93 protein-coding genes (2 of these 93 running past the window's edge) are annotated in these 115,343 nt (G+C 55.4%); 45 read left to right on the top strand and 48 right to left on the bottom strand.

The window, feature by feature from the left end:
* From ACZ5EH_RS05040 to ACZ5EH_RS05005, 8 genes are all read left to right on the top strand, one after another.
* A protein-coding gene (locus ACZ5EH_RS05040; RefSeq protein ID WP_464277042.1) for a sensor domain-containing diguanylate cyclase crosses the window boundary here: on the top strand, positions 1 to 1,302 show its 3' portion. 399 nt of this gene lie to the left of the window's left edge; the window shows 1,302 of its 1,701 coding nt (coding positions 400-1,701); its start codon lies off the left edge, out of view; it ends in the stop codon at positions 1,300 to 1,302.
* Between the two features lie 39 nt (positions 1,303 to 1,341).
* On the top strand, positions 1,342 to 1,704 hold the full coding sequence (locus tag ACZ5EH_RS05035) for a molybdenum cofactor biosynthesis protein MoaE (RefSeq protein WP_464277041.1): 363 nt from the start codon (positions 1,342 to 1,344) through the stop codon (positions 1,702 to 1,704).
* Between the two features lie 7 nt (positions 1,705 to 1,711).
* Complete coding sequence (locus ACZ5EH_RS05030; protein WP_464277040.1) at positions 1,712 to 2,953, top strand: molybdopterin molybdotransferase MoeA; 1,242 nt, start codon at positions 1,712 to 1,714, stop codon at positions 2,951 to 2,953.
* Complete coding sequence (locus tag ACZ5EH_RS05025; protein WP_464277039.1) at positions 2,953 to 4,896, top strand: protein-disulfide reductase DsbD family protein; 1,944 nt, start codon at positions 2,953 to 2,955, stop codon at positions 4,894 to 4,896. The genes ACZ5EH_RS05030 and ACZ5EH_RS05025 overlap by 1 nt, the downstream gene beginning before the upstream one ends.
* Entirely contained in the window at positions 4,896 to 6,596 is a 1,701-nt protein-coding gene (locus ACZ5EH_RS05020) for a glycosyltransferase (RefSeq protein WP_464277038.1), read from the top strand. The genes ACZ5EH_RS05025 and ACZ5EH_RS05020 overlap by 1 nt, the downstream gene beginning before the upstream one ends.
* Before the next feature lie 32 nt (positions 6,597 to 6,628).
* Positions 6,629 to 7,975 (top strand): protoporphyrinogen/coproporphyrinogen oxidase, encoded by a 1,347-nt coding sequence (locus tag ACZ5EH_RS05015; RefSeq protein ID WP_464277037.1) that lies wholly within the window; start codon positions 6,629 to 6,631, stop codon positions 7,973 to 7,975.
* Between the two features lie 78 nt (positions 7,976 to 8,053).
* Entirely contained in the window at positions 8,054 to 9,133 is a 1,080-nt protein-coding gene (locus ACZ5EH_RS05010; protein ID WP_464277036.1) for a M24 family metallopeptidase, read from the top strand.
* 68 nt (positions 9,134 to 9,201) lie between these two features.
* Positions 9,202 to 9,459 carry a DUF4911 domain-containing protein gene (locus ACZ5EH_RS05005; RefSeq protein WP_464277035.1) on the top strand — a complete coding sequence of 86 codons (258 nt, stop codon included), beginning with the start codon at positions 9,202 to 9,204 and terminating at the stop codon, positions 9,457 to 9,459.
* Here the strand turns inward: ACZ5EH_RS05005 and ACZ5EH_RS05000 are convergent.
* Positions 9,431 to 10,156 carry a M48 family metallopeptidase gene (locus tag ACZ5EH_RS05000; protein WP_464277034.1) on the bottom strand — a complete coding sequence of 242 codons (726 nt, stop codon included), beginning with the start codon at positions 10,154 to 10,156 and terminating at the stop codon, positions 9,431 to 9,433. The genes ACZ5EH_RS05005 and ACZ5EH_RS05000 overlap by 29 nt on opposite strands.
* 144 nt (positions 10,157 to 10,300) lie before the next feature.
* Between ACZ5EH_RS05000 and ACZ5EH_RS04995 the strand changes: the two genes are divergently transcribed.
* The 3 genes from ACZ5EH_RS04995 to ACZ5EH_RS04985 all read left to right on the top strand — a co-directional run bounded on the left by ACZ5EH_RS04995 (position 10,301) and on the right by ACZ5EH_RS04985 (position 15,188).
* Positions 10,301 to 14,170 (top strand): response regulator, encoded by a 3,870-nt coding sequence (locus ACZ5EH_RS04995; RefSeq protein ID WP_464277033.1) that lies wholly within the window; start codon positions 10,301 to 10,303, stop codon positions 14,168 to 14,170.
* Positions 14,171 to 14,323: 153 nt separating this feature from the next.
* Positions 14,324 to 14,839 carry a MarR family winged helix-turn-helix transcriptional regulator gene (locus ACZ5EH_RS04990; RefSeq protein ID WP_464277032.1) on the top strand — a complete coding sequence of 172 codons (516 nt, stop codon included), beginning with the start codon at positions 14,324 to 14,326 and terminating at the stop codon, positions 14,837 to 14,839.
* A complete protein-coding gene (locus ACZ5EH_RS04985) occupies positions 14,826 to 15,188 on the top strand; it encodes an antibiotic biosynthesis monooxygenase family protein (RefSeq protein WP_464277031.1) in 363 nt (120 codons plus the stop codon). Before ACZ5EH_RS04990 ends, ACZ5EH_RS04985 begins: the two co-directional genes overlap by 14 nt.
* A gap of 107 nt (positions 15,189 to 15,295) precedes the next feature.
* On the opposite strand, the gene ACZ5EH_RS04980 is transcribed toward ACZ5EH_RS04985, so the two are convergent.
* The 20 genes from ACZ5EH_RS04980 to ACZ5EH_RS04885 form a co-directional block, all read right to left on the bottom strand.
* The gene (locus ACZ5EH_RS04980; protein WP_464277030.1) at positions 15,296 to 16,519 is read right to left on the bottom strand and encodes a hybrid sensor histidine kinase/response regulator; all 1,224 of its coding nucleotides are present in this window, start codon (positions 16,517 to 16,519) and stop codon (positions 15,296 to 15,298) included.
* Between the two features lie 179 nt (positions 16,520 to 16,698).
* The gene (locus tag ACZ5EH_RS04975; RefSeq protein ID WP_464277029.1) at positions 16,699 to 17,877 is read right to left on the bottom strand and encodes a phosphoglycerate kinase; all 1,179 of its coding nucleotides are present in this window, start codon (positions 17,875 to 17,877) and stop codon (positions 16,699 to 16,701) included.
* Positions 17,878 to 17,953: 76 nt separating this feature from the next.
* Positions 17,954 to 19,948: a transketolase gene (gene tkt / locus ACZ5EH_RS04970; protein WP_464277028.1), complete on the bottom strand. Its 1,995-nt coding sequence runs from the start codon at positions 19,946 to 19,948 to the stop codon at positions 17,954 to 17,956.
* Positions 19,949 to 20,076: 128 nt separating this feature from the next.
* Entirely contained in the window at positions 20,077 to 21,357 is a 1,281-nt protein-coding gene (locus ACZ5EH_RS04965; protein ID WP_464277027.1) for an EAL domain-containing protein, read from the bottom strand.
* A gap of 189 nt (positions 21,358 to 21,546) precedes the next feature.
* The gene (locus tag ACZ5EH_RS04960; RefSeq protein ID WP_464277026.1) at positions 21,547 to 21,873 is read right to left on the bottom strand and encodes a P-II family nitrogen regulator; all 327 of its coding nucleotides are present in this window, start codon (positions 21,871 to 21,873) and stop codon (positions 21,547 to 21,549) included.
* A 31-nt stretch (positions 21,874 to 21,904) separates the two neighbouring features.
* Positions 21,905 to 23,275: an ammonium transporter gene (locus ACZ5EH_RS04955; RefSeq protein WP_464277025.1), complete on the bottom strand. Its 1,371-nt coding sequence runs from the start codon at positions 23,273 to 23,275 to the stop codon at positions 21,905 to 21,907.
* 396 nt (positions 23,276 to 23,671) lie between these two features.
* On the bottom strand, positions 23,672 to 24,100 hold the full coding sequence (locus ACZ5EH_RS04950) for a DUF1634 domain-containing protein (RefSeq protein WP_464277024.1): 429 nt from the start codon (positions 24,098 to 24,100) through the stop codon (positions 23,672 to 23,674).
* A 36-nt stretch (positions 24,101 to 24,136) separates the two neighbouring features.
* The gene (locus ACZ5EH_RS04945) at positions 24,137 to 25,063 is read right to left on the bottom strand and encodes a sulfite exporter TauE/SafE family protein (RefSeq protein WP_464278260.1); all 927 of its coding nucleotides are present in this window, start codon (positions 25,061 to 25,063) and stop codon (positions 24,137 to 24,139) included.
* Between the two features lie 277 nt (positions 25,064 to 25,340).
* Entirely contained in the window at positions 25,341 to 25,982 is a 642-nt protein-coding gene (locus ACZ5EH_RS04940) for a phosphoribosylanthranilate isomerase (protein ID WP_464277023.1), read from the bottom strand.
* Between the two features lie 2 nt (positions 25,983 to 25,984).
* Entirely contained in the window at positions 25,985 to 26,761 is a 777-nt protein-coding gene (locus tag ACZ5EH_RS04935) for an indole-3-glycerol phosphate synthase TrpC (RefSeq protein WP_464278259.1), read from the bottom strand.
* A 16-nt stretch (positions 26,762 to 26,777) separates the two neighbouring features.
* A complete protein-coding gene (gene trpD, locus ACZ5EH_RS04930) occupies positions 26,778 to 27,788 on the bottom strand; it encodes an anthranilate phosphoribosyltransferase (RefSeq protein WP_464277022.1) in 1,011 nt (336 codons plus the stop codon).
* 16 nt (positions 27,789 to 27,804) lie between these two features.
* Positions 27,805 to 28,377, bottom strand: a complete 573-nt coding sequence (locus ACZ5EH_RS04925; RefSeq protein WP_464277021.1) for an anthranilate synthase component II — start codon at positions 28,375 to 28,377, stop codon at positions 27,805 to 27,807.
* On the bottom strand, positions 28,361 to 29,782 hold the full coding sequence (locus ACZ5EH_RS04920; protein WP_464277020.1) for an anthranilate synthase component I family protein: 1,422 nt from the start codon (positions 29,780 to 29,782) through the stop codon (positions 28,361 to 28,363). Before ACZ5EH_RS04920 ends, ACZ5EH_RS04925 begins: the two co-directional genes overlap by 17 nt.
* Positions 29,783 to 29,842: 60 nt before the next feature.
* Complete coding sequence (locus ACZ5EH_RS04915; RefSeq protein ID WP_464277019.1) at positions 29,843 to 30,691, bottom strand: prephenate dehydrogenase/arogenate dehydrogenase family protein; 849 nt, start codon at positions 30,689 to 30,691, stop codon at positions 29,843 to 29,845.
* A gap of 7 nt (positions 30,692 to 30,698) precedes the next feature.
* Entirely contained in the window at positions 30,699 to 30,950 is a 252-nt protein-coding gene (locus tag ACZ5EH_RS04910; RefSeq protein ID WP_464277018.1) for a hypothetical protein, read from the bottom strand.
* A 28-nt stretch (positions 30,951 to 30,978) separates the two neighbouring features.
* Positions 30,979 to 32,319 carry a 3-phosphoshikimate 1-carboxyvinyltransferase gene (gene aroA / locus ACZ5EH_RS04905; RefSeq protein ID WP_464277017.1) on the bottom strand — a complete coding sequence of 447 codons (1,341 nt, stop codon included), beginning with the start codon at positions 32,317 to 32,319 and terminating at the stop codon, positions 30,979 to 30,981.
* 45 nt (positions 32,320 to 32,364) lie between these two features.
* Entirely contained in the window at positions 32,365 to 33,531 is a 1,167-nt protein-coding gene (pheA, locus tag ACZ5EH_RS04900) for a prephenate dehydratase (RefSeq protein ID WP_464277016.1), read from the bottom strand.
* A 2-nt stretch (positions 33,532 to 33,533) separates the two neighbouring features.
* The gene (locus tag ACZ5EH_RS04895) at positions 33,534 to 34,523 is read right to left on the bottom strand and encodes a 3-dehydroquinate synthase II family protein (protein WP_464277015.1); all 990 of its coding nucleotides are present in this window, start codon (positions 34,521 to 34,523) and stop codon (positions 33,534 to 33,536) included.
* Positions 34,524 to 34,537: 14 nt separating this feature from the next.
* On the bottom strand, positions 34,538 to 35,335 hold the full coding sequence (locus tag ACZ5EH_RS04890) for a 2-amino-3,7-dideoxy-D-threo-hept-6-ulosonate synthase (RefSeq protein WP_464277014.1): 798 nt from the start codon (positions 35,333 to 35,335) through the stop codon (positions 34,538 to 34,540).
* A gap of 27 nt (positions 35,336 to 35,362) precedes the next feature.
* Positions 35,363 to 36,166: a 2-amino-3,7-dideoxy-D-threo-hept-6-ulosonate synthase gene (locus tag ACZ5EH_RS04885; protein ID WP_464277013.1), complete on the bottom strand. Its 804-nt coding sequence runs from the start codon at positions 36,164 to 36,166 to the stop codon at positions 35,363 to 35,365.
* A 530-nt stretch (positions 36,167 to 36,696) separates the two neighbouring features.
* Between ACZ5EH_RS04885 and ACZ5EH_RS04880 the strand changes: the two genes are divergently transcribed.
* The 4 genes from ACZ5EH_RS04880 (at position 36,697) to ACZ5EH_RS04865 (ending at position 45,700) form a co-directional block, all read left to right on the top strand.
* Positions 36,697 to 37,923: an efflux RND transporter periplasmic adaptor subunit gene (locus tag ACZ5EH_RS04880; RefSeq protein WP_464277012.1), complete on the top strand. Its 1,227-nt coding sequence runs from the start codon at positions 36,697 to 36,699 to the stop codon at positions 37,921 to 37,923.
* The gene (locus tag ACZ5EH_RS04875) at positions 37,913 to 41,182 is read left to right on the top strand and encodes an efflux RND transporter permease subunit (RefSeq protein WP_464277011.1); all 3,270 of its coding nucleotides are present in this window, start codon (positions 37,913 to 37,915) and stop codon (positions 41,180 to 41,182) included. Before ACZ5EH_RS04880 ends, ACZ5EH_RS04875 begins: the two co-directional genes overlap by 11 nt.
* A 260-nt stretch (positions 41,183 to 41,442) precedes the next feature.
* The gene (locus ACZ5EH_RS04870; RefSeq protein WP_464277010.1) at positions 41,443 to 42,774 is read left to right on the top strand and encodes a rhodanese-like domain-containing protein; all 1,332 of its coding nucleotides are present in this window, start codon (positions 41,443 to 41,445) and stop codon (positions 42,772 to 42,774) included.
* 871 nt (positions 42,775 to 43,645) lie between these two features.
* Entirely contained in the window at positions 43,646 to 45,700 is a 2,055-nt protein-coding gene (locus tag ACZ5EH_RS04865) for a putative bifunctional diguanylate cyclase/phosphodiesterase (protein ID WP_464277009.1), read from the top strand.
* Between the two features lie 110 nt (positions 45,701 to 45,810).
* On the opposite strand, the gene ACZ5EH_RS04860 is transcribed toward ACZ5EH_RS04865, so the two are convergent.
* From ACZ5EH_RS04860 to ACZ5EH_RS04845, 4 genes are all read right to left on the bottom strand, one after another.
* Positions 45,811 to 46,704, bottom strand: a complete 894-nt coding sequence (locus ACZ5EH_RS04860) for a DUF459 domain-containing protein (protein WP_464277008.1) — start codon at positions 46,702 to 46,704, stop codon at positions 45,811 to 45,813.
* A gap of 86 nt (positions 46,705 to 46,790) precedes the next feature.
* Complete coding sequence (locus tag ACZ5EH_RS04855) at positions 46,791 to 47,909, bottom strand: SGNH/GDSL hydrolase family protein (RefSeq protein ID WP_464277007.1); 1,119 nt, start codon at positions 47,907 to 47,909, stop codon at positions 46,791 to 46,793.
* Between the two features lie 139 nt (positions 47,910 to 48,048).
* Positions 48,049 to 49,284 (bottom strand): SGNH/GDSL hydrolase family protein, encoded by a 1,236-nt coding sequence (locus ACZ5EH_RS04850; protein WP_464277006.1) that lies wholly within the window; start codon positions 49,282 to 49,284, stop codon positions 48,049 to 48,051.
* A gap of 31 nt (positions 49,285 to 49,315) precedes the next feature.
* Positions 49,316 to 50,740 carry an MBOAT family O-acyltransferase gene (locus ACZ5EH_RS04845; protein ID WP_464277005.1) on the bottom strand — a complete coding sequence of 475 codons (1,425 nt, stop codon included), beginning with the start codon at positions 50,738 to 50,740 and terminating at the stop codon, positions 49,316 to 49,318.
* Between the two features lie 354 nt (positions 50,741 to 51,094).
* Here ACZ5EH_RS04845 and ACZ5EH_RS04840 point away from each other — a divergent pair, with 354 nt between their 5' ends.
* Positions 51,095 to 51,988 (top strand): M23 family metallopeptidase, encoded by an 894-nt coding sequence (locus tag ACZ5EH_RS04840; RefSeq protein ID WP_464277004.1) that lies wholly within the window; start codon positions 51,095 to 51,097, stop codon positions 51,986 to 51,988.
* Here the strand turns inward: ACZ5EH_RS04840 and ACZ5EH_RS04835 are convergent.
* Positions 51,975 to 52,307: a flavodoxin family protein gene (locus ACZ5EH_RS04835; RefSeq protein WP_464277003.1), complete on the bottom strand. Its 333-nt coding sequence runs from the start codon at positions 52,305 to 52,307 to the stop codon at positions 51,975 to 51,977. The two genes, ACZ5EH_RS04840 and ACZ5EH_RS04835, sit on opposite strands and share 14 nt — an antisense overlap.
* On the bottom strand, positions 52,267 to 52,575 hold the full coding sequence (locus ACZ5EH_RS04830; RefSeq protein WP_464277002.1) for a flavodoxin family protein: 309 nt from the start codon (positions 52,573 to 52,575) through the stop codon (positions 52,267 to 52,269). Before ACZ5EH_RS04830 ends, ACZ5EH_RS04835 begins: the two co-directional genes overlap by 41 nt.
* Positions 52,576 to 52,788: 213 nt before the next feature.
* On the opposite strand from ACZ5EH_RS04830, the gene ACZ5EH_RS04825 reads away from it, so the two are divergent.
* The 5 genes from ACZ5EH_RS04825 (at position 52,789) to ACZ5EH_RS04805 (ending at position 57,133) form a co-directional block, all read left to right on the top strand.
* Entirely contained in the window at positions 52,789 to 53,700 is a 912-nt protein-coding gene (locus ACZ5EH_RS04825) for a hypothetical protein (RefSeq protein ID WP_464277001.1), read from the top strand.
* Entirely contained in the window at positions 53,687 to 54,154 is a 468-nt protein-coding gene (locus ACZ5EH_RS04820; RefSeq protein ID WP_464277000.1) for a PqqD family protein, read from the top strand. The genes ACZ5EH_RS04825 and ACZ5EH_RS04820 overlap by 14 nt, the downstream gene beginning before the upstream one ends.
* On the top strand, positions 54,144 to 54,731 hold the full coding sequence (locus tag ACZ5EH_RS04815) for a class I SAM-dependent methyltransferase (protein ID WP_464276999.1): 588 nt from the start codon (positions 54,144 to 54,146) through the stop codon (positions 54,729 to 54,731). Before ACZ5EH_RS04820 ends, ACZ5EH_RS04815 begins: the two co-directional genes overlap by 11 nt.
* 105 nt (positions 54,732 to 54,836) lie before the next feature.
* A complete protein-coding gene (locus ACZ5EH_RS04810) occupies positions 54,837 to 55,490 on the top strand; it encodes an O-methyltransferase (RefSeq protein ID WP_464276998.1) in 654 nt (217 codons plus the stop codon).
* Between the two features lie 137 nt (positions 55,491 to 55,627).
* A complete protein-coding gene (locus ACZ5EH_RS04805; RefSeq protein ID WP_464276997.1) occupies positions 55,628 to 57,133 on the top strand; it encodes a PP2C family protein-serine/threonine phosphatase in 1,506 nt (501 codons plus the stop codon).
* Between the two features lie 147 nt (positions 57,134 to 57,280).
* Here the strand turns inward: ACZ5EH_RS04805 and ACZ5EH_RS04800 are convergent, their stop codons facing one another.
* Both ACZ5EH_RS04800 and ACZ5EH_RS04795 read right to left on the bottom strand, forming a co-directional pair.
* Positions 57,281 to 57,619 carry an STAS domain-containing protein gene (locus tag ACZ5EH_RS04800; RefSeq protein ID WP_464276996.1) on the bottom strand — a complete coding sequence of 113 codons (339 nt, stop codon included), beginning with the start codon at positions 57,617 to 57,619 and terminating at the stop codon, positions 57,281 to 57,283.
* Positions 57,620 to 57,724: 105 nt separating this feature from the next.
* Positions 57,725 to 58,168 (bottom strand): ATP-binding protein, encoded by a 444-nt coding sequence (locus ACZ5EH_RS04795; protein WP_464276995.1) that lies wholly within the window; start codon positions 58,166 to 58,168, stop codon positions 57,725 to 57,727.
* 291 nt (positions 58,169 to 58,459) lie between these two features.
* Between ACZ5EH_RS04795 and ACZ5EH_RS04790 the strand changes: the two genes are divergently transcribed.
* Both ACZ5EH_RS04790 and ACZ5EH_RS04785 read left to right on the top strand, forming a co-directional pair.
* Entirely contained in the window at positions 58,460 to 60,994 is a 2,535-nt protein-coding gene (locus ACZ5EH_RS04790) for an ABC transporter transmembrane domain-containing protein (protein WP_464276994.1), read from the top strand.
* Positions 60,966 to 61,502 carry a cyclic nucleotide-binding domain-containing protein gene (locus ACZ5EH_RS04785; protein ID WP_464276993.1) on the top strand — a complete coding sequence of 179 codons (537 nt, stop codon included), beginning with the start codon at positions 60,966 to 60,968 and terminating at the stop codon, positions 61,500 to 61,502. Before ACZ5EH_RS04790 ends, ACZ5EH_RS04785 begins: the two co-directional genes overlap by 29 nt.
* A gap of 100 nt (positions 61,503 to 61,602) precedes the next feature.
* Here the strand turns inward: ACZ5EH_RS04785 and ACZ5EH_RS04780 are convergent, their stop codons facing one another.
* From ACZ5EH_RS04780 to ACZ5EH_RS04740, 9 genes are all read right to left on the bottom strand, one after another.
* A complete protein-coding gene (locus ACZ5EH_RS04780; protein WP_464276992.1) occupies positions 61,603 to 63,567 on the bottom strand; it encodes a peptide transporter in 1,965 nt (654 codons plus the stop codon).
* A gap of 81 nt (positions 63,568 to 63,648) precedes the next feature.
* Positions 63,649 to 65,652, bottom strand: coding sequence for a DUF6785 family protein (locus ACZ5EH_RS04775; RefSeq protein ID WP_464276991.1), 2,004 nt, complete (start codon positions 65,650 to 65,652; stop codon positions 63,649 to 63,651).
* The gene (locus ACZ5EH_RS04770) at positions 65,649 to 70,757 is read right to left on the bottom strand and encodes an FtsX-like permease family protein (protein ID WP_464276990.1); all 5,109 of its coding nucleotides are present in this window, start codon (positions 70,755 to 70,757) and stop codon (positions 65,649 to 65,651) included. Before ACZ5EH_RS04770 ends, ACZ5EH_RS04775 begins: the two co-directional genes overlap by 4 nt.
* 2 nt (positions 70,758 to 70,759) lie before the next feature.
* The gene (locus ACZ5EH_RS04765; RefSeq protein WP_464276989.1) at positions 70,760 to 71,569 is read right to left on the bottom strand and encodes an ABC transporter ATP-binding protein; all 810 of its coding nucleotides are present in this window, start codon (positions 71,567 to 71,569) and stop codon (positions 70,760 to 70,762) included.
* Between the two features lie 45 nt (positions 71,570 to 71,614).
* Entirely contained in the window at positions 71,615 to 72,292 is a 678-nt protein-coding gene (locus tag ACZ5EH_RS04760; protein ID WP_464276988.1) for an ABC transporter permease, read from the bottom strand.
* Positions 72,293 to 72,497: 205 nt separating this feature from the next.
* Entirely contained in the window at positions 72,498 to 73,103 is a 606-nt protein-coding gene (locus ACZ5EH_RS04755) for a YceI family protein (RefSeq protein WP_464276987.1), read from the bottom strand.
* Positions 73,104 to 73,232: 129 nt separating this feature from the next.
* On the bottom strand, positions 73,233 to 73,985 hold the full coding sequence (locus ACZ5EH_RS04750) for a hypothetical protein (protein ID WP_464276986.1): 753 nt from the start codon (positions 73,983 to 73,985) through the stop codon (positions 73,233 to 73,235).
* 5 nt (positions 73,986 to 73,990) lie between these two features.
* Positions 73,991 to 74,539, bottom strand: coding sequence for a tetratricopeptide repeat protein (locus tag ACZ5EH_RS04745; protein WP_464276985.1), 549 nt, complete (start codon positions 74,537 to 74,539; stop codon positions 73,991 to 73,993).
* 63 nt (positions 74,540 to 74,602) lie between these two features.
* Positions 74,603 to 75,133 (bottom strand): hypothetical protein, encoded by a 531-nt coding sequence (locus ACZ5EH_RS04740; protein WP_464276984.1) that lies wholly within the window; start codon positions 75,131 to 75,133, stop codon positions 74,603 to 74,605.
* A 235-nt stretch (positions 75,134 to 75,368) separates the two neighbouring features.
* Here ACZ5EH_RS04740 and ACZ5EH_RS04735 point away from each other — a divergent pair, with 235 nt between their 5' ends.
* Positions 75,369 to 75,962 carry a MarC family protein gene (locus ACZ5EH_RS04735; protein ID WP_464276983.1) on the top strand — a complete coding sequence of 198 codons (594 nt, stop codon included), beginning with the start codon at positions 75,369 to 75,371 and terminating at the stop codon, positions 75,960 to 75,962.
* A 99-nt stretch (positions 75,963 to 76,061) separates the two neighbouring features.
* Here the strand turns inward: ACZ5EH_RS04735 and ACZ5EH_RS04730 are convergent, their stop codons facing one another.
* The 9 genes from ACZ5EH_RS04730 to ACZ5EH_RS04690 all read right to left on the bottom strand — a co-directional run bounded on the left by ACZ5EH_RS04730 (position 76,062) and on the right by ACZ5EH_RS04690 (position 85,470).
* Entirely contained in the window at positions 76,062 to 76,919 is an 858-nt protein-coding gene (locus ACZ5EH_RS04730; RefSeq protein ID WP_464276982.1) for a glycine betaine ABC transporter substrate-binding protein, read from the bottom strand.
* A gap of 51 nt (positions 76,920 to 76,970) precedes the next feature.
* Entirely contained in the window at positions 76,971 to 77,807 is an 837-nt protein-coding gene (locus ACZ5EH_RS04725) for an ABC transporter permease (RefSeq protein WP_464276981.1), read from the bottom strand.
* Positions 77,794 to 78,999, bottom strand: coding sequence for a quaternary amine ABC transporter ATP-binding protein (locus tag ACZ5EH_RS04720; protein WP_464276980.1), 1,206 nt, complete (start codon positions 78,997 to 78,999; stop codon positions 77,794 to 77,796). Before ACZ5EH_RS04720 ends, ACZ5EH_RS04725 begins: the two co-directional genes overlap by 14 nt.
* Positions 79,000 to 80,000: 1,001 nt before the next feature.
* Positions 80,001 to 80,507, bottom strand: coding sequence for a chemotaxis protein CheW (locus ACZ5EH_RS04715; protein ID WP_464276979.1), 507 nt, complete (start codon positions 80,505 to 80,507; stop codon positions 80,001 to 80,003).
* Between the two features lie 87 nt (positions 80,508 to 80,594).
* Positions 80,595 to 82,616 carry a methyl-accepting chemotaxis protein gene (locus ACZ5EH_RS04710; RefSeq protein ID WP_464276978.1) on the bottom strand — a complete coding sequence of 674 codons (2,022 nt, stop codon included), beginning with the start codon at positions 82,614 to 82,616 and terminating at the stop codon, positions 80,595 to 80,597.
* A 38-nt stretch (positions 82,617 to 82,654) separates the two neighbouring features.
* Complete coding sequence (locus ACZ5EH_RS04705; protein WP_464276977.1) at positions 82,655 to 83,272, bottom strand: TetR/AcrR family transcriptional regulator; 618 nt, start codon at positions 83,270 to 83,272, stop codon at positions 82,655 to 82,657.
* 89 nt (positions 83,273 to 83,361) lie between these two features.
* On the bottom strand, positions 83,362 to 84,231 hold the full coding sequence (locus ACZ5EH_RS04700) for an N-acetylmuramoyl-L-alanine amidase family protein (protein ID WP_464276976.1): 870 nt from the start codon (positions 84,229 to 84,231) through the stop codon (positions 83,362 to 83,364).
* Positions 84,206 to 85,057 (bottom strand): HDOD domain-containing protein, encoded by an 852-nt coding sequence (locus ACZ5EH_RS04695; protein WP_464276975.1) that lies wholly within the window; start codon positions 85,055 to 85,057, stop codon positions 84,206 to 84,208. The genes ACZ5EH_RS04700 and ACZ5EH_RS04695 overlap by 26 nt, the downstream gene beginning before the upstream one ends.
* Entirely contained in the window at positions 85,054 to 85,470 is a 417-nt protein-coding gene (locus ACZ5EH_RS04690) for a chemotaxis protein CheD (RefSeq protein ID WP_464276974.1), read from the bottom strand. Before ACZ5EH_RS04690 ends, ACZ5EH_RS04695 begins: the two co-directional genes overlap by 4 nt.
* A gap of 421 nt (positions 85,471 to 85,891) precedes the next feature.
* On the opposite strand from ACZ5EH_RS04690, the gene ACZ5EH_RS04685 reads away from it, so the two are divergent.
* The 7 genes from ACZ5EH_RS04685 (at position 85,892) to ACZ5EH_RS04655 (ending at position 92,856) form a co-directional block, all read left to right on the top strand.
* On the top strand, positions 85,892 to 86,866 hold the full coding sequence (locus tag ACZ5EH_RS04685; RefSeq protein ID WP_464276973.1) for a radical SAM/SPASM domain-containing protein: 975 nt from the start codon (positions 85,892 to 85,894) through the stop codon (positions 86,864 to 86,866).
* 116 nt (positions 86,867 to 86,982) lie between these two features.
* Positions 86,983 to 87,984, top strand: a complete 1,002-nt coding sequence (locus tag ACZ5EH_RS04680; protein ID WP_464276972.1) for an NAD-dependent 4,6-dehydratase LegB — start codon at positions 86,983 to 86,985, stop codon at positions 87,982 to 87,984.
* A gap of 47 nt (positions 87,985 to 88,031) precedes the next feature.
* Positions 88,032 to 88,763, top strand: a complete 732-nt coding sequence (locus ACZ5EH_RS04675; protein ID WP_464276971.1) for a PIG-L deacetylase family protein — start codon at positions 88,032 to 88,034, stop codon at positions 88,761 to 88,763.
* A gap of 160 nt (positions 88,764 to 88,923) precedes the next feature.
* Positions 88,924 to 89,724: a class I SAM-dependent methyltransferase gene (locus tag ACZ5EH_RS04670; RefSeq protein ID WP_464276970.1), complete on the top strand. Its 801-nt coding sequence runs from the start codon at positions 88,924 to 88,926 to the stop codon at positions 89,722 to 89,724.
* A gap of 66 nt (positions 89,725 to 89,790) precedes the next feature.
* On the top strand, positions 89,791 to 90,885 hold the full coding sequence (locus ACZ5EH_RS04665) for a hypothetical protein (RefSeq protein ID WP_464276969.1): 1,095 nt from the start codon (positions 89,791 to 89,793) through the stop codon (positions 90,883 to 90,885).
* A 5-nt stretch (positions 90,886 to 90,890) separates the two neighbouring features.
* Complete coding sequence (locus ACZ5EH_RS04660) at positions 90,891 to 91,958, top strand: N-acetylneuraminate synthase family protein (protein WP_464276968.1); 1,068 nt, start codon at positions 90,891 to 90,893, stop codon at positions 91,956 to 91,958.
* Between the two features lie 31 nt (positions 91,959 to 91,989).
* Complete coding sequence (locus ACZ5EH_RS04655; RefSeq protein ID WP_464276967.1) at positions 91,990 to 92,856, top strand: phosphotransferase enzyme family protein; 867 nt, start codon at positions 91,990 to 91,992, stop codon at positions 92,854 to 92,856.
* A gap of 53 nt (positions 92,857 to 92,909) precedes the next feature.
* On the opposite strand, the gene ACZ5EH_RS04650 is transcribed toward ACZ5EH_RS04655, so the two are convergent.
* Positions 92,910 to 94,013 carry a glycosyltransferase family 4 protein gene (locus ACZ5EH_RS04650; RefSeq protein ID WP_464276966.1) on the bottom strand — a complete coding sequence of 368 codons (1,104 nt, stop codon included), beginning with the start codon at positions 94,011 to 94,013 and terminating at the stop codon, positions 92,910 to 92,912.
* Between the two features lie 288 nt (positions 94,014 to 94,301).
* Here ACZ5EH_RS04650 and ACZ5EH_RS04645 point away from each other — a divergent pair, with 288 nt between their 5' ends.
* The 14 genes from ACZ5EH_RS04645 to ACZ5EH_RS04580 form a co-directional block, all read left to right on the top strand.
* Entirely contained in the window at positions 94,302 to 96,014 is a 1,713-nt protein-coding gene (locus ACZ5EH_RS04645; RefSeq protein WP_464276965.1) for a hypothetical protein, read from the top strand.
* A 39-nt stretch (positions 96,015 to 96,053) separates the two neighbouring features.
* Positions 96,054 to 97,307, top strand: a complete 1,254-nt coding sequence (locus ACZ5EH_RS04640) for a radical SAM protein (RefSeq protein ID WP_464276964.1) — start codon at positions 96,054 to 96,056, stop codon at positions 97,305 to 97,307.
* Positions 97,308 to 97,347: 40 nt separating this feature from the next.
* Entirely contained in the window at positions 97,348 to 101,022 is a 3,675-nt protein-coding gene (locus ACZ5EH_RS04635) for a glycosyltransferase (protein ID WP_464276963.1), read from the top strand.
* A gap of 200 nt (positions 101,023 to 101,222) precedes the next feature.
* Positions 101,223 to 105,014, top strand: a complete 3,792-nt coding sequence (locus tag ACZ5EH_RS04630; protein ID WP_464276962.1) for an FkbM family methyltransferase — start codon at positions 101,223 to 101,225, stop codon at positions 105,012 to 105,014.
* Between the two features lie 39 nt (positions 105,015 to 105,053).
* Positions 105,054 to 105,833: a WbqC family protein gene (locus tag ACZ5EH_RS04625; RefSeq protein ID WP_464276961.1), complete on the top strand. Its 780-nt coding sequence runs from the start codon at positions 105,054 to 105,056 to the stop codon at positions 105,831 to 105,833.
* On the top strand, positions 105,821 to 107,083 hold the full coding sequence (locus ACZ5EH_RS04620) for a radical SAM/SPASM domain-containing protein (protein WP_464276960.1): 1,263 nt from the start codon (positions 105,821 to 105,823) through the stop codon (positions 107,081 to 107,083). Before ACZ5EH_RS04625 ends, ACZ5EH_RS04620 begins: the two co-directional genes overlap by 13 nt.
* Before the next feature lie 9 nt (positions 107,084 to 107,092).
* Positions 107,093 to 107,692 carry a formyltransferase family protein gene (locus tag ACZ5EH_RS04615; RefSeq protein ID WP_464276959.1) on the top strand — a complete coding sequence of 200 codons (600 nt, stop codon included), beginning with the start codon at positions 107,093 to 107,095 and terminating at the stop codon, positions 107,690 to 107,692.
* Between the two features lie 15 nt (positions 107,693 to 107,707).
* Entirely contained in the window at positions 107,708 to 108,778 is a 1,071-nt protein-coding gene (locus tag ACZ5EH_RS04610; RefSeq protein WP_464276958.1) for a radical SAM/SPASM domain-containing protein, read from the top strand.
* Between the two features lie 55 nt (positions 108,779 to 108,833).
* Positions 108,834 to 109,742 (top strand): apurinic/apyrimidinic endonuclease family protein, encoded by a 909-nt coding sequence (locus ACZ5EH_RS04605; protein WP_464276957.1) that lies wholly within the window; start codon positions 108,834 to 108,836, stop codon positions 109,740 to 109,742.
* Between the two features lie 5 nt (positions 109,743 to 109,747).
* Positions 109,748 to 110,476, top strand: a complete 729-nt coding sequence (locus tag ACZ5EH_RS04600; protein ID WP_464276956.1) for an acylneuraminate cytidylyltransferase family protein — start codon at positions 109,748 to 109,750, stop codon at positions 110,474 to 110,476.
* Positions 110,473 to 111,723 carry a radical SAM protein gene (locus tag ACZ5EH_RS04595; protein WP_464276955.1) on the top strand — a complete coding sequence of 417 codons (1,251 nt, stop codon included), beginning with the start codon at positions 110,473 to 110,475 and terminating at the stop codon, positions 111,721 to 111,723. The genes ACZ5EH_RS04600 and ACZ5EH_RS04595 overlap by 4 nt, the downstream gene beginning before the upstream one ends.
* A 12-nt stretch (positions 111,724 to 111,735) precedes the next feature.
* A complete protein-coding gene (locus ACZ5EH_RS04590; RefSeq protein WP_464276954.1) occupies positions 111,736 to 112,632 on the top strand; it encodes a hypothetical protein in 897 nt (298 codons plus the stop codon).
* Between the two features lie 170 nt (positions 112,633 to 112,802).
* On the top strand, positions 112,803 to 114,494 hold the full coding sequence (locus ACZ5EH_RS04585) for a carbamoyltransferase C-terminal domain-containing protein (protein WP_464276953.1): 1,692 nt from the start codon (positions 112,803 to 112,805) through the stop codon (positions 114,492 to 114,494).
* 70 nt (positions 114,495 to 114,564) lie between these two features.
* On the top strand, positions 114,565 to 115,343 hold the 5' portion of the coding sequence (locus tag ACZ5EH_RS04580) for an N-acetylneuraminate synthase family protein (RefSeq protein ID WP_464276952.1). Its footprint extends 187 nt past the window's final position; only the first 779 of its 966 coding nucleotides appear in the window; it begins with the start codon at positions 114,565 to 114,567; its stop codon lies off the right edge, out of view.

Here is a 115,343-nt window from a genome sequence, read left to right as displayed (position 1 = left end):
CTTACTGAAGGGACATTGCTCATGACGAATGACGCCGGCGACTGGATTATTGGCCCTACCAGAGATGTGGAGTGGGGCATGTCCCTTCCTGACCGCAAAAACAAGGGGTTGCCGGCCTTGTACCCCAATGCCTGGAAAAAGATTCAGGAAGACCGCTCCGGGCAATTCACAACCTCCGAAGGACTGTTCACATTCCACCGTGTGAACCCGCTGGATGTCACCATCATCGAACGGGGCGACAAAGGGGTTGCTGCGGAGGAATGGATACTTTTGAGCAGGGTTGCGCCATCGGAACTCATACCGGGATGGTTGTCCCGGGCGTATATGGCGCTCACGGCTGCTTTGCTCATAATGGGCGTGGTGACCTGGTTCTGGAGCAAGGCAAGAAGCGCCGCGTTGGAAGCGGAAGCCGCTTCTTATGATAACATGAAAAAAAACATGACCATGAGCGAGGTGTCCCTGGACGCCTTGATAATGATTGATGATACGGGAAAAGTGCAGTTTTGGAATAAGGCGGCGGAGAAAATGTTCGGATATCCTGAACAGGAGAGCCTGGGAAGAAACATCCACGAACTGATAGTCGATGACAGCCTCCTGGAGAAAGCCAACCGTGGCCTGGAAATGTTTGCCAGGACAGGACAAGGTAAACTTATCGGCAGGATACCAGAGTTTCGGGCGCAGCGACGTGATGGGAGCTCTCTTGATGTGGAATTGTCTGTAGCCTCCTTTGAAGTGAACGGAAAATGGTACGCCGTGGGTAGTATCCGTGACATCAGCGAGCGTAAGGAAACAGAACAAAAACTCAAGATGTTGGCCTCCACCGATGCGCTGACCGGGCTTCCCAACAGGCGGCAGTTCATGGATATGGCTGCAAAGGAACATTCACGAAGCACCAGAACAGGCAACTGGGTCAGCATTGTGATGATTGATATCGATCATTTCAAACGGATTAATGACACCTGGGGGCACTCGGTTGGAGATGAGGCCTTGAAACTGTTCGCAGCAACAGGAATGAAACAGATAAGAGCACAGGATTTGTTTGCCCGACTGGGTGGTGAAGAGTTTGCACTGCTGTTGCCGGAAACCGACAGCGAGCAGGCTCTATTTGCAGCGGAACGCCTGCGTGTCGCCGTTGAAGGCGATGTTCTTGACATACAGGGCCAAAAGGCGAACTTCACCATCAGTTTAGGGGTTGCCTCTTCTAAGGGAGGGGCAATGAATGTGGAGGCGTTGCTGCAAAAAGCCGACGCCGCCCTTTATAAGGCAAAGGAAGCAGGACGTAACAGAGTCGAATCCGGCTGAAAATACACCCCTGACGCATGGGGATAGAAGGAGAACATCATGGATGTAAGTGCAATTATTAATAAACTCAAGCAGGAACCTGGCTTCGTAGAAAACGTGGGCATGGTTCTGGCGCACAATGGCGTGGTCAGGGGCTGGTCCAGAGACGGGCACAAAAGCGTGTCAAGCGTTGAAGTCTTTCCGGACAAGGCTCTCATCGAAGAACTGCGTAAGGAATACGAGCAAAAGCCGGGTATTTTCCGTGTTGTTGTGGAAGCGGCGGAAGGCGAGCTGCGCCCTGGTGATGATCTGCTTGTCATCGTTGTCGCTGGCGACCTGCGGGAAAACGTAAAACCCGTGCTTGCTGAACTGCTGGACAGAATCAAGGCCGAGGCTGTTAAAAAACGTGAAGCCATCAGTTGAGGCGCCCATGCTCAAGGGTTTTTTCGAGATAGTCAGTGTTGCGAAGTGCATTGAGGTGTTGCGCGGTTTTGCTCCGTTGGCGGGTGAAGCCGCGCCCATCGATGCCTGCCTTGACCGCGTTCTCGCCACCGAAGTCGTGTCTTCGGAGAACCTGCCTCTTGTTAATCGCTCCTGCATGGACGGGTATGCTGTCAGGGCAGAGGACCTGTTTGGCGCTTCTGAATCGAACGCGCCCTACTTGCAACTGGCGGGGTCCGTGCACATCGACTCGTTGCCTGAATTCTCGATCGAACCTGGGCAATGCGCCGCCATCACAACGGGGGGCACGCTGCCTGAAGGCGCCAACGCTGTTTTGATGGTGGAGCACAGCGACGATTTGGGCGCAGGATTCATCGAAGCGCAGCGCTCACTGGCGCCTGGTGACAACGTGATGTTCGCCGGTGAGGATGCGGCCCGAGGCAAAGCCGTGCTGCCGGCAGGCAGAAGGCTTGGCGTGCCGGAGCTGGGATTGCTGGCTGCCCTGGGCATTGCGGAGGTAGAAGTGGCGCGCCGCCCTGTTGTGGGGGTGCTGTCCACCGGAGATGAACTGGTGCCGCTGGAGTCCACGCCAAAGCCAGGGCAGGTGCGCGATGTCAACTCGCTGGCTCTGTCCTGCCTGCTGCGCCAGGCAGGGGCCACCCCAAAATCTTATGGCCTGGTGCCGGACACCCTGGAGCAGCTCACCGACGCCATGCACAAGGCGCTTAATGAGTGCGACGCAGTCCTTGTTTCAGGGGGCAGTTCCATCGGCGTGCGCGATCTCACCACCACGGCGATTACCTCGTTGCCAGATGCAGAGATACTGCTCCATGGCGTTGCCCTCAGCCCGGGAAAGCCGACAATTGTCGCCAGGGCTGCCGGCAAACCTATCCTGGGGCTGCCGGGACAGGTGGCTTCCGCCCAGGTGGTCATGTTGGTGCTGGGGCAACCCCTGATGCGTCATCTGGCGGGGGATGCCACTGCTTTTGACGAAAATAAACGCTGTGTGCGCCCTGCCGTGTTGGCGCAGAATCTGGCATCAAAGCAGGGACGCGAAGATTATGTACGCGTCAGGCTGGAGCACAGGGGCGAACAACTCCCCACGGCCTGGCCAAGACTGGGCAAGTCCGGTTTGTTGCGAACGCTGGTGGAGGCTGATGGCTTGGTGCGCGTGCCGGCCGAAAGCGAAGGCATTGCCAAAGGCGCTCAGGTGGAGGTGTGGTTGCTGTGATGCGCAGGGTTCTTTTCTTCCCCTTGGTATTGCTGGTGTGTTTGCTGTCGCTAGTTGCAGGGCAGCAGTACGTTTCCGGGGCTACGCTGGCTGGCGGCAACGCCACACAGCAACCCGTTATGGTGGAAGAACAGCTTTTTCGTGTAGATGCACCACCAGAAGGGGAAGCCCCCCTGGTGTTGGTCGTCTGGCTGACTCCGGCAGAAGGCTATTACGCCTATGGTCATGAACCGGGGGAGACGGGCCAGCCTACGGTGCTTTCCATCACACCACCGCCTGGTGTGGAAGCGGAAATTTTGTACCCTGAGGGCGTATTCAAGCCGGATGCCTTCGACCCTGGCATCATGGTGGAGGTCTTTCACGAGCGGACCCCGATTTTTGTCGCTTTGCATGGGGACCCGGGAGCTTCCTTGTTTTTGGTTGGCGAATTGGAAATGCTGCTGTGTTCCGACACCAGTTGCTGGCCCGTACGCCACGAGCTTTTGGTGGACCAGCCCGATTTTGACCCGAACGCGCTGCAGAGCGCAGAAGGGCAATCCTGGTGGCCGCGTTATCTTGCCCTTTCCGCAGGGGAGCCCGACCCCCGCAACCTTTCCGGAGCGGATGCCCTGGGAGCAGCGCCCCTTGACTCCATAGAAGGGGCCGACGGGGCTGATTCCATAACCCAAGGCGCCGCCGGCATTGAAGCGCTGGATATAGTGCCAGAGTATTTTCAACCAGAGTTGGAAGTGCAGGGCGTTGGCAAGGCTGCCTTGTTGGCCATCCTCGCGGGCTTTATTTTGAATTTCATGCCCTGTGTTCTGCCCGTGGTTTCCCTGAAGCTTTCCACTCTTGTGGCTGCAGCCGGTGTTGATGCATCTGCTCACAAAACGCGAGGGTTTCGCGAGCACAACGTCTTTTTTGCTGTAGGAATCCTTATATATTTTGTGGTCTTGGGTGTTGTCCTGGGTGCCGCAGGACTCGCCTGGGGGCAGCTGTTCCAAAAACCTGGCCTGATTATGGGCGTCACCGCCGTTGTCTTTGGTCTGGGGTTGAGTCTGTTCGGCCTGTTTGATCTACCCATCATCGACCTGAAGACAGGGGGGCCGAGCAAGAATCCCCGGTTGCAGGCCATGTTCACTGGGCTGCTGGCAACCTTACTGGCTACGCCTTGCAGTGGCCCATTTCTCGGTGGTGTGCTTGGCTGGACATTGACGCAGGCGCCCTCCACCATTGTAACCGTATTTCTGTGCATTGGCCTGGGAATGGCGCTGCCCTATATTTTGATGGCGTTCAAGCCCGGGCTGGTGCGGCTGTTCCCCAAGCCAGGTGGTTGGACCATCTTTCTGGAACGATTGGTGGGTTTCTTTTTGATGGGCACCTGTGTCTATCTGCTGGCGATTTTGCCCACATCGTACTTCATGTCGGCGCTGGTGCTGCTTTTGGCCGTGGCTTTTGCTGCCTGGATGTGGGGCGCCTGGACCAATTTGGCCGACCCAAAAGGCAAACGACTGGCTGTCCGCGCTGCTGCCCTTGCCGTTGTGCTGGTGGTTGGTTTGTGGGCCTTTCAGCCGCCCGACCGGGAATCCGTCTGGCTTCCTTTTGACGCCGAAAGCTTTACGGAACTCAAGGGGCAACGAAACCTGATGGTGGATTTTACCGCGGATTGGTGCCCAAACTGCAAGGTGCTGGAAAAGACAACCCTGGCAAAAGACAATCTTGAAGGATGGGGGGAGAGGTTTGACCTTGTATTTGTACAGGCTGACCTGACCGAAGATAATCCGGAAGCGCAGGCCCTCTTGCGCAAACTCGGCAGCCAGAGCATTCCCGTGGTGGCGTTGTTTCCGACTGGAGACGCCTCCGGAACACCGCTGGTGCTGCGGGATATTGTGACGGAGAGCCAACTGGAACGCGCCCTGCAGCAGACATTTGCTGCGTCTGATACGGTGGACGAGGAAGACTGATGGCGCTTTCCGAATACTGGCAGCGGCTGCCGCAGCGGACCAGGCGCGCTCTGCTTGTGGGCAGTGTGGGGCCGGATCATCTCGATGAAGCGGCCGCCTTTGCAGCAGGAGAGGGAGCGCACCAACTGGCCCTTGAATTGCAGCTCGCAGCCTGGGAGCATTATCCTTTGGATGGCGTGTTTGCGGCAAAAGTGCTGGAACGGGCCAAAGCCGTAGAAGAGGGCGTCCTTGAAATCCCTGAAACGTTGCTGCGGGCGGTGATTACCTCCTGGCGGCTGCCTACGGATGGTGAAGAGGCGGAAAAGGGGTTGCCGCTTGAGCACCTGGCCAAAAACAGGGAGTACGAACAAGCCTTTGCCTGCGCCTGCGACGCCTTAAAAACAGATGGTCACAACCTGTTTTGGTGCGAGCAGACAGTCATACTGGGCATGATGACCGGACAGGGGCGGGAGGCCAGCGAACGGGTTTTGCGCGCTCAGGTTCTGCAGCAGGATGCCTTTGCGCCCATGGCGGATTTTTTGCGTGGCGAGTTTCTCTTTGTTGCGGGTGAGTACACCGCGGCAAAAGACGCCTATCTCCAGGCTATGAACCACCCCCTGGCGCGTGGATGGCAAGCGCCGCTGGAGCGCTGCGCAGAGGCGTGCTGGCGTCTGGAATGGCGTGATGAAGCCATGGAATATTGGAAACAGGCCATTGAAAAACGCCCCTGGCATACTAACCTGTTGTTACGGGCCCATGCGGCTGTTTTGCCTGTTGAGGAGTTGATGCAATTCGCCTCCACAGCTGTTCTTGTCTACAGCTACAATAAGGCGGATTATCTGGATGCCACTTTGGCGGCCCTTGCTGAAAGCAGGGGCGCTTCTCTGATAATCGCCCTTGATAATGGCTCGACCGACGCAACACCTGATGTGCTCGCCTCCTGGCGAGACAGGCTGGGGTGCGAATGTTTGAAAACGTTGCGTTTACCGGTGAATGTCGGAGCCCCTGCTGCGCGTAACTGGCTGGCCGCCATGTCCGAACTGGACGAGATGGAATACGTTGCCTATCTGGATGACGATGCGCTGCCCCCGCCGGATTGGCTGGAGTTGCTGCATGCAGCCCGCCAAACCTGTCCTGAAGCTGCCGTCTGGGGGTGCAGGGTCATGGATCATAAAGCGCCTGAAATCATACAGAGCGCGGATATGCACTTGCAATTGCCCACGGACGAAGATGGCGCGCCCCGCGTTTTATTTGATCCACACTGCGCCAGCATGGAGCCTTTTCACATCTCTGAGCTTCATGCGCAGGTCTCAGACAGGGGGCAATTTGACTACATACGCCCCTGCGCTTCTGTAACGGGATGCTGTCATCTTATGCAAACGGACAGCCTACGGGGCATGGGCTTTGACCTGCGATACACGCCCTCCCAATACGATGATCTAGATCGGGATTTGCGCAATGCAATGGAAGGGCGATTTTGCTGCTACCAAGGGGGGCTGGCCGTGCACCACCGCAAGCGGAGCGGACGCGCCGCCTCCATGAATAACCAGGCAAAGGGTAATTGGCTGGGCAATCGCTATAAGCTCGTCAACCGCTTTTCCGCAGAAGAACTGGTCGCCCTCTGGCATGCGGAAGGGCGTTTGCTCGCCGATGATTTGATGCGCAAGATTGCCGTCCTCGAACAGGTTATGGGCATCCATGACCTGGCGGAAAGACTGTGACTGTCTAAACGCTATAGCGTAAGGAGCTTACAGTGCAGGTTAAATACCTGATAATTGGCGCAGGCCCCACTGGTCTGGGCGCCGGCGTAAGGCTGCACGAGCTTGGTGAGAGCAATTTTCTCGTGCTTGAACGCAACCCCTACGTAGGGGGGCTGTCCGCCAGCTTTACGGATAAGGCTGGTTTTACCTGGGATATTGGGGGGCACGTTGTTTTTTCTCATTACGATTATTACGACAAGGTTCTGGATGAAGCCCTTGAAGGACGCTATCTCGAGCACCAGCGCATAGCGCGTGTGCGGCTTGCTGACACCTGGGTGCCGTACCCTTTTCAGAACAACATCCGCCACCTGCCGACGGAATTGCAGTGGGAGTGTGTGCAAGGCCTGTTGCCCGGGCGCAGACCCGAGGACCCGCCCAATAATTTTGCCCAATGGTTTGAACGCGTTTTTGGCCAGGGAATCACCCGTTTATTCATGCGCCCTTATAATTTCAAGGTGTGGGCCACCCCGGCAGAGCAGATGGGGTACACCTGGATTGGCGAGCGAGTCAGCGTCATCGATCTGGAAAAAGTGTTGCATAATCTGGTGCTGCAACAGGATGATGTAGCCTGGGGGCCGAACAATGTCTTTCGGTTTCCGCTGCATGGCGGCACCGGAGAGATTTACCGCAAGGTGGCCCGTCGCATCCAGGAGCGCATTGTCACGGATTGCGCTGTTACGAAGATCGACACGGCAAATAAGACCGCTACCACCTGCAAAGGTGAAATACACTACGAGCACCTGCTCTCCACTGGCCCTCTGGACATACTTGTGCGTGAGCAGCTTCGTCATGCCCCAGACGCCATGCATGACGCGGCCGGCCTGCTGGAGCACAACGGCGTTTTCGTCGGGGGCGTGGGCGTGGCCGATACGCGGGACGATCCCACGTGCTGGATGTATTTTCCGGAGGACAATTGCCCCTATTACCGGCTGACGAACTTCCATAACTATTCGCCGAATAATGTAACGCCTGCCGGGCAAGCCAGGGGACTCATGGCCGAAACATCTTATTCGCGCCACAAGCCTGAGGACATTGCCTCACTCATGGACAAAACCGTGGATGGGTTGGTGAACACGTCCATGCTCGATGCCGCCCATCGTGAAAAGATCGTCAGCCGCTGGGAAATGGCGGTGGACTATGGATACCCTGTACCAACGCTGCACAGAGACAAAGCCCTCGCGCAACTCATTCCCTGGTTGGAAGAACAGAGTATTTGGTCACGGGGGCGCTTTGGCGGCTGGAAATACGAAGTGTCCAATATGGACCACTCCCTGATGCAAGGGGTGGAATGGGCCGAGCATATGCTCCTGGACAAAGCCGAAACAACGTATAAAGTGTAACGCCGCACCATGTTGCGTTTGATTGCTGCAGTTGGAAATAATAACGATGTTCGATACAGATAAGGGCAGATATATATCATGAATCCCGCCATTTACGCGATGCGCAGGGAGAAACTGCGCTATAGCCTCCAGGAAAAAGGGCTTGATGCCCTGATAGTAAGCCATGCTGCCAATCGGTTTTATTTGAGCGGCTTTGAACTGCACGACCCCCAGTGCAACGAGACAGCAGGCTGGCTCTTTATTACCGCCAAGGGCAAGGACTGGCTGCTTACCGATCCCAGATACTATGACGCGGCCAAGCGTCTTTGGGATGAGGAGTACATCCATATTTCTTCTGGTGTAGAACGCGAGAAGCAGCGTACTTTTTTGAAAAACGCATCAGGCGCCGCTCAGGCGCGTGTTGGATTCGAATCAAAGTCCATGAACGTGGATACCTATGATTTCCTGCGTCAGGAACTCTTTCTGCACCCTACACGGGGTATGATCGAGCGGCATCGGGTGATTAAGGACAGCGATGAAATGGCCTGCATGGAGCGCTCCATCAAGGTCAACCACATGGTTTGCGAACGCGTGCCGGAAGTTTTAGTGCCAGGGCGCACCGAGGCCGAGGTGGCCTGGGAAATAGAAAAGCTGTTCCGCGAGCTTGGCGCAAGCGAGCTTTCTTTTGCCTCCATAGTTGCCGTGGGGCCCAATGCCGCCCTGCCGCATGCCATCCCTGGGGAGACCCAGATACGCGAAGGCGACATGGTTCTGGTGGACATCGGCGGCCGTGTGGACAACTACTGTTCTGACCAGACCAGGACCTTTTGGGTAGGCGACAAGCCGTCCGATCGTTTTTTGAAGACCCGCGACATGGTGCAGGAAGCCCAGAACAAGGCCATTGAAGCAGCGCGCCCCGGCATGCGCATCATGGATCTGTACGGCGTGGCCAGAGACAGTTTTGTCTCCCATGGCGTGGAATCGCGTTTCACCCATGCGCTTGGGCACGGCATTGGCCTGGAGACGCACGAGCCACCCAGCCTGGGCCCCCGTACGGAAAGCGAATTGAAGCCCGGTATGGTCGTTACCGTGGAGCCTGGGCTCTATGACCCCGAATGGGGGGGCATCCGTTGGGAGTATATGATCGAGATTACCGAAGACGGCGCGAGGGTTTTGTGAGTAAAGGCAGAAAGCGGCGCCGTCTGCCCAGGATGGTGCCGCCACCGTGTCGTTCTGAGCGGGTTTATGTGAAGTTGCCCCGCGCAAATGTTGCGCGGCTTCGGTTTTTTCTCGAAGGTTATGACAACCTTGGCTACGCCACGGTGCTTGATCCGTGGGAGGCGGTGGCCGTTGTGGTCTTTTCCCCTTCCCAGCGTAGAGAGATGCTTGCCGTGCTTGAGGGGCTGGCTCCTGTTCTGGGGCTGGAAATGGTCCCTTTGCCCGCTGCGTTGCACAGCCAGGCGGATGCAGCCGCAATCAGCGCACCGCCACCCATGCCGGAATAAAACGCCACGCCGTATTCAGGGCCTTGTCCAACTCCAAGGAGCGGGGCTCCACCTGCACGAGGAGTGACCAGAAGTCGCGGGAGTGGTTCATGAACGCCGTATGGCAGAGCTCGTGCAATAGCACGTAGCGCGTCATTTCAGGGGGCAGCAGGAGCAGGGCCGCATTCAGGCTGAGGGTGCCGCGGCTGGAGCAGCTCCCCCAGCGTGTCTTTTGCAGCCGAACCTGAACGCCTTTACTGTACAGGGCTGTTGTTTTTTCCAGCTCTCGCACCAGGGGCGTAAGCTCTTGCCGCGCCTTTTCCTTGAGCCAATTTTGCAGTTGAAGCGCGTGGGCTTTTTCATCCGTAGGCGCCCCCAGAAAGACAAGCTCTCTGGCGTTTTCCAGCAGCCGCAGTTTACTCCTGGATTCCGCCCCATATCGTACAGGCCAGATTTCAGAGAGCGTACGCAGGTTCAATTCCTGTGGCTTAAGGCACGGGGGCGCCGCGTTTACCGAAAGTCTGCGCAGGGTGGCGCGAATCCAGTCGGCGCGTTCACGCACCATTGCCGCGGCATATTCTTCGGCTTTGCTGCCATGGTAGATCGCTGGCAACACAACCTCTACAGAGCCTCCCGGGGCGTGCCCCGGCAGTACGCGGATGCTGGCTCGCTTGGCCCTTGTGCTGCGGCGTATGGTGTAAGCAGGTAGTTCAGACATGACCTGCATTATTTACTGCAGTGGCAGGACAGCCGCAAGGGCGAGGGATGCCAGGCACTTGACCGCGTCGTGTCTGCCAAATAGAAGGGTAGGCGGCTGTTGGTACGGGGGGAAGGCGGCCGAATACACTACACAGGTGGTGCAATGGGGCTTCGTTCGAAAATTGCCGCGCTCCCGATCCGCTATAAACTGCTGAGTACATTTGCTTTTGTGGTCCTGCTGGCCATGTTGCTGGTGTTCAGCCTGGTTTATAACCAGGTCAGGGGGCTCATGCTCGGCAATATGGAGGAGCAGCTCGAGAATGGCACCAGTTCCATTCTCAACATGGTGCTGGCCGGCGCCAGACTCTCTGTTCGCAATTATTTGCGCGGCGTGGCGGAGACGGATCTGCAGATCCTTGAACGTTACCAATTGCGCGTGCAGCAGGGAGAATTGAGCGAAGGCGAGGCCAGAAATCGCGCCAGATCCACGCTGCTGCGGCAATCCATTGGTCCCTCCGGCTATGTTTTCGTGCTTAATTCCCAGGGCAGGGTGCTTGTCCACCCCAGTTCCGCAGTGCAAGGCCAGGATGTTTCCGCCTTGCCCTTTGTGCAGGAAATCCTGGAGACGGGGAGCGGGGGGTATGTCGAATATCTCTGGCGCAACCCAGGTGAATTGCATGAAGTTTCCAAGGCGGTCTTCGTTGAGTATCACGCGGCTTGGGACTGGTACATCTGCTCTTCTTCCTATCAAAAAGAATTTCGCGCCCTGATCAACCCCCATGATTTTCGAAAGGGCATGGAATCCGTCTCTTCCAGTATGCATGGCGAAGTCTATGTTTTTGACGGGAATGGCGATGCCATCATCGGACCTCCTGATTCAGGCTTGCTTGATCCGCAGAATGAGGACTCCCGACGTGTGCTGCAAACCTTCATGTCGCAAAGGAACGGCCGCATTTTCTATAGTTGGAAGGAGGGCGATGATGCAGTTGCCCGCACCAGACTGGCTGTCTACAGAGATATTCCCGATCTGGGCTGGGTGGTTGTCTCCACGGTTCCGGTGGATGAATATTACCGCCCATTGCATCTCTTGCAGCTTTCGGTGCTGGCGTCGTTTATCCTGACAATGCTGTTGGTCGTTCCTTTCAGTTTCTGGATAGGAAGCTACATAACACGTCCCTTGCAAAATCTTATCGGCAAGTTTGAGCGGGGTGCAAAAGGCGATCTCTCCGTACGCACGGATCCCGGCCCCCCGGATGAATTGGGCAGGTTATCGGCCTTTTTCAACGAATTCATGATCAGGCTCGAAGCCTACAGCAATGCGTTGCGAGAGAGCGAAGAGCGCTACCGTACGGCCATGGACTCCACCCCTGATCCTTTGCTGGTTTATGACATGAGTCACAGGGTCAGTTACTGCAACCCCGCGTTTTCACGGGTTTTCGGGTGGTCGCAGGAGGATGTTCTCGGGCAGCAGCCTGATTTCGTGCCTCAGGAATACGCCCAGGAGGCAGACCACTTCATGCACGCCGTGGAGCAGGGCACCACGGTACATGGGCTGGAGACAGCGCGCCTGACCCGGAACGGGGAACTCCGGTACGTAATCATGAGCGGCGCTTTATATGGCGGGCGCGACGCCGCCCCCATGGGTATGGTTGTGAGCATGCAGGACGTGACGGCGCATCGCTTGGCCGAAGAAGCCCTGAAACGGAGCGACGACGAGATTCGCGAACAGTTGGAGCAGCAGGTTAGCGAGCGCACCAAGGCCCTGGAAGCTGTGAATGAAGAATTGCGCCTGGCCAAGGAAGCCGCAGAGGCGGCCACTGAGACCAAAAGCGAATTTCTGGCCAACGTGAGCCATGAAATTCGCACGCCGCTCAACGGCATCATTGGGGCTACAGACCTGGCCAGATGGGAAAACCTCACGCCAAAGCTGCAGCGGTATATTGATATTGTCCACACTTCGGCTGAATCGCTGCTGGCCATCATCGAAGGGATACTCGATTTTTCCAAAATCGAAGCAGGCCGGCTGGAGCTGGAGGAGGGGGAGTTTTCTCTGACGCTCTTGCTGAATGAGATTCGGGGCTTGTTCTCCCCACGCGCAACGCAGAAAGGAATCGAATTACTTTTTCACATCCGGCCTCAAGTGCCGATACGCCTGATAGGCGATTCCCTCAGGCTCAAACAGGTGCTCATCAACCTTGTTGGCAATGCTCTGAAGTTTACAGAATCAGGGGGCAGTATCGTTGTTGGGTGCAGTATTAAGGACGCTGCGGCAAATGATCGGCTTCTCTTTGATTTCAGCGTTACGGATACGGGAATAGGTATCAGTGATGCGCAGCAGGAGCGGTTGTTCAATCCGTTTACCCAGGCGGACGCCTCGACAACCCGCAAATACGGGGGCACAGGGCTTGGGTTGTCCATCAGCAAAAGGCTGGTGGCGCTCATGGGCGGTGAAATAGGTGTGGTCAGCACGCCAGGTGAAGGAAGCACGTTTACCTTTTCGGTTGCCCTTAAAAAGCATCCGGACGCAGGCAAGATGCAAGAATTTCCCAATCTTCAAGGGAAGCGCGTGCTGGTGGTGGATGACAGCGTATACGGGCGTTCAGTGGCCTCATCGCAGTTGCAGGCTTTGGGGGTGGCATATACGGCCCTGGCAGATGGCGAAACGGCGCTGGAAACCCTGCAGGCCGCGATGCAGGGCGAAATACCCATGTTCGACGCTTTGATGATCGATTGGCGAATGCCTGAAATGGACGGTTTTGAACTGGCCAGGCGCATTTGCGATGAACTGAAGCTGAAGTTGCCCACCGTACTCATAACCGCGTTTGCTGAAGACAAGGGTTTGCAGGAAGCAAACATGTTGCACATCGATGGTCTGCTGGGAAAACCCTACCTGCAGGAGACCCTGGGGCAGGCGCTGGAGCAGTTGTTTGGGGATAGAAAAGACGCCCCGACAGGCGAAGAGAGTATAGAACAGGACGCACAGGGGCTTGCGCTGGCAGGCATGCGTGTTTTGATTGCGGAAGACAACCCCACCAACCAGGAGATTGCAGCCGCCATCCTGGAAAGCGCCGGGATGCAAACGGTTGTGGCTGATAATGGCCTGGAGGCCTGGGAACGCCTGGAGGAAATGGGGCGGGAAGGGTGCGACGCCGTTCTTGTTGACCTGCGGATGCCTGAAATGAATGGGTTTGAATTTGCCCAGAAACTGCGCAGAACGCCGCAATTTGCAGGGTTGCCGCTTATAGCCGTTACGGCGCGGACCGGGTCGGAGACAGAGACCCAATGCCGTGTGTCTGGTATGGATGGCATTGTGTCCAAACCCTATGACCGGAAAACGCTTATCCAGGCGTTGGTCAAATATTGCAGTGGGTTGACGGTTGCGACATCTGAAAAGAAGGTGAACAAGCCCAGGCGCCTGGATACGTCGACTGTGTTTGGTGTGGCTCCCGATCTGGCGACGGTTTCGGGGCTCGATGCTGCGGCTTCGATGCAGCGGTTGGGGTTGGATAATGACGGGTTCAGGCGCATTTTGGGCAAGTTTCGCCACGCCAACCAGAATACGGCAGTGCGTCTTCGTGAAGTATGGGGGCGCGGTGATTATTCTACCCTGAGCAGTGAAGCGCACAGTCTTAAAGGAAGCGCTGGGAGTATTGGGGCGGTGGCTCTGCAAGCAGCGGCCCAGGAACTGGACGACGCGAGCAAGAAAAAGATCACGAGCGCAGAGCATGTAGCGGCGGTGGAGCGTGAGCTTGGTAGTCTTTTACGCAGTCTGGAGGGGGTACGCGAACCTGAGCGCCCCCGACAGAGAAAAGTCGAGAAAACCGATGAAGCCGCCATGCGCGCTGCAATCTCCTCCATGCGCACCGCATTGGCGACGGCCCAGCCAGTAGCCGTTTCCAGCGCCTTGGAAAAGATGCACTCCTATTTTGATCAGGCAGAGCTCAATGATTTGCAATCGCTAGCTGAAGAGTATGAATACGAATTGGCGCTGGACGCGCTTGGTGTTTTGGAATCCAGCCTTGAGCCGGCGTAACTTCTGTTGCCCTCCTGAATAGTTTTTTTCAAATACATTCTGCGGTGTTGCTGTGCGATAGCAAAACAGCTGACGCACCATTATTATTTCATCCGGCCTATATTGACAGAATACTGTCAATTTGTCAGAATGCTGTCAAATTGGGAGTTGCAGATGAAACCAGAACATACGCCGGAAGGCGCTGCATTGACCGCATGCATGCTGGAGATTTTTCGATGTAACGGAGCTCTTTTGGCGGCAGGAGACGAGCTGGTGCGCGACATTGGGCTGACCAGCGCCAGGTGGCAGGTGCTGGGTGCTTTGGCGCTGCACCAGGGGGGCAGCGAGCTTACTGTGGCGGCTATCGCCAGAAATATGGGGCTTGCCAGGCAATCGGTGCAGAGGACGGTGAACGAGTTGCACAAGGAAGGACTGGTTGTTTTCAGTGACAACCCCCATCATAAGCGCGCCAGACTGGTCATGCTCAGCGAAAAAGGGAGTGCGGTCTATCAAAAAGCCCATGCACGACAGGTGCATTGGTCAAACGCTCTGGCCAAGTCGTACGACGCCCAAGATATTTGCAAGGCACTCGCCCTTCTTCAGGAATTGCGTGAACGGTGTGGCAGTATGCATGACGCAATAGCAACGGCCCAACGAGAAGATAAAGGAGGCCAATATGCTCAAGATTGAAGAACTCGAGGCTCAGGTGACGCTTTTTGAACAAATGCAGGGCAGCACAGCCCCGGTTGTGCTTATGAATGTCTTCAGCGTGGCGCCGGAAGAAACTGACTTGCTGCTTAACGCCTGGCAGGCTGACGCCGCCATCATGGCCAGACAGCAAGGGTTCATCTCCACACAATTACATAAAGGCATCGGGGGGAGCTCCGTCTTTATCAACTATGCAGAGTGGCGCAGTGTCGCTGATTTTCGCGCAGCATTTGAAAATCCGGAATTCCAGGACAGCCTCGAGAAGTATCCCCCCAGCGCCATGGCCAGGCCGCATCTGTTCGAAAAGATCAATACGCCCGTTACTGGATGATAATCCGGAAACAGGGTCTGAAATAAAACGGAGCGCCCCTGAAGTGGAAAGGGGCGTTTCTTTTTGCAGTAAAAAGCCGCCAGGGCAGAAGAGGGGAGCTGCCTGGTTTACTCTTGCTCAGTGTAGAGAGGGAGCTCAAAGATCATGGTGCTGCCCGATCCGGGAGTGGATTCAGCCCAGATGCGCCCCCCGTAGTGTTCGACGATTTGCTTGCAGATGGGCAGTCCCAGTCCCGTGCCCTTAAGCTTTCGCAGGGGGAGGGTGTCATTGTTTGTGATGACTTGGTGGAACTTGTTGAAGATGCGGTTGATCTCTTCGTGTGGAATGCCCATGCCCGTATCCTGGACAGATATGCGGACAATGCCGTCGAGCATGGCTGCTGCGATCTTTACGTATCCTTTGGGCGTGAATTTGGCCGCGTTGTGCAGCAGATTGATAAGCACCTGTTCGATGCGGTCCCGATCTGCATGGACTTCTGCTCTTTTGAAGGCATCGTCTTCAGGAAGCTCAAGCTGCAGCTCCAGCTCGGGATTCTGGGCGAACAGCCCGTGCACGGCCTGGGCGGCAAGGATGATGACGGGTTCTATGTGGAATGGTTCGTTGCGCCACTGTATGCGGCCGGATTCGATCTTTGTGAGATCCAGCACGTCATTAATCATGCGGCTGAGCCGCTCGCCTTCCTGGCTGACCACGGCGAGGTTGTCCTTGATACGGTGCGCCTTTTTTTCCAGTTTTGGGTTTTCCGCAGGGACCAGGGGCAGGAAAGAATTATGAAACTCCTTGCTCACCAGTTTGGCGAATCCAGGAATGGAAGTCAGCGGCGTACGCAGTTCATGGGCAACTGAGGAAAGGAAGGAAGACTTGATGTCATCGAGTTCCTGGAGACGCTGATTACTGCGGGTGAGTTCCTTTGTGCGTTCCTCCAGGTCTTGCCGCGCCTTGAGCAGGCTGAGGTGCGTTTTCACCCGTGCGCGTACTTCTCCGGGATCAATGGGTTTGTAGATGTAGTCCACGGCGCCGCATTCAAAGCCATTGACCACAGCCTGCGACTCGGAAAGCGCCGTGATGAAGATGACGGGGATATCCCTGGAGCGCGGATCCTGTTTGAGCTGCCGACAGACTTCAAACCCGTCCATGCCTGGCATCATGATGTCGAGCAAGATGAGGTCCGGCGGACTCTGACGCGCCTGGGCAAGGGCCCGCTGCCCTGACGTGGCAACAGACAGGGTGTACTGGTCCTTGAGGGTATCAACAAGGATATCAATGTTGAGTTTGGTGTCGTCCACAATCAAGACGGTGCTGTTGCGGACGGGTAAGATCTCTTGGTGCATGCTTTTAGGTTATGGTAAAGTTGGCCCCCGAGCCAAAGTTGCTGAGGTGATGATATTTGTCAACAGCAGCAGGCTTGAAAGTGTCCTTTTCGGGTAAAATATTGCTATTTTGTCACGTATTATACGAAAAAGGGCGCAGCCTAAAAAATGCTGCGCCCTGAGTTTGCTTCTGGGTGAGGCTATTTCTTGGCGCGGTCTTCCAGCATGGCAACGGCGGGCAGGGTCTTGCCTTCCAGAAATTCCAGGAAGGAACCACCGCCTGTAGATATGTAGGACATTTTGTCAGACAGGCCGAATTGCGCAAGGGCTGAGATGGTGTCACCGCCCCCTACCAGTGAGAAAGCATCGCTTTCCGCTACAGCGTGCGCCAGGGTTTTGGTGCCTCCGGCAAATTGGTCGTATTCAAAAACGCCAACAGGACCGTTCCAGACAATGGTCGCGGCCTTGCGCGCCGCATCGGCGTATCGCTTGGCGGTTTCAGGGCCGATATCCAGAATCATATCGTTTTCTCCAATTTCGGAGACCTTCTTGATGGTCGGTCTGGCGTCCTCGGAGACTGCAGCGCCCACCACCACATCGGTAGGCACGGGAATTTCAGCGCCTGCATCTTTAGCCATCTGCATCAGGCGTTTTGTTTCCTCTATCATGTCAGGTTCATAGAGGGATTTACCAACAGGGTGCCCGGATGCAGCAATAAAGTTGTTGGCAATGCCGCCACCTACGATGAGGTGATCAACCTTCTTGGAAAGGTTTTCAAGCACGGTAAGTTTGGTGGAAACCTTGGAGCCCCCCACAATCGCCAGCATGGGGCGTTTGGGTGCTTCCATGGCTTTGCCCAGGGCGTCCAGTTCCTTGGCCAGGAGCATACCGGCGCAAGCAACAGGGGCGAAACGCCCCGCACCATGTGTGGATGCCTGCGCCCTATGGGCAGTGCCAAAGGCATCCATGACATAAATGTCGCAGAGCGCGGCCATCTTTTTGGCCAGCTCTTCGTTGTCCTTTTTTTCGCCCTTGAGAAAACGGACGTTCTCGCAAAGAACTATTTCATTGTCACCCACTTCCACGCCGTTTATCCAGTCCTTGGCAAGACGCACGGGCGTCCCCACCAGTTCAGACAAGTATTCCGCAACGGGGGTAAGCGAGAATTTTTCCTCGTACTCACCTTCTGTAGGCCGCCCGAGGTGGGAAACGAGCATGATTTTGGCGCCTGCATCCAATGCTGTTTTGATCGTCGGCAGACAGGCGCGGATGCGTGCGTCGTTGGTGACCTTTCCGTCCTTGACCGGAACGTTGAAGTCAACACGGATCAGCAGGCGTTTGCCCGCAAGGTCGAGTTCACTCATTTTCAAGACGTGCATGGGCTATCCTCCTGGTTTTGCTCGCAGATATTGTAGTTTTACGCAAGCAGGCGTTCAATACGCCGTCTGGAAGTGCCTATAGCATCTCTTGCAGGGTCTTGACCACGTTTTCTACGGTAAAGCCAAAATGGGTAAAAAGTACTTTACCAGGGGCGGAAGCGCCAAAGGTATCCATGCCCACAACCTGCCCCTTGTCGCCTACCAGCCCTGCCCAGCAGGTGGTGACGCCGGCTTCCACTGCGAGCCGCGTCGTAACGGCGGGCGGCAGTACGCTGTCGCGATAGCTTTGCTCCTGCTCCAGGAAAAGATCAACACAGGGCATGGAAACAACGCGGATTTTGCGCCCCTGCTCTGCAAGGGTCTTGGCCGCGTCCATGGCCAGCCCAATTTCGGAGCCTGTCGCCATGATCACGGCATCGGGCGTTCCGTCGCAATCGATCAGCACGTACCCGCCGCGGGCGGCATCCGCCACCGTCTTTTCTGTGTGGGGGAGCGCAGGAAGACCCTGACGAGAAAGCAGCAATGCATGGGGAGACTGCTTCTTTTCAATGCCTTGCCGCCAGGCAATGGCTGACTCTACACGGTCGGCCGGCCGCCAGACATACAGGTTGGGGATCAGGCGCAGCGAAGCAGCGTGCTCCACGGGTTGGTGCGTGGGGCCGTCTTCACCTACGCCAATGGAGTCGTGGGTAAGCACGAATATGTTGCGAACACCCATGAGCGCAGCCATGCGGATGGCGTTGCGCGCATAGTCAGAAAATACCAGGAATGTCGCGTTGTAAGGGATGAATCCACCGTGCAGGGACATGCCCGTGCAAAGTGCCGCCATACCCATTTCGCGGACACCAAAGTGCAGATAATTGCCGGAAAAATCCTGCGGCGTGATGGAACGGGCGCCTTTCCAGAGCGTGCCGTTGGAGCCGGAAAGGTCGGCAGAGCCGCCCACAAGCTCAGGTAAATGCGGGGCAAAGGCATTCAGCGCTGCAAGAGAAGCCTTGCGTGTGGCAATGGGATCTTCAGCTTTTGCCAGTTCGGCTATTGCCTTGGTTGCCACGTCCGACCAGTCTGCAGGAAGCGCGCCCTGCATCCGCCGTTCAAATTCGGCGGCCAGTTCAGGAAAAACCTTCTGGTAGGCAGCGAACGTTTCCTTCCAGGCGGATTCGGCCTGTTGCCCTTTTTCGCGGGCATCCCAGGCTTTGTATATGTCCTCGGGGATTTCAAAAGGCGGGTGCTCCCATCCCAAAGCTTTCCGCGCTTCACCAAGTTCCGCATCACCAAGTGGCGCGCCGTGGCAGGAGGCTTTGCCGCAATGGCCGGGGGCGCCAAAGCCGATCTGTGTCTTGCAGCAGATGAGGGTGGGCTTGTCCGTCACACCCTTGGCAGCGGCGATGGCCTTGTGCAGGGCATCGTGGTCGTGTCCGTCCACATTTTCGATAACGTCCCAGCCGTAAGCCTTGAAGCGTTCCGGCGTATTGTCCGCAAACCAACCCGAGACGTCTCCATCAATGGAAATTCCATTATCGTCATAAAGAGCGATGAGTTTGCCAAGACCAAGGGTGCCGGCAAGGGAGGCTGCCTCGTGAGAAACGCCCTCCATCATGCAACCGTCACCCAGCAAAAGCCATGTATGGTGATTGACGATTTCGTGACCGTCGCGGTTGAAATGCGCTGCAAGCAAACGTTCGGCAAGCGCCATACCGACTGCGTTGGCAACACCCTGCCCCAGAGGGCCTGTGGTTGTTTCAACGCCGGGCGTGTGCCCGTATTCCGGGTGCCCAGGAGTCTTGGAGCCGAATTGGCGAAAGTTCTTGATGTCTTCAATGCTCAGGTCGTAGCCGCTCAAATGCAGTACGGAGTAAAGCAGCATGGAAGCGTGCCCGTTGGAAAGCACGACTCGGTCGCGGTCCGGCCAGGCGGGGTTGGCAGGGTTGTGCTCGAGAAAGTCGAGCCACAGGACTGCGGCTATGTCGGCCATGCCCATCGGGGCTCCTGGATGGCCGGACTTGGCCTTCTCTACAGCGTCTGCACTGAGAAAACGAATGACGTTAGCAAGGGCTTTGCGGTCTGGCATTGAAATACTCCTGAGCGAAAATTTGGGTGCGGCGGGGAAGGTTGGGGCACAATGCATCCGACCCGTCGCGACGGACAGAGGGGTTGTAGCGTCTCGAAGCCGGATTGCCAAGTGTTGTGTCAGGTCTGTTACGAAACAGTCTGAGAGGCAGATGCAGAGCGGCTTATGTCCATGCAGACAATGTAATTGGTTCCTGATGTGCTGGAGAAAGAAGCAGCCAATGTGGTGCAAATGTTCCCCGAAGCCATGGAAATGTATGACTCCGTAGTGAATTTTCGCATGCCTGCGCGCAAGGGTAAAAAATAATCTTTGAGAGAGTGGTCGCTGCCTTTCTGAGCAGGCTGATAGATGAAGCGTTTGTATTCCGCTATCTTCAAAGGATTGCAGATTGTTTCTGAAATCTGGATGCCGCCCTCATCAAGTACGTATAAACATTCCAGATCGTCATGAGCACTTAGAAAATTCGCAAGAACACAGTCGAAATCGCTTTCTTCAACACTTTCCAGGTAACCGACCAGCTTTTGCAATAGCGCGTCATATTCGGCGAACAATTTTTTTTGGACGGTAAAGCTCTCAAGCACGTGTTCTCGAAATGTCGCAGCAACGTCTTTGATGGTTTGCAACGTGTCGTGCTGCTCCATACGTAAAGGCGCCGGACGGGAAAAGTGAAAGCCCTGAAACACATCGACACCGAGTTCAAGCAGCTTCATGGCGTCTGCAGCGCTTTCCACACCTTCTGCAACCACCATGGCGCCAATGCGCTGGCCCAGCCCCACCAGGGATTTGGTAACTTCCATCTTGTAGAATTGCTGATGCAGAGAGCTTACAAGAGAGCGGTCGATTTTCAGGACATCGGGTTTGATAAGCGCTATACGCTCCATGTTGGAGTGGCCTGCCCCCACATCGTCCAGCGCGATCAGGAATCCTTCTTCTCGGTATCTTGTAATGAAATCGAGAAGCGCGTCGGTGTTTTGCACATTGGATTCGATAATTTCGATGACGATATTGTTGGGATTTATGCCAATGGTGCGTGCCTGCTTCACCAGGTATTTGGAGCCGGCAGCCACAGTATCCAGCAATGCGATGTCAATATTGATGGAGAGTAACAACTCCTTGTGCGCATCATGGATGGGCTTGAAGCATTCCAAGGCCTTGCTGCGGCAAAGCCTGTCCAGCTCCAGTCGCTGCTGCGCAGTCTGCGGCAGGGAAAAAAGGATATTCGGTGGAAGAACAGCTTCCTGGCAGGCGTCACACCCTCTGCTGAGCGCCTCGAATCCCAGAATGGATTGCCTTTTGATGGAGACCTGCGGCTGATAATGAGATACTACCCTGCGTTTTTGCAGGATGGTCTCTATATCTGCGTGGGTCGTATCATAAGGCGGCGTTATGCTCTGTGCTGTACTGTTCATTTTGGTACCGGGTGTGAAGTAGGCTCTAGAGGCGTTATTCGTGGCGCGGTGCCCTGTCAAGTCACATAATTTTGGCTAATGCGTTAACCAACCGGGAATTTGGCATATCCATGGTTAAAAAAAGGGCCGGTCGCAATGTGCGACCGGCCCCCCCATTTCCGGTTGCTGCAAAAGCAGCGGGGAATGGTTTTAGAGTTCTTCTCCTGTGCGGACGCGCAGGGATTTTTCAATGTTCACCACGAAGACCACGCCGTCGCCTTCTTTACCAGTCTTGGCGGCAGTCTGGATGGTCTCGAGGCAGTCGCCAACCTTGTTGTCAGGCACGCCAACTTCGATGCGCACCTTTTTCAGCAGGTTCATTTCAATGACGACACCGCGGTAGGTTTCGGTGAAGCCTTTCTGACGACCGGAGCCAAGGATGTTGGTCACGGACATGCTGTAGAACTGCTGTGCGTATAGCGCCTGCTTGACGGCGGTGAGACGCTCGGGCCGGGTATATGCTATGATGAGTTTCATATGTTCCTCCTGCTTGCGGGAATGAGTTTGCCTACTCGACAGAGAACAGCTGGAAGCCGCTGTAGGCCTCGTTGCCGTGCTCGGAGATGTCCAGGCCCTTCAGTTCTTCTTCTTCACTTGCGCGAACGCCCATGATCAGGTCGGCAATCTTGAAGACGATGAAACCAGCGCCGAAGGCCCATGCGAAGACAACGGCAACACCCACGAGCTGCACCAGGAGCTGGCTGACACCGCCGCCGTAGAACAGACCGGTGACTCCACCGTAACCAGGAGCGCCGAACAGGCCTACGCAGATTGTGCCCCAGGCGCCACAGGTGCCGTGGACGGAAACAGCGCCGACGGGGTCGTCGATCTTGAGGACTTTGTCCAGGAATTCGACGGAAGCAACAACCAGAATACCAGAGGTCAGGCCGATGATGATGGCGCCTGCGGGTGCAACGTCATAACAACCAGCGGTGATGCCTACGAGACCGGCAAGGGCGCCGTTCATGGTCATGGAAACGTCAGGCTTGCCGAAACGGCCCCAGGCCATGATCATGCCGCCGAGAAGACCAGCAGCAGCAGCCAGGGTGGTGTTCACGGCAATGTAGCCGATGGTGCCGTCAGCAGTGGTGGTGGAGCCGGGGTTAAAACCGAACCAACCGAACCAGAGAATCAGCACGCCGAGACCGGCGAGAGGAATGTTGTGGCCGGGAATAGCGCGTGCGGTGCCATCGGCAGCGTACTTGCCCATTCTGGGGCCAAGAACCAGAGCACCGGCGAGACCAACCCAGGCGCCAACGGAGTGAACAACGGTGGAACCTGCGAAGTCAGCAAAGCCGAGGCCTTCGAGCCAGCCAGCGCCAGCATCGCCCAACCACAGGCTGCCCCAGCACCAGTGACCGGAGATGGGGTAGATCAGGCCGGTAACCAGAACGGTGATGATAAGGTATGCGGCAAATTTGGTGCGCTCGGCGATGGCGCCGGAAACGATGGTGGCCGCAGTGGCTGCGAACACGGACTGGAAGAACCAGAAGGTCAGAGTCCACTGACCATCAGCGGTTTCGGGGGTGGCGCCGGACAGGGAGAAGCCGGAAGCACCGATAAAGCCGCCCACGTCGGTACCGAACATCAGTGCGAAACCGAACAGGAAAAAGATGATCGCGCCAGCGCCGAAATCGATGAAGTTCTTCATCATGATGTTGCCGGCATTTTTTGCGCGGGTGAAACCACATTCAACACATGCAAAGCCAGCCTGCATGAACATGACCAGGATTGCAGCAACCAAGGTCCACAGGATGTTTGCGTTAGCCTGAGAAAGAAGCTCGACTTCTTCAGCCCGAGCCAGACCAGGCGTCAGGAGCAGGGCCGCCCCAAGAGTCGCTGGAATCAGGCCCTTCCGGAACAGAGATTTGGAAACCATATACTACCTCCTTAATTATGTTGTCCGAGAGTAAGTGGATGCGTCATTCTGCTCCCCACTTAGAGCAAGAAAGGGGCCAAGTCTCTAACTGGCTGTAATTGCGACATGAAAAATGTTCAGGAGCAGAGGGGCGGGTGGAAAAATTAAAAAAAATAACAAATATGATAAAGAGTGCAAGGGACATTATTTCTATTTTGTCAAATAAGCTACAGAGCCGCGCCAAGTCTGCTATACTACTTCATGGGTATGTACAGGTATGAAAAAATGGAGGGGCAGTAAAACCGCGCAGCAGGGGGGCAGGGGCGGAAAAGCATATAAATGAAAAAGGCCGCTGCAGCGAATGCTCCAGCGGCCTTAAGCGCGATAATGAGTAGTTTACAAAAGGTTTTGCAGCTTCTAGTGACCGCCGCTGCCCAGAAGTCCGGAAGCAGCAAGCGCCAGAACGAGAATCTCGGCGATGGCAAAGAACATATACATGTAGTCTTTGCGCTTTTTGTATCCGGGAATGAGGGTGAAGTAACAAACGATGGTCAGAAGCGCCAACAGAGCAATGGGGACGAAGTTCAGAAAATCACCCCTATTGAGCAGTGACGCCCAACCCCACCCTGTGGGGGAGTTGGTGTGATGCAGATAGTCAGCCACACCCATCTTCCAGGAGGATGTAACCACGTCCATGGGGACGTGAGAAGGAAGAACTCCCAGAATATAGATGAGATATGTGGCAATCATCATAAAGATGCCAAGCCATGCGCCGTAGAACAGAATATTAGCATAGCGGATCTGTTCCGGTCTGGCCTGGGTGGATAGCTTGCGTTCTTCAGCCATAATGCACCTCGCTTTACGTTATCGTGATCAGCTTGCTCAGCCCATGATGTTCAGGCCCAGACCTTTGTCCAGGGCCTTGAAGCCGGCGAAGAAGAGCACGCCGATAACCATGTAGCGAATCACCTTGGGCTTGGCCACGGCCAGCAACCTGACGCCGACAAAGGAGCCGAGCATCAGCCCGATGATGGACGGAATGGCCATCAAGGGGATGACACAGCCCTGGTTCAGGTAAATCCAGGCCGCAGAGGTGTCTGTGATGGACAGCAGGAACTTGGAGGTCGCAACAGAGACCTTCAGCGGAGCGCCCATCAGCAGGTTCAGCACGGGCACGTTGGCCCAGCCGGCGCCCAAGCCAAACATACCGGCCATAACGCCGATCACGATGAAGAGCAGCAAACCGGCCAGGGTGCGGTGGGTTTTCCACTCGATATCTTCGCCGGTTGAGCTGTCATGGTAAATGCCCTGAAGACCAAGGGCCAGGCCGATGGCGTCCTGCTTTTTGACAACTGGCCGTTCGGTGTTCTTGGACATGAGCAGCAGCACCGCGATACCGACAATGGTGCCACCAAGGCACGCCTGCACGATCGCCGGGTTCAACTTGGAAAGATAGAGCCCTAGCATTGCGCCGAGAATCGAACATGACGACGCTATGAGCGCCACTGGTAGCGCTAATCGTAGGCTCGCCATGTTTCGTTTCAACAGCCCCGGCCCCGCCGCCAATGCTCCGGCAAGGGCGACCATAAGGCCGGCGCCGCGCACGAAGTCAATATGGAACGGGAAGAAGCCGCTGACTAGCGGAACATAGAGCACCCCGCCGCCAACGCCAGCGAGAACCGCCACTATGCCCAGCACGAAACAGAAAAATAGCAGAACCAAGGGCCAGAACCACCACGGCTTGTCGCTGGGAACCGGCACGGCGCCGGCTGCTTCAGCCGCGGCCCAAACAGGGGAGGTGAACAACATCACCCCGAGCGTCAGCCATAGGCAAAACGCACGTCGCAAAACGTTACGCAGCATAGTTACCCCTCACAGTAAAGATAGGACGTTCAAGATCGGGAGGCATACCCTCTCCGACCAATATGTAACAGCACCCTCACATGCCGTCACAAGTCGTCTTGCTTGGCTATTTGAATGTGAAAAAGATGTCAACCTGAAAAAAAGCGGGGAATGACTGAAGACACTGGTTTGACGAGAAATTTTAATCGAGTTTGCGCTGCTGCGGAAGGGCTGTGTCGGGAGCTTATGCGTTGCTGCACAGCAAACTGAGCGTTTCACGCAATTTGTCATGATCTTTTATACCCGGTGCGCTTTCTACACCTGAATTCAGATCAACGCCGCAAGGATTGCTTTGCTCGATGGCGGAGAGAACGTTCTGCGGGCCCAGGCCACCTGCCAGGAACCAGGATTTGGGGCTGTGAAGTTCGCCAAGGGAGGAAAAGTCCAGGGAGGTGCCGTGCCCGCCGCCAGATTTTCCTGCATCGAGAAGAAAAAAGCGGCAGCAGTCAGCGTAGGTTTCCAGATCGTTTTGCAAGGCCTGTACACTGGCGTACCGTTCAGGCCAGAATACCCGCATGACACGGCTTTTTCCAATATCGCGACAAAATCCTCGGTTTTGGTTGCCGTGCAATTGCGCCAGGTGCAATTGGGCTGTTTCCATGATGCGCAACACTTCAGCAACGCTCTGTTTTACGAAAACGCCAACGCGCATGGCGCTGCCGGTGTTGATGTCACGGGCCTGCTCGGGAGTAACGGCGCGGGGGCTGCCTTGATGAAAAATAAAGCCGGCAAGAGGACTTTCCAGTTTTTCGCAAAAAAAAGTGTCCTCCTGGCGCGTAAGGCCACAAACCTTGATCATAGCCTTATTCTGGCAGCATCGGCTCATCGTTATCCTCCTCTACGCATGTTCTCCAGTGCTTCCCCTGGGTCAGGCGTCCGCATAAGCGAAGTCCCTACCAGCGCTGCCTCATAGCCGAGTTTTTGCATTTGCACCAGTTCCGCATTGCTGCCCATGCCGCTCGCGCTGATCCAGAGTTCCGCTATACGTTTCCTTTGGATAAGTCTGGCGGAGGTTTCCAGGTCAACGGTCAGCGTATCCAGGTCGCGGTTGTTGATCTGGATTATACGTGCGCCAACGTCCTGGGCAATGCGTACGTCATTTTCGTCAAAAGCTTCTACAACCGCATCAAGACCTGCATTATGGGCAAGTTCGATCATCTGGGCCAGAAGAGAAGGCTCCAGCATGCGCACTATCAGCAAAAGCGCTGATGCAGGTGTTGCCGCTGTCTGCGGTATTTGCAGCGGGTCAAGCAGGAAATCCTTGCGCAACAGCGGCAAGCCAGCGGGCCGCATGCGCTCGAGGAACGCCAAATCCCCCTGGAAATGGTCTTCCTCGGTCAGCACAGAAAGCGCGGAAGCGCCTCCTTTAGCATAAGCGGCGGCCACATCTTCAGGGCCGAGAAGGTCGTTTATCAACCCTTGAGAGGGTGACGCCCTCTTGTATTCGGCAATTACGGCAATCCCGTCGCGCTTGGCGCCACTACGCAAGGCTTCCAGAAAAGAAGGGCGCTCGCCTTGCCAGGCAGCGGGCAGCGCCCCTTTATCGGAAAGTTCGCGTAGCGCAGCAATTTCAGCCTGTTTCGCCTTGCGGAATGCTTCAAGCATACGCGGCAGAGCCATCCTAGTTCTCCTCGCCAATAACCTTGAGGGCAACTCCCTGTGTAACGGCGCCGCGAGCTCGGTCAACACATTCGCGCATGGGCATGCCGTCTTCAAGCAGATGCAGCGACACTGCCACGTTTAAAGCCAGCATGTCGCGCATGGCCTTGGGCCCGCGCCCTGCCAATACCTCGCGCAAAGTGTTCATGGCTTCTTCGCGGCTGTGCACAGCTACGTCTTCAGGATTGGAGCGTTCAAAACCCAGCTCTTCAGGGTCAAGTTCGGTGCTCATCACCGAGCCTTCAGCTACCCATACAATCTGGTTTGGCCCAAATGGAGTCAGTTCGTCAAACCCTCCTGCACCGTGCACCACGGCAGCGCGTTCAATGCCGGTCTCTACCAGCACCTCGGCCATACTGCGCATGATTTCCGGCCTGGCCACCCCCAACAATTGATGCGTAGGGCGTGCCGGGTTCAGCAAAGGCCCCAGAAGGTTGAACAGCGTGCGCATGCCAAGCTCCTTGCGAACAGGCATGATGTGGCGGAAAGCGGGGTGGAAGTTGGGAGCGAACAAAAAGACAAAGTTGCGTGCTTCCACCTCCCGCCGGATGTCCTTGGGATCCTTGTATATGGGAAACCCCAGGGCTTCCACAGCATCGGCGCTGCCAGAGGTGCTGGAAACAGCGCGGTTGCCGTGTTTAACGACCTTGTGACCAAGGCCGGCCAGCACCAGTGCAGTGGCTGTGGAGCAGTTGAAGCTGTTTCTGTGATCGCCCCCTGTCCCAACTGGGTCGATGTATTTGCCGGGGATGCCTTCCACCAGGTTGGCTTTGGCCAGAGCGGCGCGGACTGCGCCGACCATCTCCGTCACGGTTTCGCCTTTGGCGCGCAGTCCCATAAGCAGGGCGCCCGCCTGGCCGGGACTGAGTTGCCCGTCCATGAGCAGGGAAAAAGCCTGTTCAGCGAGCTCGGGTTCCAGGTTCTGCCCATCAGCAAGTGTATTCAATATTGTTTTTACAGTGTCGGCAGTCATGGTCTGTCCCTTTGTGTCAGCTCAATTTTTCCGGAAAGTTGGCCAGCATGTCCAGGCCTTGCGGCGTAAGCACGGATTCAGGATGAAACTGCACACCTTCCCAGGGGCGGTCGCGATAACGCATGCCCATCACCTCATTTTGGTCAGTGCGTGCAGAAACTTCCAGAAGATCAGGTTTTTCCTCGGCATGCACAAGCAGGGAATGGTAGCGACCGATTTCCACTGGAGAGGGGATGCCGGTGAACATGCCCTTGCCGTCATGCTCGATCATGGAGGTTTTACCGTGCATGATCCGTGGCCCCACATCAACAGTGGCGCCGGCAAAGTGCCCTAAAACCTGGTGCCCCAGGCAAACGCCCAACACGGGTATTTCCTTGGGCAATTTTTCCAGGAACTGCAGGCACAGGCCGGCATTGCGCGGATGGCTGGGGCCAGGGGAGATGCAGACCATTTCGAGCTTGGGGTCTGTGGCGAGATCGAGGATCTCTGGCCGGTCGTTGCGCAGCACCTCGGGAGAGCGCCCAAGTTTGTAGAACGCCTGTACGAGATTGAAGGTAAACGAATCAAAATTGTCAATCAGCAAAAACATCGCCGCCTCCCTTGGCTGCCAGTATTTCACGCAAGACCTTTGCCTTGTTGTTGCACTCTTCCCATTCCTTGTCCGGGTCGGAATCGTAGACGATGCCGGCGCCGGCCTGCCAGCTCACCATGCCGTCGCGCACCCAGAGGGAGCGGATGGTGATGCCGGTGTCCAGGTCTACGCGGTCTGCGTCCAGGCCGATCCAACCGATGGCCCCTGCGTATGGACCACGAGAAATGCCTTCGAGTTCGGCAATGATCTCCATGGCGCGGACTTTTGGCGCGCCGCTGAGCGTGCCGGCAGGGAAGGTTGCGCCCAGCACGTCCAGCGCATCCTTGCCCTCTGCCAGTTTGGCCGTGACATAGCTGGTAATGTGCATGACATGGGAGAAGCGCTCGACCTGCTTGTACTTCTCCACTTCCACGGTGCCGGGCTTGGCAACGCGCCCAAGGTCGTTGCGACCAAGGTCCACCAGCATGACATGCTCGGCGTTTTCCTTGGGGTCTTGCAGCAGCTCTTCCGCAAGGCGGTCGTCTTCTGCGGCGTCTGCGCCCCTGTGCCGGGTGCCGGCTATGGGGCAGGTGGTCAGATCGCCCCCATTGCAGCGGACAAGCAGCTCGGGCGATGAGCCCATCAAGGTCATTTTGGGGAACCGCAAAAAGAACATGTATGGGGAGGGGTTCACCTGGCGCAACCGGCGGTAGAGCACAAAGGGGTCGCCAGAGAATGAAGCCTGGAAGCGGGTGGAAAGCACAATCTGAATGGCTTCGCCCTGCCTGATGAGCTCCTTGGCGCGATCAACACCTTTTTTGTAGGCCACTTCCTCGGGCATGTTCATGACAGTGCCGGCCTGAGGCGGCTCCACGGGGCGGTTCAGGGCTGTGAAGTCCATTTCCGCCTTGGCGCCTTCCACCAGAGAGAGCAGGCACAGGCGATGGAACAGGTGATCGAAGAGGGCCACCTGCCCGGGCAATACCAGTGTGGATTCACTCTGGTCCGGGGGCAGTAGGGGGGCGAGTTTGGGCTCGAAGGCTCCGGCGATACCGTAGCCAAAATACCCGTACAGTCCTCTGGTGATGGGGGGCAAATCCTCAAATCCATCGGGCGGGGTGATTGTCAGGGCCTTGTTTACGGCGCGCAACCCTTCTATATAGTCCATGCCGGAAAATTCCTTGAGGGGTTCAAGCCTCTCATCGCGGCAGGCCACTTCCAGTTTGCCGTTCTTGCAGGAAAGACGCAGCCTGTAGTTCCAGGCAATGATGCTGTAGCGGCCCAGGCGACCGTCAACTTCCGCACTTTCCAGTAGAATACCCTGCTTGCTGCCTACCAGTCCCAAATAAAGACTTATGGGCGTCTGGATGTCTGCCGGCATCCATTTGCCGCTTTGCTGCAGTACTATGTTTTCGACTGCCATAATGGCTCTCCTTGCTGCCTGTTGCCGGGGTTGCCCGGCTGGTGAAGAATTTACATATGCCTATGAAATAGTATCGATATCCTTCCACCACCAACTGGCTTGCTGCACCAGCAGATCCATGTCCCCCCCTGCGGCGATATGTAGAAAGTTACGAAAGCGCCGCACGGCGTCTTGTCCATAAGGGTTTTGTTCAAAAAGGGTCGTGAACAATTCCGCGTCCTGGGTCAGCATTTTTTGTGCAGCTTCCAATCTGCGTTGGAAGGAAGGCGTTAAAAAGCGTTCGATTTCCGGTTGTTTGGCCAGAGCCGCCAGATAGGACACGGTTGTGACGAAGTTGAGTCCCTGAATCTGGGCAACGGCGTTGTCGTGTTCTTCGGCCGTGGTGCGGAAATAACGAAATCCCATTTTCTCGATGAGCGCCTCCACGGCCAGACAGGCGTCTTCATCCGCGGCCTTTCCCGCTGCGGAATCGCCCGGCACCACTGCGATGCTGGCTTCTTCCGGAGGATTGGGGCCAAACAGCGGGTGCGTTCCCACTATGGGGCCGCCCCATGCCTTGCGCATGTCACGCAGCGGCGCAACCTTCACGGAGCCTACGTCTGCCAGGATAGCTCCCTGACGCATAAGGGGGGCAACCCTTGCCAGTATCTCCTCCATTGCGGGCACGGGTACGGCCAACAATACAAGGTCGGCTGCGGGGATCGCCTGCTCCAGGTCGTTTTCCAGCAAGGGTCTATCCAGACAATCCACATCCAGTCCCAAATTTTTGCAATGTGAGGCAAAAAGCCCCCCCATCTGCCCCTGGGCGCCGATGATGGCCAGCCGGCGCAGTTCAGGCGCAGAATGCATTCTGTCCGTAGGGGTGGGGTTCCCCGAGGGACCGGGGTGCGACATTTTGCCATTGGTCACGATTGCCTCACTTCACTTCCTCGACGCGGTTCTCCTCAAAAGAAACGCGGCGTACTGTGTCTTCTACAAAAACTTTGGCTTCGCCACGCGCAGTGTCGAAGATGGTCCACACGTCCTTGCCCATGGCGTTTTTGCCGGTAAAAAGCTCGAAACGCCCGATTTCAGGAGTTTCGTTTTGACTGGCGCGGTGCTGTGCGCCCATGCTCAGCAGCAAAAGGGTTCCCAGCAGGATGCCGACGACCAGAGCCTTCCAGTCCATGTGCTTGCTCCTTTGCTGATGCCCGACTTCAGGACGCGGGCGTTGTGATGATTTTCCAGGCGTCCCAGAAGCCTGGAAAGCTTTTTGCCACGCAGGCGGGGTTGTCGTGCTTCACTTCGCCCCCTTTCAGGCCGTAGAGCGAAGTGCTCATGGCCATGCGGTGGTCCCCATAGGTGGGAAAAACGCTGGAGGTATCCGGCGTTCCAGCCAGGGGGGTGATGCGCAACCCATCGTCCAGTTCTTCAACAGCAGCGCCCGCCTGGCGCAAATGCTCAGCGGAACCGTGCAATCTGTCGCATTCCTTGATTTTCAGGTGGGCGACATTGCGAATGCGTGTTTCGCCTTCCGCCATGGAAGCCAGAACCGCCACGGTGGGGACCAGATCGGGGCAGTGCCCCATATCTACGTCAACGCCATGGAGCGGAGACGGCATCACGGTCACGGCATTGGGTTGCCAGGCGATTGATGCGCCCATGGCCTGGAGGATATCCAGGATGGCGCGGTCGCCCTGTTGCGAGGTGGGCTGCAGATTTTCCACCGTCACGGGCCTGGGGCCCAACGCGCCGGCGGCCAAAAGGTAGGAGGCGTTGCTCCAGTCCCCTTCAACCGTGGCGGAACGCCCCATGTACATGCCGTAGGGCACGGCAAAGCGCATGCGCCCTGGCTGTACTTCGCGCAGTTCGTGCCAGTCCGCCGGCACCCATTCGTCGTTCTCGAGAACTTGCAACCGCACGCTACAGCCGAAATCTTCCATGGATTGCAGGGTCAGCCCCACATACGGCCAGCTCAGGGCCTTTTCACCCCCTACACGGATGGTCAGGGGTCTTCTGGCCAAGGGGGCGGCCAGCAGCAGACCGGAAAGGTACTGGCTGCTTTCTTCCAGGGTGATTTCCACTTCGCCCCCGAGTATGCCGGCTGCGCGGATGAGCAAAGGCGGGCAGCCTTCTGTTTCCATATACTGAATTTCGGCGCTGATGGAGCGCAGGACGTCGACCAGTTCCCCAATGGGGCGCTGGTGGATGCGCCCCCTGCCGAAAAGCTTGAAATCGCCATTGCCTACGGCCAGCACGGCCGTGAGCAGCCGGCAGGTGGTGCCGGATTCGCCCACATCAATGTCCACGGCGCCATCTATATCTATGCTGCCGCCTGAAGGCGTACCGTTGCAGCCTACAATGCGGTATTCGCCCTCGCCTAGCCGTTCGATGGTTGCGCCGGCAGCCTGCATGCACTCGCGGGTGCGCTCCAGGTCTTCGCTTTCAAGCACGCCCGAAAGCTTTGATTCTCCCACGGAGAGGGCGGCGCATATCACGGCGCGATGCGACAGGGATTTGGAAGGGGGGGCTTGCACCGTTACGGGGGTGGTCGTCATGCTCTGTCTCCTCGGCCTTTTTGGAATAATGTTTTACCGTAGCGCTTAGACCGATGTGGCGCCGCTGGTTTCCAGATGCGGTCCTGCCGGATAGCTGCCCAGAACACGCAGGGTGTGGCAGGCGTGTCCCAGTTCATCGAGCACTTTACGGTAGCGCTCCTGCTCCAGGTCGCACTCCACATCCACAAAAAAGACGTACTTCCATTTTTCACCACGCAAAGGGCGCGATTCCAGCTTTTTCATGTTGATGCCTTCGCGCGCAAGCAGTTGCAAGACAGTGACCAGGCTGCCCGGTTTGTCCGGCAGCGTGAAGAGCATGCTGGTCTTGTCCCTGGCGCCCTTGTTCATGGCCGGTGTGGGACCAATGATCACGAAACGGGTCCAGTTGTCGGGCAGGTCTTCTATGCCTTGGGCAAGGGGGGGCAGTCCCAGAAGAGGGCCGAGCCCGGCATGGCCGATGGCGGCGGCTCCCGGGTCGTCCATCTCCGCAACCCGGGTGGCTGCTGCGGCCGTGCTCTCCGTGGGGATGATATTGGCCGAGGGCAGGTTTGCGCGCAGCCAGCCGTTGCACTGGGCCAGTGGCTGGGGGTGAGAATACACGCTGCGCACCTGGGAAAGCGATGTGGCCTTGGTGAGCAGGCAATGGGAAATGCGGAAAAAGATCTCGGACTGGATAAAGGCTTCATAGCGTAGAAAACAGTCGAGTCCCTGTCCCACAGTGCCTTGCAGGGAATTTTCCAGGGGGATGACGCCAAGCTCGGTTTCCCGCGAATGCACAGCGCGGAAAACGGCGTGCAAATCAGGCATGGGAATATATTCCACGCTGCGCCCCAGAAATTCGACGCCCGCAAAATAGGAGAAAGTGCCTTCGGGGCCGAGGTAGCTCACCCGCTGGGGGCGCTGCAGGCTTCTGGAAGAGGAGAATATCTCGCGATAGATGGAGCGCAGATGTTCTTCCGGCAGCGTGCCGTCGCTTTTTGCCAGCAGCGCCTGCATGACTTCTTTTTCTCTGAAAGGTTTGAAGATGATGTCTTTATTGCCGGCCTTGATGCGCCCAACTTCGAGACTGAGAGCTGCACGGCGGCTGAGCAGTTCGAGAATGTGGCGGTCCACGTCGTCGATTTCGTCACGCACCTCTACCAGCCGTTGTTGCACCTCTTCAGAGACGTTTTGGCTGGGGATATCTGTGCTGGAGGCTATATCTTTGGACATGCTCAGCCTTCCTTGATCTCTTCGCAGATGCGCATGCCAAAATGGCGGCCCGCAACGTCTGCGCGGCACAGTATCCTGTCCCCCACTTTCAGGGAAACCACGCTTACGGGTGAACCGTCCTCACGCACCAGGCGAATGGTTTCTGCGTTCTGCAAAAACACTGCGCCTTCAACCGCGGGTTCCTTGTCGCCGCAATCAAACGCCGCCCGAATCAGCAACATGGGGCGGACCTCCACCTTGACCCTGCCCACAGTGGCCAGGGTGGTGTCGCCTTTGGCGTTCACAATCAATACCTGACGCCCAGCGGAAAGTTCCTCCAGGTAGCAGGTCTTGTCTCCGGGCATTTGGGCGTATGCGTGCACCGCTCCGGCATTGATCCGAAAAGGGCGCGCAGCCACGTACGGGTTTGATTCGGTTTCGGCGTGCACCAGAAAGCTGAAGGCGCTGGAGTTGCCCACAAGCATGCCCTGCCCCTTGCGCAGCATGGAAAGGGTATCCACACAAACGCGGTGCCCAAGGCCGGCGTGCTCGATTGCCGTGACAGTTGCCGGGGCCAGATCGATGCACCCCTGGCAGAGCTTGAGCTCCCGAACCATATCTTTCAGCATGGGCGCGGATTCTGGCAGGGCGACGACAAAATCGACGCCGCGTTCCAAAATGCCGGCTGCCAGCACTGCCCTGTCCAGGTTGGCTGCTTCCACACCCAGACCTTCCGCCTGGGCCAGGATGTTTTCCACGGGGATGATCTCCCACCCTTCTTTCAGGATAACGCGTTTGCCTGCTTTGAGTTCTGCGGCGGCAAGCTCTTCGTCTTCCTTCTTTTCCAGGCCTACTATGGCGAAATCTTCAGGTGCGGCGACACGAGCACGCCCCAAAGAGGTAATGGCCGCATGGTCCTTTTTTTCTGCGATGATGCCGTCCACCCCGGATTCCAGGGCCAGCGTCACCAACGTTTTGTCAAAAGGTACGGCCTTGAACCAAAGTTCCTTCATGTCTCCTCCCTTCGCTAGGCCTGCAGCCGTTCCATGGCCTGATCCACGCTCATTTCTTCGTGCACTATGCCGTGCACGGCGCTGAGCAGCTTGGACGGTGATTTGTGTTGAAAGATGTTGCGTCCTACGGAAAGTCCGGCGCCGCCGGCCATGATGGAATCATGGATCATTTGCAGCAGGGCGCGGTCCGAATCAAGCTTGGGACCACCTGCAATGACCACGGGAACGCAGACGGACTGGATGACCTTGTGAAAGCTTTCCACGTCGCCCGTGTAGTTCACCTTGACCACGTCAGCGCCCAGTTCCTCGCCCACCCGGGCGCAATGCGCCACGATTTCAGGGTCGTATTCGTCTTTCACCTTTGGGCCGCGGGCGTACACCATGGTCAGAAACGGCATGCCCCAGTCAGCGGCCTGCTCTGCGCAATGGCCTACTTCCTTGAGCATTTCCCGTTCGGTTTCATCACCCAGGTTGACGTGTACGGAAATGCCGTCAGCGCCCTGCTTCAGCGCTTCTTCCACACTGCCGACCAGGGTCTTTGCATTAGGATAGGGCGAAACACTGGTGCTGCCGGAAAGATGCAAAATCAGGCCGATATCACGGCCGCGGGTTCTGTGGCCGCAGCGCACCAGTCCCTTGTGCATGAGCACGGCGTTTGCGCCGCCTTCTGCTATCTGGTTGACGGTTTCCTTGAGGTCCACCAGCCCCATGATGGGCCCCACGGTAAAACCGTGGTCCAGGGGGACGATGATGGCGCGTTTTGTGTTGCGGTCGAAGATGCGTTCGCGTCTGATTTCTTTACCCACTCTCATGGCCGTGTCTCCTGATGCAAAAGATGTTTATGCGGCGTCGCCCAGGTGTTCCAGGGCCTGCTCCACGTCCCAGTCTTCATGCACAATGCCGTGCAGCGCTTCGCAAAGCTTGGTGGGGTCCTTGTGCTGGAAAACATTGCGCCCCACGGAGAGTCCGGCGCCGCCGGCCTGAATGGAGTCGTGGACCATTTTTAGGATGTCCTGTGTGTTTTCCATTTTTTCGCCGCCAGCTATGACAACGGGCACGCAGCAGGCGTCCACCACTGCAGAGAAGCTTTTGGTATCGCCGGTGTAGTTCACTTTGATGACATCGGCGCCCAGTTCTTGCCCCACACGGGCGCAGTGCTGGACGATTTCAGGATCGTATTCGTTTTCGATTTTGGGGCCGCGCGCGTACATCATGGCCAGAACAGGAATGCCCCAGTGGGAGGCTTCGCTGCTCACGGCGCCGAGGTCTTCGAGCATGCGGTCTTCGGTTTCGTCGCCCAGATTGACGTGCAGAGACACGGCGTCAGCGCCGAGGCGGATGGCGTCTTCTACGGATGCGACGAGGGTTTTGGCGTTGGGAGTGGGGGAAAGTTTTGTGCTTGCGGAAAGATGCAGGATGAGTCCGATGTCACGACCGTAGCCTCTGTGTGTGCAGCGGGGCAGGCCTTTGTGCATCAGCACGGCGTTTGCGCCGCCGTCGGCCACGCGGTTCACGGTGCCTTTGAAGTCCACCAGGCCATAAATAGGGCCGACGGTGACGCCGTGGTCCATGGGTACGATGATTGTGCGTCCGGTGTTGCGGTTGAAGATGCGTTCCAGTCTGACTTCTTTGCCGAGAAGCATGGCGCCCTCCTGATTTGGTTGTGCCCCTTTCCCGGCGATTTGCCGGAAGCCGCGATCTTCTTTCCCGGTGGCCTCCAGAGATGAAAAAAGGGCCGCCGGCTGGTCTGCCCGCGGCCCTTATGGAGGCGTTTTGTGTTGCGTCTACTTACACTCGTGCACCTCTGTCCAGACCTCGGGCCGGGCTAAACCAATACCAAAAGTAAAAAAAGGAAAAGGAAAAGAGGGCCCTGAGGCTGTTGGATTCCTGGTGCATGAAAAGGGACTTACGTGCTGCGACTTGGAGTTGTCAAGACAATTTTTCGGCAAAAGGGAAAATGTAACAGCTTTGTCGAAAACGCTGCCGGGTGGGTATTTCCTTTGCGGCGAGTTACCATAATTGAAAACCCAATAGTTTACGCTCTTGTCTGTTCCATGTTAAAGGGAGAATCTGGAGTCGGGGAATTTCTTTACATTGCCGGAGGCTCCTCCCGGTTCGAACATTCAGGCCCTGCAAAAGGTTTTGCGGGGCTTTGTCCAGAAGGAGATCTACAATGCGTGGACTCAGAATCCTTGGAATACTGGCTGGCGTGGTCGCGCTGGTCGGCTTGATCCTCTGGTCAGGCGGTTTTCTGGAGACAGGGCTCATCGAGCCTGACCAGGAAGTGGGCAACCTGCCGAAACAGCCGGAGCCGGCGCAGAGCGCCGCTGTCGAATTGCGTACCATGACCGAATATTATGATGCCGTGGGCACGGTGCGCCCCCGTGTGGAAACCAAGGTGGAAGCTCAGGTGACGGCCAAGGTGCTGTCTGTTGAGGTGACTTCCGGGCAAAAGGTGCAAAAGGGCGATCTGCTTGTGGTGCTGGATAGCCGGGAATTGCGCTCGCAGCTTGAAGAAGCAAGGCAGGGATTGGAAAGCGCCAAGGCACAGCGCTCCCAGGCTGAGCGGGCCATTGACGCGGCGCAGGCGGCATTTGAAGAGGCAAGCGCCCGGTACCGTCGCATCAAAACATTATATGCCGAAAGGGCCGTTGCTTCGAGCGAAATGGACCAGGCCGAGGCTTCCTACCTGCAGGCCGAGGCGGCATTGCAGCGTGCAAAGGAAGGCAGGGCCGGGGCTGAAGCCTCAGTACGCCAGGCCGAGCGCAGGGTGGAACAGAGTGAGATAGCTCTCAGTTATGCAGAGATTCGCGCCCATGAAAGCGGGGAAATAGCTGAACGCATGGTGGAGCCTGGCGACCTGGCCATCCCGGGGAAGGCGCTTTTGTATTTGCAGACAAGCGGTTCGCTGCGGCTGGAGGCCATGGTCCGCGAGGGGCTCATAGGCAAAGCTCGCCCAGGTACGGAACTGGAAGTGGAGATCACTTCCAACAATACTCGGGTCAAAGGTGTTGTCGAAGAAGTTGTGCCCTCCGCCGATCCCAAGACGCGGACTTTTCTGGTCAAGGTGGGACTGCCCCCTATGACGGATGTCTATCCCGGCATGTATGGACGGGTGCTTGTGCCTATGCTGGAGCGCAAAGCCATATTCGTGCCTGCGCCTGCTGTACGCCGCACGGGGCAGATGGAGACGGTGCAGGTGCTGGACGAGAAAGCTGAAGAGCCCTTCTGGCGCACGGTTTTCATCAAGACCGGGCAAAAAAGGGGCGATATGGTGGAAGTGCTCGCCGGACTTGAAGGCGGAGAAACCGTAGGCGTGCCGGAAAACTACACACCTGCAACGCCTGAGGCTGCCCCGCAGCAGAGCGAGAACGCCGCGGAGGTTTCCAATGCTTCCTGAGCAGCCTGCCCCGCAGCAGGGTAAAGGGGAGCCCAAAGGCTTTATCGTGGCTATTGTCCGGCAGTTTTTGCGGGGCAAGGAAGCCATTTTGTTGCTGGCTTTTTCGCTCTGTCTCGGCGCTGCTGCGATCATGCTCACCCCACGGGAAGAAGAGCCGCAGATCATCGTGCCCATGGCCGATATCCTTGTCCAGGCGCCGGGGGCTTCCGCTGCGGAGGTGGAGACTCTTGTGGCTGCGCCGCTGGAGCGATTGCTGTGGCAGATAGACGGGGTTGAGTATGTGTATTCGACTTCGCGCAAGGACAGCGCCATGGCCACGGTGCGGTTTTATGTAGGGGAGGACCGGGAAGAATCCCTGCTCAAGCTCTACAACGCGCTGGAAATGAATCAGGACCTTGTGCCGTCCATCGTCACCTCCTGGCTGGTGAAGCCTGTTGAGATCGATGATGTGCCCATAGTCATGCTTACGTTGTATTCCGACCGCTACGACGACCACGAGTTGCGCCGCGTGGCGGAAGAATTGAAACAGCGGTTGGCAGAAGTGCCTGATGTATCCCGGGTTTTCATCACGGGAGGACGCAGCCGCGAGATACGCGTGGAGCTGGATTTGGGGCGTATGGCGGGGCTGCATGTCTCACCGAATGAGATCATAGACGCCCTGGACGGGGCGGACGCTTCCATTACCGCCGGTGACCTGGACTCGCGCAATGAGCGTTTTTCGGTCACGGCGAATTCCTTTTTGATGTCGGCAAATGAGGCCCGTGAACTGGTGGTGGGTGTATTTGATGATCGCCCTGTGTATTTGCGTGACGTTGCCACCGTTGTGGACGGGCCGGAGGAGCCTGAGGAGTTTTCGCGCTTTGGCAATGGTTTGCGGCACGCACGGGAAAGCGGGGCTGTTTCCCGGGCTGACGATTATCCCGCAGTGACCATTGCTCTGGCGAAAAAGCAGGGCACCAATGCCGTGGATGTCGCCAATGCCGTGCTGCAGCGCATGGACGAGCTGGAAAAAAACATTCTGCCGCATGATATTCATGTGGAAGTAACGCGCAACTATGGCGAAACGGCGCAGACAAAGGTTAACGACCTGCTTTCCTCGCTGTTTTTCGCCATCCTCACCGTGGTTATTCTGCTTGCCATGACCCTGGGGTGGCGCGAAGCGCTGGTGGTGGCCGTGGCGGTGCCGGTCAGCTTTTCCCTGGCGCTTTTTGTAAACTACCTGTTCGGCTACACCATCAACCGCGTCACGCTGTTTGCGTTGATTCTGTCCCTTGGGCTGGTGGTGGACGACCCCATTACCAATGTTGACAACATTCAGCGCCACATCCGCATGGGCAAGCGCAACGCCTTTGACGCCACGCTTTTTGCCGTGCGGGAGGTGCTGCCCCCCGTAATCATGTCTACGCTGGCGATCATTGTCTCCTTTACGCCCATGTTTTTCATCACGGGCATGATGGGGCCGTACATGGCGCCCATGGCGGCAAACGTGCCGTTGACGGTGACGTTTTCCACCGTCTGCGCCCTGACCATTGTGCCGTGGCTGAGCTACAAGCTGCTGAAACGCCATGCCGGGGGCGCGCCCATGCCGCCGGACGCACAGCAGGGGGCCCCTGCCGGCACTGGGGAGGATGTGACGCCGAAATGGATTCGCAACGGGTACCGCGCTGTTGTTGCGCCTTTTCTTTCCTCGCGCCCTTTGCGTTGGGTGCTGGCGCTTACCGTGGTGCTTCTGCTGCTGGCCAGTTGTTCTCTGGCTCTTATGCGGCTGGTGCCTCTAAAGATGCTGCCATTCGACAACAAGAATGAATTCCAGATTGTGCTGGATATGCCCGAAAGCGCCAGCCTGGAAGCCACGGACCGCTGTGTGCGGGCCTTTGAGGACTATTTGCGGGGCGTGCCCGAGGTGACCAATTTTGTGGCCTTTACAGGCAACAACTCGCCCATGGATTTCAACGGCATGGTGCGCCACTACTATATGCGCCAGGGGGCGAATCAGGCCGACATCCGCGTTAACCTTGCGGACAAGACCGACCGCATCCAGCAGAGCCATGCCATCATTTTGCGGCTGCGTAATGACCTGGAAGCCATTGCAGCGGCGTATGATTGCAGGTTGAAGATAGTGGAAGTGCCCCCTGGTCCACCTGTTATCAGCACGATAACCGCGGAGATATACGGGCAGCCCTACAAGACCTATGACCAGCTCATAGAAGGGGCAAAGCACGTCATGCAACTGATGGCCGATGAGCCCGGCGTCGTGGATATCGATGCGAGCTGGGCCTACCCCTCGCGGCGCATCAACTTTGTGCCCGACAAGGAAAAGGCGGCGCTGCACGGCGTGAGTACGGCGGACATGGCCCAGACACTGCGTGTGGCGGTGGGAGGGGTCTCACCAGCAAAGATCCACCAGCCGGGCGAGCGCCAGCCGCTGCAGGTGCGCCTGGTGCTGCCGCGGGACGAACGCTCCAGTATTGCTTCTCTGACGCAGATTCCGGTCAAGAGCGCCACCGGCAATATGGTGGGGCTGGGAGAATTGGGTGAGTTCAGCCTGGAGCCCGAAGACCAGCCCGTTTATCATAAGGACCTGCGCCAGGTGGTGTACGTCTATGCCGAGATGGCCGGCCGTGCGCCTGGTGAAGCCATTCTGGACATGCAGAACCGGCTGGTGCAGAACCCGCTTCCCCCTGGCATTACTGCGGAATGGGCCGGGGAGGGTGAATGGCAGATTACCCTGCGCGTGTTCCGCGATCTGGGCCTTGCCTTTGGCGCAGCGCTGCTCGGCATTTATCTGCTGCTGATTATCCAGACGGATTCCTTTTTCATGCCGCTTTTGATCATGATGGCTATTCCTCTAACATTACTTGGGATCATGCCCGGATTCTGGCTGCTGAACGAGCTGTTCACCACACCTGTTGGAGGGTTTGACAATCCGATATTCTTCACCGCCACGAGCATGATAGGGATGATTGCGCTCGGTGGGATTGTTATCCGTAACTCCCTGGTGCTTATAGAGTTTGTACAGGACTCGGTACGAGAAGGGCTGGACCTGAAGGAGGCCATTCTTCAGAGTGGGGCGATCCGCTTGCGCCCCATTGTGCTGACGGCATTGACAACGGCGCTTGGCGCCTGGCCCATCACCCTGGACCCGATTTTCTCCGGTCTGGCCTGGGCGCTGATATTCGGGCTCTTTGCCTCAACGCTGTTTACGCTGCTCATAATACCCGTGGCGTACTACGCCGTTACAAGCAGACAAACTTCCTGATAAAGCAACTGTTCCACTGTCAAGAGGCCCCGCTCCCTGTAGGAGTGGGGCTTTTTTCGTGCGGTTTCTGTCAATGTATTCCCCCTGGTATGTAATTTTCTTAGGTATAGAATTTTTCATTATACGAAGGCGATATATATTCTATATTTCAATTTGCGTTTCCTGACGTAGTGTGTGTGATGTGGGTGTTGTACATGTAAATGTTATATGGTGTTAAAAGTAGCATTTTGAACCCACTGTTGCCTACATACGGAGTACAGATGACGATCATCACACTGCTTTTATCTTTTGTATTGTTCGCTTCAAGTGTCTATGGCGCGGAAACAGTCGATGTGCAGGCCGTGAAGGAAGCGCAGGGCAAGAAAGATTGGGTTGTTGTGGATACGCGGTTGAATGATGCGTTCAATGGTTGGAAGCTCGATGGGGTGGCAAGGGGCGGACATATTCCCGGTGCAGTTGATTTTTCCGCAAACTGGCTGCGTGTGGAAGATGACAAGCTGGAGGAAAAACTGCAGGAAGCTCTGGATATCAAAGGCATAACCCCAGACAAAAACATACTGTTGTATGACGCCAACGAAAAGGACGCCAAAGAGGTGGCCGCTTACTTGAGCAAAAAGGGGTATACAAAGCTGTCCCTTTTTGACGTCAAGGAGTGGGCGGCCGACGATGCGCTCCCTCTGGAACGCTATCCCAACTATCAACTGATTATCCCGGCGGTTGTGCTGCATGATATTCTGGAGGGTAAGCGCCCTGAAAGTTTTGAAGGCAGCAAAAAGATCATGGTTGTTGAAGCAAGCTGGGGTGAGGAGAAGACCTCCTACGCAAAGGGGCACATTCCTGGAACGTTCCATATCAATACGGACCGGGTGGAGCCCCCCACGGAAACGGAACCCGTCATGTGGGTGCTGGCGGATGACAAGACGCTGGAAACCTTTGCAAAGGATTTCGGCTTTACTGCGGACAGCACGGTAATTGTCACCAGTGAAGAGCCCCTTGCCGCGTTTCGGGTGGCCACCGTTTTGCGCTACATTGGTGTGCAGGATGTGCGTGTGCTGAATGGCGGCACCCGTGCCTGGACCATGGCTGGCTATGAGCTGGAAAAGGAATCCCACGAGCCGACCCCGGTCAAGGATTTTGGCGCTGCAATTCCTGGTGATCCCAGCGTGATAGATACCATGGAGGAGACCAAGGCGGGGCTGCAGAAGCCCGAGAGCTTCACCCTTGTTGATAACCGCACCTGGAAGGAACATATCGGGGAGGTTACCGGCTACAGTTACCACAAGATCAAGGGGCGCGTTCCAGGGTGTGTGTATGGCTACGCCGGCAAGGAAAATGCTTACAGCATGGATTACTATCGCAACCCGGATAACACCATGCGTAACGCTCAAGAGTTCCTGGCTCTTTGGAAAAAGCAGGGGATAGACACCAGTAAGCACCTGTCCTTCATGTGCGGCAGCGGATGGCGTGTTGCCGAAATCTATTACTACGCAGATGTCATAGGGTTGCAGGATATTGGCATTTTCAGCGATGGGTGGATTGGCTGGAGCAACGACCCCTCCAATCCCATCGAAACCGGAGATCCAACCAAGTAAACAGCGTATGCTCCGGTTTTTCCCTTTATTTCTCTTTGTTCTTGAATTGCTCTTTGCGCTGGCCCTGATAGCCCTTGAGGTTGTATCGGGCTATCGGGCCAGCGTAATGCAGCATGTATATTTTTATAAAATTATGTTGATGAACAGATATTATGGGCACGGGCTTGTTGCTGTGCACACGTTTTTTTCGGTGTCTTGCCTGTTACTCGTGTTTGTATGCTATAAAAATACATGGAGTCGTAGAAAAGTTCTATATTTCAGCAGGTTATTGTTTTTGGGCCTTTTTTTCCTTGCCTTCCTTTACGCCCCCTCTTGCAAACAGTTGAATATCTCCGCCTATGCTCTGGTCGGAATTGAGGCTTTTATCCTTGCCGAAACGCTTCTCTGCTTTTCAGTAATACGCACCGTACAGCGTCAATGATTTGAGCCCTTTTCAAATCCAACCATGCGGAAACGGTTTGCTACTTTTAATGTAAATAAGCCATTATAAACTGGTGTATTGCGGCTTGCCCCGTCTTTTTTCGTTTGAACGGGTCCGCTTTGTTGTCGCGTATTCAGGGGGCGGCTTCTGTTTGTACGAGCGCTCTTTTTCTTTTTGTAGGCCGCATTTTGCATAACTAAAAAAATTGTAATGCAGGTTCTTGAGGAAATGCTACTTGTGTATTTCGTTCATCTGTTTTATTGCAGCTTTGTGACAACTATAGCCTGAATGATGCAAAACTGCTTCGGGGGATGGAGACAGTATGCCAAAGGGTTTGGATGAACGGCGTGAAGCCGGAAAAAGTATGGGTGGGCCAATCAGGGGTGCGGGGGCCCTCCCAAAGAACTTTCGACTTTATTTGATGCGGGGGATGAAGATTCGCTGTTTGGTTTGTTCATGGGCCATTTGCCGGGCATGGCTTTTATAAAGGACTTGGAGAGCCGCTATATTTACGTCAACCAGGCCTATGAAAATATGCTCCGCGCTACGGAAGGCGAATGGCTGCAACGTCAGGCAGGTGCTTTTCTGGACGCGGAAACCGCTACGCGGCTTGAGGAAGACGACAAAAAAGTACTCGCCAGAGAGAGTTATGTTCGCGGCGTGCAGCAAGTCGTCCATAAGGACGGGGGCAAGGTCCATTACCTGGAAGTCGTGAAGTTTCCCCTGCGGCGCAAAGGTGAAATCATCGCCATAGGCGGTTACGCCACGGACATAACCAGACGGCAGCGAGCCGAGAGGGCTTTGCTGGACAGTGAACAGAGCTACCGCATCATGGCGGAATACACCTATGACTGGGAAACATGGGTGGGCGCGGATGGCCTTGTGCGGTTCGTCTCTCCCGCCAGTGAGGAAATTACGGGGTACCCCCGTGAATACTTTGTAGAAAGCGCAGCTTTCATCGAGTCGGTGATCCACATCGACGATTTGCAGGCCTACCGGACCTTGATGCAGCAAATGGTGGAGGGCTCCGAGCAAGGGCACCTGGAGTTTCGGGTTGTGCGTCCAGATGGCCGGGAGCGCTGGGTAAATATGCGGGTGCGCAGGGTCCACGACCATAAAGGCGGCTATCTCGGTCTGAGAATGAGCTGCAGAGACTTCACGGATCGTAAGCTGCTGGAACTCAGGCTGCATCACGAGGCATTCCACGACCCTTTGACAAAGCTGCCCAATCGCTCACTCTGCCTCGATCGCATCACCCAGGCCCTTGAGCGTTCCAAACGCCGTGAGAACTACCACTACGCCGTGATCTTTCTGGATCTCGACCGCTTCAAAATAATCAACGACAGCCTCGGTCACAGTGTCGGCGATCAACTCCTGGTGGAGGTCTCGCAACGCCTCCAGCAAAGTATTCGCAGCCTGGATACCGTCGCCAGGTTAGGGGGCGATGAATTCGTCATCCTTCTCGAAGAAATCACCTCCATGCGTGAAGCGATCCGCATTGTACAGCGTTTGCGCCAGGAAGTTCAGGAGCCCTGCAACATCATGGGGCATGACGTGCACGTTACAGCCAGCATTGGCATTGTGCTCAGTCCCGCCATTTATGACAGGCCGGAAGACCTGCTGCGCAACGCCAATATCGCCATGCACAGGGCAAAGGATATGGGCCGTAATCGGATCAAGGTCTTCAACTCCAGAATGCTGGAAGAAGCTGTTAAGCTGATGCGGGTTGAGAATGACCTGCGCAACGCCCTGGAACGTAATGAGCTCTTTTTGCTCTATCAGCCCATTCTGGCGTTGCAGAGCGGCGATGTCACAGGGTTGGAGGCGCTTGTTCGCTGGCGCCACCCCAAAAAAGGAGTGCTCACACCGGATGCATTTCTCGACATCGCGGAAGATACGGGGCTTATCATTCCGCTGGGGCGCTGGGTTTTGTCTCAAGCCTGCACCACCATGGCTGCCTGGCGGCAGGAGGTGGAGGAAGCGAAGCGGCTGACCGTGAATGTGAACCTCACCTTGAAGCAGTTGCGCCACCCTTCGCTTGTGGATGATTTGGAGCGCATTCTCGAAGAGTCACAGTTGCCGCCCGAGAACCTCAAGATTGAAGTGCCTGAAATGGTGCTGATGGACAATCCCGAGGTGGGCATCATCATGCTCAACAGGATCAAAAGCGTGGGTGTGCAACTTTCCATCGATGACTTTGGGGCCGGCTACTCATCCTTGAACTATTTGCAGCGGTTTCCCGTGAATACACTCAAGGTGGACAACAGCTTTATCAGCCGCATGGGTGAAGAAGCCGGGAATTGTGAGATAGTGCGAGCGGTGATCGCCCTTGCCCATAGCCTGAATCTGGATGTTGTGGCGGAAGGCGTGGAAGTAGAAGAGCAGCGAACCATGCTCACCAGTCTGGATTGCGAAAGCGGCCAGGGGTTCCTGTTTTCCCGCCCTGTGGATCATGACATTGCCGGGAATTTACTGCTGCTCCGCGGCCCGCAATCGAAATCCTGAAAAGAATAAAAAAAAGGCGAAGCAGTAACCCGTGCGCAGGGTTTTTCTGCTTCGCCTTGATATGTGAGTGAACTGGCAAATCCGGTGTGCATGCGCCCCGGGGTACAATGCTAGTTGCTGTATGTTTTTGCTATGGAATTAAGAATCTTGTCGCTGAGCAAGTGATACCCTGTCATGGTGAAGTGCACGCCGTCCTTGCCGCGAAGGGTCAACACGCGGCCGCCAATGTTCTTCGTTTGCGTGTAATTGCCCGTGTTATCGGAGAACAGGCTCCACGAATCCACATAGTGGCAGTCTGGCAGCGTTTCGCAAACTTCCTGCATGGCTTGATTCGCTACTTTTGCGCGGGTGGAGTAGGCGCTGTCGCCCATGGTCGGCAGGCCGACGAGGTAGACCGCACTCCCTTTTGATCGCGCGATTTTCACAAATTCTGTAAGTTTGGGTACATAAGCCTGACGCCACGCCTCCGAACCTGAGCCGTTGTGGGCGTCGTTGCCGCTTATCATGGCCACGACGACCTCCGGTGAATAGGAATCGACGAATTCCTTGAGCTTTTGCTGCCAATTGTAAAAATTTGGTGAATTAAGACCAGAGGATGTCTTGCCTTTTGCCAGCAGCAGCACCCCCATACCTTTGAGCGATTTGGACATGGTCATGCCGATGCCGACTGAAAAGGAATCGCCCACAATGAGCAGCCGCTTGACCCCCGGTATAGCTGAAGGGCGGGTCGCCTCCGGAACGGGGGGGAGCTCCGGCGTTACTACTACGGGCGCAGGGGGGGCGAGCAGGCGTTCAACCCAATCCGGCAACCCGAATGTCGTCTGTATGGAGGCTTCAACGCGTTTGCGCAAGGCTAGGTCGTATGCAGCACGACGCTCTGCTTCCTGCTTCCGGAGCGCGGCTCGTTCATCAGCACTTATCTTTGTAGTGGTGCAGCCGGAAAGCAAGGCCGAAAGAGCCAGTATACATGCCAGAAAAAAGATGGCGGGAATACGTATGGGCATTGGGTTTCCTCCAGGAAAAAAACAACGCCCTTTGATAGTCAAAGGGCGTCAGGAAGTCCAGAGGGGAAGGTTACTGGCGCATGTCACTAGCCAGAAGGTTCATTTTCAATGATGGAGCGCATCACGGCGACATTCGGCGCCATGGCGCGTAATGTGCGCCCTGCCAGTATTTCTGCGCCAAAAAAGGAGAGATGTATGCCGTCATTGGCGCGTATGCGGACTTTTTCGCCGCTTTTATCCACCATGAAGTCGGTGAAGCGTCCCTTGTCATCTGCAAGGGCGTCCCAGGTATCAATATAGTGGCAGTTTTCGTACGCCGCGCAAATGTCTTGAATAATCGCGTTGATACGCTTGACGTCATTGGTCAAATCCGTGCGGGCCATGATGGGCGCGCCAACCCAGAAGATGTTCACATTGGGATTGTTGGAGCGGCATATTTCGAAAACACGGTGGATACGCCGAATATACTCCTTGTCCCATTTGCTGTCGGAAAAATGTACCGTGGAGCCGTCGGTGCGCTTGAGCGACTGGTTGTCATTAGTACCGATCATCACCACCACGGTGGTGGGCTTCATGGAGCTGGCCAGTTTGGTCAGTGTGCTTTCCCAGTCAAAAAAATCGGGACGTGCCAGCCCGCTGGAGACCTTGCCCAGGCGTTTGAAATTTACGCCTGGCAGGGTGGAAAAATACTCTTCGAGCCGCTTGCCAAGAGGAATGGAGAGGGAGTCGCCAATGACCAGGACCTTTTCCTCTACGGCTTCTTTTTCATTATCCTTGTCCAGGCAGGCCATGGTGCGGAAACTGGCCTCCGATAGGCCGCCTTCCTCAAAGTCCGTGGTAATGACGGCCATTGGCCGGGTGGGGCGGTCCAGACGGGAAACTGTGGACGCGCCCTGCTCTTGCTCTTTGTTAGCGGAAGGGGCGGGTTCCGGGTCTGCTTTTGCGACCTGGATGTCCTCTTGGATGACAATGACCTCGGCGTCATTGTTGCGCGCACTGATGCCGGGCTGTGTTGCTTTACGTGCAGATTTGCCTTGTGCGCCGTCTGCAATGACGGTAGGAGCGCACGCCAAAGGCTGCGCAGGCCCCCCGCCTGCTATTATGTCGCTCAAGGAATACGTCGGCAGCGCGCTTGTCGTGCTTGTAGGAAGAGGAAACACGGCAATGGCGAGCAAGAGCGCGCAAGCCTGTAAGATGAGTCTCATGTGGTTCGGTCCTCTTTTGCGAGCGGTGGTATGGCGATCAGGTGCGTAAGATCGGGACGAAAGCCATCACCGCTGGCATACGTGCCAAAAACCCATGCTCTGAAAAAGGGCAGTGCGTCTGTTAAACGTCCGGCCATGTTCAGATGGACTTGTCTGCATCAACAGCCACACCAGGTTCGGCATGTGATCCTGCTGTTGTATCTGCGGCGGGACGCAACTGCATATGCTTCGAGATATACTCCAGGATGTAGTGGCTCAAGATATCCCCCCCCTCGCTTGAAAAGTGGATACCGTCCTGTGCCCTGATCCGTATAGTATATCCCTGGGCATCCTTTTTGAAATTAGTATAATTGCCATTGTCATCTGTCAAGATATTAAGCGTATCTATAAAATGACATTGGTCAAACTGATTGCAGGCTTTTTCCGCTGCGTCATTTGCAATTTCAATGCGGCCGGTCATTGCCTCGTCGCGTACTACCGGCAAACGCACCCAATACACAGGTACGTCGTAATCCAGTATGATGCGGAGGAATCGGGTAACTCTTTCCTGATAGGCTTCTGGCCAGGCTGCAGTGCCAAGAATGGCTTTGCGGTCATCAACACGGATGTTGTTATTGGCGTCGTTTATGCCCATCATGACGATGATCAGGTCTGGCTGGTGCTTGTCTATCAGCACCTGGACCTTCTTCTCCCAGTCGAACAGATGCGGAATGGCCAGGCCACTTGAAACCTTGCCAACTCGTGCGAATTCAATCTGATCGTTGTAGCCTTTCAGCGCCTGTTCAAAGGATTTGGCCAGTCCTATAGCCAAAGAGTCGCCCACCACCAGCACGGAGTGAAGTTCCTTTTTGGGTGCAGGCGTTGCAGTGGCTGTTGCATCCTGCGGTGTTTCTCTTGTGGTATCCTCTGCGACTTCAATTCCGATCTCAAGCTGTGAATCCTTTGCCCCCGTGGATATCACGGAAAGTTTGTTGTCGCTGGCGGGAGAATAGCCGGCAGTGGTCGCAATGGCGCCCTGGCTGGCGGATTGCAGCATGGCCCATACGCGGTGCGCGGCCTTTCTGCGATCGCTCTGGCTCATAGATCGCCAGGTTTCGCGCAAGGAGCGGTTGCTCAAATCATCAAGACATTTGGTGTTGTCTTTGTAAATATCATTGAAGAGGAATGCAGTGGAGCAGTCAAAAGCGTCTACAGCTTTGGTAATTCCCACAGCGTTACGAACATCTTGCGCATCTTCCAGGGTTGCAAGTATCGCGGAATCTTCGCCCATTGTCTCCTGCGCGTACCAGGGCAACAGCTTGTCCATGTTCAGGAAGCAAGCCAGGGCCAGTCCCAGGGCGTACAGCACCATGGCTTGGACCGTGTACTTTTTCATAGGGTGTAGAACCCGGCGGGTCGGGATTTTTTTAGAATTGGAAATAAATGAATTGAGGGACCCCGTCAGGCCCAAGCCTGAGTATGAGTGTGCCGAAAACGCCTAGCAAAATTGCATGTAGAATCAGCGGAACGCGCCGCAGACTCGAAACGTAGAACCTGCGCATATCAAAATTCCAGAACTCCTTCAACAGAAGCACACAGGCTATAAGTACAACGTATATGTTAGCGCCTTCTCCCTCGCCGTCAAGCGCCAAAATGCGAAAAACAACTTCCCACCCTTGAGAAAAACTGTCCGCCCGGAAAAAAATCCAGGCAAAGCTGACAAAAGAGAATGTCAGCACCCAGGCGAGAAATTTTCCTGCGCTGCTGGAGGCGTCTTCCGGCTTGTGTTTGGCCTTGCGCCAGGAGCGCATGCTGTGTGCAAAGATCAGCCCTACACCATGGAGAATGCCCCAGAACAGGAAGTTCAGCCCTGCTCCGTGCCAGAGACCGCCAAGGGCCATGGTCAGCAATAGGTTGAAATGTTTGCGAAGCTCGCTGACACGGCTGCCGCCCAGAGAAAAGTAGAGGTAGTCTCTGAGCCAGGTGGAAAAGGAGATGTGCCAGCGGTGCCAGAATTCGCGCAGGTTGGTTGCTGCGTATGGTCTTGCAAAGTTTTCCGGAAGGATGAAACCCATGAGCATGCCGACACCGAGAACGAGATCGGTGTAACCCGAAAAATCCATGTATATTTGCATAGTGTAGGCAAGTGTGCCTACAAAGGCGCCCAGTGATGAGTGGGCGTCCGGCATGTCGAAAACATGAGATACGCCGTGGGAGCCAAGATAACTGGCCAGTACGAGCTTTTTGAAGAGCCCTGAAAGGATGAGGAAATAGCCCCCGAGGCAAGCATCTTTGGTAAGTATTGGCCGCTCGCGCAGTTGCGGGGCGAGTTGCCAGGCGCGAAGGATGGGACCGCTCAAGATGGTCGGGAAAAAGGCGACGAAAACAAATACGTCCAGAATATCCGGCAGCAGCGCTTTTGGATCCCGGTAGACATCAATGGCGTAGGACAGCCCCTGAAAAGTGAAAAACGAGATGCCGATGGGCAGGATTACATCCAGCATGGGGAGCGGGTTTTGCAACCCCATTCCCACCAGAAGCCTGTCCGAGGTCATGAAGATCAGGTCGTAGTATTTGTAAAAGGCAAGCCCAGCCAGACCTATGGCAAGCAAAAGCGTAATGTAGCACTTGCGCAGCACCTTGTTTTCTGTGCGCGCCATAAGCTGCGGAAAAAGCCATGTGCAGAAGCTGAACTCCACGAGAATGGCCAGAAAATGCAGGCCAAAAGCGCCGTAGAAGATATACGAAGCTGCCAGCAAAAATGGTCGATAGCCGGTACGCCCCCGCAATAACCAGTTGAGGGGGAGCACAGCGAGAAAGAAAAGGGCGAACTGAAAACTGACGATGTTCATCCACACATCCTGAAACAGGGCGCTATGCCGCGTCCCGCGTGGATTCAGATGGCTTGCAGGGGGAGCTGGGGCTTGCGCTTTGCCAGAGCGGTGTATATTATCTTGTCGATAAGGTTACGACCAACTCTGATGTAAAGGTGTAAATTTAGCTAAATTACCTTGAACTGGCAAGTATAAGTGCGCCGTAGCCGGGATGTGTCATTTCAGCGCGAGCGTTATTCTCTCTCATTGAATCAAGAGCGTTCACTGTTCAACCATGTGTGCCTGCTGCCGTAATAAAAGGCGCATTATTGGCGTGAGCACGTGGCGCACTCCGCGGGAGCGGAACGCAACAGAGATTCTGCTCTAACGAATATGCTTTTTACTCGGTACAATCTTCTTGTTTTCAAATCCAACGGCGGTAAGCTCGTCGGCCTGCATGTGCGCGGCTGGATGTTGCCGGCGTTCGTATTTTTTTTGGTCGCCCTTGTAGCTGGCAATGTCCTTCTTTGGCGCCATTTCGAGCCCTATGGCAGTTACCGGCGTCAGCTGGCCGCCAATGAAGACATCCGCTACGAGCAAATGGTGGACATTTACGACAAGGCCTACCAGATTCTCGCCCTGGAAGATGACTATCGCAGGATAAGCGACTTTGGCGCAAAGTTGAGTGTCATGCTCAATATCGAAAACGCCAGTAGGCTGACCGGTGTCGGGTCCGGTGTCTCGACCCAGGCAATTTCCGGCGGGTATAACCGCGCCGGACTCTTGCGCCTGGCGCACAATACCTATGACCAGCTTTTTTCGGCCATGCGCCAGGAAGAAGTCCTCCAGCAGCGGCTTATGCGCGAGTTAACGCTGCAAAAAGAGAATTTGACCCACATTCCCTCCATCTGGCCAACGCGGGGGCGTTTTACTTCCCGCTTCGGCTATCGTGTCAATCCCGTGACCGGACGCAGAAGCTTTCATAAGGGCATAGACATCGCCAACAGTAAAGGCACCCCCATTTATGCGCCGGCAGATGGCACGGTCATCTACGCCAAATGGTTTTCCACCTACGGCCGCATGGTGGATATCGATCACGGCAACGGGCTCAGCACCCGGTTCGGCCACATGAGCAAGATCGAGGTCAAGGAAGGGCAAAAGGTGGAGCGCGGCGACCTCATCGGCCGGATGGGCAACACCGGGCGCAGCGTGGCGTCTCACCTGCACTACGAGGTGCACAAAAAGGGACGCCCCGTGAACCCCATGCATTACATCATGAACGAGTAGTCCCTTCCTGGCCGAGGGCTTGGGCCAGAGCCTCTCCCAGAGCACGGGCCTTGTCCAGCGCCATACTGTCTTTGGCCACAGCTCCCTTGTCGAAATGTCCGAGAACCGGAAGCTCTCCGGCTATGGCGTAGCCCAAAGGCTCCAAGGGGCGTCTGAGCATTTCCAGGGTCGCGCCCATGTCGTTCGGGTCCACCTGTTCGCATACGGCGCATACGGCCGCATGCCGCGCTTGCCCAGCCAGTCTGCTGGTATATCCTCGGGGGCGCTCATCCGTAAAATCATAGTATTGGTACAGCCTGTCGATGAACAGCTTCATCATGCCAGTGATACACGGGAGATACCAGCACCAGCCCCCTGGAGGCTTCGAGCAGCGGGTATATCTCACGCATGCCGTCGTCCAGGGGCGTGCACCCGTTGCCCTTGCGGCATTGCTCGCAGGCCAGGCAGGGAAGGATTTGATAATCCCGCAGGTAAAGGGCCTGTGTTTTTGCGCCGGTGTGAGCCGCACCGTGTAGAATTGCCTGCAGCAGCATATCGCTGTTACCTTTTTTTCGTGGGCTTGAACTGATGCCGAGAATAGTGGCCATGATATGCTCCTTCATGTTTTGCCGCGGCCTTGCGCCCGGGGATACCGGCATTGACAGGCGCTTGTCGGCTTCATTACAGGTGGCACGGTAACACCGGGGTATGGATTGCCACAGTGTACAGACTGCAAAAACGTAAGAGCGTGTTTCTGTCTGCAGCGCCGTTGAAAGCAGGCGCTTTCCGGAACAGAATACAGGACACGCGGGGAAAAGCGAGTGGAACAATACGACCAGCCGGACCTGCGCCCTCTGGCTTGGAATGGTGTCTGGCTGCAGACACCGGCCGATTGGGAGCCCGTGACCCTGGAAAAACATTACTTGCGTGCAGCTGGCAGCGGTCGGCTCGCTGTGGAGTGCAAATGGCAAGAAGGGCGCAGTGTTTCCAACAAAAAAGCGCTTTCGCGGTTGCGCAAGGCAGTGGGCGACGCCGACCTGCAACTGGACGCAGCCCGTATGCCGCAGGCCTTGCAGCCGGCTTTTGCCGCACTTGCTGAAAAGGGGCTGGACGTAACGCCTTTTTCCTGGCGTCTGGACGCAACGCAAGGGGTGGGGGCGTTGCTGTTTTGTCCGCAATGCCGCCGCAGCACATTGCTGCAATGCTCAGGCAGTGAAGTGGACCATGAGTTGTGCGCGCGGATTTTAGGCTCCTTTTGCGACCATGCGCCCGACGGTGGCAAAGAATATCGTCTTTTTGGCATCGCAGCCAAGGTGCCTTCCGGATTTACGCTGCGGCACTTTTCGTTCAAGCCAGGGCAGTACCGGTTGGAATTTGCAGGGGGCAAGGAGCGCAAAAGGGTCGGCATCGTGCTGGAGCGGGTTGGGCCGGCAAATGTACTGTTTGAAACCGGTGATTTTTATGCCTGGGCGGTGCAGCGGTTTGCCGTCACAGGGGCAAAGGACAAGCCGGAAGCGAGCGCCTGGCAGGGGGGGGCAGCGGTTGACTGGAATCCCCGGCTCGAGGGGGTGCAGCGACTACTGGCTGCTATCTCCAGGCGACATCGCCCCCCGTATATTCGCGCGTGGCAACCGGAGGGGGCGAACACCGTGCTCTGCGTGCTCATGACTGGGGGGAGCAAAGGCGCGCGGGAACTATTTGAGGAGGTTTGCACGCATTATGTTCTTGCGTAAGCCCAAAACGCCAGCGCTTGAGGACCGTATAAGCCGGGAAGAGGCCTTGGCCTGCAAGCCTGTGCGCTGCCCGGTGGTGGAGGTGGAAGAGTTGGACGACAAGACCGTCCGGCTTTGCTACCCCCTGGTGTGGAAACCGTGGTTCGCCAGGGTTGCCAGCCGCTTGGGAGCATGGGATGAATCACCCCGGCGCAAGAAGCTGGAGCTTGACGCCATGGGGACAACGGCCTGGAGACTCATAGACGGGCGACGCAGCGTGGGTGAGATGGCCAAGGAATTTGCCGCCACATACGAGCTGCAATTGCGGGAAGCCGAGCTTTCTGTCAGCGCGTTTCTCAAGGAATTGGGCAAACGGGGACTTATCGCCATGCAGGCCGGCTCCACAAACAATGCGCAGGGCGCATCCAAAAAGAATTTGAACAAAGGCAGAAAAAGGAAATCCCGTGGGCAATGAACTCAGCGAGCTGTACGGGCTTGTGGAAAACGGCTGGCTGCGCAGCTATCGCGAGCAGCAATGCGTGGACAAGCAAGGCGCCCCTATTCCTTGGTATACGTATAGCGCCATTCATTTTATCGAGGAGCGCCTGCAGCCGGGCATGCGGGTTTTCGAGTATGGTTGCGGCAACTCCACCCTGTGGTATGCGCAGCGTGTGGCCAATGTTTACAGTGTGGACAATGATGCAAGCTGGGCCCAGCGCATTAGCGAAAGCTGTCCGGCCAACGCCACAGTGTACCATGTGGAGGGGACAGGCAGCGATTATGTGCAAAAGGCCGCGCTGCATGCGCCCTATGACCTCATTGCCATTGATGGACGCAACCGCGTAGAGTGCGCGTGCTTTTGTGTTGAGCACCTGACGCCTGGAGGCGTGCTGATTTTCGACAATGCCGAACGCAAGCGATATGCCACAGCGTTTGCGTTTTTGGCTGAGCGCGGGTTCAGGCGAATCGATTTCTTTGGTGTGGTGCCCATGATTCCGGACCTGGAGACGACAGCGGTGCTCTACCGGGATGAAAATGTATTCGGTATCTGATGCAAGGCGCTGCTCTTGCGCCAATACAGGGCGGAATTGACCCCTTTGATGGGAAGGGGTAGAGACCGATCACCCTGAAAAATTTCCGTAGAACGAGGAGTGTCCATGCCCAGCGGTTTTGCCGGACCCAAAGAGGCTGCCGGCGCGCTATATGCCGAAGTGGCTGCATCGTTTGCCCGTCGCAAAAAGGCGCTTACACCTGCGTATGAGCGATATGTTTCAGAAATATCCAGTGATGACATGGCGTTATCGCTGCATGCGTCCGTCTTGCTGGACATTATCTGCGATGTTTTTTCCCCTGCCAGCGCCTTGGATGTAGGGAGCGGGTTTTCCTCTTATGTTCTGCGGCTCGCCTCTGCGCGGAAAGGGGGCGCTCTTCGCGTGTACTCTCTGGATACCGATGCCGCCTGGCTGGAGCGCAGCCGTGCCTGGATCAAAGAGCAGGGGCTGGAAGATACAGGCTTCGGCACCTGGACCGCGCCAGGAGAGGCGCCGCAGATTTCCTGGGACGGGGGGGCATTAGATTTAGTTTTGCTGGATGCTGAGCGCCCCCCGCAGCGTAATGGGTTCCTGTTGCCTGTGCTTGAGCGATATTGTTCGCCTGATACCGCCCTGCTGCTTGACGACCTGCATATGCCAAGCTGGCGGTTGTTTGCACTGGAAACCCTCATGACGCACAATTTCTGCCATGTAGATTGCAAGCGCCACACCCTGGACCGCTATGGCCGTTATGCATCGCTGTTTTTGGAAATAACCTGAAGCCCCCCGTCTTCAATTGTTGCCAAATCAGAGTGAATGGGGCAGAAAATAGGGCATAAGGAGTTTTTATGCGCGCAGCTGCCTATTACCTGTTTGCAATTGTTTCCATAGCGATCTACGGCGGTGAAGTCTGACCGTTGCTTGATTCGCTCCCAGTCTGGGAGCTTGGCGTAGTCATTGGCTTGTCTTTGGTGCCGAGTTTTGTGTTGCGGTTTGTTATCGAACCCAGGTACGTACTTGCCGCCGCGCCGGAACACCGTGCTGGCCGACAGTTTCGTATGGATCTCGGTCTATTTTTGCTGGCCGGGATTATGGTTTCTGTGGCCAACCTGGTCTATTTTGGCTTTCCTGTCTTTTCCAGCGGCTCCAAGCTGGTGCTCTCCCTTGCCACAGTCGGTTTTTTCGCGGCCGTGGACCTTTCCCTCGTTCGGGAGCGGAAGCTGCTTCTGCTCGCCATAGACAAGGGCGGCAGCCTGCGCCCTCCGAGTGAGCTGTATCCGTTGACGCACAAATTCTCGTTCATTGCTGTGAGCATCATGCTGCTGATTACGGTGAGCATGCTGCTGGTGTTTTGGCGTGACGTCTACTGGCTGACAATGGAGGCGCCTCGTCTGGGCAACTGGGACGCCATGAAGCGCGAGGTATTGATCGAGGTCTGTTTCGTGATGGGCGTGTTGTTGTTGCTGACCATCCGCGCCATCTTCTCCTACTCGAAAAACCTGAAGCTGCTGTTTCGCAATGAGACGGAAGTTCTGGAGCACGTCAGCAACGGCGATCTCGACAAGGTGGTGCCCGTCCTGACCAACGATGAGTTCGGGTTCATTGCCGGCCATACCAATGCCATGATCGAAGGACTGCGTGACCGGCTGCGCATGCAGGAAGGGCTTATTGTGGCCAGCGAGGTGCAGAAGAACCTGTTGCCCGCAAGTACGCCAGAATTGGCAAAAGCCCGCATCTTCGGCTGGTTGGTGTACAGTGATGAAACTGGGGGCGATTTCTACGACTTTTTTGATGATGCAGGGCCAGACGGGGCCTGGTGCGGAATTGCTGTGGGCGATGTTTCAGGACACGGCGTGGGGTCGGCGCTTCTGATGGCATCGGCCAGGGCCGCCTTACGCCTGAGCATGAAGAGCGGTATGACGCTGGCCCAGTGCATTACGGAAGTGAACAGCCAGCTGGCGCGAGATGTCTATGGTTCCGGCAGGTTTATCACGCTGTATGTGCTTATGGTGCATAAGCAAACAGGGGAAATTCAATACTGCTCTGCCGGGCATGACCCTGCAATTGTTTATGATCCCGCCACGGACACGTTTTCTGAACTGGCAGCTCCGGGATTACCTCTGGGCGTTGATCCTGAATGGGGCTATGTGAAGCGCTCGCGTCCCGCCCTGGCGCCTGGAGAACTGCTTTGCATCGGCACGGATGGCATCTGGGAGACGCACGCCCCTTCCAGGGAAATGTTCGGCAAGCAACGCCTCCGGAGTATTTTGCGTGAGTTTGTGCAGAAAAATGGCACAACCGCTGATCTTGCACAGTTGGAGGAAAAGGTGCGAGCAGAGCTGGACCGTTTCAGGCAGGGGCTGCCGCTGCAGGATGACGTGACCATGGTCTTGCTGCAGGGGGTGCCGGAAGGCGAGGGCTGATTCGGTCTCCGCGATTATGCGCGCGGTAAAAGCGTACTGTGCATCAACGCTGAGCTAAGACTAGGGCGCCCTGCTTCCTTGTGCATGCATGGAAACAGGGCGCAGAAAAAGCTGTCCGGATTACGGCCTGATAAGCTGCCCTGCGTATCAGGCGTCCATCTCTTCTAGCGCTTTCTCGCGGTTGGGAAAGATGGGAAAAATCTTGTCGTAGCCCGAGATTTCAAAAACTTCGAGAATATAGTCCCGGATACTGCATATTGCCACCTTGCCCTTGGCCTGCTTCATACGCTGGTAGGCCATAACCAGCACCCGGAGACCGGAAGAGTTGATGTACTCGAGTTCGGAAAAATCAAAGAGCAGGCATTTTTCATCAGAATCGACGACTTCGAGCACTTTTTTTTCCAGCTCTTGCGTTTCTTCTGGCGACATTCTGCCGGATATGGTGATAATGGTCGTTCCGTTTTCATTGCTCTGCAAAAGTGCCATTCCACTGACTCCTGTCGGTGATTGTTAGCGCATTTGTTTATGGTAATTCATCTTATTGCAGTTTTGAGAAGCACTTTCCGGTGCTGATTATCATGCGTTTTCGCTTCAATTCTCCTGGATGCATTTAGCAACATTCATGGTCATGGTCAGGATGTTTTTGTCATCCTTGCGCTCGTAAGCCTGACTGTCGGTAATGGAGCGAACCAGGTGAATGCCCATGCCCCCTATCTGCCGTTTGCGCTCGTCCAAAGGGATGTTCAGCTCCGGTTCTTCGGCTTCCAGAGGATTGAAGGGCGCACCACCATCCTCCACCACCATTGTAAGGATAGCCTCATCCATCTCCAGGTGCACATCGATGACGTGCTCCTCCGGCATGTTGTAACCGTATGATATGATGTTTGAAATCAGCTCATCCAAAACCAGGGTTATCTTGAAGACGAGCTTGGGAGAAAGATTGTTCTGCTCGCAAAAGTGTTCCACATATTTAGTGCAGATTTTGAAATCATTGGTTTCTTCAGAAAGCCGTATGGTGACGCCGTTTTGGTTCATGCTGCTGCACCGCGTCGGTGATGTTTGCAGGGCAATGGGTTGCTTCCCCTGCGTTTTATGAATGCTTAAAAAACTCATACACATTAATCGCTAATGCGCCAAGGGGCAGAATACAATAAAAAAAGAAGGTGAATGGAATGAATGCAAGAAACTGCACCAGGCTTGCGATCCCAAAATTCTAATCTGAGGACTGGAATAGCAGCAAGCCCGAGGTTTGGTAATAGCGCTTCTCAATGAAATGCTTTTTGCGTATGGTCAGGCAAATTTTAGCTCCAGGGGGAAAGGCAGCCTATGGCAGACAAAACACCGCAGGAGGACCTGAGGGTCACTAAACGCTCCATGTATTACTGGGTTTGGCACAAAAACTCCAAACTCCAGATGGTGTTGATGGCCATTATTTGCGTCACTGTGGCCACCAGGGTGTTTCCGCTGCAAATGCAGAAGCAAATCATTAATGAAGCCATAGGCAAAAAGGATTTGCACCTGCTTTTTATTTATTGCGGGCTCTACATGGGAGCTGTTCTTCTCGCCCAGGCCCTGAAATACGCCATCTACCTGTTACAGAACTATATCGGCGAGCGCTCCCTGCTCGAATTGCGCATCCAGCTTTTCGATCATATCCTCAAGCTGCCCATGTCTTTTTTCCGGCGAACCTCGCCGGGGCTGGTCGTTTCCTCCATGACCAACGAGCTGATCCACATGCCGGTGTTCATCGGCAGCGCCATTTCCCAACCCCTGGTGAACGTGCTGACCTTCATCGCCATGGCCGGATACATGTTCTACCTGAACCCCATCCTTGGCACCATCAGCCTTATAATCTATCCTGCTGAATTTTTGGTTATTCCCAGAGTGCAGCGCAAGTTCAACAGGTGGAACCAGCGACGGGTGCGCAAACTGCGCCTTGTCAGTTCTCTGGTGGGCGAATCCATCACAGGCGTGCACGAAGTGCACGGCAACGCCAGCAATCCCCTGGAAGTCAACAAGATTGGCGACAGCGCCAGTGAATTGTACCAGGCCAACCTCTGGATGGGCGTTTACAAGTACGGCATCAAGTTCGTTAACAATTTCTTCCAGAGCCTGGGCCCCTTTTCGCTCTTCCTCATTGGCGGTTACCTGGCCATTCAGGGCAAATTCGACATCGGCGCGCTGGTCGCTTTCCTGTCCGCCTACGAAAAGCTCTACGATCCCTGGAAAGAGCTCATGGAATTCTATCAGATTTATCAGGATTCCAAGGTGCGCTACGCCCAGGTCATGGACTATTTCGACATTGATCCCGAACATGAAATGCTTTGTAAGGATCGCGAACCCTACCATTTGAAAGGCGACATCGATGTCCAGGATCTTTCCTATGTGGTGGGTAACAACATCAAGCTGCTGGATCGTATCAACCTGACCCTCTCCCACGGCGAACACATGGCCCTGGTGGGCTATTCGGGCAGCGGCAAGTCCAGCCTGGCTCTGGTTGTCGCCCAGCTCTACAAGTACACGGGGGGGGAGGTGCTCATCGACGGTCACTCCGTGGACAAGCTCACCAAGCAGGACATGGCCTTCAACCTGGGCATAGTGAACCAGCACCCCTTTATCTTTGGGGGCACGGTAAAGGAAAACCTGCTCTATTCCTGTGAGTCCATACAGTTGCTCGGCGGCAAGTGCGCAAATAGGGACGATCCGCCTGATCTTGATCGCATTATCGAGACCGTGCAGCAGGTGGGACTTTTCCTCGATGTGCTGCGTTTTGGACTGCGCGAACGGGTTGATATGGAAAAGAACCCCGATCTGGTGCAGAGCCTGATCAACGCGCGCAGGAATTTTCAGGAACGCCATGGTGATGAGGTCCGCGATGATGTTGAATTTTTCAACAAGTCGCAGTTCATGGCCTACAGCGACCTGGCTGTGAACCTGACTTTTGGTTCGCCCGGCAAAGACGAATTCGCCTATGACAAGCTGCACATCAATGAAGAATTCCTGAAATTCCTGGATGAGAAAGGGTTGCGCCAGCCCCTGTGGGAGCTTGGCCGCGATATGGCCCAGAGCTCCATCGAAATCGTGCGGAGTCTTGGCCAGAGTCCTGAAGTATTTGAGGACCTGCCCGTACCACGCGACGAGGTGGACGATTACGTCAAGGTTGTCGAGCATCTTGAGAAGGGCCCCTTGGAGCAACTCTCGGATGACGACAAATCCATGCTACTGAAGCTGACCCTGAAATACGAAGAAGGGCGCCACAAAATTGTGGCCATCAGTGAAGAATTGAAAAAGAAGATCGTGGATTCGCGCCGCGACTTCATGGCTTATGTCGAGCAGGAAATGCCCGACGCCTTTGCCTTCTATCGGCCCGACAATTATATCCCCTCGGCCAATCTGCTGGACAACATCATCTTCGGCCACGTGAAGTCTGACAGCGCCGGAGCGGAAGAACGAGTGAACCAGCAGATCATGCAGTTACTCATCGAAGAAAACGTTTTGGAACAGGTCGTTGCCATTGGCCTGGATTTCAACGTGGGCAGCATGGGTGACCATTTGTCGGGCGGACAGCGGCAGAAGATAGCGCTTGCGCGCGCCTTCCTCAAAGAACCTTCCATTCTGATTCTGGACGAAGCCACTTCGGCTTTGGACAACGCCTCACAGACCCGCATTCAGAATCTGTTGGAACGCAAGTGGAAGGGCAAGAGCACTGTCATCGCCGTGGTGCACCGTCTGGATACACTTGAAGGATATGACAAGGTTGCCGTGATGAAGGCGGGCAGAATCATTGAAATGGGCGGTTATCACGAACTGCTTGAAAAGAAAGGGGCTCTTTATGACCTCATCTACGGAAAGAAAAAGTAACGGCGTCTGCGAGTTGGACGCAAATTTGAACCTGCTGCGCAGCCTGCCCCTGTTTCAGGAGGTTCCCATTGATACATTGCGCGCCCTGGCCTACCTCTGCAAACGCATGCGCTACAAAGAGGGTGAGATTCTCTTTGGTCAGGGAGACGAAGACGACAAGGCCTACTACATAATGGAAGGGGAAGCCGACCTGCTGCACAACACGGGAGACCGCGAACATCATGTAGGCGGGTACGGTGCTGGCGATTTTGTGGGGGGCTTTTCCCTGCTGGCTGATGCGCACCGGTTGTTCACCCTTAAAGCCAAAACGCCCATGCAGTGCATTGTGCTTTCCCGGCGCAGAATGCCCTCCGATCCGGAAAAAGCCAGTGCGTTTTTGACGGCTTACGCCCGCGCCATTACCTTGAGCGTGGTGGACTGGGAAAAGCATATTTTGGACCAGGCCCAGGCTTCGGGGCATGAGGACGATATTCTCAAGACCCTGCGCTTGGGAGTCAGCTTGCTGTAGCCTTACCAAATCTCTGAAAACATGAAATCCACACTAATCGCGATGATTAGTGTGGATTTTTTTATTGGGGAAAACCCCCTTGGGAAAGGGGAGAGTCGCGTCAGTACGCCAGACGCCCCAGGGATTTCATGATCAGCGTGATGCCCATGGCGAACATGCCGGCCAGCCCCATGCCGCAGGAGAAACCCGCCAAGAGCACGGGCGCGTACTGTCGCCACTGCTTGCCGTACCGCTTGAGGAAATAGAAGCGCCCCACAAGGGCGCCCAGCACCTCGAGAATCATGCCATGGGGGGTACTCTGCCCCAAACCACGCACTACTCCATAGATGAGCAGCACGGGTAGGCCGAATATGGCTAGCAGAGCATAGGTGACAAGGCCAAAGGCAAGTCCGGCGCCCACATAGCTGCCATTGAGCGCCTGGTAGAAAAGGGAATCGCCCTCAAGAGTAGAGGTCTGCATGAGCAGGGAGTTCAGGGCTTGCAGGTGCCAAATCTTCTGCGCGTAGGGAAAGGCCTCCGAAGGGATGGGTGCCAGCCTCCAAAGGAACTGGGAAAAAATTAAAGAGGCGATGACCACCACGGGAAAGACCACTATCTCGGCCTTGATGATGCCGCGCAGGCTTGTGCCGGTGAGTTCGATCTGCCGGAACTGCACCGTTGCTTCACCGTAGTTGTGCACGGGAATGGGCGCATACCATATTTCAATGCCGTGGTAGCCGAAAAATTTCGACCCTGCGATGAAGGATGCCTCCCGCACAAGGGGCAGGCTGACGAATTGCCCGGCAATACCTTCCATGCGCGCCGTGATGTAGGAAATAAGGGGCGTGTACACAAACCCGTAGAGCGCGAAGAATATCCATGGAAAATTGGGCACCAGCCACATGCAAAGCAGGATGTACCCTATGGTGGAGGCGACATAGATGCCGATGGAGAGCCAGAAGTTGATGTCGCCGCGTCCCTCTGGCGGATTGAACAACAGGCTGAAGTCCAGCTTGTTGTCGGGGCCGGAACGTTTGAAGGAACGTATCACGCTCCAGATGCCGATGGCGCCAATGGCAAGGCCGAGGCCGATGCCAAAGCTCATATAGAAATCGAAGTTGTTGACGAAGACCGTCTCCACGGTTGCCATGCCCTGATGCCAGCGGTGCAGGATACCGTGTTCGTAGAGAATGGGGTTGGCCGCAAAGGTGATGAGCAACCCCAGAAGTCCGCCGATAACGGCCCAGAAGGGCAGGACCATACCGATGAAAACCAGCCCCAGGTCAAGCTGGATACCCGTTGCCACGGCGGGGAGTATATCCTCTGTGTGGCGTGTAAGCTCCACCCATGGGATGGGTATCAGCCGTATGGGTTCTGTGAGTAACAGCGCCGAGACGGCTGGTAAAAGCACGTAGATGCCACCAAAGAGTAGCCCTATCATGCCTCCTATGGAGAAGACCCTCCATTTCCAACCGCTGCGCTTGTCTTCTTCTGTGCTTTCGGCCAGGGCCATTGTGCCCAATGCGCCGACGGGCGCCATGGGAAAGGGCAGCTTTTCCACGTCAGATGTGATGCGGTAAAGCGCGTACCCGAGGCCAAAGTGGTCCACGCGCTGGATGAGTTGCGAACCAAAGATCAATAGTATGGGTATGAGCCAGTCGCTATGAAAAAACGTGCGCTGGAGGATGGCGTCCGAGTTGGGCCCTGGCGCCACCCAGGCAGGGATGTACTCAACCAGCCCCAGCATCTTTGCAGCGTCCGACTGCACAAGATACTGGTTCCAGAGCAACCCCTGGAAGGGCGAGGCGAGCGCCGCCCCCGCCATATAATAGAGCAGGAAAATCTCCTGCTGCTTGAGTTCCGTGTAGGAGCGCTTTGCTATCTCTGCAAAGAGGATGATGGTCACCCACCTGGCGGCAGGGCCAATGCCCTGGCCGATGACCAATTGCAGATACATGCTGCCAGGCATCATCAGGAAGCCGATGAAAATGGCGCCGACAATGGTCTTCCAGTCGAACCCTTCCTCGAATTTTTCGGGGGGCTGGAGTAGATTTCTATACTCGTTGAGTTCCTTGTCGTCGTACATGCTGGCTCACGCGCGCTGGCGTCTGGCTTGAGGGGCGGTGCCCCGTCGAATAGCGTCCAAACAATGCATTATCTCAGCCTGTTACATCGGGAAAACCTGGTAATGTGAACCGGTGAAGAGCCCCACCAGGGCCCAGACACCTCCCAAGAGAAAATCACCCATGATCAGCCCTATGAATAGCAGGCGCATGCGGCGGTACAATACCGTACCGCCGTAATGCAGGCTGAGATGGTTGCACAACCACCCTGCAAGAAAGCTGAACCACAGGATGCGCATGCCAAAGCCGTAGGCGGCCAGGTATCCGATTGGGTGCAGCGGCCACCAACTGAAGCGGTAATAACAGAAAACGAGAATGAGCATGACAACCGCGCCCACAACAGCAAAACTGATGACCCAGGCGTTGGGGCCCGTGGGTGCATCCAACAGCCGCTGGGCGTTTTCATAGACGGCCAGGGTGGAGTGGGTGGCCCAATCCATCTTCATTTCGCGCAGGCCTATTTTGTGCCCCATGACGAGCATGGTCACAAAAGCCACAACCACGGCTGCCAGCAGAATGATGGCGATGGCCAGGAGCATCATGCGCTGGTTACGGGCGCGTTCGCTGGCTTTTGCCCCGTGAAACAAAGAAGGCATGATGGCTTCGCGCACATCCAGAAAAAGTACCTTTTGCATGACCACGGTGGCCAGCAGGCCGGCCTGTCCAAAGTAGCGGGAACCAAACAGGCCTATGAAACCGTCGGAAGGTGCGGCAGTGATGGTGAAATAGGGCAGCCCTCCCTGGCAGACAATGCGGCTGGCCACCAGCATGATCATGAAAAAGATGACCGGCAGCATGAGCGCGAAGAGCAGGGGCAGACCAAACCATAGGCACCATAATGTCATAAGAATGAAGCCGATGGCGACGCCCCAGAATGCCCAGGACGCGGGGAGCCATTCGGCATGGTCGTCGTTTTTGTCACCGGTGCGTTTGATGGGCGGACGGCCGAATGCCCCCCTGATGGCGTTCATCAGGTGAAAACGCGCAAGAAAGATCAAAAAGAGGAAGAATACAAGGTAGGCGCCGATGCCTTGTGCTTCTTCAGGACGCGCCAGCAGGGGACCAAACGTCACCCCCATGGCGGCTTCGGGATACTGCATGCCAAAGATGGACAGAATGCCGAAGAGTAGCAGCGCAGCCAAGTGGAAGAACCAGAAGCTGAAGGAAATCTGCCGGGTGGCGAGAAAGGCAAACCCTATGAATGCGGGGACGATATATATTTCCAGATGGTAAAAGCCGGAGAACAACCCGAACTTCGGGAAATAGGAGCCGGCAATGATCTGGGTCGGGATCATGGGGACGGCTGGATAATAATAATTCAGACCGTTTACGGTTTGAAGGGAGGCGGCCAGCAAAAGACCGGTCAGCAGGTATTTGTCGCGCAGCAGGGAGAACAGCGTGTTGTCGTCCATGCTTTCGGCCAGGGTTTGCGGCACCTGCATGAGCGGGAAGTTGACCCGTTCATTGACCACCCACTGGCGGCCGAAAAGGTTCACCATGCAGATCATGATGGCGTAGGAAAGCAGGATGAACACGCCCCATCCAAACAAGGGGGGCAGCCACACGTCCCATGGTATGGAGGACAGGATTTGGCCGAACCCCATCTGATTGCCGTTTTGCAGCCCGCTGTACAGGGTCTCCACTGCCTTGGCGTCTGTGGGATACCAGGCTGGAGGCAGGTACGGGCGGAGTTCCTGCGTCCATTCGTAGGCGTCTTTGGCAAAATAGACAGGCGCGGTGAGGTTGATGAAAAAAGTCTCTACCAGGCCGCTCCAGCCGATGGCAGTGCCCAGCACCATCATCAGCCATATGACCAGCATTTCAATGCCGTTGAAAAGCGGTTCGCGTCGGGTCAGGCGTGCGAAAAGAGCGACTATCACCACCAGCCAGGCCGTGATGAAAAAGGGGGCCATGGGGAAATGCCCCCCGCCCAGATGCGTGTTGGCAAGGTAGGCGTTGTTGTATGGGCTGAAGGCGCAAAGCCCCAGACCAAGCACAAGTCCGGCGAGCACTGAGCGGATCCTTATTTGCCTGGTGCCTGCGCTCATCGTGCTTCTCCTTCGGGGTGCTCGGCCATGGCAGTGGTGCCTGCGTATTTTTCCATGAACTCCATCTCTAAACGCGCCTTGGCTTCTTGATCCAGTGAGCGCCAGGCCAGTAATTGCTTGCGCAGATCATTAATGAATTTACGGTTCAGATTGTGCCACACGGTGTGTTCGCCTGCTTCGCGGTGCAGCCGAACCTTGATCTGGCGGAATCCCTTGTACAGATCAGAGGGGCAGAAGATCAGCTCCACCCGCTGGCGCACGCCAAAGTCGAAAGGCGCTAGCCACACACGAAGACTCAATATCAGACAGCTTTCGGGAGAAAGAACGTCCATGGGCTCATACATGCCGGGGTCTTCATCCGCCGCTTCCTCTTCCTTAAGAAAACCCGTGACCACTGGTGTGGTGGAAAACAGCCCGTGGGAAACATCGGCGTGCGAGTTGTAGTAGTCGGCAAGGAAACCACCGGCGCAGGCCTGTTCGTCGATCTTGATCAAAAAGGGCAGGATGGTGTCGATCAGGTCGCCCTTGGCTTCTGGCATCGTCCAGGAGCGATTCACATCCGGAATGGCGATATTCGCGGCAACGCGCGAGGGGTAGATGGCCGAAAGCAAAACCACACCTATGACCAGAATCATGGCGCCGACGCCAGCCATGGAGGAATAGTTGGCGGTCATGCCGGCCCAGAGGGGCGTGCCGGCAAGGACAACGGCAGCGGCCTGCGCAACCAGATAGCCTATCACAACGCTGAGAACAGCAAACGCCAGGGATTCGGCCACAAAAAGAAAGGAAACGTGGGAAGGTGCGAGTCCCACGGAAGTGTAGACAGAAATTTCGCCTTTGCGCTCAAACACGCTGCCGATCATGGTGTTCAGCACGATGAGGGCGGAAATGATCAGGGGAATGATGATGTTGGCCATACCGCTGTAGCGGAAGGTGTTGGCGGAATAGAAAACACTGGTGCCATCAGGCGTGCCGCGGAAAAGCAGCAGGCCGAAGCGCGCGCCAAGGTCTTCCTGGGCCAGGGTGCGTTCGCTTTCCGGCGCCAGTTTCATGGCCAGCCCTTTCAGCCTGCCGCCCCCTGCCAGCCAGCCCCCTTGTCCGCCAAGGGCCAGCAAGGTCTTGGCCGGAACGATGACGGTCTGGTCAGCAGGAATATGGTTGTAGCGGCTTTGATAGGAGGCAACGTCCTCACCCTCTGTAATTGCTTCGGCTTCCACATCGCTCAGGCTGGTGTCGGCCTCAGAAGGGTAGATGATGGGGGTCATGGACTCGCCATCCAGATCGGGATGCTCCTCCAGGGCGTTGTCGCCAATGATGCCGACCACGGTGAAAGACATGCCCCAGATCTGCACCATATGGTTGGGGTGCACGCCCAAATCATGCGCCATGGATGCGGGCAGGATTATCTCGCGTCTGGAATCGGGAGAAAGCCAGCGCCCCGCAATCAGTGACTTGTCCAACTGGGTGACCTGTGGCTCCATTGGCGAAAGGCCGATGATGCCGCGCGCGAATTCTTCCTTCCCATTTGTAGTAATTGGGATGATGGGCGAACGGGTTTGATCCTTTATCTCGAACCATACACGCGGAGCCGCAATTCCCTGGCCGCCCAGCATGGTGCGTACAACCTGCAAGGATTCTGGCGGCAGGCTTTTCCAGCCAAAGGACTTCATGAACAGCCCGTTGTAGGAGGCATCGTCGCTGAAAGAGCTCCAGCCGCTTTGGTGGACGCTCTTCACCGCCGTGAAGTTCATGATGGTGAAGGTGAGAATGACCAGCGTGATGCACGTCAGGGCTGTACGCACGGGGCGCCTGCGCAGGTTGGAAACACCCAGCACAAAGGCGGCGCCGAATGCTGCGGATTTGCTCAGGTTGGTGAGCTTGAAATGCCTGGAGCGCTGCTGCAGCTCCTTCATCTCCCGCTCAAAGCGGAAGAATATGATGAGTGACACAAGGAATGATAGCCCCAGGATGAAAAACGCCAGAATGACGATCATGGGGCTGTAGGTCAGCTCAAAGGCGGGGTGCACAACGTATATGATGGCGATGATGGCCACCAGAAAGCCCAGGAAGGCTATAATGCGCTTGTGGATGTTGGCAAAGGCGAAGACAAGGCGTTCCAAGCAGTAGGCAAAGGGGACAAAGAGCGCGATGTAAAAGAGTACGCCGCTGAGAACGTCCTTCTGGGTCTGCTCGACTTCCGTGTAAACCTGTTCGGCAATGGCCAGGGACTCGCGCCCCTTTTCCATGAATTGTCCCCATTCTTTGGCGTCGCGGTGGGCTTGCGCGTTTTCAAGGGCCTTTTGTCCGTTGCGCGCCATATCCCAGAGGCGGGCGTTGACGATGCCACGCTCCTCCAGACTTCTGATGCGGGGCGTCAGCAGGTGCCACATGTCAGAGGCCGCCTGGAATTCCGTATAGGGAATGAGCGGCCAGTCCTTCATCAAAAAGCCTGTTCCCTGGGGATTGTCAGCCGAAGCATTCAGCAACAGCACCTTGCGCTGCAGATAGGTGTCGGAAAGCGTGACTTTGAAGGGTGTTCCCGGTTCCATGAATACGCTGAAAATCGTGGAGGAGCGGGTATCCAGCCTGCTGAACCAGTAGCGCAGCGGGTCTGCCTCGGTGCGGGCGTCGAACAGGTCGACATAGATCATGTAATTGAAGGTGCGCGGTTCATAAGTGCTGAAAAGCGTACTCATGGCGCACGGGAACATGATGAAGTCCGCCTGCATGTCTGGGCGGCTCATCTTGACGCGGTAGTTGCTTTTTCCCGTGCCGGGCTTGTCCACGGCCCAGTATGGCGCGCCTGTTAACTCGTCGAAACGGTAGCCTTCCAGGATGGCCTTGTGGATGGTGAATTTTTTGTTCGGGATGCCCACCACGCGGAAAGCACCGTCAGTATCCACCATGGAGTAGAAGCGCGAAGGCCCTACATAGGTGAGGAACACGCTATCCGTGGCGGGTTTGTCTGGAAACAGCTGCCCATGCCTGAGCAGATTGGCGCGGCAATACAGGTTGGAAAAGCCGGACCTGTCGCGTTCGCCGGCCGTGGAGAGCGGCTCGTTGGCCAAAGCCTGGGCCAGAGGCGCCATAAGGCGGAACTGGCGCTCCAGATGCCGCGCGTTGACGTATTCGGGAAGGTCATAGGGCGTGCCCCACTTCGCTCGTACATCCTGCACCGTGACCAGGGATAGCGCGGGATAGCCGGCCAGGGCGGCAGGCTCACCCCCCAGCAGGGGGCGGTCCGGCAGGTAGCTTTGCCAGTTGCGCAATTTGCTGGGGCGCAAGGTGTCTTTGTATTGAGCGCCAATATTCTTAGGGAGCGTTTTGGCCGTCTTGGCCATAAGCTCGTCCAACGGGCTCAGAAATCTGGTGCGGTTGATCGAGTCCTTGAGGTCGTACAGCCACCCTTTGTCAAAAGCACCAACGCCGTCACCGTGGCTGGAAAGGTGAAGGCTGATCATGGCGCTCAAGGCATGGGCGTCAAATATTTCGCGCAGGGTCATTGCGCTTTGCAGGGAGTCCTCCTGCAGCCTGGCATCGGCGACAATCGTGCGCTGCTCCTGCAGAGCGTCAGGCAAAAGCTCGTCCAGGATCTGCTTTTCCTTGGGATCGATGCGGGCGCCGATACGCGTGCTCTCCACCCAATTAAGACGGCGCAAGAGTTGCCGCCGGTCAGCCAGCACTTTGATGCGCTCCTGGTCCGGTTCAGCTTTCAAGCGAAGCCTGATCAATTCACTGTTGATCTTTTCCAGCCGGCTTTTGATCACGAACCCCAGAGATTCGCGCAGCATCTGCACATCGTCGCCGGCCAGTTCGTGGGCTACGGCAAGGGGGTCGCCATTTTCCAGGAGTCTGGCGGTCGCCTTGGCTTTTTCAAGCCGTTGGGTCTGGGCTGTGGCCAGTTCCTGCAATTTCTCCCGGTCGGAGCTCATCAGCCAGACGATTTCGCGCATGCCGGCCACGTATTGCCCTTGCCCGTTGCTTGCCAACAGCAGAGTGCTGCGTTTTGGCGGATGTGCGGCAAATTCGTCTGCAAGAGCCAGGAGATTGGCCAGGGACACGCCTTCTTCAGCGCCGGGTGAACGCCCTGCCACGTAGGCGGTGCTGTCCATGAACGCTTCGAAGACGACGAGTTCCTTGGAAAGTTCGGGGTCACTGCCTGGAATCAGGCAGTATAAGTTATCAACAGGGGCGTTTGCCCATGCGATTTTGCTTGTCAGGCGCACACGGGGGGCTTGATCTCCCTGTGGCAGCGTGGAAAGCTCCCCCCAAAGCGATTCGGCGCGTTCTTCGGACATCCAGAAGCGTGGGAAATCAATGGGAGTGAGTTCGAGTTTTTGGTCGTACATGCCGCGGCTGGCGTTGGATTGCCCCATGCGCATGCGCCCCATGTTGCCCATGTTGCCCATGTCACCCATGTTGCCCATGTCACCCATGTTGCCCATGCCGCCGGACATCATAGAGCCAGGCGCCGCTCCCTCCTGCATCGTCTCCATCATACGTCCCATCATGCCGGAGGTTTCAGGAGTCTGCGATGCCTTCCCCATGTGTTGCTGCATGCGGGAACGCCGTTCTTCGAGGCCGGCTCCGTCGACAAAAATAAGGGCCTGAGCGCCCAGCAGAGCAGCATTCTGCCAGTTCTTTCCAGAATCCATGTCCATCAGCACCACGGCGCCCTGAACGTCCATGCCATTGAAATCTTCCAAGCGCCCCTCTCCGGCGTAAAGCAGGGGGCCTTCTACACCGGGGTCGGCAAGCGCCCCGGGAGAGAGGGCGTTGAGCAGCAGCGGATGGATTTCCTCGTCATGGCCATCAGGCAGATGCAGGTAGCTTTGTTGGTTGCTGATGGAAGGCAGCAGGAAACTGTGCCTGTCAATGGTCATCTGCCCGGGAAAATTTTTGGATGCTTCCCGGAAGGCGTCTTCCACCATGTTCGCAACAGCGCGGTTACCAGGGGTGCCGACACTGCGGTCTCCCAGTCCGGCAAAGGCGTCCACGCGCTGCATGAGCGTTTCCGCCTGGACCAGTGACGGCGTTGCCGCCTGGGTAGCCAGGAAGGAGGTGAAGAACACCGCCAGAAAAAGGATGCCTGCCAGTCGCCGCATGGTCAGGCCTTTTCTCCGGCCATCATGCCGGCTTGCCCGTCTTTGCCCTGAATGCCGCCCACAGAGATGTTGAGCTCTTCGCGGTGCTCCACTTTGTCCACCTGACCGTCGCGAATCCAGATGACGCGGTCGGAAACGTTGAGCATTTTATAGTCGTGGGTGGCGGATATGATGGTGACGTCTCGCTCTTGGGAAAGGTGCTTGAGCAGGTCGATGATTTCTTCGCCCGTGCTCAGGTCGAGGTTGCCTGTGGGTTCGTCGGCCAGGATGATTGCCGGATCGTTGGCCAGGGAGCGCGCCACGGCCACACGTTGCTGCTGGCCGCCTGAAAGTTCGAGGGGCTTGTGCTGAAAACGGGAGCCAAGGCCCACCAGTTCCAGCAGTTTGATGCCTTTTTCCGCCGCGTCTTCAGAGTTCATGCCGGCAAAGGTCATGGGCAGGGTCACGTTTTCCAGCGCTGTCATCACCGGTATCAGGTTGAATGTCTGGAAGATGTAGCCGATTTTGCGGTTACGCAGCCAGGCCAGTTCGTAAGCATCGAGCTGCGAGATATCGACTTCGTCAATGAAGACCTTGCCGTCACTGGGTTTGTCCAGCCCGCCGATCATGTTGAAGAGCGTACTCTTGCCCGAGCCGGATGGCCCCATGATGGAGATGTACTCCCCGGCGTAAATTTCCAGGTCCACCCCTTTGAGGGCCTGCACATCCACTTTGCCCATGCGAAACGACTTTGTAACGCCAATAACGCGTACAATCGTGTGGCGGCTTTCTTGGCTGTTCACGGCCTTATCCTTGGGGGCCTGTTCGGCCATGGGAGGCTCCTGGTCGTATGTCTTTGGTTTACGTAATAGCTGCTTTTAGTGCTCTGCGCGCAATGCCATGACAGGGCGCATGCGCGCCGCAATTATGGCGGGGTAGAGGACGCCGAAAAGACTCAAACCAAAACCGGCGAAAACAGCCCAGAGCAGAGAGAGCAGTGCGTCGGTCATGGAAAGATATGTCAACGCGTTGAATCCAAAGCGTAGTCCGGAGACAAGCAGACCGACGAAAATGCCGAAGACCGCACCGATTATTGATCCCGACATGCCTTGCATGCCGGCTTCCAGCAAAAACAGACGCAATACGAAACGATCCAGAGCTCCCAGGCACTTCATGACGCCGATTTCGCGAAAGCGTTCCGTAACCGCCATGAGTTGGGCGTTCACAATGCCCACGGCGCAGACCAGCAGGGAAAGCACAACGATCCAGCGCTCCTTGGCGCTGGAGCCCACATTGCCGGACTCCACGTCATAGCCCGCCTGCGTCAGAATTTCCTGGGCCTCGTCGCCGCCATTATGCAGCAGGCCATTGGCGATATCCGCGCTGATAAGCACAAAAGCCAGAAAGGAGACAGCCAGCACCAGGCTGGAGACAGTAATCATGGAGCGAAAAAAGCGTAGTTTCAAGCTCCTGAAGCTGATCTCCAGGGATTTGCCAAAAGGAAGAACGATCTGCTTGGCGATAGTCTTGTGATCGGCTGGCATGTTCGTGGACATGGGGCCCTCGTGGTTCCTTGGCAAGCGCCGTCAAATGTATACATGGGGTGGCATCATACAACAGCCGTTTTCATTAAGTACACGAAATCGATACCTGGTTGCAAGGTGAATAGAATGGAGATTTGATGACATGTAGCAATCGGACTGCGGGGAAGGGGCGCCCCTCCCCGCAGAGGATGTGAGCCTGATAAGGCATTGCCACAGATCAGCTCGGTTCTTCATCCAGGAGTTCGAGGTGAACCTGAACCTCAACTTCCTTGCCCACAAGCCCCATTTTGTAGAACTTGCCCGACCCCACACCGTATTCGAGCCTGTCCACCACAAAGGAGGAGTGCAGCCCCAGAATATTTACTGTGGGGCGCATAACACCGCCTTTTTCGCCCAGGTACTCCATGGGCAACGTGACTTTTTTGCTCACGTCTTTCATGGTCAGCACCCCGTGCAGGGCATAGGTGTTCTCACCAGTCTTTTCAATGGAGTCGGTCTTGAACGAAATGCGTGGGTACTTTTCTGCATCGAAAAAGTCCCCTGTACGCAGATGCTTGTCCCGCGCCTCCACGTGCGTGTTCACACTGGAGGTTTCCACAGCGAATTCAATGGAGCTGTCTGCAGGGCGTTCCGGGTCAAAAGCCACATTGGCAAAGAACTTCAGAAACTGTCCGGGCACCTTGGCCAGCAGGTGGTCAATGGTGAAGGTGATGGAGCAATGGGGCGGGTCGATATACCACTGCTGCGCTTTTTCAGCTGCGGCCGGTCTGGCCACGCAGAGTAGAAGCGCCAACAGCAGGACGGCTTTGGTCATATTTCGCATGGGGGGTCTCCTTGTCTGGAGCGTTGGCGATCAGAAACGGGATGCTCCTGTCGCACAGAGGTTTTCCCATGCTAATTTTTTATGAGATGGTCAGGTCGATGTCAACGTGGCGGGTATGGCGAGGTTTTTTTACCTGACGCGAGCCAGGGCGCTTTCACAGTGGGCGACGCAGGAGTCTGATGAGAACATTTCAGGTGTTGCAGCGCAGTAGCGTTTGCACTGCTCGAAATCTTCCTGCACCAGGCCCGCGTCCATACGTGGCGACGTGGCGACACACTGGGCGTATTCCGCGGCATAGGGCTCCAGATTTGGGCTGGTCTGTTTCACATGCCAGCAATAGGAGCCGCGCACCTGGGTGATGACTTCTTGTCTGGCTTTGGGGGCAAAGCGGTAAAGATCGAAATAGCGGTTTGTGAAGACGTATTCGTCTCCTTCCTTTTGCAGGAAAACGGTGCGGATCACCTGTTCCTGGGGAAACCGGTAGGTAGTGTAGCGCCCCTTGGGGAAACGTTTTTTTAATCCGGTGAACTCATCCAGGTAGCGGATGTCCTCGCGCATGCCTATCAGCTTGTCATCCTTGAAGTACAGTGGTCCGTAGTTGTACACCTTGAGCATTTCTATGCCTGTATCCCTGGTGAAGATGGGCAGGCCGCCGAAAAAATCGAGCCCAAGGGGAATTTCACAGATGGTTTCCGTGAAGATCGCCTTGCTGTTTTCGCGTTTGATCAGTTTTTTAACGTCGCTTTTGCTCATGCCCCATTGAATGCCGGGCACGGTTTTCGTGTCTGCAGCCAGCGCACCCGTAGTAAAGGTAGTGAACCCGGCGAGACAAAGTGTTGCGAACAGCAAAGAGGTTATTGTCAAACGGAACAAAGCGGGCATGTCGTCTATTCTCCGCGAGTTTCCAGAAAGGGGAAGCTCTGTTTTGCCTGTTTCAGGTCCGCCAGGCCGCCTTCAACATCGCCTGTGTTGAGTTTGGCCAGACCCCGGGCATGGAACGCCCTGGTGAAATCGGGTTTTTTCATCAACGTCTGGGTAAAGGCTGCGATGGCTTCCTGGTCCTTGCCCTGTTCCATGAGCAGCCTCCCTTTGTTGAAGTAGAAGATGTAGTCCTTCTTATGGGAGATTGCGGCATCAAAGTCCTGCAATGCCTTGTCGTATTCTTTGCGTTTGACCCAGATCAGGCCGCGATTGTTGTAGAGGTAGGAGAGCAGGTTGTCGCCATCAGGCAGCTCGCCTGAATCTATGGCCCGGGTATAGAGTTCCATGGCTTCGTCCAGTCGCCCCTGTTCCTGTGCGCGCACAGCGGCATTGGCGTCGTCCATGGAGTCTGCTCTGGCTTCCGGAACAAGGCCTGCCAGTGCTGGCAGCACACAGGCGGCAATGAATACAAATACGCAAAATGTCGGTATGGCGGCAAGTTTTGTTTGTTTCATATCAGACCCCTTAAGGGAGCAAACCTTGCCTGAAGCAGCCAAAGAGCGCAAGCGCCCCCTTTGCTATTTGATGAACGCCTTAAAGAGCATGCTGGGGCCCTGCATCATGGCGGCGTGATAGGCTGCGTCGAAAATATCCTTATCATCCCACCCTTTATTGCGAAGGGCGTTCACATCGTCTTCCGTTATGGAAGACGGATCACCTATGAGCTTCAACACGAACAGGAACAGGGAAAGCTGTGGTTCTTCCAACGGTGCTTTTGCGGGGTCTCGTCGCAGGATTTCTATCTCTTCCTGAGACATGCCGCCGGCGCGTTCCAGAATGGTTGTATTGAGCTGCAAGCAGTATGGGTACTCGAAATGATCTGCAGCGATAAGTCGCAACAGTGCAAAAAAGCTGAAATCAAGTTTTTCGTGGGTGATGAAATAGCGGAGCGAGCGGCTTTGGATCATCGCCAGTTCCGGGCTGGCGCTCATCATCTCCAAGGGCTCGGGCAAGGGTACATGGGGCGGGATTACTGCGTAGGCCTTGGCTATCTTACTTTCAGGTTCTCTGGCGGCTTCTTCGCGGGCTACGTGTTTGAGTATGAACATGTCTGACTCCCTGTTGCGCGTTTTGAAAATCAGGTTGTGCTGGTTCACGACCCGCGCATCATAGGGCTGCGAGCATGAAAAACACAAGCGTAGCAATGCGCCAGTAGCCACGAGCATTTTTGAGCACGGCCCCCCTTGCGTGGAAATTCTGCCGGTTGTAGTGGTCAGCCGGGAGGTGCGACCTTTGAAGGTTCCGCCATTTTCCGGTGGAAATAGAAACGGTCGCAGAATGCCTATGGGCGTTTTCTGGCTTTGTTTTGTCCCCATTTTTGTGGCGGTGGACCCGATAGGCGTGTTGCCCATGTATATCGGCCTTGTAGAAGGTCTTGAGCCGGCACGACTCAAATGGCTCATTCTCAAGTCGGTGCTCACGGCGAGCGCCGTTTCCGTGCTGTTTCTCTTTGCCGGGGCGCCCCTTTTGGCCGCTCTGGGGGTTACCGTGGCCGACTTCATGATCGCTGGGGGAGTGTTGTTGTTCGCCATTTCTCTCAGCGACCTGTTGCACGCCGACAAGGTGCAGCGCCGGACAGAGCCCCATGACCCTGCATCAGTAGGGGCGGTGCCACTGGGCGTGCCGCTGATTGCCGGGCCAGCCCTGCTGACAACAGTCATGCTGCTGGCAAACGAACACGGTGCGTGGCTGACAGCGCTGGCTTTGGCGCTCAACATGGTGATTGTGGGGGTGGTTTTCTACATCGGTCGTTGGATCATCACCCTTTTGGGACGCCAGGGCGCGCGCACCGTTTCCAAGGTTGCCAGCCTTTTGCTGGCGGCCATAGCCGTGATGCTGGTGCGCAAGGGTATTTTGCAGATACTCGCCGGAATGTAGAGCATAAAAAAACCGCCCCCCGATGGTAATACATCGAGGGGCGGCAGTGCGTTCATGCTACCGGCTTACGCCGGAGAGCTCTGCTTCAAGCGGACAGTACTATTTGGTCCACTTTTCGAACATCTCAGGATGTTCCTTGAGGAACTTTTTGGCGTTTTCTTCAGGAGTGGTACCGGACTCCTGGTTCCAGGCCATGACCATCTGCAGCTGGTTGGGGTCCTTCCAGCTGAACTTGTCGAAGAAAGCGTATACTTCAGGCATGTCTTCTTTCAGGCCTTTGCGGACGATGGTGTTGATGGTTTCTTCTTCACCCAGAACACCCTTGGGGTCTTTCAGGTACTTGAGGTCCCAGCGGCCGAACATCCAGTGGGGGGACCAGGCGGTAACCACGATCCACTTTTTGTCCTTGATGGCGCCGGACAGAGCAGCAGTCATGGTGGCGCCGCTGCCTTCTACCAAGCTGTAATCATCGAGGGCGTAGTCTTTCATGGCCTGTTCGGAAAGCTTCATGAGGCCGGCACCGGGATCGATACCGATGATCTTGCCGTCAAACTTGTCAGCCATGCCCTTGAGGTCGGCAATGGAGTCGACTTCAACGTAGGAAGGCACAGCCCAGCCAAGACGGGCGCCGCCAACGATGGGGCCGAGGTTAACAACTTTATCCTTAACCTTGGCAAGGTAGTCGCCGTGGGTCACGGGCAGCCATGCGGTAACCATGCCGTCTACATCACCAGTAGCAACAGCCTGCCACATGGCAGCGGCGGCAACGGGCAGGACTTCGACATCATAGCCCATTTTTTCCAGAGCAGCCTTGGCCACGTTGGTGCTGGCAGTGGCGCAATCCCACTCCACGTAGGCGATTTTCACTTTGCCCTTGTCGCCGGCAAAGCCGGGTACGGCAGCCATGGCAACCATGGCCAGAGAAAGCAGAACTGCGAGAATAGTTTTACCTTTCATGTTTTCCTCCTGTTTATGTTGCGCGTTCAGTGCGCATTCTATGCATTACATCTATTGCTGATTTCTTATGCCAACGCGTTGCAAGACCCTGTCCAGGATGATGGCGACAATGACGATGCCAATACCGGCTTCGAAACCGTACCCCATCTGGAGCCTCTGGATCGCCTTCCAGACTTCGCCACCAAGGCCTTTGGCGCCGATCATGGCTGCGATGACGACCATGGACAATGCGAGCATGACCGTCTGGTTGACGCCTGCCATGATGGTTGGCGTTGCCAGAGGTAACTGGAGCTTGAACAATTTTTGCCAACGGTTCGAGCCGAAGGCGTCGGCGCATTCCACCAGTTCACCAGGCACCTGTTTGATACCCAGGCAGGTAAGCCGGATTGCCGGAGGCATGGAAAAGACCACCGTGGAAAAGATGGCGGCAACCTTGCCCAGACCGAAAAAAGGAATGGCCGGAATAAGGTAGACAAAGGCCGGCATGGTCTGCATCACGTCCAGAATGGGCATGACAATCCGATAGATTACTTGGCTCATGGCTGTGCCGATGCCCACCGGGATACCGATGAGGATGGCGATGAGCGTGGCGACCAGAACGAGGGCGATTGTGCTTACCGTGGCGGGCCACAGGCCCATGTTCCAGATAAGGCTGAGGCCCAGCAGCGCGAAGATGGGGATGCCGCGTTTGCGTGTGAAGTAGTAGGCAATGGCGGCAATCACGATGATGAGCAGCCACGGCGGCATGGCCAGCAGGCCGCTTTCGAGCACTTCGAGACCGCTTTCGGTGACTTTGGAAAATGCCTTGGTGATAAAAGACAGGTTGTCGACGAGGAAGTTGATTAGAGCTTCGATTCCCTCGCCAAGAGGTATTCTAGGAACTTGCATTGGCCCTCCCGCGTTCGGCAATGGCGCCCAGCAGCGAGCCTCTGACGATGACTCCCTTCAGGCGTTGGTCTTCGTCAGTCACAGCCAGGGGGTAGGGAAGATCGTGTATGATCTGTATGAGATCCTGAGCCGGCGTGTCTGGCTTAACTGTAATCAGATCGGTGCGCATGATGTTGGTGATATCCCGTTCGCCCTTTTCTATGGCGGCCAAGGCGTCATCTGCAGTGAGTACGCCCTGGAGGATATGGTCCTTGTTCAGCACGAAAAGGCTGGAGATTCCGCTGCTTTTCATTTTGCGCAAGGAAGCTCTGGGCCCGTCTGTCTTGACGTACGCCACAGCATCGGTCCTGACCATGACGGATTCGGCGACCAGTACCTTGGTAATGTCCACGTTTTCCACAAAGCGGGCAACATAGTCATTGGCAGGTTCGGTAAGGATGTCTTCCGGGGTGCCGACTTGCACAATGCGTCCATCCTTCATCAGTACGATGCGGTCGCCCAGCTTGAGGGCTTCGTCGAGGTCGTGGCTGATGAAAACAATGGTCTTGTGCACTTTTTCCTGCAGCGCGATGAGTTCGTCCTGCATGTCGCGGCGAATCAGTGGGTCCAGCGCGCTGAAAGCTTCGTCCATGAGCAGGATATCGGGGTCGAGGGCCAGCGCTCTGGCCAAACCGACACGCTGCTGCATGCCGCCGGAAAGCTGGCGGGGGTACGAGTCTTCCCATCCTTTGAGGCCAACCTGTTCAAGGGCGGCTTCTGCACGCTGACGGCGTTCAGCAGGATCAACCTCTTGGATTTCCAAGCCGTATTCCGCGTTCTGACAGACGGTGCGGTGGGGGAAAAGGGCGAAATTCTGAAATACCATGCCCAGTTTTTTGAGTCGTACCTCGCGCAGTTGCGCCGTGTCGAGACTCGTTACCTCTTGGTCGTCGATGAAGATCTTGCCTTCAGTAGGTTCGATCAGCCGGTTGAGGCAGCGGACAAGTGTTGATTTGCCGCTACCAGAAAGGCCCATAATAACGACGATTTCTCCTTCCATGACTTCAAAGGTCGCTTGGGATACGCCCACGCCGCATCCTGTCGCCTCCAGGATGTCACCTTTGGTCTTACCCTGATGCAGCAGCTGCAGGGCTTCTTCCTGACGGTCGCCGAAAATCTTTGAAACATTTTCGACTCTGATTTTTGCCTTCATGTATAAATTGTCCAGGTTTAAAGTTGGGGACAGCGACAATCATGTACGCAAAGCTTGCTCGTGTGTCAAGCGTAAGGGCGTAATATGTCTTTAGTGTTGTGTGGAATTGTATGATGCAACAACACACAAATAAAACTGGAATAAAAAAACAGTAACTCTACATGATGTATGAATGTATCAATGGTGTAACATATCGTTTCTAGATTATTTAGCAATAATTCTAAAAAGAATAATTTTGATTATGATTTTAAAAGAACAATGTTAAAAACAAGGTGTGAAAACTACTAAAATATAAAAAGTCATGCAAAAGAGACGAGCAAAGTTAAAAAATATATGATGGCTCTAGAGTAATTCAAGTCAATTAATCGTAAAAAGTTCCCTGGCTTCTTGTATCTTGCGAGTTGTAGCAGTCCATTTTATGACATTCCCGCCTGATGCCCCGTAGCTGACGTCAGGGTGCAAGGGTGGTTAAGTGACTCTTGTTTCATGTTCAGGCACTTTAGGTGCCTGAGATTGTTCAAGCCCTGTTTTGGGTTTGTCTGTTGAAGTTATGACAGCAGTGTGTGCGGCCCCATGGGAGGTGGGTGATTGCCAATTGTGGATAAAGGTGTTCACAATTGTGAAACTCTTTGGTGGTGATTCAGTTGCAAATTGAGATAGACATACATCTGGATGCGTATTGTAATGATCTATCCTGTATGTTCACTCCATGAAGCACACTATCTATATTTACGTATAAAGCAGAGTTGATGATGCTTAATTCCCATCTTGTATCGTGGTGTGATTCAGAGCCTCTTGAACAAATGCAATAAAGAAAATGTCACTCTTAGAGGATTGATTCCACTTCTTCTGAGAGAAGAATTCACTTTTGTTATATTACACTACATTTTTTGAGGACATTGTGTAGGGGATATAATGGGGGGAAATCGGGTAATGAAAAAGCCCTCCAACCATGTGGCTGGAGGGCTTTTTATCTTAAAAGCTTGAAACGGCAGCAGGTGTCAGGCTTCTTGTTCTTCTGCAGGCTGTTTTGACTGTGATTGCGCTACGGCCAATTCTTCCGAGGAGAATATCCGGTTTACGTCAAGAATGATGATGAAACGGTTGTCTTTTTTTGCCATCCCGCGGATAAAGCGCGTGTCTATGGAGGTGCCCATCTGCGGTGGGGGGTCTATCTGGGCCGGTAAAATCTCCAGTACTTCCTGCACGGTATCCGCAAGCGCCCCTACTTGGGCCATGTCGTCATCGATGGTGACTTCAGTGATGATAACGCAGGTGTTCACCGTCATTTCTGTGGAAGACATGCCGAATTTTCTGCGCAAATCGACAACGGGCACAGCATGACCACGGACGTTGAGTACACCGCGCATGGACGGGGGCGTTCGCGGAATTCTCGTGATGTTGGTGTCATCGAGAATTTCACGGACAAAGGAGATGTCCAACGCGAATATTTCCTCACCCAACGTGAACGTCAGGTATTGATTAAGTTCACTTGCGTTGTCTTCCATGGTCTGCTCCCTTTAGTTGTCCTTACCAACTACTAGTACAGTTGCGCATTCGAAGCAAGCCTGGCCGGAGTAGATTGCGCCCTGTAATCAGAAGCGTTCAAAAGCTTCGTCATTAAACTCGCTGTCCATATCCAGAACAACTCCAGGGTTGTTTTTGGAAGCGGGATTAGTCTTTTTACTTTGTGGCAGGGCCTTTTGTCTGGCGCTTCGTTTGGCGCTTTTGCCCTCGCCCACACGGAAAAAGCCCATTGTGGACATAAGCATCTCTGCCTGGCTGGAGAGTTCTTCTGAGGTGGACGCCATTTCTTCAGAGGCGGACGCGTTTTGTTGTACAACCTGATCGAGTTGCTGGATTGCCTTGTTGATCTGCTGCGCGCCGGAGTCCTGTTCGTTGCTTGCTGCGGCAATTTCCTGCACCAGGTCTGCAGTCTTTTGGATGTCGGGCACCATTTTGGTGAGCATTGTGCCGGCTTTTTCAGCAATGGATACAGTGGAAGACGACAATTCGCTGATTTCGCCAGCAGCTGCCCCGCTTCGTTCTGCCAATTTGCGCACCTCGGCGGCGACGACGGCAAAGCCCTTGCCGTGCTCTCCGGCTCTAGCCGCTTCAATGGCGGCATTGAGCGCGAGGAGGTTGGTCTGGCGGGCGATCTCTTCGATGATGGTTATTTTTTCAGCGATATGCTTCATTGCTTCAACTGCGTCGGAAACCGCCTCGCCCCCTTCCTTGGCATCCTGCGCCGCTTTCAGGGCGATGGCCTGCGTGGTCTGCGCATTTTCAGCGTTTTGGCGGATATTACTGCTCATTTCCTCCATGGAGGAGGAAACTTCCTCAACGCTGGCTGCCTGTTCTGTGGCGCCCTGCGACATGGACTGGGATGAGGAGCTGAGTTCTTCAGAGCCGGATGCTACATTTTCTGAGGCGGACTGCACGTCGGCAACGACCTCGCGAAGTCTCCTGACCATTTCATTGAGTGCTTTTGCAAGAATCCCGATTTCGTCTTTCTGGTGGATGTCGAGTTCCTTGGTGAAGTCGCCCTCCGACATGTTCTGGGCAAAGGTCACGCCCTGGCGGATGGGGCGGGTGATGCCCCTGGTGAGAAAGATGCCGAGGGCTATGGCAAGGAGCAACCCGATGCCGATTCCAGAGGTTGCCATGATCATGCCGCTCGAGCTGTCTTGTTCGGCTTCATGAAGTGCTTGGTTTGCCTCGTCTTCGTTCAGTTTTACGGACTGGCTGAGCGCCGTGAGGGTGTCTTCCAGGGCTTTCATCTGTTCAACAAGGGCGACCTGGTTCATTTCCGCAAAGGTATCGACCGACTTCTGGGCTTCTGCCCGCATTTCCCGGAACAGGGCAAAGGTCTTTTCTGCATTGGGCAAAAGTTGTCCGGTAAAGATGGATTGGGCGCGTTGATCCAGCCCCTGGGAAACGGCGTACTTTATGTCTTTCACCGCCTCGTGGAATTTCTGGTGGTAAGGTTTGACCTCTTCAATGATTTTACGCAGTTCGGGGTTGGATGTCGTGTAGCCAGCCAGCCATTTGCCAAAGTTGCATTGGGTGGGGTCTGTGCCTCCCTCAAATCTTTGGCCTACAGCCAGTAATTCCCCGACTTGCGTAGAAAGCTTGTAGTGGTCACCACGGAATAATTGGAGCTCGCGCATGTAGTCTGCAGGGTTAAGGATGTCTATCTGCTGTAATTGTTGCGAAAGTCCTATAACCGTGTTGCTTTTTTCCTTGAGTGCATTGTTGGCGCTTTCAAATTGGGCAAGAAGCCGCTTTGCTTCTGCAGTAAGTGGGAGTGCCTGATAATTGTCCCAGGCTGTTTTGTAATGAGCACGGATACGTTGGACATTTGCATAAATTGCATCACGCTCTTCACTATTCAGATAAGGGCTGAGAAGAATACGCAAATTGCCTATAAGTTCATGGGTGTCAGACCCAATTTGCAGGGAAGAGCGTACGCCAGGCAATTTTTCTTGCCCGATGGTATTCAGATGGTCAGATTGCGACATGATGACGTCCATACAAACAAGTCCCACCACCACGGTAATCAACGCCGTGATGATGAAACCCCCCATAATTTTGACACCAAGCTTGATATTTTTCATTTTTGTCGATCTCCCCTGAAAAAATTAAAGATGCTTGTTCATCCCTTATCAGAATGGGAAGTGAATGCAAGTCTCGCGTTTGTAAAGAGAATCACTTCAGGAAACAGATTGGGGCTTTGTCCATTAGAGAGTAAATAGTTCTTAGCTGCACAGTGTAGCATAGATATAATGAGCATAGATGCTTCTGTTGCAGGAAGGTCAGAACTATTTTCAGTACTATTACTTTCATCTAATATGTCAGTAACAAGTTGTACGAGCCAGGATTGATATATCTTTAGATCCAAGTAGGACGATTGTGATACATCCAGTATCTGGAATGGATCTGCGTTAAGGAGGACAAGATAGTCCGCTGGATTCTGTGTGACGAATCTTTCGTATTCAAGTATGAATTCTTCGAGTGCAGCAGCACTTGTAGCAGAGTCCTGGATGCTTTCTCGAAGTGCTTTATAGAGATTGTAAAGAATGTGCCTGCAGAGAATAAAAAGTAGATTCTCTTTGGTTTTGAAATGATAGATTACTGTGCCGCCAGCTACGTTAGCCTGTTCAGCGATTTGAAAAACAGATGTATTCTCAAAACCGTTGTCGGCAAAAAGATTCCTTGCCGCCAACAAGATTCGTTCGACTTTTTCACTGGGTTTGCGTTTTCGTTTCGCCATGGGCACCTCTTATTGAATGGTTGTTCGAACTTTAATATTGTCTGAACAGGCAGTCAATAATAATATGCTGTGCGATTGTTCCGAGAAAGCTACTGGGGAGTGATTTGATTATAGGAATTCGGAGCGTTAAGAGGGGTGCAGTTGCCTTGACTCGAGGAGCTCAGGCCAAGAAACTTCAGGATGCCAGCGCAGACAGCACAGGACATCCTCTGTTGTCTGGCAGGGTCGTTTAGCGCGCGCTCTTCGATGCGATTGAGGATAACGCCGGCTTCCAGAAGGACTGAAGGGGTATCTGCCGATTTCAGTACCAGCAGATCATCAAACCTGTAGATGCCATGCTCGGGGTCAACGAAGTCGCGATTCTCGCCTTTGATGGGTTCGGCGTGGTGGTCTGTGGGGGTAAATCCGGCAATGCGAAGTTCCTGACCTATGGAGTGCGCCAGTTCAAGACTTTTTTCAGAAGAGGGGTTCTTTTCAGAATAAAAAAGCGAGTACCCCTGAAAGAGGTCGCAATAGCGTAGGGCGCGATCCTCAAATGTCCAGGGTTTGAGATATTTAGGCTGCACAGAATCATGGTGGATGGAAAGCAGGAGCGCGGCGCCTTTGGCGTGGGCGAGGCGCGCCCTGTCGCCTGGCGCCATGTGTTTTTCTTCGGGGGCAATGAGAAAGGCGCCGGTCAATCCATTCGAATGAAGGGTCAACTGTATCTTTTCTGCAAGAACTTTGTTGAATGAATATTCAGCCCTTCCACGAGCACTGGTTGCGCCGCCGCGTGGGATCGAATGCCCAACGTCTATGGCAATGGGCAAGGTCTCAAGGCCGTTTTTAGGATTTTGCGCATTGGCCCAGGAAGGTACGTGCAGGAATGTAGTAGTAAACAAGAGAAGTGCGAAAAAGAAACACGTTTTATAGCAGGCCGGCGAAGCGAGAGCTTCAAAAGCGTGGAGCAAATATTTCACTGAGTTCTGCCGCCTTTTCCACCACTGATGCCATGACTTTTTCCACGATCTCGGGAGTCAGTTGCAACCGCTCTATCACGAAAGTGGAAGGATGATAATGGAGCCCGTCTATGCCAAGGGCGATGCTGCACATTTTGGCAAGGGATTCGCCTGCGTGCACTAGATCCAAAGTCAGGCTGGGGGTGTCGCAGTTGTCAGGATCAAGATGCCAGCGGACGACGTGGACAATTTCTTCGGGCAGCCCCCAATTTTGCAGGAGTAGCGCCCCCACCTCGGCATGGTCTATGCCTAAAAGTCGTTTCTCGGCTTCCTGGAATGGAATGAACTCTGAATAGGCCAGCTCCAGTAGAGGGCGCACATCCACTTGCAAATACTCGCCCATCACTGTTTTGCCGATATTCGCCAACAGTCCGGCTGTAAAGGTGTTGGGTGGTGCAGTAACGCCGGTTTCCGCAGCGATTTCTTCGGCTGCCAGGGCGGTGGCTATGGAATGTTCAAGCAAGGCGCCGGGCGGCAGGTCGTATCCGGGTGTGGCGGGCCGCAATTGCGGCGCAGTGCTGGCGGCAAGGATGAGTTGAGCGACACGGCTCGCCCCAAGACGTACAAGTGCGTCATGAACAGTTGCTATGCTGCGCACGCACCCCATGCTGGGAGCATTTGCCAGCCGCAGCAGGTTTGCTGTCAAACCCGGGTCAAGCTGGATGGTTGCGGCAATCTGCGTCAGGTTGGAATTGGTGTTCCAAAGCAGGGGGAGCGTTTTTTGAGCTGCAGGCGGCAAAGGCGGTAGCATCCTTAAGCTATTGACGATTTCTTCGCGTTTGCTCATATCTCCCGCTCCGTGCCGAGTGATTTGATAACAACCCTGCCGTCATCCATGTAAAGATACATGGTCCTGGGAATATTGCCTCCGAAATCGCTGGCTTTCAAGCGGATGTTGTTGTGTGCAAGAAGTTTTTTCAAAGCTTCGGTGTTTCTCGCGCCAACATCAAAGAGGTTGTTGACCTGCATCATTTTGGAGCCGCCTGCTGCTTTCAGAATGAGCCGCTCCCTGGACGCGCCCATTTTCATGAGCTTTTTGACCATTTCCACGACACCGGAGCTGACGAACATGTAGGGGTTTTCAGCAGCTTTTTCCGGTGAAGCGTTGGCATGTGGCAACAGACAGTGAATGAGCCCCCCGATATGTGCTTGTGGGTCAAAGGCTGCTACGCCGATGCATGAACCCAGTGAATATGTCACCAGTACATCATCGGGAGAGCGAGATACTTCCATCGCTGATATAGAAACCACTTTCTGGGCCATCGTAAAGAGCGTATTCCTTTTTTATTTAATATAATATTTCTATGGCTTGCTGCAAAAGTCAAGGAGAATGCGGGGGAGAAGGGGCGTGTAAAGCATGACGGCATGTAATTTGCTTAAATTACAAGGGCTCAGGATGTGCAACAGGCAGGATGCGGCCTGATCGCCTTTCTTGTGCTGGAAAGTGTTTTTGTATCAGGTGATTAAGGGGGCAATTTTGGAGTCTGTGTTTTGACGGAGCTTGGCGGCGTGGATAAGATAAATGTATAAACGCAGACGGCGCCAGGCAGGTCGTCATCGTTTGGCATACACAGCGTGATGTAACAGCCAACATGTTGTTTATGATTTTGGGGAGCAATGCATGCAGTATGTAAATCCACGTTCGAACAGGGTGAATTCGTTCAAACAGTTGTATACAAACGAAGAATTCAAAACGGTATTGCAGCATAGAGACCGTTTGCCTGAGTTCCCTTATCTTGTCGATGCAGAGCTGACAAATGTTTGTAATTTGCGGTGCATCTTTTGTGGCCAGCAAGCCATGACGCGTGCAAAAGGGTTTATGGCTGAAGATACCTGGAAGTCGCTTGTCGACCAGTGCGCAGAATACGGTACTCCCATTCGCATCATACGCTGGGGGGAACCGTCCATGCACCCCAATATCATTGATTATGTACGGTATGCAAAGTCAAAGGACATTAATATTCATATTACAAACAACGGTATAGCAGTAAGCCGCGAGCAACTGCAGTCTGTTGTGGATATTGGCGTCGATTCACTGATTTTTTCTTTTCAGGGTGCGACAAAGGAACAGTATGAAATAATGCGCAACAATAAGCAGTATGACAAACTGAAAAGCACCGTGTTGGATTTGGTGGCTCTCAGAGGGGAAAAAGAAAAGCCGTTTATCCATATATCAAGTTCGATGACGAATGAAACAGAAGCCGAGATAGATGCTTTTGTCGCATATTGGGTAAATATAGTGGATTCCGTGGGTGTAGGAAAAACAAATTTGTCACGGTTGAGTTCGCATCAGATCAAGTCCTTCGAAGCTTTGGAGAAACTGGATATATTGCGCAAGCAGGAAACTATCAAAAAGTCGTACCGCCCTTGTTCAGAGGTTTACCAGAAATTAAGCGTGGACTGGGATGGGACGGTTACATGTTGCTGCGCAGACTATGACAATTTTCTGGTTGTGGGTAACATGAACGAATCCAGCCTTCGCGCTATCTGGAACACAAGTGAGACACTGCAGCAATTCCGGCAGTTGCTAGACAAGAATATGCATAAGAGTCTGACACTGTGCAGTACCTGCTACCGCATCCACGAAGCCGAATGAGACCTGGCGCCCCTTGATTGCCCTCTGGCAGGGCGTGCAGCTTGATATTTCTGGTATGCTGCCGTAAAGATAGAGAAATTGAGGATAACAATTACTTTTCAACGCTTGGAGACCTCATGGCTTGCAAGACGTTAGTGACTGGAGCTGATGGCTTCATCGGTTCACACCTTGCGGAACTGTTGCTCGAGTCTGGATATGAGGTGCGGGCGATGGTGCAGTATAATTCCTTTAGTAGCTGGGGGTGGCTGGATACGTCCAAGGCAGCGCTCGCCGGGGAAATGGACATTCTTGCTGGCGACATTAGAGATCCAGCCTTTGTCCGCTCGGCCGTTGCTGGCTGTGATCTTGTGTTTCATCTGGCGGCGCTTATTTCCATTCCCTATTCTTATGTTGCGCCGGGCTCGTATGTCGCTACAAACGTGAGCGGTTCTCTTAATGTGGTGCAGGCCTGCCGTGAAAAAGACGTGAGCAGACTTGTGCACACCTCCACCAGCGAAGTCTATGGCACGGCGCTCTCCGTTCCTATCACGGAGGATCATCCGCTGCAGCCGCAATCGCCTTATTCTGCCAGTAAGATAGGCGCCGACCAGATAGTACTCTCCTATTTCAACTCGTTTCAGACGCCCGTCACGGTGTTGCGCCCGTTTAATACATATGGACCGCGGCAATCCTCCAGAGCGGTTATTCCTACTATCATCACGCAGTTGGCTGGTGGAGCACGGAGCATTCGTCTGGGCGACCTGGCGCCAACCAGAGATTTTACCTATGTGACGGATACCGCCAAGGCCTTTATAGCAGTGGCAGAGTCTGACCAGGCTTTGGGTGCAGTACTCAATGCCGGCAGCAACTTTGAGATTTCCGTTGGCGAAACCGCTCGCTTGATTGGAGAGGTCATGGGCGTAGAGTTTTCCATAGAATGTGATGCAGAACGCATGCGTCCCGCAGGCAGTGAAGTGGAGAGGTTGTGGTGCGACAACTCCAAAATATTGCAAAACACTGCATGGAAGCCTGAATTTGCGGGTAAGGAAGGTATGCGCAGAGGGTTGGAGCGAACGGTGCAATGGTTTCTCGATAAAAACAATCTCGCCGGCTACAAAATCGGCATGTACAATATCTGATGCCCCCAAGACTGTATCCAAAACCCACAGAGTCATGGTAGGGCACAATGACGGCTTTGCTTTGCCCAATGATCAGCCGCAGCAGCACAGCCTTGCTGCAGGTATTTACCATTTTTACATTCGAGATTTTCAAGCTTTATAAGGATGATACCATGAAGGTTCTCGGCGTGGGCGCTCATTTTGATGATCTGGAACTGGGGTGTGGCGGTACACTGATCCGGCACATTCAGAACGGCGACGAAGTCACCATGCTTGTACTCTCGGATTCGGGGTACGTGAACCCTCATGGACAGGAGATCCGCTCTGCAGACGTTGCCTTGCAGGAAGGCAAGAAGTCGGCTGAGATCATGGGTGCGGATTTGATCTACTTTGACTATCCCACGTTTGAAATCCCCTTCAATGAACAGCTCACAAAGTCCATCCAGGCAGTTATCGAAAACCGTGAAATAGACACGATCTACAGCCATTGGGACAATGACGTGCACCGCGACCACAAACAGGCGGCCCAATGTACGCTTATGGCTGGCAGGCATGCTCCCAGGTATTTGATGTATCGCAGCAACTACTATGAGACCGGGCACCCCTTCAGTGGTTCTTTTTACATCGATATTTCCAAGGTTATGGAGAAGAAGATGGAAGCCCTGCGGGCCCATGCCTCGGAAATGGAGCGTGTGAACTGGGCATGGCTGGATTTTGTAGAAAAACAAAATGCTGCAGATGGACGGATAATCGGCGTCAAGTATGCAGAAAATTTTAGAATTGTCAGATATTTGGTCTGATGCTGTTTGCATGCCCCCTTTCCTGAGCAGCGTCCACAGTCTGTAACGTGCCGGGCTTCCTCTAATCCTTGCGCCGATAATGCCGATATGGTCGGCACGTACTGGCCATAGGCCCCACCCCTTTGTGCCAACAGGCTACGAAGCAAACATGAGACGTGATATGAATTCAACCGCTGCAAATAACATCGAGAAACACTGGAAAAAGCTCTTTGGCGTAGAACTCTACAAGGTCGATTATACGCTTAAGCGGTACCTTTACAAACTTTTCGGCATTACATTGCCAAAGCTTGCGGATCAGCGTGATTATTGGGTCAGAAGAGGCAATGCCTATTGCAAGGAGATCACGACATCCGGGTATCTCGAGCGGGAAGTGTTTTTTCAGGATCTCATCATAAACGAACTCGCCTACCTGGATTACGATTCCGCCTTTGAAGCCGGTTGCGGTTTTGGTTGGAATGTAGGGCGCATTAAATCAATGCACCCCGAAAAGCGCATTGGCGGCCTGGATTTTAGCAGCACCCAGCTGGAAAACGCAAAGGATTGGCTGGGCGATCTGCAGGTGGACCTCGTCAACGGCGACGCAACAAAGATGCCTTTTCACGACAATGCGTTTGACGTTGGTTTCACCCTAGGTGTTTTCATGAACATCCACCCCAGCAAAATCAGGGCGGCGCTTTCGGAACTGATCCGTGTCAGCGGCAAGTACATTCTACACGTGGAGTACGACGAAACCAGAACGACTCCCGAACTACGGGAAAAGCGCGCCTTTAAGACAAATATTGTTTCCCATGACTATCCCGCCCTGTACCGTGAGTTGGGTAAAAACGTGGTCAAAGTCCTGACCCATGAGGACTTTGGCGAAGCTTTTCGCCAGCATGAAGCTGCGCAGCCCAAGGGTGTGGAGCGGTGGGAAGGCTTTGAAGGGCCGGAAAAGTATTGCCTTGTGCTGGTGGAAGTGTGACCTGTCCATAATGCTTGATAACAGCAAAAAGACCGCACTCTTGTTCATACTTTGCGAGTAAAACGAATGCCTTCCGCGAGTGAAGAACGCCAGCTTCGTCCGCGTCCGGTGCGGGAATGGATTGCAGAGCTTTTTGACCGCCCCTTTCCTGATATTTGCATATTACGTTGTGATGCGGGGCGTGAATATGGTCTCTCATTCGGCCATGCTGTGCGCTGCCTGACGCTGGCCCGAGCTCTTGCCACCGTTGGGGTGCGGCCTGTTTTTGTATGCCGTTCTTTACCTGGAGCGGTGGATTTTTTCGAACGGAGCGAATTCCAGGTGGAAGTGTTGCCTGACGCAGCGCCCCATAAGGGCAAGGCCGTCGCCGTAGAAACGCTTCTGTCACTTATCGAAACCAGCGGCGTTCCCCCGGAAAATGCAGCAGTGGTGGTGGACCTTCCGTATCCGGATCTGGATATTGAATCGTTTGACCTGCTCAGGCGGGAAGGGTGCCGTACGATTTGTATCGATGACGCCAGGTTCCGGGTTCCTGTCTGTGATGTCTATGTTAATGGTTCGATCCTTGCGCTGGCGCATGTCCCGGATGCTGCAGAACGCCAAACCCGAGCCGTATGCAAGGAAAAATCCACGAAGCTTCTGCTCGGACCGCGATACATGATGCTGTCGGAAGATGCGTTTACCCCGCATGTATCTGCGCCCTGTGATGGAAAAAAGCCTTTCACCGTGGCCATTACCTTTGGGGGGGCGGACCCCACAGGGCTGACGCAAAAAGCCCTCAAGGCGCTGGCTACAATGAAGAGCGCATGTAAGGCCACCATCGTTCTGGGGCCTGGTCTTGCTGCGGACAAGGCCGCGGCGCGGGAAATCTCGGCCCTGGTGGCGGCAGGGGGCAAACCTTGGCGCATTGTCCGCCAGCCGGAAAATCTACATGCAGTACTGGCGCAGTGCGATGTGGTTATCTGCGCCGGGGGCATCACACTCTATGAATTACTCGCCAGGGGGCAAAGCATGCTTCCTGTGGCTTCTACGCCATTTGAAGGACGCGTCATCCAGGCATTTCTTGACGCGAAATTGATCGAACACGGAATGCACGTTTGGGACGAGACCCGATTCATCGCCACTTTGGGCGGCATTATCGACAACTGCAGGAGTGTGTGAATAGCGTGGCTACCTTTAGTACTGTGGCGCCTGTGAAGGTGGACAATTGCCTGGTGGGACCGGGGCATCCGTGTTTCTTCATTGCCGAACTCGGTGTTTGTCACGACGGCGACATTGATTTGGCCTTGGAACTGGCAGAGGCCGCCATTGCGGCGGGTGCCCATTGCGTCAAGACTGAGACGTTCAACAAGGCGGCCATTCTTGGTGATCCAAATGTCATGATGGGCTATGAGCAGGACGGCGAACGGATTGAAATTTCTCTGGCAAAACACATGGATGCATGTGAACTGAGCCTGGAAGAGCATGCCGCCGTCAGGGCTTTGTGCGCCAAAAAAGGTGTGGCGTTCCTGGCAACTGTTCATGATTTCGAGGCCATTGACTTTTTATGTGAGATCAAGGCGAGCGCTATCAAGATCGCTTCTCCCGACGTGGTGCACCTGCCTTTGCTGGAGTATGCGGCCAGGTCGGGCCTTCCCGTCTTCATGGATACGGGCGCCTGCCGCCGCAGCGAGATTATGCGCGCAGTAGAGACGTTGCGGGACGCAGGAGCCGCCGGGGTGGTGGTCAACCATAACCCCGCAGGGCACCCCGCCCCTGCCGCGGGACATGCTCTGGGCAGCCTGAAGTCCATGCAAGGCGTGCTCCAGACCCCCATGGGGCTTTCCTGCCATTACGCTGGGTATGAAATGCTGTACGCCGCGGTTGCGGCAGGAGCAGACGCCCTGGAAAAGCCTGTCTCCCTGGATAGGCGCCAACCTCGGCCCGAACGCGCCTACTCTATTTCAAAGGGTGACATTGAACTCGTCGTCGCGACCATCAAGGAAATTGATCAGGCCATGGGCGAGCTGACGGATACGTTTACCACTGCGCAACTAGAATACCAGCAGAGGAACCGCATGTCGTGCCTGGCGTCCCGCGACCTTGCGCCTGGCGATTTGTTGGATGCAGACACCGTCTGGTTCGCCCGGCCAGAAAAGGGCGTGTCCGTTGCTGATTTCGCAAAAATAAAAGGACGCACTGTCAGTCGCGAGATCAAGAAAGGCGCCTTCCTCCAGTGGGGGGACATCGAGTGAACATCCCTTGCGACGGCAAAGGACGGAATGCATGATAGATAGCGGCATGGACAACGCCCGGCTGCTGCACGCCCTGCATGAAATCTACGGTATTCCCGTTGATGTTTTGCGGCTGGTGAAGAAACTGGCGGCCAATGCGTCGCTAATCAATGCTTCCGGCACGCTGCTGGTCCTCAAGATCCACTCCAATGCCGTGAACAGCCGTCTGGAATTCCTCGAAGGTGTTTATAAGGCTGCCAATCGTTCCGGCGTCATGCCGAAAGTCTTGGCTTCACAGCATGGAGCGCTGCTCAACTTTGTGGGTGAAAGAGTGGTGTCGCTACAGAACTATCATCCTGGCGGCACTGCGAAGCCCGACCCCTACGAGCTGGGGCGAAGGTTGGCCTGCTTACACGATGCTTTTTCCGCCACTACACTGCCCGACTTGGGCAATCACCTTACCGCTGCCGTGCCAGATGTGGCTGTGGCCGCCCGTAAGCACGGGCTGGAGTCCCTTGTCAGCCGGCTCCAGCGTGTGCAGGAGATAATAGGGCAGGGACCACGTCAAATCGTGCATGGCGATCTGCACTCCGGCAACATACTTACCCAGGAAGACGGGCGCCCTTTGTTTTTGGATCCGGATTCGGCAAGGACCTGCTTGGCGTTTTCCGATCTGGCCTTTGTGTGCTTTAGAGTCCACGGGACAGTCGATATGAATGCACCAGACGTGGCCGCCACGGTGGATGCCTATGTCCGGGCCCGTCCGGAGACTCCTGTCTGGCCGGAAAGATTAAAAGATTTCGCCCTGTATTTGCTTGCTCGTCGCGTTTTGTTCATTCGAGTTATGGCGGCGGGAGGGGATGAAAGCTACACCTATGACCTGCCAAAACTCTTGAAGTTACTCGAACCGTTGCGCTAGGAAGGTACAGGCGGTAGGGCCTTCATGCTCCTGCACGCTCTAAGAAAGGGGCATCAGCCAAGGATGATTTGCCGGTATCGCTTGTCCCATTCGGTCTTGTCAAAATGCGCGCGTGCGAAGTCCCTGCCTGCCAGTCCGATAGCCGTGGACAATTCCGGGTCATTGTGCAGCATCAGAATGGCCTTGGCGATGTCCTTTGTGTCCAGTTCCACCAGCAGGGAATTCTTTCCGTGTTGCAGGTACCCCTGAAAAAGGTGGCGGGGCACGATGACTGGTTTGCCCTTTGCCATGGCTTCGCAAACCACCTGCGGCATGCCTTCAGTGACGGAGGGTAAGACAAGGGCGTCAATGCTGTCGTAATAGGCATTGAGCTGCTCGCTGTCGATATAGCCCGTGTAGACGCGGTTGCCGGTGCGCATTGGCTCGAAGTTGCCGGCGAACAGAAAACGAACTTTTGGCGCCGTTTCTTCCAGCATACTGGCTACTTCTTCCAACAGAAAATAGCCTTTTTCAGCAGATTTACGCCCCAGGTACGAGACCTTGCGCACTCCTGGCGTACGCTTCTCCTTATACGTGAAGCGTTCAAAATTAACGCCCCGCATGCAGACCTCGACTTTCTCCGGTGCATTGCCCTCCAAAATAGACTGCACTCTGCGTTGCTCCCAAGGAGACATGACGATGACTTTGCTTGCCAGGCGGAAACTTTCTTCTTCTAGCGCCAGTCTGTGCTTGTGCTCCGGGCTGTCTGGCGCAAAATCGCCCTGCATGAGAAAGCTGGTGATTTCGTCTCCGGAAACACGGGGTATGCCTTTGACTCCCAGGAGGTGGGCGGAGACGGAAGCGGCGTGCCCCCATTTTGTGCCGCCAGCGAAAACATTGGTTATCACATCCGGACGGATGCCGGCGCATAATTCCATGATGCGCTGTATTCGCTGTGGTTGGCTGAGTTCAGCCGGTATTTCATAGAAGGCGACGTTGAAGTTGTTGTTCAGGTAGCGTTTGCCTTCCTGGGCGTGGCCGGGCATGGGGTTGGAGATCATATGCAGCTCACACCTTCCATGCAGGGCGCGAAACAAGTCGCCGTACACGTATCTTGCAAGGGTGGACCAGATGCCGGGCTTGAAGAAGGTAGGGCCCAGAAAAAGTACTCGTTGCATAAGAACTCCCTGGCTTTGGTATACGGGATGGCCCGGCAGGTCAGGCTCGCTGTCGTGGAGGGACTGGTTATCTCTTGTAATCTATGTTCTTTATAGCGAAAAAAAAAGCCCCCCGCAAATATCAGCGCCACGGGGTTGTTTTTTCAAGGTAAAAGGGCGGCCAGGAAGGCCTTTTCATGATTTTATTTGGACTGATATTTGCATTGAACCAGGAAAATTGTTGTGCCTAGGAAATATTGACGCCCATTGTCGGTGGTTTCACCTTTTCCATGGAAGGAGAAGTTATAAATGAGCAAGGATGGCGCTGTACAAGATCATCTTGAATCTCAGGATATTCCGGCAAATATCTGGCGCAGTCAGATAGAACGCCTCGTTCGGGAAGAGAATTTGTGGGGCCAGGAGCCGCTGACTCCGGTCCTGAACAGCGACCCCCGGAAAATTTTATTTTACGCTCCTGTGCCGTGGGGGCGTGGTAATTACGAACGTATGCTTTCTGTAGCACTGCGCCTGCGCGGGCATGAAGTGGACGAGGTGATCTGCTCTGGTCTCTTTCCGGCCTGTGGCATGGAGCACGTGGATACCAAGCGTCCCCCCTGTGCAAACTGCATGAATAACGCCATGAAGTGGTTTCAGACATGGAAGCTGCCAAAGCCCATGACCACGGGCGAATTCCGCGAGAGCAACGACATTGAGCGGGCGGTAGAGGTCGTTCGTTCACTGCATTTGGAACGCTTTAAGGATATCTCCATACATGCATTGCAAGAGCTGACCTACCAGGGGCTTCCCTTGGGCAAACGTCTGTTCCAGAAGCTGTGCTACCATTTTTCCGCTATATACACTGACCATGACGCCGTACTGGCTTACGCCTACAAGGCGGCGACGACGTATGTCCTGAACGCCTGGGTTGCCGAGGCTCTGTTTCGGCATAAGAATTACGACAAGCTGGTCATTTGCAACGGCAAGACCATTGAATGCGGGCCGATCATGGATGTGGCGCTGCAAAAGGGCATCGACGTGGTTGTCTGGGAAGGACACATCGTTCTTGACCATGATTCGCCGGCATTGGAGTTCAACCACCATGGCGTTTGGGACGAGGTCTCTAAAACGCCCCTCACTCCTGAGCAACGCGCGCACATTGAGCAGTTCTACGAAGATTGGCGCAACTCGAAAAATACGCCGCATGTGATCTACTCCAATCCGATCACTGATGAGGCGGAAATCTCGGAAATGCTCGGATTGCGTCCTGATTCCTTCAAGGTGGTCATTTATTCTAATATCCTTTTCGATACCAGCGTAATCGGCATGGATATCGGGTTCGAATCCCTTTATGAGTGGGCGCGTTTTTTTGTGCGTTACGCCATGGAAAATCCCGATATCGACCTGATAATCCGAATCCATCCTTCGGAAAAAAACCTGGCCAAGATACCTTCCCCTGCGAAACGGCGCAGCTCCATTGCTGATCGGCTCTGTCAGTGGTTGGACAACAAGCTGCCGGCAAACGTTCACATCGTGCCCGGGGCCAGCGAAATATCTTCCTACACGCTGTTGGAGATGGCAGACGTGGCCGCCACCTACACGGGAACTTTATCCATGGAAGCGCCCATGCATAACCGGCTGTCGCTTGTTTGCGGCAAGGTGCATTACCGGGGCAAGGGGTTTACTCTGGATGTTTCTACGCCAGAGGAAGTGCAGGCCGTGCTGGACAAGCGGGAGCCGCTGCCGCGCCCTACGCAGGAACAGGTGGATCTGGCCTGGCGCTATGCCTATTTTTACAACTGCCAGATGGCCACAGACCAGGATTTCTACAGACGCCGGGATCAGAGTTTTCATATCCGGTCGCTCACGCCCCTTGCGCCCGGCCAAAGCGCCTATTGGGACAATGTCTGCGCGAGCATTGCGGACAAGCTGGCCTTCATCGACCTGTCCAGACAGGACAGGAAGCCCATTCCCATCAAAGATCTGGAAAGAAAGTTCAACCCGCTGGACAGGCGGTATCATTGAGGCAGGCGCCATCTGGGCGTTTTGACCAAGGAGTGCATCATGTATTGCAGAATGACGCGAGGTATATTCTTCAGAGCCAACGGCGAACTGCCCTGCTACTGCGCATCTGGCGAACAGCTGCGGCTGGGCAAGGTCCCTACGGACTCCTTTGACTACGACTTTGTAAAGGATTTCTACTTCAATGCCAGATTCAACCGGGTGCGGCAGCATATGCAGAACGACAAGCTGCCCTGGCCTTCCTTCTGCCTGAAGTGCAACTACATCGACCCGTACGGTTCCTGGGACACCGGACTGATCAGCAAGGAAATCGAGTGGGCGCACATCGAATCCTCGGCTCTTTGCAACCTCAGATGCCCATTCTGCGTACACGGTATCCCTCAGAAGATTCGTAAGTACAAGCGGCCGGAACCCCTGATGATGCCGTACGAGATGTTCGACAAATCCATGCGCGATATAGCAAACGCCGGATTGAACTTTACCTGGATGTACTTCAGCGGCAGGGGCGAGCCCACGCTGCACCCGGAAATCTGGAAAATGGTCAAACTCTGCAAGGACATTTTCGACACTAATTTCCTGGTGAATACCAACGGCAATACACCTTTCAAAGACATGATCGTGGATTCCGGGTTGGACAAGATAAAAATCGCCCTGGATTCAGTGTTCCAGGAGCCGTATGCAAAGTACCGCATCGGCGGCAATGTCGAGCGCGTCATTGATTTGACGCGAAACATCATCGAGCGGAAACGCAAACTGGGCGTTACCTATCCCGAAGTCATCTGGCAGAAGGTGCTTTTTGATTTTTCGGACTCGGACGAGGAACTTTTGGCCTACCAGGCCAAGGCCAAGGAACTGGGTGTGGACACAGTGCTGTTCAACTTCACCTGGACGGAGAACTATTCCAAACGTACCCCGGATGACATCCCAAAAACCTTTCCCAACCTGCGCTTTGGCAACTTCCACAGCAAGTTTCATCTTTCCCCAAAAGCGTTTGAGGAAAAGATAGCCAGAGCCGAAAGCAGCAGTGATCCACGTGATTGGATCAAGCTGGCCACGGATATCACCCACTGGTTTTACCTGGGCATCTCCACCAGGGATGACATGGATTCCTACGCCAAGATGCCTTTTTCCGACAAACGCCAGTACATAAGCCGGATAAATGACCCCCATTACGAGGATTATTTGAAGGCCCTTGCGCATAGTTTCGCCAGACTGGACCAGATATACCGCGAGCGCGGCGAAGGGAATCACGCCCGGGTATGGCGCGATATGTCCGAGATGGTGCCCGTGGAGTAACAGCGGACTGTTTGAGCGAAAAAAGAGTGTGGAGCGTACTATGGATACCGTCTTTCCCGCCAATATTCAAAAGATCAGGCTGCGCCAGGATTCCCTGTGCAGCAAAGGGCGCGAACTTCTTGCCGCCGGTCGTCCGCAGGAGGCGCTGGTCGTGCTGCAGGAGATAGCCGGACAGGACCCGGATAACGTCCGCGTATTGCATGCCCTGAGCGAAGCGCAGATCGAGACAGGAGCGTTGACACAGGGCTTGGCAAGCCTGGTTAAGGCGTTTGGGAACAACCCCATGGACAAGGGCCTGGTGCACAGCCTGAGCAAGGCGCTGCGCCAGGCAGGGGAGCGTGACCAGGCGGGCGCCGTGCTCCAGGCCTACGCCATGCCTTTTGGGAAGGGCAAATCGTATCCCCCCGCCTCGATGGATGTGAGCATTTTTCTCCCAACCAAGGAGCGCTCAGCCCAGTTGATGCATTTCCTGGAGAGCATTCCAGCAGCAGGGAAAGGGCTTTCCGTGGAGGTTCTGGTATTGGCGGCGCAGCCCGACGCTGAGTTGTTTGCTAAAGCGGAAAAGGGCGAGATTCGCCTGTTTGAGGAAAAGCGGTTTTTCACTGCGCGCCCGAGTTGGCCGGAGATGATGAACTTCATGCTCCTGCACGCAAAGGGGCGGTTTTTCATGTATGGCTCGGATGATATCGTACTGCAGCCAGGCGCTTTTGACCATTCCCTGGACTCCATGGCGCCTTATGGCGATCAGGCTGCGGGCGCAGCCATGGCCTACCGCAACATGGGGTCCAAAACCCAATGGCGTGAATATGGCATCGATCTCACGCTGGGGCGTCGTCTGCTCATCAACTACGGACTCATCCGCACTGCATACGCCCGGGATGCGGGCGGTTTTTCCAATGATTACAATTTTTATTGCGCGGATGGCGATATGTGCTTCCGCCTGCTCCAGGCCGGGCGAGACCTGATTCCGGCTTTCAAGGCGCGGGTGGACCACCACCATGTGATGGACGGGGTGAAGCAAGGCAACAAGGCGGTGGTGGACAAGGATATCGCGACCTACCACGCCAAGTGGTTGGATATTTTCGGTCCGTTGGATGAAAGTCAGCGCAGGGTTTTCACCCACGATGACCTGCCCGAAGAAGCGCGCCCGCGTATGCCTGCTGCACAGGACCAAAAGCGGCAATGGCTGGAAAAGGTCATGGCGCATGCTTCAGGGAAAGAAGCCGTCCGGCTGCATCTCGGGTGCGGGCAGAATTATTTCGAGGGCTACGTCAACATCGACTTCCCCTCGTCGGAGCACAATGTGCAGACCCGCTCCGTGGCTGATTTCCATGCCGACTTGCTGGAACTCGATCTACCTGCAGGTACGGTGGACGAGATCCGCTCCCACCATGTGTTCGAACATTTCGATCGCCCGAGCGCCATGGCGCTGCTTGTCCGCTGGCATCGCTGGCTGAAGATCGGGGGCAGGCTCGTCATCGAAACGCCGGACGTGGAGGAATCCTTCCGCCAGGTTTTGGGCAATGGCGATTTTACCAGCAGACAAGCCGTGATGCGCCACGTTTTCGGATCGCATGAAGCATCCTGGGCCATCCATTTTGACGGGTGGGACGCTGAAAAATTTCATAAGACACTGCGCCTGTTCGGTTTCGAGGTCAGCGTAGAAAACAGCCAGTGGAAGCGCTGGCCGCATCTGGCCAACGTGACGGCTACGGCGGTGAAGGCAAAGGATCTGAACGTCACAGAACTGCAAAACGCGGTGCGCACATTTCATTCCTGGCATGTGGTCAGCCAGGGGGAAAGCGAACTGCGCATGCTTACGTACTGGATAGAAAGAACCTGGTCCATTGCAGGGGAAGGCGATGTCCTGCCAGTAGAGCAAAACAAAGCAAATATTCAAACTGACGAAACAGGCGCATGCGTGGCGATTGTGTTCAGCAAGGACAGGGCCATGCAGCTTGACGCCTGTCTGCGCTCGCTGGCCTGGGCCATGGCGGGGCAGGAAGGCGAGAAAGACGTGCGGGTGCGCGTGCTGTACGCTGCTTCCTCCCCAGGTTTTGCTGCCCAATACGCGGCCCTCGCCCAGGAACACCCGAATGTGGATTTTCACAGGGAGACCGATTTCAAGGCCGATCTGCTGGCACTGGTTGCCGACGCTGGCCAGATTCTGTTTCTGGTGGACGATAATGTTTTTACCCGTCCTTTTTCCCCTGCTACGGTCGTTACCACGCTTTCACGCACGCCGCAGGCCATTGGCTTTTCCTTACGACTGGGGCGCAATATCGTCTGGCACTATCAGACCGATACGGTGCAGCCGCAATTGCCGCTGACACCACTTCAGGGCGATGTGCTGGGCATGGTCTGGCCCAGGGGAAAATACGCCTTCAATTATCCGCTGGAGGTCTCCAGTTCGGTGTATCTTGCCTCCCTGATGCGCCCCTTGCTTGAAAGCCTGGAATATAAAAATCCCAACACATTGGAATTGCAATTGTCCAGGCAGGCAAAACAGTATGCCAAAAGCCACCCCGTATTGCTGACCTATGACTTGTCACGGGCATTCTGCATCCCGTTGAACCTGGTGCAGAGTGACTATGCAAATAAATACGAAGCGACGCAGCAACTTGACGTGGCGCATCTTGCCGCACTTTTTGACAAAGGTCTGCGCATCGATTTGTCCACGGTACAAGGGGCGGTGCCAACATCCTGTCACCAGTATTTTCCGCTGCGTTTTACCCCCGTCCAAACGGGTGACAAGACCGGCGTTGACGCTGCACGTCCTTTCATCTCCGTTTGCATCCCCACATACAACCGAGCCGGATATCTGCCCCAGGCCGTGCAAAGCGCCCTTGACCAGGAATACGGAGATTTCGAGGTTCTTGTGGTGGATGACGGGTCCACGGACGAAACCGCATCGATCCTCCGCTCCATAGATAATCCGCACCTGCGTTACGTCCATAAGGAGCATTCGGGGAGGGCGGCTTCGCGGGACGTGTGCGTGCAGGAGGCCAAAGGGGATTTCATCCTCTGGCTGGATTCGGACGACCTGCTGGCCCCCGGTATCCTGCAGCATTACGCCGCCATGCTTGCGGAAAATTCTGCAATGGACGTTCTTTATGGCAACCTGATCAAGGTGGACGATGCACTGCGCCCGACAGGCGTAGTGCAGTACGCTGACTGGAGCGAAAATCCCTCCGGTTTGCTCGAAGCCATGCTCTATAAGAACCAGATTCCCAATCCGGGCACTCTGGTTCGTAAATCGCTTTTCGCGGTGAATGGTGGTTTTGATCTTTCGTTTCCCTTTTGTGAAGATTATGAGTGGTTTGTTCGTGTGGCGGACAAGGCGCGGTTCAAACACTGCCATCGGCCCTCTTGTTTGTGGCGGCGGCATCCCGAGGCCGTAGCCGCAACCCAGGAAGGGTTGGATAATGGCGCGCGGGTCGTGGAACGAATTATGAAATCTCATGATGTGTCACAGCTTCTCGCCAGAAGAAACAATGGCGAGACGGATACCCCCGCCGGGGATCAGGCCGCGGAGTTGCTCATAAAGGTGGTGGAGCGGTTTCTTACGATGCATTGCCCGCACCATGCCTTGCCCTATGTTCAGGGCATCCTGGACTTGAACCCAGGTCCGCAATACAAACAAAAGGCATTCGACTATCTTAAGGCTGTGAAGCAGGAGGCCTTGCACCAGAAGCCACAGGCCCAAAGCGCATGACCAGTATGGGCAGTTGACCCTGCAGGTGTGCGAAAATAAAGGATTCATCTGCTGAAGAGGGTGCATGCAGTTGCCATGTACGCTGCGGATTGCCCCGGCAGATGGGGGCGCGTCAAGGAAGAACGCGCCTAAAGCGGGAAAAGCCATTGCCTTTTTCAAGGTCGTGACATCTCCGGCTTGTCCAATCACAGGAGTGAATAATGGCGCATGAACAGACCATAGTTGTGGATGGCTCTCTGGACAGCTTGCTTGCCCGTGCACAGGAAGAACGTTTTGGTGACTGGCATGTTCGCTTCCGTGGCCTGGAAATCTATAGCAACGATCTGCTCGCTCTGCACCGCGACCTGAACCGGATTTTTGTTGACGGTATCTATGCGTTTCCCCTTATGAATCAGGCGCCGGTCATCATCGACGGCGGCGCACACATAGGGCTGTATTCCCTGTACGCAAAAAAACAGCACCCTGACGCCAAGGTCATAGCCTTTGAACCCGACGAGAATTGCCTGCCGTTGCTAATGAAGAACCTCATGGTCAACGGCTGCAAGGATGTCCAGGTGGTGCCCGCGGCTATTGCCACCCAGGAGGGGAAGCACCCCTTTTGTAGCCAGCCGGGTGGCGCAGGCGCACTGGGGCAAGCCGCGCAGGCATCCATGGTCCGTCTGGCCAGACTGGCGCCCTATCTTGAGAACGGGGTGGATGTCCTGAAGCTGCATGTGGCAGATGCTGCGTGGGATATTCTGAAGGATTGTAAAGCCTTGCTGGAGAAGGTGCGCAACGTGGCAGTGGCCAGCCACCAGATTTCAAAAGGGCGGCAGGTGCTGCACAATGTGCTGGCGCTGCTGGACGCCGCAGGCATGCAATATGACGTGCAGTCTCCACCGTCTCAGGTTGCCTGGCAGGCTGCGCCACCGGCCCTGATTGTGCGCGCAGAGCACAAGGCAGAGGCGCAAGCGCCATGGCAGGGTGTGGGCGACATCACTCGTACTACGCCCATCAGCCGCAAGTTCGGGCTGGATTTCGGCACCTCCATCTGCCGCTATTATATAGAAAAATTCCTTACGGACCGTGCTCCTTTTATCACGGGACGCGTGCTTGAAATAGCGGAAAACACCTACACTACGCGCTACGGCAGGGGTGTGACAAAAAGTGACATCCTGCACGTGCAGCCCGCTGCAAACGCCACCATCATCGGGGACTTGGCAACGGGAAGAAACATCCCGGAAAACGCCTTCGACTGCATCATTCTTACCCAGACGCTGCAATGCATATTTGACCATGAAGCCGTCCTGGCCAACTGCCACAAGGCGCTTAAGCCGGGTGGGTCGGTGTTGCTCACCACCACGGGGTTGGGGCAGATTTCCAGATACGACATGGACCGCTGGGGAGAATACTGGCGCTTCACCGACAAGTGTCTGCATGATTTGCTCGCCAAATATTTTCCGTCCGAACAGCTCCTCATGCAAACCTACGGCAACGTGGCCGCGGCAAAAGCCTATCTGGACGGCTTGCCGGCCGAAGAAATGCCCGTAGAGGTACTGGATGTCCGCGACCAGGATTACCAAGTGCTGGTGACGGCGGTGGCTACGAAGGCGAAGCGGGAGAAAGACGTTTCCCGCGACGTCGCAGGCGGGCAGGGTGCCGCGCAGCAATTGCCCCCTCGCGTGCTTATGTACCACAGGGTGGCGACAGATCCGCTGGACGCGCAGCTTTTGTGCGTGACCCCGGAAAATTTCGACGCGCAGATGCATTTTCTGGCGCAGAACAGGCGCGTAGTGCCGCTGCATCAGCTCATTGCGGAAGCAGGGCAGGGGCAATTCATCCCCGGTTCAGTGGCCGTTACCTTTGATGACGGATACGCCGACAATCTGGAAAACGCGCTGCCCGTACTGGAACGTTACGGCATTCACGCCACTGTTTTCGTCTGCACCGGCTCCCTGGGGCGCAAAGACGGATTCTGGGGCGACAGGGTGGAAAGTGTTTTCTTGGGTGGAAGCAGTCTGCCGGAGACGTTTGAATCCACGGTATTGGGTATTTCCTGGCCCACCAGAAAATACAAGGAGCGACTTACCGCCCATGATGCATTCAGGGGCGCCCTGCGCAAGGCAACGCCAGAGACTATTGAACGGGCCGTTGCCGAACTTCTGGAATGGGGCGGCGTTTCTGAAGAGCAGAGTCTGCACAGACCTGTTTTGGATACAGACGGCCTGCGCCGGTTGGCTGCCTCCGAAATGATCGAGATTGGCGCTCATGGTATAAGCCATGCGAGCTTTGCAGCAATGCCCCCGGAAGTGCAGGTGCTTGAACTCAAAGAAGGCATGCGGCGGTTGGAATCCATCCTCGGCCAAGGGGTGCGTCTGTTGGCCTACCCCTATGGCAGTGCGGACAGCTTTGGCCCAGAAACCAGGCAGCTCGCCAAACAGGCGGGCTACGAGGCCGTGGTGGCCGTAACACAGAGCGATCTCAACGCGCCGGTTGATTTGCAGGCATTTCCTCGCAGGGTGGTGCGCAACTGGAACGGTGCGGTCTTTGCCGGATGGATGGGAGAATCTTCTCCCAAGGCTCAGGAAAAGGCTGTCATCGCTGGCAGGGAAAAGCGGTTGCTGGCGGCACAGGAAAGCGCCGTCCGGCGGCGCAAGGCAGCCGATCAGGAGTCCCCGCTGCGGGTGGTGCACATCAATACCCACGATATTGCAGGGGGCGCTGCCAAATCCACTTGGCGTATGGCCGAACTGCAACGCTCCCTTGGGCACAGGGTGGATACCCTGGTACGCCACAAGTCCAGCCAAAGCCCGAATGTGCATGCGTTCGACCCCGAGCCTGATCCGCACCTGACCCCTGTCTGCAGGCAGAATGGTCTGTTGTTTTACGGGTTCCAGGGCAGCCACAGGCTGATTGATCACCATCTGATCAAGCGGGCGGACGTGGTGCACATGCAGAACCTGCACGGAGGATATTTCAATCCGTATTCCGTGGCGCTGCTTTCAAATTTTCGCCCCGTTGTGTGGACCCTGCGGGACATGCAATCCTTTACGGGACATTGCGCGCATGCTTTTGATTGTGAACGCTGGCGCACAGGGTGCGGTGAGTGTCCGGACCTGTCCATCGAACCCGCTTTGCCCGTGGATAGCACGGCTCGTCTGTGGCAGGCGAAGCAGGATATTTACACCCATTCACGGCTGGTGATCGTCTGCCCCAGCAAGTGGCTGCAGGAAAAAGTGGAACAGAGCGTTCTTGGGAATCAGCAGGTGGAATATATTTGCAACAGTGTGGATACCAGCGTGTTCCAGCCGCATGAAAAGACTGAAGCGAGACGTTTTTTCGGGCTGCCGGAGAACGCCCTCCTGGTGGGGGCGGCCGCCCATGGCGGCAATCTGGCCAATCAGTGGAAAGGAGGGCGCTACACCCTGCAGGCCTTACAGGCCCTGTGGGAGTCACACCCTGATATGTATTATGTTAATATCGGGGCTGGCGAGCCGGAGTCAGGAGACGCCCGGATCATCAATATACCACCCATAGTGGACGAGACCGCCATGGCCAGGCTCTATTCAGCTCTGGACCTGTATTTGTATACGCCTCTGGCCGACACTTGCCCCCTTGTGGTTATCGAGGCGCTATCCTGCGGCCTGCCTGTTGTTTCCTTTGCAACAGGGGGCGTTCCCGAGTTGGTGCGGCAAGGTGAAGACGGATTCGCCACGCCGATGAAAGACGTACGCGCACTTGTCAGGGCGGCCCAGGCGCTTCTCAACCAGGCGGCATTGCGACAACGTTTTTCCCGTGCCGCGCGGGAGGGCGCCTTGGCACGTTTTCGCATAGAAGACATGGTTGCGCGTTATGACGCCGTGTACCGCCAGGCCATCGTTTCTTTTTCCGCAGGAGCCGGTACGGCTGGGCAGGGATTTGATCCGGCCAGGCTGCCGACAGAGATTGCTACCCCTGTGTTTCTACAGGCCATGGAGCAGCTCTGGAACACTCCTTTGTACAAAGAAGCGTGACGGCAACATGGTCCGGTATATGCAAGTGACCCGTAGATAATGGAAAAGGAAAGAAGAACCACCATGACCATCATCACCATCCACCAGCCTGACTTTCTGCCCTGGCTCGGTTTTTTCGACCGCTGGCGGAAGAGCGACGCCTATGTGATGCTGGACGACGTCCAGTACATACGGCGCGGCTGGCAGCACCGGGACCGCATCAAAACCCAGGCGGGTGAGAGTTGGCTTACGGTGCCCGTGGTGAAAAAAGGGCGGTACGAACAGCAAATTCGGAACACTCGCATAGACAACGGGCAGGACTGGCGGACGAAGCAGCTTCGTCAAATTCATGACGCATACGGCAAGGCGCCCTTTTTCGAGCAGATTTATCAGGGCCTGCAGTCCATCTATGAGCGCGGGCACGAATTTCTTCTGGAGCTGAACCGTAATTTGCTTGAATGGTGCGCCGGTTTGCTGGGAATAGACGCCCCCATACTTCTGGCTTCGGACTACGACGTGTCTTCAACCAAGACACAACGCCTGGTGGACCTGATGCTGGCTGTGGAGGGCGACGTCTACTTCACTGGCCAGGGCTCCCGCGCTTATTTGGATGAAGACGCTTTTTCCCGGCGTGGCATTCGGGTGTTGTGGCATGACATGAAGCACCCCGTTTATCCGCAATTGCATGGCCCCTTTGTCCCGAATTTGTCCGTGCTCGATTATCTCATGATGCAAGGGGCGGGAGCATTACCGACGATGTCATCCGGCACCGATAACCAGAACGAAACTGTGGGCTCCCGTAGCGGGGAGCGGCAAGGCAATACATCATGCTGCATGTAACCATCGATCCCGTGGCCACTGAGCTGACCATCCATTTCCATCGCCCGGTACCTGCGGAGGCCGAGGCGCATCCGGCATTTGCGTCTTTTCTGGAAGGGCTGTCCCCTACGCGCGCCGCTGGCGGTTTGATAACGGCCATTGAGGTGGGCTTGGAACAATGGCTGGCCCTGATGGGAGAGCGCGTCGCCGCGAACCAGTTTCGGCATCACGACGTGCTGCTGCGCAATGCTTTTGCTGGGCAGGGGATCAAGCAGGATGAGCGGCTGCACATCGATTTCCACCAGAAGACCTTTGACACGCCCCAGCGCAACTGGCTGTTTATTTTGAATCAAGGGGCGTTCAACGAATGGGTGCTCAACCGCATCAACTGGTCATTGGCGCCGACCTATCGCCTGGTTGCGCCGTTTCCACTGCATGTGGATATAGAAACGGCCTCAACCTGCAACATGAACTGCCCCATGTGCTATCGTGATATGCTGGACGAAACCGGCCAGATGGACATGGAGTTGTTTACGAAGATTGTGGACGAATGCGAGCGCAACGGCGTGTATTCGGTGCGTCTGTCCTGGCGGGGAGAGGCGTTGACGCACCCGCGGGCCAAGGAAATGATAGCCTATGCGGCCAAGCGTATCCCCAACGTCTCCTTTCTTACCAACGCATTTTATGTGGAGCAGGATGTTGCTGACTGCCTCATTGAAAACGGCGTCAGCTACGTGGCCATCTCCTTTGACGGCATAGAAAGTATTTATGAGGCCATCCGCGCGCCGGCAAAATTTCAGGAAAACCGCGACAGGGTAAAATTTCTTAAAGATCGGCGCGAGCAGGCCGGCAAGACGCGCCCCCAAATTCGGCTGTGCACCATCTGGCCCGCCGTGCGGGAAAACCCCGAAGCGTATACGAACGCCATGGGGCCGGTGTCCGATTACATGGTTTGTAACCCATACATAAATTTCAAAGGCGAGATGAAGCTGAAGCCGGATTTCATCTGCCAATACCCCTGGCAACGTCTGGTGGTGCATTTTGACGGCAAGACGCAGACGTGCACGGGGTGGAACGCTCACGACATCATTTTAGGCAACGCAGGTGAGACGACGCTGGAGGCCATGTGGCACAGCGACCGGCTCAACGAGGTTCGCGATGTACACGCCAATGGAGAGCGCATGACGCTCAAGGCGTGTGCAGAATGTCGTCATGGCAGCGAGGGGGATGGCGAGCTGGACATCTTCAAGATCATCGACCGGAAGTATTGAGGTCAGGCAATGCGATGCGCGGTATTGGCCAACTGGGGCGTTGGGGCCCGCATGCTGGAACTCCTGCTGGAACTGACTGATGTCGCGTTTGTTGTGACGGCCAGTGACGCTGCGAGCAAAGACCCATGGCGTAATGCCGTAAAACACACGGCCCGCAACCGTGGTGTGAATGTCCTTGATGAGCGGGATTTTTCTTGGATGGCGCTGGATAGCGACATACGCGACCAGGAGGTGGAAGTCGTCTTCATGCACGCCTTCCTGCATCTGGTGCCGGAGACCTCTCTGGCAGTGCCGCCTCTGGGGTATGTCAATCTGCATGCCTCGCTGCTGCCACGGCACAAGGGGCGGGACCCTGTGCGCATGGCCCTGGCTGCGGGGGATTGCGAGAGCGGTTTGACTACACACTTGGTAACGCCCGAATTGGATGCGGGGCCTGTTGTTTACCAAGCGGCTTTCGAGCTTTCTGTCGACGAAAACGTTGCCGATGTGCTCGAAAAACAAAAACAACTGTTGCCTCTGGTGATGCGCGAAACCGTCGCCAGACTTGGCTCACCACGGTTTGAACCTACCCCGCAGCAGCAGTTGCGAGGGGGGATGCAACATCTTTAACGCACGGGAATCATCATGAGAAAGGCAGAAACAAAAGTTCAGTTTAGCTGCGAGAACCAGTTTGAATACCTGCGGAATGAGTGGCTTAGAAGCAGAGGCAAGCTCGTTTCGTATCTTATCAACCGTTACCAGTGGAAATACTATCCCAGAAAAAAGGTGCCCCAATTTCCGTTGAACATCGACATGGAAGCCAGCAGCCGATGCCAGATACTTTGCAGGCACTGCTTCCGCCAGTATACGGATATCAAGGAAAACCAGCTGATGCCGCTTGAAACCTACAAAAAAGTGGTGGCTGAATGCGGCGCTCATGGTTTGTTCACCCTGAAATTCTCCATGCGGGGAGAGCCGCTCACACACCCCGACATCGTGGAGATGGTGCGCTTTGCCAAGGATTCCGGGGTTAAAGAGGTCTGGATCAACACCAATGGCGGATTGATAACGGAAAAACTCGCCGAGGGATTGATGCGCGCCGGCGTTGACTGGATAACCATGAGCTTCGACGGTCTGGGCGAGTATTACGAGCGGGTGCGCTATCCCTTGAAGTATGAAGAGTCCCTTGAAAAGCTCAAAACCCTTCGCAGGGTGCGCGACCGGCTGAACGCAAAGACCTTGCTCAATGTGCAAAGCATTTGGTCGGCCATCAAGCATGACCCCAATGAATACATAAGCTTGATGAAGAGCATAGTGGACCGCGTGGCCTACAACCCGGACATGAATTACAAGGACCTGATCCTTACCCCTGATCCAAAATTCGTTTGCCCCCGGCTGTGGCAGCGCATGTGCGTGACCAGCAGCGGCACGTATTTGAAATGTCCTTCCGATTTTCAGATGCGCGAGCCCCTGGGCACGGTGGACGATATGACCATCAAGGAAGCCTGGGACACCATGCAGGAGCAGCACCGCCAGGCCCATTTGTCCGGCAAGCGCATGGAGAGCGAGGTTTGCGCAGAGTGCCACCACGGCGCCATAAAGCGCAAAGCCAAGGCTGGCGAGGGCAAGAGCGAGGAAGCCTACACCTATACCTACAAGAAGGAATTTGATGGTTGGGGTGTGGAAGAATGTGAAAACCAGGAGAAACACCCCTAGCCTTAGAGGCGTTTTCTGGGAACCGGCGAACAAAAAAGCCTGGGACGGATGCTATATGAGCAGACGCGTGGGAGTATCCACCAACGCCATTTTTTTCTGGCGTAACAACGAGGACAAGTGGGGTATGAACGGCACCCCCGAGGATGCCGTGCGCAAGCTCGACCTGCTTGGCGAGTATGGCGTGGCCGAACACGGGGTGGAGCTCATCCTGTTCCCTTCGCGGTTGCTGCGCTCCCAAGGTCTGCCTGCCTCTTTTGTGCGAGAGTTCGCTTCTTTGCCGCTGCGGTCGGTACACTTGGCTGAAAAGGATCCCCAGTTTCTGCTGCGCTCCAACGATATCGTGGATGAATTGCGTAACCTGGGCAGAGTGCTCGAAGCTCTCGAGGCCGAGCACGTCATTCTGCATGCGGACTGCCTGCGTTACGAGCGAGGCAGGATTCGTGATTTGCTGGCCAACCATTTGCCGCACATCAAGGTGCTGGTGGAGAACACGGACCCTGCAAGCAGATGGGGGTTCAGGCCTCAGGATCTGCTCGAGGTGTACGCCGATCTGCCGGAGATGGGGATGTGTCTGGACATTTGCCACATCAAGGATACAGGAGGCGTCAAGCTGAACGACTTCCTTTCCAAGCCTGAACTTGTTTCCCGTATCGGAGAAATACACTTCAGTTATTCGGGCAATGGTTTTCATGGTGATTTGTACGAAGCAAGAGGCTATCCCGGGTACGGGCCGTTTCATTTGCTGTGGTCCGTTGTGGACGAGCGTCCCAGCGCTGCAACGCAAAAGATTCTGGAGCAACACCCGATCATCATCGAGGGCGTTCTGCCTCAGGAAGACGCTACCATGGCCCTGTTGCACAAGGAGCGCGCCATCGCGCTGGGCAGGGTTGGGGATATTGCCCCTGAGCGTAGTGTTATTGAAAAGCCCGCCCCGCAACAGAACGCAATGGCGGGAAAAGGGTAGCTGTCATGCCCAGGGAAACTGGCAGGTGCGCTTGTGTCATAGGCGCCAGGAGAAACTCCCGGCGTTTGCCTGGCAAGAACCGCCAGCCCGTGGCTGGCGTGCCGCTTTATGAGCGGGCCCTGTCCGGCGCTCTGGATGCAGGTGTATTTGCGCCCGTGATTTTTTCAACTGACGACGAGGAAATACAGGCCGCCCTGGCGCAGCGTGAAGGCGTGTTGTTGGACCGGCGCCCTGCGCATCTGGCTGAGGCGGACGTCGGCATGTGGGATGTGCTGGCCCATGTGCTCAAGACTTACGCCGCAGAGCTTGAGGATGTGGACGCTGTCTGCTGCATCACGCCATGCCATCCGTTTCGCAGTGCAGCCCTGCTGCGCGAAGCCTGCGCCGCTTATTACGCGTCCGGCGGCACCTCACTGGTAGGCGTAACGCCGTTTCCCTGTGCTCCTGCCCTGGCGCTGCGCGTGGAGAACGGCCTGGTGCAACGCAACTGGGAAGGGCTGGCCCGTTCGGGCGACCACCCCCAGGCGTATTACCCAAACGGTTTGCTCTCCATCATTGCTCTTAAGTCCTTTAAGGACGTAGGGCACGCCTACACTGAGAAAACGGCGCCCTTTATCACTGCCTGGCCCGAAAGCCTCGACATTGACGAGCCCGAGGATCTTGAGCTGGCGAATCGCCTGGCCCCATGCGTTTTGGGTCAGGAACACTCCCGAAAACATAGAGGCCGACCATGAATTGCAGAATGACCCGCGGCATCTATCTGCGCGCCAATGGTGAAATCAATTGCTACTGCTCCACCGGGGAGCGTATTTCGCTTGCGAAACTGCCCCTGGATCGGAGAGATTGGGATTTCGTGACGGACTATTACCTGCAGGGGAAGTTCTCACATATCCGCGAAAGTTTTAGCGAAGGGCGCGTACCCTTTCCTGATCAGTGTCTGAAGTGCAATTATCTGCAACCTTTTGGCGATTTCGAGGCCGACAAGGTGGGCGCCGAAGTGGAGTGGATTCACGCAGAAAGCATGGCCGTATGCAATCTGAAGTGCCCCTTTTGCGTGCACGGCATTCCGGACAGCGAGCGCGTGTACCGGCGGCAACCGCCCCATAAATTGCCATCCTGGCTGTATTACAAGATGCTCGATGACTTGCAGGCCCATGGCATAGGTATCAAATGGATCTATTTCAGCGGCCGGGGCGAGCCCACACTGCATCCTGAAATATGGGACATGGTGGGCTACACCAAAGAGCGGTTCGATACCAATTTCCTGGTCAACACCAATGGCAATGTGGATTTTGATCCGGCCATCGTGGACTGCGGCCTGGACAAGATAAAGATCGCACTGGACAGCCTGGAGCCGGAAACCTACACGCGCTACCGCGTTGGGGGCGATGTCACACGGCTCTTGCGTCTCACCGAGCAGATCGCAGCGTATAAGCAGCGCACGGGCAGTAAAACGCCCCTGATCATCTGGCAAAAGGTGTTGTTTAACTACAACAGTTCGCCAGAGGAACTGGCTGCCTACCAAAAGACGGCCATGGAGTGTGGCGTGGACAAAATTCGCTTTGTGTACACCTACTCCAAAGACTATACCCTTTCCCGCCCTGAAGAGTTGGAGCGCATTTTTCCGGATATCGAGGTGTTGGACTGCTTTGAGCGTGACAACTCAGGTGTAGGGCACATTCTTGAAAACAGAAAAATAGCCCAGGAACAGGGGTCGATGGGTCACCTGGTCAAGGCGGCTACGGATATTTTGCATTGGTTGGAGTTCGGTCTGCAAAACAGGGACGACTACGATAGCTATGGCGCTAAAAGTCTGGATGACATGAGCCTGTACGCCATGCGCGAAGGGGAGGATTTTTCCGAGCATTTGCAACTCCTGCAGCAGACCTTTGCGGATATGGCAGCGCTGTATGGAAAGCAGGGACAGGAAACGGCGGCAGCCATTTACGCCAGATACGCAGCCGGCATAGCCACGGAATAGGCGGAGAACAGCATGTGCAGAAAAAGTCCCATCCCCCTCGAAACCCGGGTGCGGAACACCTATGTTCCGTATGATTCGCTGTATAGCCTGTGCTCGGAACCTGTGCATGTTTTCCTGCCGCCTTCCAGACACTCTTTTGGCATCATAGCGCCCAGCCTGCCGGATGAATTGCCCCTGGAATTCAGCCCGTGTGAATATTTCGGCCTTGTTCAAGATGGAGGGGCGTTCACGTACGCGCGCCCTGGCAATGGATACAAGGACTTTTACGACTGGCAGTTTGACAGTGACGGCTCTGGGGTGATGCATGTGCACCAGGCCGGTATTGACCTGCGCTGCCGTGTGCAACCGGCAGGGGAGCGCGCCCTTGCCGTGACCTACGACATTTGCAACGAAAGTGAGCAGGGTGTGGCGGGCATGTACGTAAATCCTTGCCTGCGCTACCAAAATATAACCGGCATGCGCGGTAGACACCACGAAAACGTATTCGTCCGTACGGATGATGGGATAGATTCAATTTTTGACCTGCTTGGCAAACGTACGGACGCCACCCGTGTGTTGGCGCTGCACCAGAAGACCACTGCAGAAATGGATCGGCTGCCTGCCCTGCAACCATTGTGCGACAGTCTGATGGCAAGCCGCCACATGAATCTGGTGGATGCGCCGTGCATCACCGGAAGCTCCATTGCCGCAGAGCGCCTGGATGAAAATTTTGCCCTTTGCTTTTATCTGGAGGGGCGGGTTTTTGGCTACTTTTCGCGCTCAGAGGGCGAGAAAAGCGGCTGCATGCACGTCATTCCCCTGTTGACGGAGCTGGCTCCAGGCGAAAGCCGGTGCATAGCGGGGCGAGTATGTTGGGAATCTATCTCCGCAAGAGAATTGATGGGAAAGTTGGGTTGCCAAGGATCATAGGCGTCATTGGCGGTGCACCCCTGGCCTTCATCTGTAAGTCGTTATGCAAGTCTGCATGAGCCGGACGAGACATTAGCGCATTTTCAACCTGAAGCAGGGCCCATTTGCTTCAGGGAAATGCACAAAGCACCCTTACCGTTGCCTGGGTAAGCTGCTTTCAAGAGGGAAACATGTACGTACTCGGAATACATAACGATGTGGATGCCGGCGTCTGTCTGCTTAAGGACGGCCGCCTGCTGGACGCCGTCAGCGAGGAACGTTTCAGCCGCGTAAAGCTGCACAAAGGGGTGCCGCACAAGTCCCTTGCGTATCTGCTGCGCAAGCACGGCTTGGCTCTGCGTGATATAGATACAGTGGCCTATGGCTGGCACAACCCGCAGGATTATTGCCGCATCTATGCTGACAAACTTGCGCGGCGCGTGGTGAAGGCCATGGAGCGCGACCCTGAGAGCGGTTTTGTGATCACGGATCGCATTCAGGAGGAAAACAACAGGGACGGCGCCACGCTTAGCGAATTTCAGGAGTGGACCAAGGAGCAGGGACTGCATCGTGAGCAGATATTCTATGCGGATCACCACACCTGTCATGCCTTTGCCGCGTTTGCGGCATCCCCCTTTGAAGACGCCGTCATCTTTACCATGGACGGGCGCGGGGACCTCAAATCCGCTTCGGTGAGCACCGGAAACAGATCTACCGGTGTCGAACGTCATGATTATCTGCTGACTTTCGACAGCCTGGGTTATCTTTACGGCAAAATTACTGCATATCTCGGCTTCAAACCTCACCGCCATGAAGGAAAGATCACGGGGCTGGCCGCCTATGGAGACCCGGAAAAAGCCCTGCCCATCATGCAACAGCTCATAGGTTTTGAAGACGGTGAAATCGTCGCCAACCTTGGCCGCTATAAACCCTTTTTCAGTATCAAGCCCTGGCTGGCCAAAGAGCTGGACGCATTCAGCCGCGAGGATGTCTCGGCTGCCGTGCAGCGCCATGTGGAAGACCTGGCCACTGCCTGGATAGGGCACTGGCTGCGCAAGCTCGGCAAAAAAAACGTCAATGTTTGTCTGGGGGGCGGTCTGTTCGCCAATGTCCGGTTGAACCAGAAGATCGCCGAGTTGCCAGAGGTGGACAATATTTTTGTTTTCCCCAACATGGGTGATGGCGGCCTGGTCATGGGCAGCGCGATTTATGCCGACCACTCCCTTGCAGGGCGTATGGGCGCCCCTGTGCCGACAATGTATCTTGGGCCGGAATCCGCGGAGCAGGAAATTGCGGCCAGCCTGGAGGCAATAGGCGGCGTGAACGTGGAGCGCCCTGCAGATAAACCGGCCCGGGTTGTTGATGACCTGTTGGCGGGCAAGGTTGTGGGATATTTTGATGGCAGAATGGAATTCGGCCCCCGGGCTCTTGGTGCGCGTTCGATTCTTTACCATACACGTGATCGCTCGGTGAACGAGTGGCTGAACGCTCGCATGAACCGCAGCGAATTTATGCCGTTTGCCCCTGTTTCGCCCCAGGAAAAAGCTGGGGAGGCTTATGTCGGGTGGCAGGAGAATCATGTGAGCGCACGGTTCATGACCCGAACGTATGATTGCACCGAGGATTTTTCCGCCAGGCACAAGGCTGTTGTCCATGTGGACGGGACGGCCCGCCCTCAGGTGACCAGCCTGGAGCTCAATGGAGACTATCATCGTGTGGTCAGTCAATATTGCGAGGCCACGGGAGAGCTGGCCCTTATCAACACCAGCTTCAACAGACACGAAGAACCCATCGTCTGTACGCCCGAAGACGCCCTGGGAGGATTCATGGCCGGGGTGGTCGATGTCCTTTACCTGAATGGGCACCGGGTGGAGCGGCAATAAGCATTGCATGGCCCGACACGGTTGGCGGCGACTCTCCACCATAAAACACACTGCTATTTGGAGCACCACCATGTATATTATTGCGGAAATCGGATTCAACCACGGCGGCGACTGCGCCTTGGCGAAACAGATGATCGAAGCCGCCGCAAAAGCCGGCGCCGATGCTGTCAAGTTCCAGAGCTTCAAGGCGGGGGACCTGGCTCTGCCTTCCAGCGAGCATTTCAGCCTTATAGAAAACGGTGAACTGAACGAAGCCGAGCACAGAGAGCTGGCAGAAGTAGCCAAGAAACTGGACGTTGACTTCCTTTCCACGCCGTTTTCCCTGGCCGCCGTAGACATGCTGGACGATATCGGCGTACCGGCTTTCAAGGTGGCGTCCATGGACCTGACAAACAAGCAGCTCCTGAGCCGTGTGGCTGCCACAGGAAAGCCCGTGATCATCTCCTCAGGCATGGCCACTCTAGAGGAAATCGCCGAGCACCTGGACTTTTTGCACGCAGAAGGCGCGGGCGAAATAACCCTGTTGCATTGCGTTTCCAAGTACCCGGCTCCGGCAGAAGAACTGCATTTGCAAGCTATTCCTTTTCTCAAAGAGCTTTTCGGCGTAAAGGTTGGCTACTCAGACCATTACCCAGGCGTGCTGGCCTGTGTTGCAGCAGCAGCTCTGGGTGCGGAAGTTATCGAGACGCACTTCACCTTGGACCATAGCTGGACTGGTGGCGATCACCATCACTCTGCCGATCCTGAAGAATTGGCGCTGCTTGTGCAGCAGGCCAAGGAAATTCAGGCATTTGGCGGCAGCGCCAGGGCGTTGCTGACACGGACAGACAGGCCGTTTGCCAGCGACTT

This window comes from Desulfovibrio biadhensis (genome assembly GCF_055388615.1).
Note: the sequence above shows the minus strand (reverse complement) of the source record. Positions and strands in the feature narration are given on the sequence as shown.

What these genes read in the sequence shown, in the direction of transcription:
- ACZ5EH_RS05035 (WP_464277041.1), top strand. Translation starts at nt 1,342, where the DNA reads ATGGATGTAAGTGCAATTATTAATAAACTCAAGCAGGAACCTGGCTTC.
- ACZ5EH_RS05030 (WP_464277040.1), top strand. Translation starts at nt 1,712, where the DNA reads ATGCTCAAGGGTTTTTTCGAGATAGTCAGTGTTGCGAAGTGCATTGAG.
- ACZ5EH_RS05025 (WP_464277039.1), top strand. Translation starts at nt 2,953, where the DNA reads ATGCGCAGGGTTCTTTTCTTCCCCTTGGTATTGCTGGTGTGTTTGCTG.
- ACZ5EH_RS05020 (WP_464277038.1), top strand. Translation starts at nt 4,896, where the DNA reads ATGGCGCTTTCCGAATACTGGCAGCGGCTGCCGCAGCGGACCAGGCGC.
- ACZ5EH_RS05010 (WP_464277036.1), top strand. Translation starts at nt 8,054, where the DNA reads ATGAATCCCGCCATTTACGCGATGCGCAGGGAGAAACTGCGCTATAGC.
- ACZ5EH_RS05000 (WP_464277034.1), bottom strand. Translation starts at nt 10,156, where the DNA reads ATGTCTGAACTACCTGCTTACACCATACGCCGCAGCACAAGGGCCAAG.
- ACZ5EH_RS04995 (WP_464277033.1), top strand. Translation starts at nt 10,301, where the DNA reads ATGGGGCTTCGTTCGAAAATTGCCGCGCTCCCGATCCGCTATAAACTG.
- ACZ5EH_RS04990 (WP_464277032.1), top strand. Translation starts at nt 14,324, where the DNA reads ATGAAACCAGAACATACGCCGGAAGGCGCTGCATTGACCGCATGCATG.
- ACZ5EH_RS04985 (WP_464277031.1), top strand. Translation starts at nt 14,826, where the DNA reads ATGCTCAAGATTGAAGAACTCGAGGCTCAGGTGACGCTTTTTGAACAA.
- ACZ5EH_RS04980 (WP_464277030.1), bottom strand. Translation starts at nt 16,519, where the DNA reads ATGCACCAAGAGATCTTACCCGTCCGCAACAGCACCGTCTTGATTGTG.
- ACZ5EH_RS04975 (WP_464277029.1), bottom strand. Translation starts at nt 17,877, where the DNA reads ATGCACGTCTTGAAAATGAGTGAACTCGACCTTGCGGGCAAACGCCTG.
- tkt (WP_464277028.1), bottom strand. Translation starts at nt 19,948, where the DNA reads ATGCCAGACCGCAAAGCCCTTGCTAACGTCATTCGTTTTCTCAGTGCA.
- ACZ5EH_RS04965 (WP_464277027.1), bottom strand. Translation starts at nt 21,357, where the DNA reads ATGAACAGTACAGCACAGAGCATAACGCCGCCTTATGATACGACCCAC.
- ACZ5EH_RS04960 (WP_464277026.1), bottom strand. Translation starts at nt 21,873, where the DNA reads ATGAAACTCATCATAGCATATACCCGGCCCGAGCGTCTCACCGCCGTC.
- ACZ5EH_RS04955 (WP_464277025.1), bottom strand. Translation starts at nt 23,275, where the DNA reads ATGGTTTCCAAATCTCTGTTCCGGAAGGGCCTGATTCCAGCGACTCTT.
- ACZ5EH_RS04950 (WP_464277024.1), bottom strand. Translation starts at nt 24,100, where the DNA reads ATGGCTGAAGAACGCAAGCTATCCACCCAGGCCAGACCGGAACAGATC.
- ACZ5EH_RS04945 (WP_464278260.1), bottom strand. Translation starts at nt 25,063, where the DNA reads ATGTTGTTCACCTCCCCTGTTTGGGCCGCGGCTGAAGCAGCCGGCGCC.
- ACZ5EH_RS04940 (WP_464277023.1), bottom strand. Translation starts at nt 25,982, where the DNA reads ATGAGCCGATGCTGCCAGAATAAGGCTATGATCAAGGTTTGTGGCCTT.
- ACZ5EH_RS04935 (WP_464278259.1), bottom strand. Translation starts at nt 26,761, where the DNA reads ATGCTTGAAGCATTCCGCAAGGCGAAACAGGCTGAAATTGCTGCGCTA.
- trpD (WP_464277022.1), bottom strand. Translation starts at nt 27,788, where the DNA reads ATGACTGCCGACACTGTAAAAACAATATTGAATACACTTGCTGATGGG.
- ACZ5EH_RS04925 (WP_464277021.1), bottom strand. Translation starts at nt 28,377, where the DNA reads ATGTTTTTGCTGATTGACAATTTTGATTCGTTTACCTTCAATCTCGTA.
- ACZ5EH_RS04920 (WP_464277020.1), bottom strand. Translation starts at nt 29,782, where the DNA reads ATGGCAGTCGAAAACATAGTACTGCAGCAAAGCGGCAAATGGATGCCG.
- ACZ5EH_RS04910 (WP_464277018.1), bottom strand. Translation starts at nt 30,950, where the DNA reads ATGGACTGGAAGGCTCTGGTCGTCGGCATCCTGCTGGGAACCCTTTTG.
- aroA (WP_464277017.1), bottom strand. Translation starts at nt 32,319, where the DNA reads ATGACGACCACCCCCGTAACGGTGCAAGCCCCCCCTTCCAAATCCCTG.
- pheA (WP_464277016.1), bottom strand. Translation starts at nt 33,531, where the DNA reads ATGTCCAAAGATATAGCCTCCAGCACAGATATCCCCAGCCAAAACGTC.
- ACZ5EH_RS04895 (WP_464277015.1), bottom strand. Translation starts at nt 34,523, where the DNA reads ATGAAGGAACTTTGGTTCAAGGCCGTACCTTTTGACAAAACGTTGGTG.
- ACZ5EH_RS04890 (WP_464277014.1), bottom strand. Translation starts at nt 35,335, where the DNA reads ATGAGAGTGGGTAAAGAAATCAGACGCGAACGCATCTTCGACCGCAAC.
- ACZ5EH_RS04885 (WP_464277013.1), bottom strand. Translation starts at nt 36,166, where the DNA reads ATGCTTCTCGGCAAAGAAGTCAGACTGGAACGCATCTTCAACCGCAAC.
- ACZ5EH_RS04880 (WP_464277012.1), top strand. Translation starts at nt 36,697, where the DNA reads ATGCGTGGACTCAGAATCCTTGGAATACTGGCTGGCGTGGTCGCGCTG.
- ACZ5EH_RS04875 (WP_464277011.1), top strand. Translation starts at nt 37,913, where the DNA reads ATGCTTCCTGAGCAGCCTGCCCCGCAGCAGGGTAAAGGGGAGCCCAAA.
- ACZ5EH_RS04870 (WP_464277010.1), top strand. Translation starts at nt 41,443, where the DNA reads ATGACGATCATCACACTGCTTTTATCTTTTGTATTGTTCGCTTCAAGT.
- ACZ5EH_RS04860 (WP_464277008.1), bottom strand. Translation starts at nt 46,704, where the DNA reads ATGCCCATACGTATTCCCGCCATCTTTTTTCTGGCATGTATACTGGCT.
- ACZ5EH_RS04855 (WP_464277007.1), bottom strand. Translation starts at nt 47,909, where the DNA reads ATGAGACTCATCTTACAGGCTTGCGCGCTCTTGCTCGCCATTGCCGTG.
- ACZ5EH_RS04850 (WP_464277006.1), bottom strand. Translation starts at nt 49,284, where the DNA reads ATGAAAAAGTACACGGTCCAAGCCATGGTGCTGTACGCCCTGGGACTG.
- ACZ5EH_RS04845 (WP_464277005.1), bottom strand. Translation starts at nt 50,740, where the DNA reads ATGAACATCGTCAGTTTTCAGTTCGCCCTTTTCTTTCTCGCTGTGCTC.
- ACZ5EH_RS04840 (WP_464277004.1), top strand. Translation starts at nt 51,095, where the DNA reads ATGCTTTTTACTCGGTACAATCTTCTTGTTTTCAAATCCAACGGCGGT.
- ACZ5EH_RS04835 (WP_464277003.1), bottom strand. Translation starts at nt 52,307, where the DNA reads ATGATGAAGCTGTTCATCGACAGGCTGTACCAATACTATGATTTTACG.
- ACZ5EH_RS04830 (WP_464277002.1), bottom strand. Translation starts at nt 52,575, where the DNA reads ATGGCCACTATTCTCGGCATCAGTTCAAGCCCACGAAAAAAAGGTAAC.
- ACZ5EH_RS04820 (WP_464277000.1), top strand. Translation starts at nt 53,687, where the DNA reads ATGTTCTTGCGTAAGCCCAAAACGCCAGCGCTTGAGGACCGTATAAGC.
- ACZ5EH_RS04810 (WP_464276998.1), top strand. Translation starts at nt 54,837, where the DNA reads ATGCCCAGCGGTTTTGCCGGACCCAAAGAGGCTGCCGGCGCGCTATAT.
- ACZ5EH_RS04800 (WP_464276996.1), bottom strand. Translation starts at nt 57,619, where the DNA reads ATGGCACTTTTGCAGAGCAATGAAAACGGAACGACCATTATCACCATA.
- ACZ5EH_RS04795 (WP_464276995.1), bottom strand. Translation starts at nt 58,168, where the DNA reads ATGAACCAAAACGGCGTCACCATACGGCTTTCTGAAGAAACCAATGAT.
- ACZ5EH_RS04790 (WP_464276994.1), top strand. Translation starts at nt 58,460, where the DNA reads ATGGCAGACAAAACACCGCAGGAGGACCTGAGGGTCACTAAACGCTCC.
- ACZ5EH_RS04785 (WP_464276993.1), top strand. Translation starts at nt 60,966, where the DNA reads ATGACCTCATCTACGGAAAGAAAAAGTAACGGCGTCTGCGAGTTGGAC.
- ACZ5EH_RS04780 (WP_464276992.1), bottom strand. Translation starts at nt 63,567, where the DNA reads ATGTACGACGACAAGGAACTCAACGAGTATAGAAATCTACTCCAGCCC.
- ACZ5EH_RS04775 (WP_464276991.1), bottom strand. Translation starts at nt 65,652, where the DNA reads ATGAGCGCAGGCACCAGGCAAATAAGGATCCGCTCAGTGCTCGCCGGA.
- ACZ5EH_RS04770 (WP_464276990.1), bottom strand. Translation starts at nt 70,757, where the DNA reads ATGCGGCGACTGGCAGGCATCCTTTTTCTGGCGGTGTTCTTCACCTCC.
- ACZ5EH_RS04765 (WP_464276989.1), bottom strand. Translation starts at nt 71,569, where the DNA reads ATGGCCGAACAGGCCCCCAAGGATAAGGCCGTGAACAGCCAAGAAAGC.
- ACZ5EH_RS04760 (WP_464276988.1), bottom strand. Translation starts at nt 72,292, where the DNA reads ATGTCCACGAACATGCCAGCCGATCACAAGACTATCGCCAAGCAGATC.
- ACZ5EH_RS04755 (WP_464276987.1), bottom strand. Translation starts at nt 73,103, where the DNA reads ATGCGAAATATGACCAAAGCCGTCCTGCTGTTGGCGCTTCTACTCTGC.
- ACZ5EH_RS04750 (WP_464276986.1), bottom strand. Translation starts at nt 73,985, where the DNA reads ATGCCCGCTTTGTTCCGTTTGACAATAACCTCTTTGCTGTTCGCAACA.
- ACZ5EH_RS04745 (WP_464276985.1), bottom strand. Translation starts at nt 74,539, where the DNA reads ATGAAACAAACAAAACTTGCCGCCATACCGACATTTTGCGTATTTGTA.
- ACZ5EH_RS04740 (WP_464276984.1), bottom strand. Translation starts at nt 75,133, where the DNA reads ATGTTCATACTCAAACACGTAGCCCGCGAAGAAGCCGCCAGAGAACCT.
- ACZ5EH_RS04735 (WP_464276983.1), top strand. Translation starts at nt 75,369, where the DNA reads ATGGGCGTTTTCTGGCTTTGTTTTGTCCCCATTTTTGTGGCGGTGGAC.
- ACZ5EH_RS04730 (WP_464276982.1), bottom strand. Translation starts at nt 76,919, where the DNA reads ATGAAAGGTAAAACTATTCTCGCAGTTCTGCTTTCTCTGGCCATGGTT.
- ACZ5EH_RS04725 (WP_464276981.1), bottom strand. Translation starts at nt 77,807, where the DNA reads ATGCAAGTTCCTAGAATACCTCTTGGCGAGGGAATCGAAGCTCTAATC.
- ACZ5EH_RS04720 (WP_464276980.1), bottom strand. Translation starts at nt 78,999, where the DNA reads ATGAAGGCAAAAATCAGAGTCGAAAATGTTTCAAAGATTTTCGGCGAC.
- ACZ5EH_RS04715 (WP_464276979.1), bottom strand. Translation starts at nt 80,507, where the DNA reads ATGGAAGACAACGCAAGTGAACTTAATCAATACCTGACGTTCACGTTG.
- ACZ5EH_RS04710 (WP_464276978.1), bottom strand. Translation starts at nt 82,616, where the DNA reads ATGAAAAATATCAAGCTTGGTGTCAAAATTATGGGGGGTTTCATCATC.
- ACZ5EH_RS04705 (WP_464276977.1), bottom strand. Translation starts at nt 83,272, where the DNA reads ATGGCGAAACGAAAACGCAAACCCAGTGAAAAAGTCGAACGAATCTTG.
- ACZ5EH_RS04695 (WP_464276975.1), bottom strand. Translation starts at nt 85,057, where the DNA reads ATGAGCAAACGCGAAGAAATCGTCAATAGCTTAAGGATGCTACCGCCT.
- ACZ5EH_RS04685 (WP_464276973.1), top strand. Translation starts at nt 85,892, where the DNA reads ATGCAGTATGTAAATCCACGTTCGAACAGGGTGAATTCGTTCAAACAG.
- ACZ5EH_RS04680 (WP_464276972.1), top strand. Translation starts at nt 86,983, where the DNA reads ATGGCTTGCAAGACGTTAGTGACTGGAGCTGATGGCTTCATCGGTTCA.
- ACZ5EH_RS04675 (WP_464276971.1), top strand. Translation starts at nt 88,032, where the DNA reads ATGACGGCTTTGCTTTGCCCAATGATCAGCCGCAGCAGCACAGCCTTG.
- ACZ5EH_RS04670 (WP_464276970.1), top strand. Translation starts at nt 88,924, where the DNA reads ATGAATTCAACCGCTGCAAATAACATCGAGAAACACTGGAAAAAGCTC.
- ACZ5EH_RS04665 (WP_464276969.1), top strand. Translation starts at nt 89,791, where the DNA reads ATGCCTTCCGCGAGTGAAGAACGCCAGCTTCGTCCGCGTCCGGTGCGG.
- ACZ5EH_RS04655 (WP_464276967.1), top strand. Translation starts at nt 91,990, where the DNA reads ATGATAGATAGCGGCATGGACAACGCCCGGCTGCTGCACGCCCTGCAT.
- ACZ5EH_RS04650 (WP_464276966.1), bottom strand. Translation starts at nt 94,013, where the DNA reads ATGCAACGAGTACTTTTTCTGGGCCCTACCTTCTTCAAGCCCGGCATC.
- ACZ5EH_RS04645 (WP_464276965.1), top strand. Translation starts at nt 94,302, where the DNA reads ATGAGCAAGGATGGCGCTGTACAAGATCATCTTGAATCTCAGGATATT.
- ACZ5EH_RS04640 (WP_464276964.1), top strand. Translation starts at nt 96,054, where the DNA reads ATGTATTGCAGAATGACGCGAGGTATATTCTTCAGAGCCAACGGCGAA.
- ACZ5EH_RS04635 (WP_464276963.1), top strand. Translation starts at nt 97,348, where the DNA reads ATGGATACCGTCTTTCCCGCCAATATTCAAAAGATCAGGCTGCGCCAG.
- ACZ5EH_RS04630 (WP_464276962.1), top strand. Translation starts at nt 101,223, where the DNA reads ATGGCGCATGAACAGACCATAGTTGTGGATGGCTCTCTGGACAGCTTG.
- ACZ5EH_RS04625 (WP_464276961.1), top strand. Translation starts at nt 105,054, where the DNA reads ATGGAAAAGGAAAGAAGAACCACCATGACCATCATCACCATCCACCAG.
- ACZ5EH_RS04620 (WP_464276960.1), top strand. Translation starts at nt 105,821, where the DNA reads ATGCTGCATGTAACCATCGATCCCGTGGCCACTGAGCTGACCATCCAT.
- ACZ5EH_RS04615 (WP_464276959.1), top strand. Translation starts at nt 107,093, where the DNA reads ATGCGATGCGCGGTATTGGCCAACTGGGGCGTTGGGGCCCGCATGCTG.
- ACZ5EH_RS04610 (WP_464276958.1), top strand. Translation starts at nt 107,708, where the DNA reads ATGAGAAAGGCAGAAACAAAAGTTCAGTTTAGCTGCGAGAACCAGTTT.
- ACZ5EH_RS04605 (WP_464276957.1), top strand. Translation starts at nt 108,834, where the DNA reads ATGAGCAGACGCGTGGGAGTATCCACCAACGCCATTTTTTTCTGGCGT.
- ACZ5EH_RS04600 (WP_464276956.1), top strand. Translation starts at nt 109,748, where the DNA reads ATGCCCAGGGAAACTGGCAGGTGCGCTTGTGTCATAGGCGCCAGGAGA.
- ACZ5EH_RS04595 (WP_464276955.1), top strand. Translation starts at nt 110,473, where the DNA reads ATGAATTGCAGAATGACCCGCGGCATCTATCTGCGCGCCAATGGTGAA.
- ACZ5EH_RS04590 (WP_464276954.1), top strand. Translation starts at nt 111,736, where the DNA reads ATGTGCAGAAAAAGTCCCATCCCCCTCGAAACCCGGGTGCGGAACACC.
- ACZ5EH_RS04585 (WP_464276953.1), top strand. Translation starts at nt 112,803, where the DNA reads ATGTACGTACTCGGAATACATAACGATGTGGATGCCGGCGTCTGTCTG.